Source organism: uncultured Polaribacter sp., from assembly GCF_947497125.1.
Lineage (GTDB): Bacteria > Bacteroidota > Bacteroidia > Flavobacteriales > Flavobacteriaceae > Polaribacter.
In genome coordinates this window covers 1-115,343 of record NZ_CANMFI010000006.1, presented here as the reverse complement: position 1 = coordinate 115,343, position 115,343 = coordinate 1, and the positions used below count along the sequence as shown (strand labels likewise).

Annotated in this window: 72 protein-coding genes (1 of these 72 running past the window's edge); 17 read left to right on the top strand and 55 right to left on the bottom strand. The window is 32.2% G+C overall.

Annotated features, from left to right (window positions below):
- The 10 genes from Q0678_RS10010 to Q0678_RS09965 all read right to left on the bottom strand — a co-directional run.
- On the bottom strand, positions 1-436 hold the 5' end (the start) of the coding sequence (locus Q0678_RS10010; protein ID WP_299057368.1) for a TonB-dependent receptor. It extends 2,603 nt beyond the left edge of the window; only the first 436 of its 3,039 coding nucleotides appear in the window; the start codon lies at positions 434-436; the stop codon falls past the left edge of the window.
- 356 nt (positions 437-792) lie between these two features.
- Entirely contained in the window at positions 793-2,538 is a 1,746-nt protein-coding gene (locus tag Q0678_RS10005) for a sulfatase (protein ID WP_299057365.1), read from the bottom strand.
- A 219-nt stretch (positions 2,539-2,757) separates the two neighbouring features.
- Entirely contained in the window at positions 2,758-3,504 is a 747-nt protein-coding gene (locus tag Q0678_RS10000) for a DUF1080 domain-containing protein (RefSeq protein WP_299057362.1), read from the bottom strand.
- 7 nt (positions 3,505-3,511) lie between these two features.
- Complete coding sequence (locus Q0678_RS09995) at positions 3,512-5,098, bottom strand: sulfatase (protein WP_299057358.1); 1,587 nt, start codon at positions 5,096-5,098, stop codon at positions 3,512-3,514.
- The gene (locus tag Q0678_RS09990; protein WP_299057356.1) at positions 5,099-6,097 is read right to left on the bottom strand and encodes a T9SS type A sorting domain-containing protein; all 999 of its coding nucleotides are present in this window, start codon (positions 6,095-6,097) and stop codon (positions 5,099-5,101) included.
- Between the two features lie 76 nt (positions 6,098-6,173).
- Entirely contained in the window at positions 6,174-9,032 is a 2,859-nt protein-coding gene (locus Q0678_RS09985; RefSeq protein ID WP_299057353.1) for an alpha-L-rhamnosidase, read from the bottom strand.
- A gap of 12 nt (positions 9,033-9,044) precedes the next feature.
- On the bottom strand, positions 9,045-10,130 hold the full coding sequence (locus Q0678_RS09980) for a 6-bladed beta-propeller (protein ID WP_299057350.1): 1,086 nt from the start codon (positions 10,128-10,130) through the stop codon (positions 9,045-9,047).
- Positions 10,131-10,143: 13 nt separating this feature from the next.
- Positions 10,144-11,553, bottom strand: a complete 1,410-nt coding sequence (locus Q0678_RS09975; RefSeq protein ID WP_299057348.1) for a DUF1501 domain-containing protein — start codon at positions 11,551-11,553, stop codon at positions 10,144-10,146.
- Between the two features lie 67 nt (positions 11,554-11,620).
- Complete coding sequence (locus Q0678_RS09970) at positions 11,621-14,458, bottom strand: DUF1549 domain-containing protein (RefSeq protein ID WP_299057346.1); 2,838 nt, start codon at positions 14,456-14,458, stop codon at positions 11,621-11,623.
- A 137-nt stretch (positions 14,459-14,595) separates the two neighbouring features.
- Positions 14,596-15,825: an enolase C-terminal domain-like protein gene (locus tag Q0678_RS09965; RefSeq protein WP_299057344.1), complete on the bottom strand. Its 1,230-nt coding sequence runs from the start codon at positions 15,823-15,825 to the stop codon at positions 14,596-14,598.
- 287 nt (positions 15,826-16,112) lie between these two features.
- On the opposite strand from Q0678_RS09965, the gene Q0678_RS09960 reads away from it, so the two are divergent.
- From Q0678_RS09960 to Q0678_RS09950, 3 genes are read left to right on the top strand one after another with little or no spacing between them, the layout of a single operon-like run.
- Positions 16,113-17,486, top strand: coding sequence for a DUF1080 domain-containing protein (locus Q0678_RS09960; RefSeq protein WP_299057343.1), 1,374 nt, complete (start codon positions 16,113-16,115; stop codon positions 17,484-17,486).
- Positions 17,486-18,829, top strand: coding sequence for a Gfo/Idh/MocA family oxidoreductase (locus Q0678_RS09955; protein ID WP_299057340.1), 1,344 nt, complete (start codon positions 17,486-17,488; stop codon positions 18,827-18,829). Before Q0678_RS09960 ends, Q0678_RS09955 begins: the two co-directional genes overlap by 1 nt.
- Before the next feature lie 3 nt (positions 18,830-18,832).
- On the top strand, positions 18,833-20,026 hold the full coding sequence (locus tag Q0678_RS09950) for a Gfo/Idh/MocA family oxidoreductase (protein WP_299057338.1): 1,194 nt from the start codon (positions 18,833-18,835) through the stop codon (positions 20,024-20,026).
- A gap of 5 nt (positions 20,027-20,031) precedes the next feature.
- Here the strand turns inward: Q0678_RS09950 and Q0678_RS09945 are convergent, their stop codons facing one another.
- The 29 genes from Q0678_RS09945 to Q0678_RS09805 form a co-directional block, all read right to left on the bottom strand.
- On the bottom strand, positions 20,032-21,948 hold the full coding sequence (locus Q0678_RS09945) for a hypothetical protein (protein ID WP_299057335.1): 1,917 nt from the start codon (positions 21,946-21,948) through the stop codon (positions 20,032-20,034).
- Positions 21,949-22,039: 91 nt separating this feature from the next.
- Positions 22,040-23,164 (bottom strand): T9SS type A sorting domain-containing protein, encoded by a 1,125-nt coding sequence (locus Q0678_RS09940; RefSeq protein ID WP_299057332.1) that lies wholly within the window; start codon positions 23,162-23,164, stop codon positions 22,040-22,042.
- A gap of 86 nt (positions 23,165-23,250) precedes the next feature.
- A complete protein-coding gene (locus tag Q0678_RS09935; RefSeq protein WP_299057330.1) occupies positions 23,251-25,248 on the bottom strand; it encodes an RICIN domain-containing protein in 1,998 nt (665 codons plus the stop codon).
- A gap of 94 nt (positions 25,249-25,342) precedes the next feature.
- Positions 25,343-28,813 (bottom strand): glycosyl hydrolase, encoded by a 3,471-nt coding sequence (locus Q0678_RS09930; RefSeq protein WP_299057328.1) that lies wholly within the window; start codon positions 28,811-28,813, stop codon positions 25,343-25,345.
- Between the two features lie 85 nt (positions 28,814-28,898).
- Complete coding sequence (locus Q0678_RS09925; protein WP_299057326.1) at positions 28,899-32,276, bottom strand: T9SS type A sorting domain-containing protein; 3,378 nt, start codon at positions 32,274-32,276, stop codon at positions 28,899-28,901.
- Positions 32,277-32,489: 213 nt separating this feature from the next.
- Positions 32,490-34,676, bottom strand: a complete 2,187-nt coding sequence (locus Q0678_RS09920; RefSeq protein ID WP_299057323.1) for a beta-xylosidase — start codon at positions 34,674-34,676, stop codon at positions 32,490-32,492.
- Positions 34,677-34,818: 142 nt separating this feature from the next.
- Positions 34,819-35,955: a glycoside hydrolase family 88 protein gene (locus Q0678_RS09915; RefSeq protein WP_299057321.1), complete on the bottom strand. Its 1,137-nt coding sequence runs from the start codon at positions 35,953-35,955 to the stop codon at positions 34,819-34,821.
- Between the two features lie 6 nt (positions 35,956-35,961).
- Positions 35,962-38,229 (bottom strand): glycoside hydrolase family 3 N-terminal domain-containing protein, encoded by a 2,268-nt coding sequence (locus Q0678_RS09910; RefSeq protein WP_299057318.1) that lies wholly within the window; start codon positions 38,227-38,229, stop codon positions 35,962-35,964.
- A gap of 9 nt (positions 38,230-38,238) precedes the next feature.
- On the bottom strand, positions 38,239-39,546 hold the full coding sequence (locus tag Q0678_RS09905) for a family 43 glycosylhydrolase (protein ID WP_299057316.1): 1,308 nt from the start codon (positions 39,544-39,546) through the stop codon (positions 38,239-38,241).
- 51 nt (positions 39,547-39,597) lie between these two features.
- The gene (locus Q0678_RS09900) at positions 39,598-40,569 is read right to left on the bottom strand and encodes a Gfo/Idh/MocA family oxidoreductase (protein WP_299057313.1); all 972 of its coding nucleotides are present in this window, start codon (positions 40,567-40,569) and stop codon (positions 39,598-39,600) included.
- A 3-nt stretch (positions 40,570-40,572) separates the two neighbouring features.
- On the bottom strand, positions 40,573-43,551 hold the full coding sequence (locus tag Q0678_RS09895) for a glycoside hydrolase family 2 protein (protein ID WP_299057311.1): 2,979 nt from the start codon (positions 43,549-43,551) through the stop codon (positions 40,573-40,575).
- A gap of 185 nt (positions 43,552-43,736) precedes the next feature.
- A complete protein-coding gene (locus Q0678_RS09890; RefSeq protein ID WP_299057309.1) occupies positions 43,737-43,916 on the bottom strand; it encodes a hypothetical protein in 180 nt (59 codons plus the stop codon).
- 28 nt (positions 43,917-43,944) lie between these two features.
- Positions 43,945-46,080 carry a T9SS type A sorting domain-containing protein gene (locus Q0678_RS09885; protein ID WP_299057305.1) on the bottom strand — a complete coding sequence of 712 codons (2,136 nt, stop codon included), beginning with the start codon at positions 46,078-46,080 and terminating at the stop codon, positions 43,945-43,947.
- A 211-nt stretch (positions 46,081-46,291) separates the two neighbouring features.
- The gene (locus Q0678_RS09880; RefSeq protein ID WP_299057303.1) at positions 46,292-48,403 is read right to left on the bottom strand and encodes a BNR-4 repeat-containing protein; all 2,112 of its coding nucleotides are present in this window, start codon (positions 48,401-48,403) and stop codon (positions 46,292-46,294) included.
- A gap of 125 nt (positions 48,404-48,528) precedes the next feature.
- A complete protein-coding gene (locus Q0678_RS09875; RefSeq protein ID WP_299057300.1) occupies positions 48,529-52,062 on the bottom strand; it encodes a sulfatase-like hydrolase/transferase in 3,534 nt (1,177 codons plus the stop codon).
- Between the two features lie 380 nt (positions 52,063-52,442).
- Positions 52,443-53,585, bottom strand: coding sequence for a DUF5627 domain-containing protein (locus tag Q0678_RS09870; RefSeq protein ID WP_299057297.1), 1,143 nt, complete (start codon positions 53,583-53,585; stop codon positions 52,443-52,445).
- A gap of 36 nt (positions 53,586-53,621) precedes the next feature.
- The gene (locus Q0678_RS09865; RefSeq protein ID WP_299057295.1) at positions 53,622-55,337 is read right to left on the bottom strand and encodes a RagB/SusD family nutrient uptake outer membrane protein; all 1,716 of its coding nucleotides are present in this window, start codon (positions 55,335-55,337) and stop codon (positions 53,622-53,624) included.
- 27 nt (positions 55,338-55,364) lie between these two features.
- Positions 55,365-58,472, bottom strand: coding sequence for a SusC/RagA family TonB-linked outer membrane protein (locus tag Q0678_RS09860; RefSeq protein ID WP_299057292.1), 3,108 nt, complete (start codon positions 58,470-58,472; stop codon positions 55,365-55,367).
- Positions 58,473-58,506: 34 nt separating this feature from the next.
- Positions 58,507-60,390: a RagB/SusD family nutrient uptake outer membrane protein gene (locus tag Q0678_RS09855; protein ID WP_299057289.1), complete on the bottom strand. Its 1,884-nt coding sequence runs from the start codon at positions 60,388-60,390 to the stop codon at positions 58,507-58,509.
- A gap of 12 nt (positions 60,391-60,402) precedes the next feature.
- Positions 60,403-63,537 carry a TonB-dependent receptor gene (locus Q0678_RS09850; protein WP_299057286.1) on the bottom strand — a complete coding sequence of 1,045 codons (3,135 nt, stop codon included), beginning with the start codon at positions 63,535-63,537 and terminating at the stop codon, positions 60,403-60,405.
- Positions 63,538-63,734: 197 nt separating this feature from the next.
- Positions 63,735-65,141, bottom strand: a complete 1,407-nt coding sequence (uxaC, locus tag Q0678_RS09845) for a glucuronate isomerase (protein WP_299057283.1) — start codon at positions 65,139-65,141, stop codon at positions 63,735-63,737.
- A gap of 57 nt (positions 65,142-65,198) precedes the next feature.
- Positions 65,199-66,497: a TRAP transporter large permease gene (locus tag Q0678_RS09840; RefSeq protein ID WP_299057280.1), complete on the bottom strand. Its 1,299-nt coding sequence runs from the start codon at positions 66,495-66,497 to the stop codon at positions 65,199-65,201.
- Between the two features lie 3 nt (positions 66,498-66,500).
- Positions 66,501-66,971, bottom strand: a complete 471-nt coding sequence (locus Q0678_RS09835; RefSeq protein WP_299057275.1) for a TRAP transporter small permease — start codon at positions 66,969-66,971, stop codon at positions 66,501-66,503.
- Positions 66,971-67,957: a TRAP transporter substrate-binding protein gene (locus Q0678_RS09830; protein WP_299057272.1), complete on the bottom strand. Its 987-nt coding sequence runs from the start codon at positions 67,955-67,957 to the stop codon at positions 66,971-66,973. The genes Q0678_RS09835 and Q0678_RS09830 overlap by 1 nt, the downstream gene beginning before the upstream one ends.
- Before the next feature lie 15 nt (positions 67,958-67,972).
- On the bottom strand, positions 67,973-69,139 hold the full coding sequence (locus Q0678_RS09825; RefSeq protein WP_299057269.1) for a DUF4861 family protein: 1,167 nt from the start codon (positions 69,137-69,139) through the stop codon (positions 67,973-67,975).
- A 61-nt stretch (positions 69,140-69,200) separates the two neighbouring features.
- Positions 69,201-69,995 carry a gluconate 5-dehydrogenase gene (locus tag Q0678_RS09820; RefSeq protein ID WP_299057266.1) on the bottom strand — a complete coding sequence of 265 codons (795 nt, stop codon included), beginning with the start codon at positions 69,993-69,995 and terminating at the stop codon, positions 69,201-69,203.
- A gap of 5 nt (positions 69,996-70,000) precedes the next feature.
- Positions 70,001-70,843 carry a 5-dehydro-4-deoxy-D-glucuronate isomerase gene (gene kduI, locus Q0678_RS09815; RefSeq protein ID WP_299057264.1) on the bottom strand — a complete coding sequence of 281 codons (843 nt, stop codon included), beginning with the start codon at positions 70,841-70,843 and terminating at the stop codon, positions 70,001-70,003.
- Between the two features lie 86 nt (positions 70,844-70,929).
- The gene (gene uxuA, locus Q0678_RS09810) at positions 70,930-72,117 is read right to left on the bottom strand and encodes a mannonate dehydratase (protein ID WP_299057261.1); all 1,188 of its coding nucleotides are present in this window, start codon (positions 72,115-72,117) and stop codon (positions 70,930-70,932) included.
- A gap of 12 nt (positions 72,118-72,129) precedes the next feature.
- On the bottom strand, positions 72,130-72,957 hold the full coding sequence (locus Q0678_RS09805; protein ID WP_299057258.1) for an SDR family oxidoreductase: 828 nt from the start codon (positions 72,955-72,957) through the stop codon (positions 72,130-72,132).
- 508 nt (positions 72,958-73,465) lie between these two features.
- On the opposite strand from Q0678_RS09805, the gene Q0678_RS09800 reads away from it, so the two are divergent.
- From Q0678_RS09800 to arsB, 10 genes are all read left to right on the top strand, one after another.
- Positions 73,466-74,377, top strand: a complete 912-nt coding sequence (locus Q0678_RS09800; RefSeq protein ID WP_299057255.1) for an aldose 1-epimerase — start codon at positions 73,466-73,468, stop codon at positions 74,375-74,377.
- Positions 74,370-75,515, top strand: coding sequence for a galactokinase (gene galK, locus Q0678_RS09795; protein ID WP_299057252.1), 1,146 nt, complete (start codon positions 74,370-74,372; stop codon positions 75,513-75,515). Before Q0678_RS09800 ends, galK begins: the two co-directional genes overlap by 8 nt.
- 87 nt (positions 75,516-75,602) lie before the next feature.
- Positions 75,603-76,646 carry a UDP-glucose--hexose-1-phosphate uridylyltransferase gene (locus Q0678_RS09790; RefSeq protein ID WP_299057249.1) on the top strand — a complete coding sequence of 348 codons (1,044 nt, stop codon included), beginning with the start codon at positions 75,603-75,605 and terminating at the stop codon, positions 76,644-76,646.
- A 24-nt stretch (positions 76,647-76,670) separates the two neighbouring features.
- Positions 76,671-76,853 carry a hypothetical protein gene (locus tag Q0678_RS09785; RefSeq protein ID WP_299057246.1) on the top strand — a complete coding sequence of 61 codons (183 nt, stop codon included), beginning with the start codon at positions 76,671-76,673 and terminating at the stop codon, positions 76,851-76,853.
- 396 nt (positions 76,854-77,249) lie between these two features.
- Positions 77,250-77,576, top strand: coding sequence for a hypothetical protein (locus Q0678_RS09780; protein ID WP_299057243.1), 327 nt, complete (start codon positions 77,250-77,252; stop codon positions 77,574-77,576).
- 3 nt (positions 77,577-77,579) lie between these two features.
- Entirely contained in the window at positions 77,580-77,891 is a 312-nt protein-coding gene (locus tag Q0678_RS09775) for a serine hydrolase (RefSeq protein ID WP_299057240.1), read from the top strand.
- 185 nt (positions 77,892-78,076) lie between these two features.
- Entirely contained in the window at positions 78,077-79,096 is a 1,020-nt protein-coding gene (locus tag Q0678_RS09770; protein WP_299057237.1) for an acyltransferase, read from the top strand.
- A gap of 196 nt (positions 79,097-79,292) precedes the next feature.
- Positions 79,293-79,625 (top strand): helix-turn-helix transcriptional regulator, encoded by a 333-nt coding sequence (locus Q0678_RS09765; RefSeq protein WP_299057234.1) that lies wholly within the window; start codon positions 79,293-79,295, stop codon positions 79,623-79,625.
- A gap of 24 nt (positions 79,626-79,649) precedes the next feature.
- Positions 79,650-80,282: a protein-tyrosine-phosphatase gene (locus Q0678_RS09760; protein WP_299057232.1), complete on the top strand. Its 633-nt coding sequence runs from the start codon at positions 79,650-79,652 to the stop codon at positions 80,280-80,282.
- A gap of 2 nt (positions 80,283-80,284) precedes the next feature.
- Positions 80,285-81,334, top strand: a complete 1,050-nt coding sequence (gene arsB / locus Q0678_RS09755; RefSeq protein ID WP_299057229.1) for an ACR3 family arsenite efflux transporter — start codon at positions 80,285-80,287, stop codon at positions 81,332-81,334.
- 140 nt (positions 81,335-81,474) lie between these two features.
- On the opposite strand, the gene Q0678_RS09750 is transcribed toward arsB, so the two are convergent.
- The 7 genes from Q0678_RS09750 to Q0678_RS09720 form a co-directional block, all read right to left on the bottom strand.
- Entirely contained in the window at positions 81,475-82,488 is a 1,014-nt protein-coding gene (locus tag Q0678_RS09750) for a type IX secretion system membrane protein PorP/SprF (protein ID WP_299057226.1), read from the bottom strand.
- Between the two features lie 34 nt (positions 82,489-82,522).
- Positions 82,523-99,646, bottom strand: a complete 17,124-nt coding sequence (locus Q0678_RS09745) for a PKD-like domain-containing protein (protein ID WP_299057223.1) — start codon at positions 99,644-99,646, stop codon at positions 82,523-82,525.
- Positions 99,647-99,868: 222 nt separating this feature from the next.
- Entirely contained in the window at positions 99,869-100,717 is an 849-nt protein-coding gene (locus Q0678_RS09740) for a pseudouridine synthase (RefSeq protein WP_299057221.1), read from the bottom strand.
- Positions 100,718-100,756: 39 nt separating this feature from the next.
- Complete coding sequence (locus Q0678_RS09735; protein ID WP_367181514.1) at positions 100,757-101,677, bottom strand: geranylgeranylglycerol-phosphate geranylgeranyltransferase; 921 nt, start codon at positions 101,675-101,677, stop codon at positions 100,757-100,759.
- Position 101,678: 1 nt separating this feature from the next.
- Entirely contained in the window at positions 101,679-102,605 is a 927-nt protein-coding gene (locus Q0678_RS09730) for a mevalonate kinase (protein WP_299057218.1), read from the bottom strand.
- Positions 102,606-102,660: 55 nt separating this feature from the next.
- Positions 102,661-103,056 carry a hypothetical protein gene (locus Q0678_RS09725; RefSeq protein WP_299057216.1) on the bottom strand — a complete coding sequence of 132 codons (396 nt, stop codon included), beginning with the start codon at positions 103,054-103,056 and terminating at the stop codon, positions 102,661-102,663.
- Between the two features lie 25 nt (positions 103,057-103,081).
- Positions 103,082-104,161 carry a diphosphomevalonate decarboxylase gene (locus Q0678_RS09720; RefSeq protein WP_299057213.1) on the bottom strand — a complete coding sequence of 360 codons (1,080 nt, stop codon included), beginning with the start codon at positions 104,159-104,161 and terminating at the stop codon, positions 103,082-103,084.
- Positions 104,162-104,236: 75 nt separating this feature from the next.
- On the opposite strand from Q0678_RS09720, the gene Q0678_RS09715 reads away from it, so the two are divergent.
- Positions 104,237-104,842, top strand: coding sequence for a thiamine diphosphokinase (locus tag Q0678_RS09715; protein ID WP_299057211.1), 606 nt, complete (start codon positions 104,237-104,239; stop codon positions 104,840-104,842).
- Positions 104,843-104,845: 3 nt separating this feature from the next.
- Positions 104,846-105,082, top strand: a complete 237-nt coding sequence (locus Q0678_RS09710; protein WP_299057209.1) for a hypothetical protein — start codon at positions 104,846-104,848, stop codon at positions 105,080-105,082.
- Between the two features lies 1 nt (position 105,083).
- On the opposite strand, the gene Q0678_RS09705 is transcribed toward Q0678_RS09710, so the two are convergent.
- The 5 genes from Q0678_RS09705 to surE form a co-directional block, all read right to left on the bottom strand.
- The gene (locus tag Q0678_RS09705; protein WP_299057207.1) at positions 105,084-107,111 is read right to left on the bottom strand and encodes a ComEC/Rec2 family competence protein; all 2,028 of its coding nucleotides are present in this window, start codon (positions 107,109-107,111) and stop codon (positions 105,084-105,086) included.
- Between the two features lie 38 nt (positions 107,112-107,149).
- On the bottom strand, positions 107,150-107,560 hold the full coding sequence (locus tag Q0678_RS09700; protein ID WP_299057205.1) for a C40 family peptidase: 411 nt from the start codon (positions 107,558-107,560) through the stop codon (positions 107,150-107,152).
- Between the two features lie 79 nt (positions 107,561-107,639).
- Positions 107,640-108,749: a lipid-A-disaccharide synthase gene (gene lpxB / locus Q0678_RS09695; RefSeq protein WP_299057202.1), complete on the bottom strand. Its 1,110-nt coding sequence runs from the start codon at positions 108,747-108,749 to the stop codon at positions 107,640-107,642.
- Positions 108,750-108,759: 10 nt separating this feature from the next.
- On the bottom strand, positions 108,760-109,047 hold the full coding sequence (locus Q0678_RS09690; RefSeq protein ID WP_299057199.1) for a hypothetical protein: 288 nt from the start codon (positions 109,045-109,047) through the stop codon (positions 108,760-108,762).
- A complete protein-coding gene (gene surE, locus Q0678_RS09685) occupies positions 109,035-109,805 on the bottom strand; it encodes a 5'/3'-nucleotidase SurE (protein WP_299057197.1) in 771 nt (256 codons plus the stop codon). Before surE ends, Q0678_RS09690 begins: the two co-directional genes overlap by 13 nt.
- 218 nt (positions 109,806-110,023) lie before the next feature.
- Between surE and Q0678_RS09680 the strand changes: the two genes are divergently transcribed.
- On the top strand, positions 110,024-112,147 hold the full coding sequence (locus tag Q0678_RS09680) for a carboxy terminal-processing peptidase (RefSeq protein WP_299057195.1): 2,124 nt from the start codon (positions 110,024-110,026) through the stop codon (positions 112,145-112,147).
- 10 nt (positions 112,148-112,157) lie between these two features.
- A complete protein-coding gene (locus tag Q0678_RS09675) occupies positions 112,158-112,595 on the top strand; it encodes a thioesterase family protein (RefSeq protein ID WP_299057192.1) in 438 nt (145 codons plus the stop codon).
- Between the two features lie 274 nt (positions 112,596-112,869).
- Here Q0678_RS09675 and Q0678_RS09670 read toward each other — a convergent pair whose 3' ends face one another.
- From Q0678_RS09670 to Q0678_RS09655, 4 genes are all read right to left on the bottom strand, one after another.
- Positions 112,870-113,673: a hypothetical protein gene (locus Q0678_RS09670; protein ID WP_299057189.1), complete on the bottom strand. Its 804-nt coding sequence runs from the start codon at positions 113,671-113,673 to the stop codon at positions 112,870-112,872.
- Positions 113,674-113,749: 76 nt separating this feature from the next.
- Complete coding sequence (locus tag Q0678_RS09665) at positions 113,750-114,208, bottom strand: hypothetical protein (protein ID WP_299057186.1); 459 nt, start codon at positions 114,206-114,208, stop codon at positions 113,750-113,752.
- 9 nt (positions 114,209-114,217) lie between these two features.
- Positions 114,218-114,520: a hypothetical protein gene (locus Q0678_RS09660; RefSeq protein ID WP_299057183.1), complete on the bottom strand. Its 303-nt coding sequence runs from the start codon at positions 114,518-114,520 to the stop codon at positions 114,218-114,220.
- 76 nt (positions 114,521-114,596) lie between these two features.
- Positions 114,597-115,343 (bottom strand): BspA family leucine-rich repeat surface protein (locus tag Q0678_RS09655; RefSeq protein WP_299057180.1); only part of this gene is annotated, 747 nt, incomplete at its 5' end.

Sequence of the window (115,343 nt, the reverse complement as noted above, 5' to 3'; positions counted from 1 at the left end):
CCTGTAACGCCTGATCTACTCTAGAAACAGGGTTTTGAGTTATACTTTCTGCTTTTACTGTTGAAACTGAACCTGTCAGATCTGACTTTCGTTGTGTTCCATATCCAATTACAACAATTTCATCTAACTGATTGTCTGGGTCTAAAGAAAGGTTAATTGTTAACTGATTGCCAACAACAACTTCTTTACTAGAGAAACCTACATAAGAAAAAACCAAAGTAGCCCCAGAGTTTACATTAATGGTGTAATTACCATCAAAATCTGTACTTGTTCCTTTTGAGCTTCCTTTAATAGAAACAGAGGCTCCTGGTAGCGGCTCACCCTCTGATGAAACGGTTCCTTTAACTGTTTGAGCATTTGCTATTGTAATCGAAGAGAAGATTAGAATAGCTAAAAAACAAACCCTCCTTAAATTTGGAGGTACTTGAAGTATCATTTTTAGATTCATAAATTTAGTTTGATTTGATTAATATATTCACAATTTATTTATTAAAATAATATTGACTATCCTGTTCTATCCTTTTTTAAAAACGAAATCCCCAATCAACACAAGCTCACAAAGACCGATAATTTACTGATAGGAAAGCATCTGAGACAAAATATTAATACGTTAATAAAAAGAACATAAAAATACATTTTACACAAAAAAAAATAGATATTAAAAAATAATATCTATTTTAAGTTAAAAAAAATACGAAATCAAAAAAGTTGCAAACTAACTAATTTGTAAAAAAAACAAAAAATCTAAAAACAATAAATAATTAGCTTTTTAAACATAAAAAGTACCATAAATTAATAGACTTTTAATTTGTTTAAATCAGTTTCTAAAATTTCACTTGATTCATATCCTATTCTATGAGATTTTACAATCAAAGTTTGATTAATACCTAATGAGAAAGGTGCTGAGTATACTTTCCAACTTTTAGATTTTAAATTTGTCTTATACCCTATAGAAGCTCCTTCTGTAGCACAAGTAATGATAATTTTACCATTTTTTAAGGCTACAAATGGTTTTGCGGTAATCGGCTTTGTAGGTTGATTATTCCACAGTTTTTTAACCAAATCAGCTTCCGCTAAATTAGGATTGTCATCAATTTTAGCCAACCAACTGTCCATTTCTAAACGTAACTCTTTTAGCTTGTGTTTGTATTTTGGATTATCAGCAAGATTGTTCAATTCAAAAGGATCTAGCTTACAATTAAACAATTCTTCTTTGGGTTTGTTTGCCCTAAACCATTGTTTTTGTGTTTCATTTAACTTCCCGGCCGCTCTAAATTTTAATAATTCTTGCATAGCAGGTATTTTCTCTCTGTAATCTACGGGCAAATAGTACCCTTGCTCTGGCTTATAATTTCTAATATACTTAAAATCTGTATCTCTAACAGCTCTTATTGCATCTGTAAAACCATCAAACCTGTCTGCTGCTGCATGTATATATTTACGAGGTTCTTTTGACTGATAAGCTCCTAAAAAAGCTTTGCCTTGCATATAATCTTTCGGTTTTTTGTTAATTAATGAAAGTAAAGTTGGAGCAAAATCTACAAAACTAATTAAGTGATTAAATTTTGTTCCTGCATTCTTTTTTTCTGGAAAACGCACTATCATTGGCGTGTTTAAACCAGAATCATAAATCAATCTTTTTTCTCTTGGCAACGGCCCACCATGATCGCCATAAAACATAATAATGGTACTTTCTAACAAACCATCCTCTTCTAATTGCTTTAAAACAGCACCTACCTGCTTGTCCATTTCTGCAATATTGTTATACATTTTCCACAAATCTCTTTGCGTAACTTCGCTATCAACTAAGTAAGGAGGCACTTTAAATTTGGTGTTTTTAGAAATATGAATTGTTGTTTCTACTTCTAATGTTCTATTTTTTGCATGAGATTTTCCTTTATTTTTCCAATTGTAATTGCTTTCACCAGAATAATAATGTCTGGTTTCTATTTCTCTAAAGCCATAAGGTTCAAACAAACCAGACTCATGCGTTTCTGTAAAATTTACTACAGCAAAAAAAGGTTGGTCTTTTGCTCTATTTCTCCAATGTGCATAAGGGCTACTTTCATCCCATGCAGTAACGGGCGCCTTAAATTGATAATCTTCCTTATAATTATTGGTACAATAATAACCTTGTAAGCGAAGCAATTCACTTATCATTTTTGTTTCGGGTGGTGGTACAGCTCCATACTTTGGTAAACCCGTTACTTCTGTATAAGAAGTTGTACGCATATGGTTTGCACCAATTCCAGAAGGATACATTCCTGTTGCTATAGCCGCTCTACTTGGTGCACAAACACCAGATGTAGAATATAAATTAGGAAAAACTACACCCTCTTTTGCCAATCTTGTTAAATTAGGTGTTGCTACTGTAGTATCTCCAAAAGGAGGGATATATGGCCCCATATCTTCTGTAACTAACCAAAGAATATTAATCGGTTTTGTACTACTTATCTCTTTTTTTTGAGACTGACATGCCAATAAAAAGCTTAATAAAAAAAATGAAGTAACATAAGTAAACGTATTTCTTAGTTTCATATAATTAAATAAATTTGTGTGTTATTCAAAAATAAATGAATTTTATTGAAGTGGAGTCCTGTACTGTTATGAAGTTCAGTTTATACAGTTTTAACAATTATTCTCTTACTCCTTAAAAGACAACACATCATTTACAAGTAAGGTCAATCTTAAAAATAAAAAAGTGATTGATAAAAACAGTCATTTAATTATACTAAAAACAACTCTGATAAGAAATAGTTATTCTAAGACCTTTAATCGTATATTTTTATACTCAACTTTCATAGGTGGTCCAACATGTACTTGTACTCCTATAAAACCTTTTTTAGTGCTATTTATAGTATCTAAATCTATCACTTCACTCAATAAAACACCATTTATATAATGCTGCAAGTGATTGTCTTTGATGATTAAATGAACTTTATTCCAATCATTTCCTTTAATGTGAGTAGTAAGTTCTTTTTTATCACCTAAAGAAGCAACAACTTCTCTTGTTTGCCAACAATTCTTTTTTACATTTTTTCTGATGTTATTGTTAGGTATTGTGTCTGGCATATTATTAATCACAACTTTTTCTCCAATATAAGCAAGTGTGGTTCGCTTTTTCTCTTCGTAGTTTTGACCCGTATATTTATTTTTACCATCTATATCACATTGATAACCTCTTAAAGCAAATGGGTTGTTTTCTATAACCTGACTTCTATAGTTTATACCACTATTACCTGAGTCAGAAATTTTATATTCAAGTTTTAACTCAAAATTTTTTGGTTGTTCTTTTTCATAAATAACAAATGTATTTTTCTTTAAAATAGTTTCTGGTGTAACAACACCCACTAAAACGCCATTTTCAACAGACCAATAAGTTGCATCTCCACTCCAACCCTCTAAATTTTTACCATTAAAAATAGATTTAAAATCTTCTTTTTTTGAGTCTTGACATTGAAAAATACTGAAACTAAACAATGCTAAATAGATAATTTTTTTCATGGTTTTTTTAATCAATAATTACTTTGCTTTTCCACCAATTTGCATTTGGTTTAAAATCTTTTGAAAGTACTTTTAGCCTATTATTTTCTAAAGATTCTAACTTATTATTTTTGTTTATATAAAGAACTTTTTGCTGTTTAATACTATCATATTCTTTATCTTTTTCTGGATACTTTGCATTTACTTCTGCTAACCAACTTAGCAATTGACTACTTAATTTAGTAGCTATTATTGGGTATTTGTGTATTACATTCAATTCATCTTTTTCAGTAGATGGAAGTTTAAAAAGTTCTTCTCTATTATCTTCCCAATAATGAATTAATTTCCAACCTTCAAACTGAATTATTGACGAAGGTTCTCCACCTTGATTTCCATAATGAGGATAATGCCAATACAATGGTCTGTCTACATCTAAATTACTTCCTTCTAAAATTGGTTTTAAACTAATACCATCTTTATGTTGTTCTGGTTGTAAAGGAATATTTGCTAAATCTAAAAGCGTTGGATAAAAATCACTATGAATTACAGGGAAATTTCTTTCTGCACGTATATTTTCTAACCAAGGTACTTTTATAAAAAAAGGGACTCTTATTCCTCCTTCCCACTGGTATCCTTTACCACCTCTTAACGGTAAATTACTTGTTGCATAATTATCTCCAGAGGCAACACCTCCATTATCAGAAGTAAAAATTACTATGGTGTTTTTATCTAAGTTATTTTCTTTTAAAGCTTTTAAAACAATACCCACAGCATCGTCCATAGTTGTTACTAATCCGCCATAAATAGGGTTGTCTTGCACTTGCCTTACAGGTAAAACACGTTCCAATTTATAGCCAGACTTTGCAATTCCTAAACTATCTGCTTTATCCCTGTATTTATTCCATTTGCTTTCTGTGGTTTGTATGGGCGCATGCACTGCATAAAAAGATAAAAAAGCAAAAAAAGTAGTGTCTTTATTTTGCTTGATAAATTTAGCAGTTTCTTCCGCCAAACGAATGGTTAAATTTTCTCCTTTTTGGTTATCTTTTAATTTAGGATTATTAAATGGTGCAAAAAAACCACCTACAGGACCTCCTCTATGAAAACCACCTTTATTAATATCAAAGCCGTGGTTTTCTGGGTAAGAACCTTGGCCTCCAAGATGCCATTTACCTGCAAAAAAAGTTTTATAATCTGCTTTTTTAAAAGCTTCTGCAATAGTTACATCTTGTTTTGATAAAGCTTGAATGTAGTTTGCTGGCAATAATTTATCATGTCTGTTTCTTGCTCTCCAATCTTCTCCTGCTTTTGCACCAATCCAATCTGTTATTCCATGTCTTGCTGTAAATTTACCAGTCATAATACTGGCTCTAGAAGGGCTACAAACTCTACTTGCAGCGTACCCTTGTGTAAATTTTGCACTTTGATTTGCTAGCTGATCTATATTTGGTGTTTCGTAAAATGTACTGCCTGTTACACCTAAATCATGATAGCCTAAATCATCAACAAGAATAAATAAGATGTTTGGTTTTTTATGTTTTACAACCTCTTCTTTGTTACAATTAAAAAGCAAAATTAAAGACAGTAATAGAAACTTTTTATAGACTTTAATCAATTATAGTTTAATTATTTTTTTTGTAAAATGATTCTTTTTGTCAGTATTAGAAATAAAATACACTCCACTTTTTAAATCACTAATATCAATAAGTTCTGTTGAATTTTTTGTTACTATTTTTCTAACTGTAGCTCCAAAAACATTATAGATAATTAAGCTTGAATTTGTAGGGAAGTTTATTATCTCAAGGTTACCTTCTGTTGGATTTGGATAAATTGATAATTCTTTTTTAAGAACATCATTAGTAGATAATGAAGCATCAAAACAAGAAGATTGTGGATTATTCAAATTAAAAGCAGCACCATCAGAAACATCAGTTCTGCGTAATACCATTTTATCCATAAAAAAGAAATTTGATCTAGCATCTACCATTATAGAATAATTACCTGCAGTATTAAAAGTTGCCCATATAAATCTAAAAGAATTATGATCATTAGTGTTTGTTACAAAACCCCAACGTTCTTCTACTGATAAGTTTACAGGATGCCTATTCATAAAAGCTTTAAAATAACCACCAGTAGTAGAACCTGCCGGACAATCTCTATCTGGGTTACTAGTACAATTAGGTTTAGGTTCTAATGCTCCTGAAGAAGTTGCACTACTCTGATTTGTTGCATAAAAATCATCTGCAACTATTTTAAGCCAAGCATCATTATGTTCTCCTCCAGAATCTCCTGCCCCAATACGTCCACGCCAAGCAAATCTATAGGTACCAGGATTATTAATTTTTATATTGTAAGTTATTTGACTTCCTGTTAAAGCACTAAAAGACTGTGCACCATCCCAATAAATGTAATTTATAGTTGATCCTGTTAAATTAGGATCAGGCTCGCTACCAGTTTTCCAATCAGATCCAGAAGGAAAAATACCAGACTCCATCTCTATCGTTAACAAACCCTCTTTTTCTTCAAAAGGGAGAGAACCATCGCAGGTGGCTGTTTGTGCAAGTAATTGCAATGAAGTTAATAAAAATACTAAATATAAAATGCTGTTTTTCATTATTTTAATTTTATGAGTAATGTCAAAAATACACGAACTATAATCGTAAAGTATCCTGTGCTGTAATGACTGTATTTTATAATTTTTTATACTCAATTTTATAATTTCCAGACCCTAAAACTATGTTTGTTTTATCTTTAGCTACAGTCTCTACTTTACTATTAAAAGGAGAACCATTTATCTGTAACGTTTCCAATTCTTTTGCATTCAAAATTAATTTTGCATTGGTATTAAAAGGCACTTCAAGTTCTATAGATAAATTTCCTTTTTCACTTTTCCATTCATTTTTTATACTCCCATAGGGTGTTGGCACAATAACTGATGTTGAAGTTATTTTCTCTGAAAACTCTGGATTTACAGTAAACTCTTTAAACCCAGGAGCATCAATTGATGATTTTATTCCCCCTAAAGTTTCAAAGAAATAAGCCGAAAAGCCACTATGCATTGGATGATTTAATGAATTTGTAGGCCCTTCCATTTCTTCCCAAATAAACTGACGCTCTGGCCAGGTTGTAAAACCTGAATTCATAACATAAGTTTGGCTCGGAAAATTTGGGGTGGTTAAAATTTGATAAGCCAAATCTGCATGTCCGTTTTCTGTTAAAACCGTATAAATATATCTGTTTCCGTGAATTCCTGTAGAATGATGACCACCTTTTACCGCAACGATATTATGTACCAAACCATTTACAACTGTTTCAATTTCTGGTTCTGGCACCAGCCCAAATTGCAAAGCTTGTACTGTAGCTGTTTGACTCTGATACCATTTATGTTTTGTATTCGGTATAGCAACTAAAAACTCTTTATTAAAGGCTTTTAATAATGCTTCTTTTTCTTGCTTCATTTTGGCTTCATAAGCAACATCATCATTCATTTTTGCAAATTTTTCCATTACACCTAACACATCATAAAAATAGGCATTGGCAGAAATAATAGGATCACACTCCATAGCACTTGGGTTTTTCTTTCTATCCCAAAGTGGCGGACACCAATCTCCCATTCCGTCTTGCATAATTCCGTTTTTTCCTTTAAAATTCAAATAAAAATCTGTCAAACCTTTCATTGGTTCATAATACTCTTTTACAATTTCATCATCACCATAAAACTTATAATTGTACCAAGGTAAATACATTGTTGCCACACCCCAATCTATTTTTGCATAGGTAGATGTTCTTTTTCCAGGAGCAATCATTGTAGGTACTTGAAAATTAATTTCTGGATTATTATGCCCTTTTGTAGGTCTCATTTGAGTTTTAATGTCTTCCATATATTTTTTATAGAAATCATATAAATCATAATTGTACAATGCATATTCGCAGAACGCGTGTGCGTCTCCTAACCAACCACATTTTTCTCTGTGCGGGCAATCTTCTGGTATTCCGTGCATATTATCAACTATTGTCCATTTGCTGATTGTATGCATTTTATTTAATAAAGCATCAGAAGAAGTAAAACTGCCAGTCTCTTTAATATCTGTGGCAACCAGAATAGCTTTAATCATTTCTGCATCTGGTTTTCTAGAGATTCCTGTAATCTTTGCATATCGAAAACCATGGTAACTAAATTTAGGTTCCCAAGACTCTAAACCTTCTCCTTTACATATATATTTATACACCTGCGTCATTCCATTTGCTCCTCCACCTGTAGAGCCTTTAAAAATATCTTTTCCATTGGTTAATAATGCCTCTGTAGTTACTACATCTATAAGTTGCCCTTTTTTTTCTTTCACATTTAATTGCACCCAACCAGCAATATTTTGTCCAAAATCTACAATCCACTCGCCATGTGTGCCTTTAAATACTTTTTGTGGCACTAATTCTTTTAATTTTTTAATTGGTGGAATTTGACTTGCACTTATGTTTCTCAATTTTGGAGAGACCTCTATCGGATTTCCCCAAGTAGCATCATCATAACCAACTGTATTCCATTTTCCTATTTCATAACGTGCATCATACGTATCTCCTCCATAAATATTATTAAATACAATTGGGCCAGTAGATTCTTTCCAATTCTTATCGGTATAAAAATCTTTAGTAGAACCATCTGTGTATTTTAATTTTAGTAAAAATTTTACAGTTGGTGGTCCGTATGCCATGTCTTTTTCTGATTCTGGATCTCTTTTCCAAGAAATATCTTGGGCATAAAAACCATTTCCTAAAATAATACCAAATGCATTTTTACCCGATTTTAATGCTGATGTTACATCATAATTTACATAATAGGCTTGTTTATCATAATTTGATGGTGCAGGATCTAACACATGATCGCCCACTTTTTCTCCATTTAAATACAACTCATAATACCCTAATCCGCAGATATATGCTTGTGCAGATTCTATTTTTTTATCAATCTCTAATTCGTTCCTAAAATAACTAGCCGCAAAACCACTTACTTTTATTGCAGGTTTATTTTGCATTCTACCTGTTTTATAATCTCTAAATTGATATGGAGATGTTCTGGTATCTTTTTGTAAGGTAATCCATTTAGAAGCTCCCCAGTTTTTTTTATCCATTAGCCCCATTTGAAATTCTTGAACATCAGACCAAGTTGAAACAGCTGCGTTTTCATCCCAAATTTTAACCTTCCAAAAATACTTTTGCATGGCTACTAAAGTCTCTCCATTGTATTTTACAAAAGATGATTTGTTACTTTTTACTTTTTTGGTGTTCCAGATATCTGCATCATTATTGTTTAATTTTTCTTCTGATGATGCCACTAAAATGTGATAGGCTGACTGCGTTTTATTAAATCCTTCTGCGGCAACAACCCAAGAAAACATAGGTTGTTTATGCTCTATAGCGGTTGGATTTTGTTTTGAATTTATTGTCAATTTTTGAAACAATAAATTAGTAGAAGTTTCTGATTTTTTTGAACTGCAAGAAAAAATTGCAAAAAATAGCAGAGAAAAAATAAGTGATTTTTTTATGGTTTTCATGGTATCTAAATTTTAAACTCTTTCTAATTTTATTGGGTATGTTTTATTAGCATTCCATTGGCATACATACAAATTTTCATCAGCATCTATACAAACATCATGGCAATGATTAAAAATTGGTTCTTCTTGAACCATTCTTTGCAACTTTCCTTTTTTATACTTTGGTTTTGTCCCTCCGGGATTAGAAACTACTTTACCATTTTCATCTAAAATAGTTACAAAACCAGATTTTGGATTTGTACGTATTGGATGCGTGTTCTGATTACCTTCCATATAATCGTGTTCTGAAGACCAACAGACTCCTGAATATAAATTATCATTGTGAATTACTGGGCGACACACAAACGCACCTGGCAAATCTATTTGCTCTATATATTTTCCATCTAAAGTAAAACGTTTAAAACAATTTGCAGCTCTAGAGGTTATTAATAACGTTGGATTGCCTTTACCTCTATAGTCAATACAAACGCCATGTGCTGTTTGAAATTGATCTTGACCAATCCCTCTTCCACTTCCTATTTTTCTAATAAAGTCGCCATCTTTCGTAAATTGAAGTACATAATTAGAACCATAGCCATCTGCAATATAAATATCTCCATTAGGTGCAATAGCACTTTCTGTTGGTTTATAGGCATCTTTTTTATCATAAGCCCCATACTTTGATGGATGCTCTAGAATCATTAACTCACGTCCATCGGTTGTTGTTTTTATAACACTTTGCCCTTTAGAATCACATATAAATATAAAATCTTCAGAACCATCGTTCCATAAAGACAGCCCATGACCACCTTTGTACCGAACACCCCAAGAATCTAAAAGCTTACCAGATTTATCGTAAATTAAGATATTATTTCTGGTATTATCTCCTACCATTATTAGACGCCCTTTAGAGTCCATTACCATTTCATGGCAGTTTTTTACAGGCGTTATTTTACGATCTAAATCTCCCCAAGATTTATGAACTTTATACTTAAAATCTCCATGACCAATAATAGTATCGTACATTTTTGGTTTTGATTTTAAAATATGAAAGTGAGGTACAGCTAGTATACCCGCTGCTGCTTTAACTGTAGTTCCTAAAAATTGCTTGCGATTCATTTTCTGATAATTTTTATGCTTTCATTTCTCTACCAAAAAGGTCTAAAATAGGTTTTCCTTTTCCATCTGGAGTCGTGTAAAAAGGCCTACTTTCTACTTCATAATGTGTTTGAGAATCAATGCCTAAAGCATGGTAAACAGATTGATGTACTTGATCTATAACTACTGGTTTTTCTATAGAAACACATGGTCTTTCATCTGCAGTTTTCCCGTATACCAATCCTTTTTTAATACCTCCACCCCACATTAAAATAGAGCCTCCGTCTGTAAAATGACGATGCATACCATAATGCTTTATATTGTTTATTTTATCTGGCTGATTTTTTGCTTGATCTTTAACTTCTTCTCCTGGTCTGCCTTCCATAATAGCATCTCTACTAAATTCGCTAGCTAGAATAACCAAAGTTCTGTCTAAATGACCCGATTCGTCTAAATCTTTAATCAACTGTGCTACAGGCCTATCAATTAAAGCTTTCATTTGTTTTGCTCTTGTATGCCCATTTGCGTGTGTATCCCAACCTAAAAAGGGTTCATATTCTGTAGAAACACTTATAAACCTTCCTCCACCTTGCGCCAATCGTTTGGCTAATAAACAACCCAATCCAAAACGACCAGTGTTATAAGTATCATAAACCTCTTTCGATTCTTGTGACAAATCAAAAACTTTGGCTTCTGGAGAATTTAAAAGTCTGTAAGACTGCTCCATAGAACGCATTAACGATTCTCTTTGATAATCGCTTGCCTGCTCCATAACCTCGCTTTTATTAGACAATTCTTTGTATAATTTATAACGGGCTTCAAAACGTTTTAAAGACATTCCTTCTGGAGGACGAACACTGTCTAATCCTTCTGAAGGATCTGGTATTAAAAATGGACCATATTCATTTCCTAAAAACCCTGCAGAATGAAATGCTTTTAACTCTTCTGCCTCTCCCATTGTAAAACGTTGCCCAATAGAAATGAAAGGAGGAATTACTGGGTTTGCTGGCCCTAACTCTTTAGCAATCCAAGCACCAATGTGTGGCGCCTGAACAGATTGAGGTGGCTCGTAACAAGTGTGCCAATGGTATTGATGCCTTGTGTGTAAAATATGCCCTAAATCTGCAGCTTTATAAGATCTTATAATCGCACCTTTATCCATAACATCACCAATAGACTGCAACCCTTCTGAAAACTCTAACCCATCTACAGCTGTTGGATGCTTTGGAAACGTACTTAATACTTTTTTTGTATCCAATCCTTTTTCGAAAGGAGCATATTTTTTAGGATCAAATGTTTCTGTGTGTGCCATTCCTCCTGCCATCCAAAGTAAAATAACAGTATCTGCAGATGCTGCTTTTTTTTGTACTTCTGATGAGCAAGAACTTAAAAGACTTGCAATAGGAATTGTTGTTGCAGAAGCAGCAATACTTGCTGCAGTCATTTTTTTTATAAATTCTCTTCGCGAACTTATTTTATTATTTTTATACTTCATACCCCTAGAGTTCGTATTAGTTTATAAATTGAAATTCAGGAGATATTAAAACCGACCAAAAAACATCTTGAACTTGTTCTATGCTTGGTTGCTCTCCTAAGGAAGCTATTACAATCTTTTTTTCATCAGAAGAAGGTTGTCTTCCTAATAATTTCTGATACAAAGCATCTACTATTTTAGCGCTATTGTACTCATATGTATCTAGCCATTTTTCTGCTCCTTTTTCTAAAATACCATTAAAAAAAACACCATTTGTAAGCTCTAAAGCTTGCAATAATGAAGCTTGCTCTTCTCTTTTAGAAACTACAATTTCTCTATTTGGCCTTCCTAAAGATTTTAAAAAAGAATGCTGTTTTACCAAACTAGCTCTTGCAAATGTTTTTTTATGATTTCTGAAAGTAAAATCTAATAATTTACCCCAATTATGATCTCCATAATTGCGAACTTTTTCCCAGTTACTAGCATCATAATCTAATGAAACCCAATTAGAATTGGATGTTTTATCATTACTTACCCAAGATGTATCTGAAAATAATTTGAACACTTTTTTATCATTAAATGTAACTTTAAGTGCAAATAAAATGCTTGCTGGATTTCCTATTTTACCTTCATTATTACCTTCTATAGCAATAATATTATCGCCCTTAACCAGTAGACTTGTTACATCAAAATTACCAACTTCTGTCCAATTATTTCCCTCTCCTACTTTATTACCATTTATAAAAAGTTTGTAAGAATCATCAACAGAAATTAAAACTGAAGCTTGCTTTATTTGTTTTTTTGACAATTTAAATTGCTTTCTAAAATAGCGCTTCCCAGGCAATGGCAATACTGTATTTGTTAAGTCTTTCTGATGATGCCAAATCCTTTTTGCAGGCATTTTTTCTTCGTTAGGATTGTACGCAACTGCCTCATAAACTGGTGCTACAACCTGACTAATAGCATCCGAAAATTGCTCTGCACTTAGCCTTCTTAAAACGGGGCCTTTAAAAACATAATTTTTCTTTAAATCTTCTTGTGTTTTGTAGTTTACTATTGGTAATTGATAGGCTTTAGAGGTCATAATACGCTTTATCAAATGCTTTAAATCGGTCTCTGCATCTATAAAATCTGCTGCCAACCAATCTAATAATTCTGCATTCCAAGGTGTATTGTCCATTTCATCTAAAGGCTCTACAATACCTCTACCAATTAAACGCTCCCAAAAACGATTTGTAATAGTTCTATACAAACGTCCATTTTGTTTACTAATCATTACTTCAGATAATTTTAGCAAACGTTCTTCAAGAGTTTCTGCCTCTACACTCCCTAATTCTGGATATAAAAAATTTACTTTTGCAAACTTACCTATGGGTTTATCACATCTATTTAATTCTAAAGGCTCTTCTGCAAAAATAGAAGCAAAACTGTATGCCTGATCTAAGGTTAAATTACTAACAAAACTATTATGGCAAGAAGCACATTTTACATTAACCCCCATTAAAGATTGTCCAATATTTTGAGCTGCTTGCATTTCTGTACTTTGGCTAGAATTTACAACTCCTCGCCATTGAATTCCTTTTATAAACCCTTCCGATTTTTTGTCTGGATTTATAAGCTGACTAATCATCTGATCATAAGAAGTATTCTTTTTTAAGGAATTGTACAACCATCCTGTAATTTGGAACCTTCCTTTTGTTATAAAACCTGTTCCACTATAATCATTTCTTAATAAATCGTTCCAAAAACTTAACCAATGCTGTGTGTAATTTTCTGAATCATTTAACAACTCATCTATTAATAATTCTCTTTTTTGAGGATTGACATCATTTACAAAAGCATCTATAACTGAAGGTTCTGGCAATAAGCCTACAACATCTAAATATGCCCTTTTTATAAATTTTCTATCAGAAATTAAAGATTTCCAAGAAATATCATTTTTATCAAAATAAGAACTTATTATTTTATCTAGAGGATGATTTTCGTTAGTTACCGTTGGTAGTTCTGGTTTTACCAATACCAATGCTGCTTCTGGAAACACCTTTACTTCATCATCAGACCAATGAGCACCATCTTTAATCCAAAGTTTTACGAGGGCTATTTCATCCTTAGTTAGTAATTTACCTTTGGTTGGCATTACTTTTTTATCACCTTCTGGTAGTATAATTCTTTTATAAATTTCACTTTCTTCTGGTTTACCCGGCACAACTGCTAAACCAGATTTACCACCTTTAAAAACACCTTCTTTATGCTCTAAAACTAACTGCCCTTTTTGTTTATTTTCACTGTGACATTGATAACATTTGTGCGCAAAAAGACCTCTTACTTCTAAGCTTAATTTATCTTTTTGTAAAACTGATAATTCCGACTTTCCTTTTAATTCTGTAAGTAAATTACCAGATTCTTTTTTAGTATATACCTCTTTATTTCCTGGTAAAACACTTAAAAGATAATCTTCTCCATGTGTTAAATTTGCTCCTAAGTGCCCTGCTATTGTTAATAAAATTATAGTTGCAAAGAATAAAATTCGATATGCCTTTAACTTTACAGGTAACTTTTTTAAACCCGATTTTAAAAATAACGCGGTAAGCAAAGATAAAACTGCTGTTGCAATTCCTGTATATTGATGGTTATCTACTAAATCTCCTGAATATTCTTCTTGGGTTTTTAAAAACCAACCAAATAATGCAGAAAAAACAGCAAAACTCGCACCAATGTATACCATCAAATTTACACCTTTTCTAAGCTCTTTATGTTTTCCTGTTATTGTGAAAATCTCTAACACGAAAGCAACCACCAATAGCCCTATGGGAAAATGCACCAATAAAGGATGTAAACGCCCTAATAATTGTAATACCCAGTTTGTGTTATCCATATAATACCTTATAAAATACTATGGTAAAGTTATTTTTTGTTTTCGATAAAATTATCCTGTAGTATCTTGTTTTTAATATTTTTAGTTAAAATAAGAAGTCAATTCGAATATTACTATTTCTTATATAAAATATTTTATTAAACATCAATATATAATTCACTTACTTTTTTTAAACGATTGATGTCTATTTCTATACCAAAACCAGGGGTTGGTTTAGATGAATAATAGCCATTAGCTTCTTTTTTGGTAGCAATACTTTGCAAACATTCTAAATAATTTTTAGAATCTTCTTTTTTCTCTATAGCTTCTACCCAAGCTGCACCTAAACCTATTGCTATTTGCTGCCATGCAGAACATGCTGGCCCTACCAAACTATCATCACCTATCATCACTTTAGCTCCCATTTCTTTTACCTTATTTGCTAATTGTGTTGTATGTGTTAAGCTACCCATTGTAGATGGATGTAAATTATAAATACCACCCATGCCCTTTTGTAATGTTTTAATTCCTTTCCAAGCTGGTCGCAAGGGTGCGTCTGGTATTAAAGTTAGTGCGCCAACCATTTCTTGTAATTGTATCCATTGCTTGGTGTTTAAATGTGCCGGATCTTCAATAGCATTCAATCCATGATCTTTAAAACGGACTAAAATTGATTTTAATTCGTCTAGTGATTGCCATTTTTTATATCCTTTATTAACATCAGAAATAATTACAGCTTCATCACCTAAAACACCTTTTATAGTATTCAACAACTTCATATCTACTAACTCATCACCATACATTTTAAATTTCAAGTGATGGCCTAGATTCTGTTCGATACTTTTTTCGGCCTCTTCTCTCACTTTTTTTTCGTCTTTATCTAGTATGCAATATAACCCAGGCACAGAATTTTTTGCTGTTAAACCTAATAAATCTACTGCAGGTTTATTTTGAAGTCTTCCAGACAAATCTAAAAGTCCCATATCTAAAGATTCTAACATTTTTAGAGATCTTTTAGAGCCTAAAACTTGTTCTGATACTAATATTTTTTGAGCTTCTCTTAATGTTAAACCCTTAAACTGTTTTAAATATTTAACCCAAGCGGTAGGTTTAAAATCTGGATTATTTTTAGATGCAGGTGTCTCTGTCCAGCCATAAAAATCTCCTGCAGATATTTTAATAAATAAATGTTGGCGGTTGTGCCAAGTACCCCAAGAAAAATAACGAGGGATGTTAATATCATACCGAAACAACTCGATTTTTGTAATCTTTTCGTTTAAATATGCTGTTTCATTTTTACTTGTACAGTTACTTAATAAAGGATAAGTTACACCCATCATACCAAGTGCAGAGATACTTTTTATAAAATGACGTCTATTTGTTTTCATCTCAAAATTATTCAAAAAAGTTAGTATTAATAAAATTCTTAAATTGAAAATATTTAAACTAAATGTATTTTAACGATAGATTCTAATAATCCTTAAATATATTTCAAAAGAAATAAATAACTGTCCTGCACTAGTAAGATATAAGTAATTAACATCTTAACAGCACAAAAATATGCTGTAAAACACCTATATGATATTAACAGGACACAACAGGATATTTGATTGAAATACATTTGATAAATTACAACATCAATTTTAAATTTTCAACAAACACTTAAATTAACCTTATGAAATATTATAATTTATATCTCATTTTAATTGCATTCACTTTTTTTTCGTGCAATAAAGATCAAACACCCTGGAAAAACCTAATTCTACAAGATTCTTTAAAAGATTGGAATATTAAAGGAGGTAATGCAACTTATAAAAATGAAAACGGAGTAATCATTGGGACTACCGTAGCCGATACTCCAAACACTTTTTTATGCACCAATGAAATGTATTCTAATTTTATTTTAGAAATTGATTTTAAAGTAGATTCAACTATGAATTCTGGCATTCAAATACGCAGTAATTCAATCCCATATTATAGAGACGGAATGGTACATGGATATCAAGTAGAGATCGATCCATCAAAACGTGCTTGGAGTGGAGGAATTTATGACGAAAAAAGAAGATTGTGGTTAAATCCTTTGAAAGATAATGTTGCTGCTCAAAAGGCTTTTAAACAAAATGAATGGAACCACTATCGAATTGAAGCAATTGCAGACACTATTAAAACTTGGGTTAACGGAGTGGCTGCATCTCATTTAATTGATGATAAAAATGCTGCCGGATTTATTGGCCTACAAGTGCACTCTATTGGAAAAAATAAAAAGAATTTAGGCAAACAAACCCTTTGGAAAAATATTAGAATTTTAACCACAGATTTAGATACATATGCCAGAAAATCTCCACTAAAACCAATTATCACCAAAAATAATCTAACATATCAAGAAAAGAGAACTGGATGGAAAATGCTTTGGGACGGAAAAACAACTAATGGTTGGAGAGGAGCTAAATTAAATGAATTTCCTAAAAAAGGGTGGTCTATAGAAAATGGAGAATTAACCGTTGCCGATACTGGTGGTGCAGAATCTACTGCAGGTGGAGATATTGTAACCACAAAAGAGTACAGTGATTTTGAATTAAAAGTAGATTTTAAATTAACTGCTGGTGCAAATAGTGGTATTAAATATTATGTAGATACAGAAATTAATAAAGGTCCAGGTTCTTCTATTGGTCTAGAATATCAGATTTTAGATGATGCCTTACATGAAGATGCTAAAAGAGGTTCTTATGAAGGAAGTAGAACCGTTTGCTCTTTGTACGATTTAATAAAAGCTGACCCAATAAAACCTTTAAAACCAATTGGAGAATGGAATAATGCTTACATTAAATCGATAAACAATCATGTAGAGCATTGGGTTAACGATGTTAAAGTTTTAGAATATGAACGTGGAAGTGAAGAATTTTTAAAACTTGTTGCTGGAAGTAAATATGAAAAATGGCCAAATTTTGGAATGTTAGAAAAAGGTCAGATTTTATTACAAGATCATGGAGATAAAGTATCATTTAGAAATATTAAAATTAAAGTTCCTAATACTAAAAAGAAAAAATAATGAACACTTCTAGAAGAAATTTTATAAAAAAAACAGCTACTGCTGCTGCAGGAATTGGCTTGGTAGGTTCTGCTAACGCGATGTCTGCAAAAAGTTATAATAATATTATTGGCTCAAATGACAGAATAAACTTAGCTATTCAAGGATTAGGAAGAAGATATTTTGGGTTTATAGATGGTATTGCTGCCAAAGAAAATAATGTTCGCTTAAAATATTTGTGCGATGTAATGCCTAGTCAATTAGAAAAAGCGCAAGAAAAAGTTAGCAAAAAAATTGATTATAAAATTAAATCTGAAGAAGACATCAGAAAAATTATTAATGATAAAGATATAGATGCCATTTTTATGGCAACACCAGATCATTGGCACACCCCTGGGGCAATTATGGCAATGCAAGCAGGCAAGCATGTGTATTTAGAAAAACCTTGTAGCCACAATCCGCATGAAAATGAATTGGTAGTTGCTGCTCAAAAAAAATACAATAAAATTGTACAAATGGGCAATCAGCAAAGATCATCTTTAGAAAGTCAAGAAATTATTACAGAAATACATAATGGCGTTATAGGCGATGTGTACAAAGCTGTAGCATTTTATACAAATCGAAGAGGCGAAGTTCCTGTTCCTGTAAAAGCTGCACCACCTAAAGGATTAAATTGGGAATTGTTTCAAGGTCCATCTCCAAGAAAAGAATATACTCATGATACTTGGAATTACAACTGGCATTGGTATGGTTGGGATTTTGGAACTGCAGAAATGGGAAACAATGCAACGCATGAATTAGATATTGCACGTTGGGCTTTAGATGTAAAATATCCAGAATATGTTGATGTAATTGCCGGAAAAAGACAGTTTAAAAGCGATGGTTGGGAAATGTACGATCAAATGGAAGCCACTTTTAAATTTGCAAATAACAGAGTCATTCAATGGGATGGAGATAGCAGAAATGCGTTTCAAAAATATGGTAGAGGAAGAGGAACTATTATTTATGGATCTAAAGGCTTGGTATTTGTAGATAGAGGTGGTTATGAATTGTATGATCTAAAAGGAAAATTAATTAAAGAAAAAAAATCTGGAGGAAAAGAAGGTGGACTTACCCTAGGTGGTGGTGGCAATTTAACCACAAGACACGTAACTAATTTTTTCGACGCAATTAGAGGGAAACAAAAATTAACATCTTCTATAGAAGTAGGTGCAGTATCTCAAATGTTAACTCATTATGCAAACATTTCTTATAGAATTAACAAGGGTTTTAATGTTGATGAAAATTCTGGGAAAATTTATGACAGAGATGCTATGAAGCTTTGGTCTAGAACTTATGAACCTGGTTGGGAACCTAAAATATAAAACTTGAAAAGACGTAACTTTATAAAAAAAACAGGAATTGCCTCAGCAGGAATTTTAACTACAAACTCCTTATTTGGCAATATATCAAACCTTAGATATAGCCCTAATAACACAATTAATCTTGGCGTTATAGGTACTGGCCAAAGAGGTGCAGGTTTAACATCAATCATTAATAAAATAGAAGGAATTAATGTTATTGCTGCTTCGGATATCATTCCTTTTCGATTGCAAAATGGTATTGCAAAGTCTAATACCAAAACCAAAGGATATAAAAACTACAAAGCGCTTTTAGACAATAAAGATGTAGATGCAATACTAATTGCTACGCCTTTTAATACGCACACTAAAATTGCTATTGATGCTTTAGATGCTGGCAAACACGTTTATTGTGAAAAAACTTTGGCAAAAGGATATGAAGGCATTCAAGAATTGGTAAATAAAACAAAAGCTTCAAAGACTATTTTTCAAACAGGACATCAATACCATAGCTCAAGATTATACACACATGTTGTAGAATTAATTCGTCAAGGAAAAGTAGGAAATATTACTGCTTTTGAATGTCAATGGAACAGGCATGGCAATTGGCGAAGAAAAGTACCAAATCCAAATTTAGAAAAAGCAATTAATTGGAGAATGTACAGAGAATTTTCTGGAGGTTTAACTGCTGAGTTATGTTCTCATCAAATAGATTTTGTAAATTGGGTTTTAGGTGAAACCCCTACACAAGTGATGGGTGTAGGAGGCATTGATTACTGGAAAGATGGTAGAGAAACTTATGACAATGTACATCTAACATATTCATACGCTAATGGAGTTAAAGCAAAATTTTCTTGTTTAACGAGTAACGCTAAAGATGGATATCAAATAAAAGTTTTAGGAGATAAAGGAACCCTAATTATTGATTATAAAGATGCTTGGTTTTATCCTGAAGGGAAGAAAAACAAAATAATGGGTGAAGTTGATGGTGTAAGTGGCGCTACTGCTCAATGGGATAGAAACAAAGGCTATAACATAAACATAGAGCACCTAGACCCTAGTAAACAAGCATTGTTAGATTTTAAAAATGCTATTACAAATAACAAAACACCTTTATCTAATATAACTTCTGGTGCAAAAACAGCTGTTTGTGTTCAAATGGGATTAGATGCTATGTATCATAATAAAATTGTAAAGTGGAATGATACTATTATTCTATAAAACCTTTAACTCACTGTTATAGATATTGCCATTTGTTTTGTTCCTTTTTCAAAATATACTTCTAAAGGTAATGCTTCAACTCCGGGTACCATATTAAAGGTTCTTTTTCCTGAAATTTCTTTGGTTTTAATAGCTGCATTTGCAGTAATAGTTACTAATCCTTCTGGTTTTTGAATGGTAATTTCATTTTCACTTACGTTAGTTACCAATTCACTTGAAGGAGAAACTATTGGCAATACAAAAGCAGTTGGTGCTTTAATGTCTTGTTGTGTACTTACTTTAATTTCTGTTTTGTTAGCATCACAATTATATGCAATATCAAAGGAAACAGCAGTTCCTGAAACCTCTTCTCTATTTACATTTTTTAATTTCGTTTTAGCAAGCAATTCAATGGTTCCATTTTCATCCTTAGATTTAACTGTTGCTGGCAAATCGTACAAGTTTGTGTACCAAACATCGTCTTTATATACTTCAACTCTTGGCGTTAAACAAATGTCTTTTCCTGGTTGTACCTGTTGATTGTTTTTTTCAACTAAAGCGTATTCTGCCATACTTGCAGCACACAAAAGCCCTACTTTGTTATGATATAAAACACCTAATGCTCCACCAGAAGCTTGTCTATAATCGTATTTATAGTGATATTCTGCGTCATAAGCACTTACGGTTCCTCGCCAATCTCCTCTTGCAAAAAGAAAGACATCTAAGTCTTTAAAATGTTTTACACCATTTGCAGTAGTTCTTGGTAAATTAGCATTAGAGTTTATTTCTGGTAAATGATCCCAATGATCTAACAATGCTGCTAAGGGTTTTGCATGTGTAAATGTATGATGTACACAAGGTGGAATACCGGCTTCTATAAAACCAGGACCACCATGAATTAAGCCACCCGAAGTACAACGTTGTAACAATTCCGTATTTTTTACAGCTGCTGTTCCAAATGCTGGATTGATGTTTGCCATCATTCCAAATGCTGGCTGGCTACCGTCACAAGTTCTGCTTCCCCAATAACTCCATTTATACATTCTGTTACCCCAACTGTTGTCCCAAGCACCATCTGGTAACATAAATTCTAAATGACTATTTAACGATTTGGTTAATATTTGCAGTAGTTCTTCATCTTTTTCTTTAATAGCATACATTACCAAACTATTTAAAGTTTCTTCTACATTATACCCTAAATCAACCCCATGCAGTCCTTTTTCACTTAACTTGCTTGAGCTCTTTTTACATTCGCCAAATAACATCCCTTCATTTTCTGTAAAATAACCTTTTACTTGAGATGCTAATGTTTTACTCTTGGCTTTAAAATCTTTTCTATTTAAAACATTGCCAATCAAGTTCAATCCATATACTGCCGTTCCTGGATAATTGATGTTCGTAAAATCTATGGTAAATTCTTTATAAATATAATCTCCTGCTTTTTCTAGACGATTTGTCCAAGCTTGTTTTGTGGCATCATCTAAAACATGGCCATGATAATGCAATGCTTCCGCTAGCGCAATGGCTCCAAAAACAGTAATTCCTTTCCAAGATTTTGGATTTTTAATAACAGTCCAAGCACCGTTTGGTTGAGAAACATTGTTCTCTGCCCAAGTCATAACCAATTTTGCACCTTCTACATATTTTTGATCTCCAGTTGTATCTGCCATATATAAGAAAGGATACACAGCATCCATACATCTACCATGAATATGTGAACAAGATGGGCAACCCAAAGCACCATGAATCTCTAAATTAGTAGGATCATTAATTTGCACTTTTAACATACCATCACTCCAATCTTTTAACAAGTTTGAAATTAGATTTTTAAACTCTAAAGAGTGTTCTGGTTGATGGGAACAAGCATTTAGTATACCAGACATTGGTAATGATAAACCAACACCTGCAAATGCTGAAAGTTGAAGAAAATTACGTCTTTTCATTTAGATTTTATTTAAGCAAGTAAATTATGAAGATACTATTTAAAACGCATCCTGTTTTATCCTGTTTAAAAAAATAAAAAATGTAATATTCTTAATTTATAATCAGTTTTTTAAAGTATACTTTTTGATTGTTATCTATAACTTTTATTAAATAAATTCCGGCTTTAAATCTATTATTATTGATAATTTCTATGCTTTCTTTTACATTCGTTTTTTGATATACCTTTTTTCCTAGAACATCATAAATACCTATGGTAGCATTTTCAATATTATTTAACTGAATTTTAAAATTATTTTTTGCCGGATTTGGGTATGTTTTTATTGAAGATAAAGTAACCTGATTCTCATCAATACTTAAAGACTGATTTTCTACCTCTGCTTTCTGATAGGTTGTATTTGCCCATCTAATTTGAGCTCTACCACCCTTAACACGATATGCACCATATCTTATTTTAGATTGTGTTCCTCTTTCTGGGTCAGGAATATTCCAATTAAAAACCGTTCCTCCTATTACTGCATTGCAATAATGTATTTTTTTTGATGCATCATTTGGGTCTTCTTTAAAGCCAATCTCTAGTTCAAAGCTAGTTTGCTCATCCTTAAGTATATTTTTTAGAAAAACAACTTCTCTACCACTTCCAGATCCACCGCGAACTAAAATACGCTCTGCATAAATATCAAACGAGACTTGCTTTCCAGAATTTGAACCTGTACCGTATACTGGTTTTGCTAAATATAGACAAATTGCTGGATCTGGAGAACCACCACCACCAGTATGCTTTCCTTTTGCTTGAATTAAATAACTACCATCATTATTGGTTCCTGAGGTATCTCCAACTTCAAGAATTCTTACAATTCCAGAGAATTTTGCAAAACTGCCCACACCTGTTTTAAGAGAAGCACTTAAGGCTCTTTCAATTCGAGGTTGTAAAGAAGAACCGAATTGATTAGAATTGTGTGTTATGTTATAAATACCCCAAGTTTTACCGTAAACATCACTTTCCTTGTAATTTGCGTAACAACTTCTATCATCAATAGCACCTACATTAACAGGATTTGGTAAATCATCAGACGTTCTTGTAGCATTTGCTCCATCGGCATTACAAGTTGTATACGAACCTGTATCTTCATCAGGCGCTGTTGCTTGCCCTCTTAAATAGACTGAAAAAAACACAAAACTGAAGAATAATAAAGGTTTTAATATATATAATTTCATAATATTTTGTTTTTTTCTTTATTAATTTTAGAAAAAAACTCAGAAATTTTTCTGAGTTTTTTTATGTTTTAAGAAATGTGATACTCTTAGTTTATAATCAGTTTTTTAAAGTATACTTTTTGATTGTTATCAATAACTTTTATTAAATAAATTCCGGCTTTAAATTTATTATTATTGATAATTTCTATGCTTTCTTTTACATTCGTTTTCTGATACATCTTTTTTCCTAGAACATCATAAATACCTATGGAAGCATTTTGAATATTATTTAACTGAATTTTAAAATTATTTTTTGCCGGATTAGGATATGTTTTTATTGAAGATAAAGCAACCTGATTCTCATCAACACTTAAAGATACGCTTGTTGGTATAGCTTCCCAATGACTTCTTGTATCTGTTTCATTGGCTGCAATATTAGTAACATCTCCATCTTCTTCATGATATAAATATCTTGCATTATTTCTCGCTTCGAATCTAAATATATTTTCTGTTCCTGTTTCATGTATGGTCCATACTTTATCTGTATCTGCAGCTGGAGAAGCTTTTGAGGTACTTACCACAGAACCATCACCTATAGCACGTAATATTCCAAATGTTTCACTATCTATGTTATAATAAGATCCACTTTGTACTAAAGTCCAGTGTGTGTTTGTTGCTTCACCCGAATCTGTCATCGAAACAGGTGCAGCACCTGTTCCTGCATCTGTTAAAAATTTACCTGTAGCTACATTTCGTAATCTAAAAATATCATCAGATGGTTCTGCAGTATTATTATCTACTACTTCTACCTTCTGATAGGTTGTATTTGCCCATCTAAATTGAGCTCTACCTCCCCTAACTCTATAGGCTCCATATCTAATACCAGATTCTATACCTCTATCTGGTTCTGGAATGTTATAATCAAAAGCTTCTCCCCCAATTACGGCATCACAATAATGAATTTTTTTTGTAGCATCGTTAGGATCTTCTCTAAAGCCTACTTCTAACTCAAAATCAACTTCTTCATTTTTACTTACTGTCTTTAATAACACTATTTCTCTACCACTTCCTTCTCCTCCTCTTTCTAATATACGTTCTGCATAAATATTAAAAGCTACCTGTTTACCTGCATTAATACCATCTCCATAGATTGGCTTCGCTAGAAACAAACAAATTGCTGGATCCGGAGAACCACCACCTCCGGTATGCTTTCCTTTTGCTTGTATTAAATAACTACCATCAGCACTTCCACTACCATTCCCAGAAACATCTCCTACTTCAAGAATTCTAAAAGTTCCTGTAAATTTTGCAAAACTACCCACACCGGTTTCACTAGATCTAGGTAAAGAGCGTTCTATTCTTGGCTGTAATGAAGCTCCATCCCAATGATTAGAACCTGCTGTAATATTATAAACACCCCAAGTTTTTCCATTAACTTCACTTTCTGAGTAATCTGAATAACAACTTCTATCATCTGCAGTACCTACATTAACAGAATTTACGATATCTACATTTCTTGTGCTATCGTTTTGAAATTCACCTGATGACGGACAATTAAAATCTGTACTTGTATCTTCGTCTGAAGCGACTACAACTGGAGTTTGCACATAAGGAATAAGTTTCCAATTACTTCTATCATCAGTATCTGCAACTACAGCATGGGTTACAGTTCCATTAGCATCATGATACATAAACCTACCTGTAGTTCTAGAACCAAATCTGTAAGTATCATCTGTTGTGTTATGAGAAATTGTCCAAGTTTTGTCAGGATCAGAAGCTGGCGAAGCTTTAGTTGTACTAACAACCACATATGCTCCTACTGGACCACCAGCTCCTGGCGCACGTAATATTCCTAAGATTTGACTATCTATATTATAAAAAGACCCACTTTCTACAAATTTAAAATGTGTACTTGGTGTTTCTTCATCTAAATCTGTCATAGAAACAGCTGTAGCACTAACCCCAGAATCAGTTAAAAATTTACCTGTCTCCACATTTTGTAACCTAAAAACACCATCTGATGGAGGTGCATCTTGCGCTGCTATAAAAACAGAAAAAAATGTAAAACAGAAAATTAATAGTGAGGTAAAAGTACTTTTTTTCATAATTGCTAAATTTGTAATAGGTTTAAAGGTAAATCTATGTTATGTCTTTAGCGAAAGTATCCTGAACTATCCTGAAACACAACTATTTTAACATCTATTTTAACAATAAAGTAGCTTTTAAAATAACAGGGCCAATTAATCCCGCTTTTTCCAATTCTGTTTCGTTCTTTTTTGGACCCGCTGTTGTCCATGTTTTTTTAGCATCTTTTGGCCTCTTATTATCAAAAATTAATTGATTTCTCCAAGTATTTGTAACTTTTATTTCTAAGTTATTTTTTCCTTTTTGAATGGCCTCAGTTACATCAAACTGAAAAGGAGGAGCCCATTTTACCCCTATTTTAATCCCATTACACCATACTTCTGCAATATTGGCAACTTCACCTAATTCTAAAATGGTTGTTTTACCTGTTTCTATTACTTCAACTGTTTTAGAATACGTGGTTGTGCCTGAATAGTGTTTTACAGCATTATTTTCTAATTCAGTTAACGATTTTAATGCATCAATTTGAATTGACTCTGGAGTATCCCAACCTTTATCAAAAGATAATTTCCAATTATTTTGAAGTAACATTTCATTCACAGAAACTATTTTTTTAATTTCTTTTTCATTTTGATGAAACGAATATTCTCCAGAATCTGAAGCAATTAATTGATTTCCTTGAAACGATAATTTTGGAAAGTCATTTGTTTTATGAATTTGATACCACCCTGTTTTTGTGTCTAAAATAACATTGTTATTATGCGAAACTTTAGATGCCAATGCTTTAGAATCACTTTTAGAAAACACAATAATTTTACTTCCATTTGAAGGCAATGAAATAACTACATTAGTTCTATTATTTTCTAACTTCCAAACTTTGGCTTCTTGCTGATTTCCTGTAAAGGCATCCCAAATTTGAGGAGCTAGATTATTTATTCTAAAACTTAAAGAAACATCAACTGGGTTTTCATCTTTAGACGCTACAAAATAAATATGTGCATCTTGGGTTTCTCTGTGAATCCAATTTATATTTAAATTTTCTGGAACAATTACATCTTTTGTAATTTTCTCTGCTTCTAGAACTTCATCAAGTGTTTTACCCCAATATACGCGCCCTTTTCCTACCTCTTTTAAACCCGCCTTAGTTGTTCCCCATAACTCGTCTGAAATAGCTAATAACTCTTGTAAGTCTTGTGTATCATCCATTAAACTTGGAGAATCTTTCGGTTTATCTCCTAAAACTACAGCTCCATTTAAAACCAATTCTTTAATTTTTTTTAGAGTTGATAACATCATACTCTCAGAATCTCTTAGAGTAATAACCCTGTAATCTCCTCCATTTTCAACATGAATTTTACCCTCATTTACACTTAATTTTTCTTGTAAGATTTCTTGGTTTAAATAGTCGAATTTATATCCTTTAGGAAAGGCATCTAAATCAAAAGGCGGTCTATCAAAATGATCTCCATAATATCTTAATACATCTGCAACATATTCGCCTTGTTGCAATACATATTGATTTCTGGTTAAATATGCTGTCCAATCAGACATATATTTCCACCAAGTTTGTTGCCTTACCAACGGAAAACCAATATTACCACCAAAACTAGACCCTGGAAAAACATCTGTTTGAGGTGTGTGAGAAAACGTATGAAAAACCAAATGATTTACTCCTTTAGTAAAGTTATAATCAATTAAATATTTTACAGAAAACGGATGTTCATTCCATTTTACGCCTACTTGTGTACAGGCTTCTGCAGCTAATTTTGGTTTGTTATACAAATGAACCGCAGATGCCGCATTATAAATTGGTTTTGCATATTCATTTTGCGCTGATGGAGATTTAGGATACCAAAATTCTGTCATTGGAATATCGCTAACACCATAATAACGCATTGGATCTATCGGCAACACTTCTCCTCCTGCTCCTTCTGTATAAACATCTGCACCCATTTCATTGGCTACTGTTGCAAAATGTTTAAAGAAATTATCTATAAAAATATCATCCATGGTTTGACGTAGATCTCTTAAAAACTTTGTAGTTATTTCTGTACTTTCTACAACATAACCCATGGTTGCTGGCAAATAGTTTTTCATAGAATAACCTCTTCGATTTTTAAACTCTTTAAATAAATCTTCAGAATTCATTGTCATAGTTGGCACGTGACTTTCCCAACTATCAATTAATAAGCCATGTAATTTTCCATCTCCTATTGGGCCACCATCTTTAATCAAATCTCCAATCATTCCGTTTTTTAAATGATTTTCTATCGTAACTTTATCTAACTTACTAGATTCCCAACCTGTGGCTTCTGGAACTGCTGGTTTGTTTTTTAGACGCATATTTATATGTCCAAACCTAATGATTGTCCAATTTCCTTCTGGAACGTTCCAACTTAATTTTCCATCAGCAGACAATTTATCAGTAATATTTAAAATAGTTTCTGATTTTATAATAGTGTTTTCTGAAAAAGTGGTATTCACCCCTTTTTCTAGACGTCTTAAGACTTTACCAGCTTTTGCTTCGTGATTGTGTAATTTTGGTTTTGCACTTAGTCGAATGAATTCTGGAGCAATAGCGTGTTTGCCTTTAAAAGTAAACACAAATTCTTTAGCTGTTGTCTCTGGAATTGCCAAAGTTAAATGCTTACGTCTGTCATTCCAATTAGCATCTGGCAAATTTAAAGTGGTAATTTCTGATAATTTCCCATTTACAAAAGCTTCAACTTTAATAGCAGCATCTACCCTTGGATATTCAAAATTCAAAATCATGTGACGAGACTGTGGCAAAACAATTGAACGTATTGTAACCTCTTGATCAAACGTAGTTTTAACAAAAGTTTCTTTATGATTGATTATAGAAATCCCTTGTTTTCTGTAATTTTTTAAAGGTTTGTCTAATTGCGTTGTTTTACGTGTTACAGTAAGTTTAGAATTGGGGTTAAAAATAGCTTCCCAAGGCACTAAACTATTGTTTGTTTCTATTTTAGATGGATTAAAAGGTGCTAAATTATCTCCTTCAATTGTAGGAAAAGCCAACACTTGTACCTCTTTGTAATTATAATCTGGTGTATGATATAAAGAATCGATTTCTAAAACTTCATTGAATTGTTGGTTACCAGAAATATGATAGACCGTTTCTACCATTTCTCTTTGCGCTTCTTCTACAGGAACCCAAGGACCACCTGTCATAGACCAACCAGGACAATTTTGCATGGTAAATTTCAAACCCAATCGCTTGCATTCGTCTGCTGCAAAACGAATCATATCTTCCCATTCTGGAGATAAAATTTTAATTGGTTTTACGTTTGGATAAGATCTTCCTGCTTTGTTAAACAAATGAATACCTTGTATGCCTGCATCTTTAACAGCCTGTAGATCTAATTTTAAACCTTCTTTGCTAATATTATTACCGTTTAAATGAAACCAAGTTTCTGGGTGATATTCTTTTGTTGGGTTTTTAAAACCAATACTTAACTCTTTAATAGTTGGTGATTTTTCTTCTTTAGAATTTTTATTTTCTGATGAATTACAACTTATCAAAAAATAAATTATTGAATAAAAAAATAGTTTGCTATATTTCATTTTGAGTGATTTAATAATGATTTTAATAATTTTATTGAAATATTATTTGTTTAAGGATATGATAAAATGAATATTTTAAAATTTGTCAATTTTTAATAAATTTCAAAAAAACAGGCTTATCCATATTTAATTTGATAAAGTAAACGCCTTTAGAAAGGGAATTAAAATCAAGATTAATAGTTCCGTTTGTTACTTTTTCTATGTTTGATTCTATGATTTTTCCTTGAATAGTATATACCTTTATGGCTAAATTCTCCAAAGATTTTGATACTTGTATTTGTAAACTGTCTTTTACTGGATTTGGATAAAAAGTAATGTTTTTTGAAAGTTTGTTTTCTAAAACGGATAAAGAATACCCCAAACTAAATTCAGAAAATGCTTTCCCATCCATATCTCCATTGATAGTTTTGTCTAAAAAAGTAAGCTCAGTTCCTTTTCCAATATACATAGAAACATCGGTTGTATTTGTTTTAGAAATGGTTCTAACTACTGCAAATCTCCCTGTAAAGGCAATATTTAAATCAGTTAAATTAACAGAAACATTATCAGCATCATTAGATAAAACATAATCTATTATTTCTTGTCCATTTACACTAGAAGTCACTTTTACACCCACCACTTTATTATTTTCTGTAATATTTTCTGTAGATTTTATAGTGCTTTCTACATTTGAAGAAGGTTCATAAATTGCAATAAAAGGCTGATTCCAAGCTCCTCCATATTTACGCATAATAAACATTTGGGTATCTTTTTGATCATAACCATTGCTTACTTCTTTTGTTGGTGGTGCTAAAGCTGTACTGTATTCTTTATCAATTCCTGCAGGAACAGCTACGTGTAAATAAGCGTTTGTAACTTGCAAATCGAATCTTGCAGTTATGGCATCACTGGTTTCTGTTGATGTTTTTGCATCTGCAAACCATCTCCAACCTGGTTGTTTTCTGTCATCTCCAACATCATTTTGATATCTGGTAGGAGAAGCTGTTAAATTCAAAAGGTTGTCTCCTGTTTTTATTTGCATCTGATCTCCTAAACCGTGAAATAAATAATCGTGAAAATTATTGTTTGTATTCGATTTAGACCTGAAAACGTCTACATAATAGCCAGATGTAGCACTGGTTCTAATAATACTATTGGTCCTCTGTTGTTTAACATCATTTATAGTATCATCTAAAAACTGGGTAGAAAAACTAAAATTTGTAGCAATCGGATTTTCATACGGCTTGGGTTCTACAGCTTGTAAAACAATAGGATCTACAATGTTTTGCCATGTGCCATTTCCATTAGTTTTTGCACCTCTGCCAGAAGTTCCGTTTACGATAATTGTATTATGTGCTGCATAAGAAACTGCATATTGTTCGTGAATATCAGAACCATAAGAATCATTTCCGTAATCTGGTCCAATAACATAACCTGCTCCATAAATTTCTAAATCTAAGCCAGAAGCATGTGCATGCACATAAGTTCCACCTCCTGTATAATACATCAATCCATTTTGTTTATCATCTACACCAGTATAATTTCTTTGCATTACAACACCAGCATGTGTTGCTTTTTCTGTTCCGTATTTTGGAGCTCCAGCATCACTTACAGAAGCAGGAATATGAACGCCCCATAACAATTGTAATGGATTGTTCCATTCTAATCTTTGGTTTTCTATTATTGGATTGTAACCACCATCTTCTTTGTAAATTTTCTGCAAAGTAGTTAAAGCTTTATCTTTTAACTCTGCATAATTTTTTCTGTCTGCTATTGCTAAAACGCTTCTAAAAATAGGATCGTGCTCTGTAAAACTTCTTCCGATATCTCCATAAGCCATTGTTGCTCCATTTGGATATAAAAAATTCTCGTATGTAAATATGCTTTCTATAATATCTTGATTGTTTTCAACTAGATTTAAATCTGGTTTGTAACGATCTATAATATTCATTAATTGAATAAAAAGTGCGTGTGTAAACTTTCCATAACCAACAGATTCTGGCCATAAACGATCTTGGTCACTAAATCTATTTAGCATCCATGTGATTCCGTCTTGCTTAGCATCTCCATTCCATAATTTATTAAAGAAAATTTCTCTTGTTATATCAACTTCCATACACAGTACGCTATATAAAGCACCAGGAAGTTCTAAAACTGAATGATTAGAATTTACACCACCAACTTTTAAAACGTTATTTGTCATCACTTCAAACGCTTTTTGAGAAGTTTCAAAATTAAAAGCTACTTGTGTGTTTAAACCTAAATCGTACACTGTTTTTCCTGAATTTGAGATAAAAGGCTGCACAAAATCGTACATTATTGCAACTCTTGGAAATAATTCTCTGGGCGGAATTAAATGATTAAAACTTGGGGTATAAAACTGAAAAGTTAACGGATCTTTGGTGCTAATCATTTTTACATATTGATGCAAAATATCTGCTGCTATTTGGGCATATCTTTCATCTTCTGTTAAATAGTATAACATTGCACATTCAACACCTATATTTAATCGAGTTCTGTGCACGGTTCTATCTCCAGGAATAGCAGGAATTAAATTTATTTCTGCTGAGGGATTATTTGCATGTGTTGTTAATATTGAGGCTTGACGTTGTTTTAATTGATTAAACAAGCTACTTGCCCAAGTATGATTTGAAATATTATCTAAAATACTTTGTTTATCTGATGGAGAAACCCAAATATGTGGATGTAATAAAGATTGACTAGAAGATACTTGCGCAGATTCATTTAATAAATCTAACATTTCTATATTATCAAAATCAAACACACCTGTTCCTGTGCTTGAAGTTGCTTGGATTTTAAAACCTGTAATAGCTCCTTTTGGCGAATCTGTATTTTTCAAAGAAAAGTTTTCTATAACTTTAGTCTGCCCAATCCAAACATCCATTTTACCATTAGCTACACTTTCTGAAATACTATTTGGAGCTGTATACGTTTGGGCTGTTTCTTTACTATTTACAATAAAAGTAATAGTTTGTTTTCCTGAAAAAGTAGCAGAACTTGGAGCACCTCCAATATTATCTATAGAAGAAACTCTAAACTCACCTTGGTTTCCTCTGGTGCTAATTCCAAATCTACTTGCGTAATTAGACGAACTACCAGCAGAAGCACTTGTAAAGGTTGATCCCACAAAAATTGCAAAAACATTATTTTTATTTAACTCGTGATTTGTAGCTTCAAAATCGAATTTTAACTGAACAAATTCGGGTTTTGTTTCAAAAGCAATGTTTTTATAAGCATACATTGTACCTGTGCCAGTTCTGTTAAAACGCAAGGCACCATTCGTTATGCTAGTTGTAAAATTAGTTCCATTTATAGAAATTCCGTTAAATTTACTTTTACTTGGAGATGAACTTACATACTCTTCAACTGATGATGAAGCACTAAAGTCTTGGTTAAAAAGTTGTGCTTTTATTGGTTTTGAAAACCCAAAAATTAAAAAAGCGATGCAAAGTTTTTTTATCATTTTAAAATATATTAAAAGAAATACAATCTTTAATATTAATCTATTTTAAAAAGTAATTTATCCTGTACTGTACTGAAACATTCGATAAATAAATGTTCTTCTTTATATTAATAAAGTTCATGCATAAAATTGTTTACTAATATATTAAAAATGACACCATTAAAAAGCCTCATATTATTTTATAATATGAGGCTCTTATATTACAAAAGGAAACTATTTTACACGAAGAATAGCTTTCTTTAAATCTTTTTCTTGTGAAGATGCTCCCACAGAAATAGTAAAAGTACCTGGCTCTACCACTTTTTTCATTTGTTGATTTAAAATATTTAACTCATCAAATCCTAATTTAAAAGTAACAGTTTTGGTTTCTCCTGGTTGTAACGAAATGCGTTCAAAACCTTTTAACATTTTGTTATAACGCCCAACAGAAGCAAAATCGTCTCTTACATACATTTGTACTACTTCATCTCCAGCTCTCTCTCCTGTGTTTGTAACATCAACTGAAACTGTTGTACTTTCATCAATAGAAATACTAGCGTTTTTAAATTTAGGAGTGCCGTATTTAAATGTGGTATAACTTAAACCAAATCCGAAAGGAAATAAAGGCGATTTATCTGCATCTTTAAACTGCCCTTTTCCTGATCCAATAAAATCTGGACGCTGTAAATAAGTTACTGGAACTTGCCCTACAGATCTTGGAAAAGAAACTGTTAATTTTCCTCCTGGATTTACATCACCAAAAATAGCATCTGCAATAGCATCTCCAGAACGCATACCTAAATACCACGTTTCTAAAATTGAAGGGATATTTTCTGCTACATAATTGATTGATAATGGTCTACCATTTATTAAAACAGCGACTACTGGCTTACCTGTTTTATGAATTGCTTTTACCAATTCTTTTTGTACACCATATAAATCTAAATCTGCTCTATCTACGCCTTCTCCACCTGTTTTTCTAGAGCCACCAATTACTAAAATTACAGCATCCGACTTTTTTGCTGCTGCAATTGCTGCAGGAAATCCTTTTTTAGAATTGCTTAACAAATCGCAACCTTTTGCGTAATTAATTTTTACTTTATCGCCAACTTTAGCTTTAATACCATCTAATGCCGAAACATAAAATGGTGGCAATCCTGAATAACCTCCTAACAAAGAATAGGTTCCCTTTGCTGGTCTTTCTTCATGAGCATTTGGGCCAATAACTGCTAACGACTTTATATTAGAGAGGTCTAAAGGCAAAACATTATTTTCATTCTTTAATAAAATAATTGCTTTTTTTGCCATTTCATAAGAAAAATCTTGATGTTCCTTTCTACCAGCATTTATTGTTTTAGTATCTATTTCTTTTGGTGCTGTATCAAATAAACCCAATTGATATTTTGCGGTTAAAATACGAGATGTTGCTTTGTCAATATATTTTAATAATTTTGGATTCTTTGTTACAGTATCTTTCAGTACTTTAGAATTATAGGCTGCTAACTTCTCATTCTTTCCAATAACCAAGTCCATATCTACACCAGCTTTTAGACCTAAAATAGCTGATTCTGTTCTAGTCTCGGCAATAAAATGCATGGTTCCTAATCGAGCAACATCATTATTATCTGAAACAATAAAACCATCAAAACCTAATTCATCTCGTAAAACATCTTTTAGTAACCAAGTATTCATGTGATTTGGAACTCCATTATAATCTTGATGTCCTGGCATGATAGCACCTACTTTTGCTTCTTTTATAGCAGCTTCAAAAGGTGGTAAATAAACTTCTCTTAAACGACGTTCAGACATATCGCTAAAACCACCATTAATACCACGTCTATTTTCTGGATACCCTATAAAATGTTTTGCTGTTGCAATCACATGGTTTTCATCAAATCGTTCATCACCCATACCTTGTAAACCTTGAATAAATGCAACACCCATTCTAGATACCAAGTAAGGATCTTCTCCATAAGATTCTTCTACTCTACCATATCTTGGATCGCCAGAAATTACATCTAAATTAGGCGAATAAGTATGTGTAACTCCTAAAGTTCTTGCTTCTAGCGCTGTTTGTGATGCCATTTTTTTAACCAATTCGGGCTGCCAAGTAGAAGCAACAGCAATCGCCTGTGGATATGCTGTTGTATTTCCATAATAATCTAGTACAAGCCAAACCCCATGCAATGCTTCTGCATACTTCATATATGGAATTCCTAATCGATCATTTGCAGGAGCATCTTGCGTCATTTCAGCAATTTTCTCATCCAAAGTCATCTTATTGATTAAGTCTGATACTTTTTCTGCTATTTTTTGATCTTTTTCACTCTTTGGTGAAGTTTGATTTTCAGAGGTACATCCAACGAATAGACTTACCAAAAAAACTAAGAAAGCTATTCTTTTTCCTATCGTATTTTTCATTCTTTATTATATTGATTTGTTTATAAAAGTACTTTTATATAGAAAAAGCTCCATCCTGTCTTATCCTGATATAATTAGCTCGTAAAAAAAAATCGAGGATTGAATCCTCGACTTTTAAATTATTCTGATTAAAATCGATGTTTTACTTCAACTTCAAAATCTCGCTACCTGCCATTAAAAATGCTCCAGTACCAAAGTTTTGCCAGCTATCTGCAGATGCAGGTTCTGGAAAAGCACCAATATTTTGTACCCAACCTACTCTACCATCTTCATGTTGGCACGCCGCTAATGCATTCCATGCTTTTTTAACTGCTGGTGTATGTTTTTTATCTAACAAACCATTGTTAATACCCCAAGTTAAAGCAAAGGTATAAAAACCACTTCCACTAACTTCTCCATGATTGTAAGATTCTGGACTCAATAAACTTGTTCTCCACAACCCATCTTCTGGCTGAATTTCTAAAATTCTTGCTGCCATTTCCTTATATAAATTCACATAAAAATCTCTATGTTTATAGTCTTTAGGCATATCTTCTAAAAGTAAGGCCAAACCACCAATTACCCATCCATTTCCTCTAGACCAGAACACTTTTTTACCGTTTGGTTCTTTTCTTTCTTTGCCATCTCCTTGCCAAACAAAACGCATATCTCTTGCAAATAAGTTTTCTTCTTTGTCATACAATCTATTATAAGCTTCCATATAATAAGTATGCATTGCTTCTAGGTATTTAGGCTCTTTAGCATACTTTGCATACAGGTTAATTACCGGAGGCGCCATAAACAAGGCGTCACACCACCACCATAAAATTGTTTTTGCTTCGTGACTTTTATCTTTACCAGCTTTCCAATTATTATCTTCGTACAAATGAGTGTCTAAGAATTTTTTTGTTGGCTCTAAATCAGCAAAATTTCTTCTATTTTCATTCATTGCCACATATAAATAACTATAAGAAATGGCTACATCATCTGCATGGTGCAGGCGTTTATAAGTTTCCCATTTATTCCAAACCGCTTGGTTTTTTAGAGCTGCCATATACATCATGTTTTTGGTTGTCTTATGGGCTCTTGCAACACCTGTATAATAAGCCCCTGCAGTCCAATCTGTTGGTGCAATTGCAAAAATAGGATGTGCTTCTTGCCATTCTAGGGCTTTAATCATCGATTTTTCAATGGCTCTATTGTCTAAATCTAAAGATTTCTGAGCAGTTGTTTGTTGTGAAACTGAACAACTAAAAAGCGTGAGAACAACCGACAATAATGTTAAAAGTGATTTTTTCATAACTATTTATTTTTTTAATTTAAATGTTGTTTCTAAGTATTCTTGTGATGAAGTTCCTATTTTTACAGTATAATCTCCTGCCTCTAAAACTTTTTCCATAGAAATACCTGTAAATTCTAACATTTTTGGGTTAATGGTAAATGATACGGTTTTGCTTTCTCCTGCTGCTAATTCAATTTTATCAAAACCTTTTAATTCTTTATCTGGTCTTGTTACAGATCCTATTTCATCTTTCAAATACATCTGCACAACTTCTTTTGCTTTTACATTTCCTTTATTGGTAACTGTAACACTTGCAATAATTTCGCTCTCTGGTGTAATTTCTGAATTAGAAAGTTTAATGTCTGAATACTCAAAATCACCATAACTTAAACCATGTCCAAAAGGATAAATTGGTCCTTTCTCTAAAAATAAGTATTCTTTTTTATAATTGATTTCTTTCATACTATAATGATATGGTAATTGCCCGATAGACCTTGGAATGGTAACAGGAGATTTCCCTGAAGGAGAAACATCACCAAAAATAATTTTAGCGGTAGAATGATCTCCAAATTCGCTTAAATCCCAAGTATCTAAAATGGCATCTGCCTCTTTTGCAATTGTATTAATAGATAACGTTCTTCTGTGTTTTAAAACCACAATTACTTTTTTACCTAATGCTGTAATTTTTTCTACCAACTCGTCTTGTGGCCCCACAGGATCTATAGTAGCTCTATCTCCTAAAGTACTATTGCTAAAATATGCCTCTTTTGCAGTAAACTCATCTCCTCCTAAAAACAAGACTACAACATCTGCTCTTTTAGCGGTATTTACAAGTTTGGCAATTGCTTTTGGATCTCTATCTAATAATTCTGGAGCTCCTCCTTTTTCATTTGTTAAGTTAAACCCTTTTTCTGCAATAAATTTAACTTTTGCATCACCTATAGCAGCTTCAAACATTTCTTTAGTGTTTTCTTTTAATAAAGGCCCTAATAATGCTACTCTTGTAGATTTGTTTTTGTTTAAAGGCAATGTATTATCGTCATTCTTTAACAAAATAACAGACTCTAAATCAGACTCTTTAGCTAACTCTAAAGAACTTGCTGCACGCACACCTTTTTTAGTTTCTTCTAAATCGATATAAGGATTATCAAACAAACCTAGTATGAATTTTGTTCTTAAAACACGTCTTACAGATCGGTCTATTAGTTTCATTAATTCAGGATTTTTTTCTACCATTTTAGGCAAATAAGAGTAAGAATCTTCTGCATATAAATCGATATCAATACCAGCTTCTAAGCCCATTTGTGCAGCTGCCTCTGGCGACTCTGCAACTCCCATAAAATAGTACAAGCGTGCAATGTCATTAGAATCTGAAACTACATACCCATCAAAACCCCATTGATCTCTTAATACTCCTGTTAATAATTCTGGATTACCATGAGAAGCCACCCCATTTAAATCTCCATGAGAAGCCATAATTCCTAATGTTTTTGCTTCTTTTACTGCTGCTTCAAAAGGTGGATAAATTTCATCAATTAACGTTCTTTCAGATATTTCTATGGCAGCAAAATTAGAACCACCTAACACTTGTCCGTATCCTGCAAAATGTTTTGCAACAGCACCAATATGAGTTCCATTTCCTAAACCTTCATAATTACCTTGCACACCAATAATAGCATTTTTTACCATTTGTGTCGTTAAATAAGTATCTTCTCCAAAAGCCTCACTCATTCTACCAAAACGCGGATCTCTAACAATATCTGCTTCTGGTGAATGACACATATGCATACCTCTTAAACGCGCTTCTTTACCAACAACATCCCATTGTCTTTGCACCAATTCTGGATTAAATGAAGCTGCAGATGTCATTGGTCTACCAAAAACAGTAGAACCAGCTGCATCTACACCATTGTAAGATTCTGTTACAAACAATGCAGGAATACCCCATCTATTATTTTCTATGATGTATTTCTGCAATTCATTATTCATTTTCGCTGCAGCCACAGGATCTATATGTTCTCCTGGATTTTTTACACCTGCAATACCTAATTTTAGTTTTTTAATAACTCTATCAGATAATTTTAAATTTCCGTTTGCATCTGGTTTTGTACCAATATTTGCATGAAAAATTCTCATTTGAGCTACTTTTTCTTCCGTAGACATTAGTGGTAATAAAGCTTCTACTCTCTCATCTATTGATAAGGAAGCGTCTTTGTAATCTTTTTTTGAGGCTGTTTCTCCACAAGCATAAAAAAGAGTAATTGATAAACTTAAAATTAGTAATTTTTTCATCGGTTGTTTTTATTTTGAAAATGAAAATGAATCAATTTGTAATTGATTGTTTGTTAATTGTTCTATGGTTAAATATATATTTTCTTTTGATGTTAGCTTTTTAAGTTCGAAAGATATCTCTTTAAATTGATTTCTCTGTTTTATTTCAAAAACTTTAGAAGCTATCATTTCTCCTTGCAAACTATCTTTTAATATTTTTATTATAAATTTTCCTTCCTTTTTTGCTGAAGTTTTTAAAGTTAATTTTGATGTATTCTTTAAACCTTTTACATTCGTAAAATTTAAATAACTTTTTGTGTCTGTTGTTGTTATTACAAAACCACTATTAGTTTCTTCTTTCTTTACTCCTTTAGCTTTAAAATAATCTTCTGCTTCTATTTTAGAATTTGCATCGTAATTTGCTACACCAACTCCATCAACTCTAATGGTAGCCATTTCTCCATTTTCTTTATAGTGAACGTAACTAATAAATGTATCTCTAAAATATCTGTTTCCGGTCTGGCTGATATCGCAATAAGCATAATACCACTGATTGTTCCATTCAAAAAAAGAACCGTGTCTACCTTGTAAAAAACCTGTTGGCCAAGTTGGAGCATCATACCCTTCTGCAAAACTTTCTTGTTTTATAACAGTATCTTTATAATCATAAGGCCCGTATAAATTATCTGCCATTGCATAAAAACATCCCCAAGACAAATAATACTTTCCATTATATTTATGCACAAAAGGCTTGTCATCGGTTGGTTTTTCTGAATTTTTACCGTCTAAATTATATGGGCCTCTTGGGTTGTTAACAATGAGCTTTTTGGGTTTCTCTGCCAAACTAATCATATCATCATTCAGCTTAGCAATGTAATACTCCCAAACACCAAAAATGATATAATGGGCGCCATTTTCTTCAAAAATAGCCATGTCATATTCATCTGTAGGTGTTAATTCTGACGTTAAAAGTGGTTTTCCTAAAGGATCTCTCCAAGGTCCCACAGGAGAATCTCCCACAACAACTCCTGTTTGCTGATTTCCTTCAGAAAAATACCAATAATATTTTCCGTTTTTATATGCAACATCTGTTGCCCAACAGCTGGTAAAATCTTTACCTATGTAGGTGTCTTGTGGTTTTAAAACACTTTTTTTTGTCCAATTAACTAAATCTGGTGAAGACCAAACCCACCAATCTTCCATAATAAATTTCTTATTATTTGCAGATTTGTCATGCGATGCATACACATATGCTGTATCATTAAATATATGAATATGAGGATCGTTTAAACCTTGATTAGGTACAATTGGATTTTGCGCAACAAGTGGTACTGACATAAAAATCAGTAAAATAAAAGTTATTTTATGCATCTTAATATTTCTGCTCATCTATTTAATTCCACAAAAAGTATCCATAACTTGTGTTACAACTACTCCTTCTTCAATAGAACAAGGGTTTGAAGTATTGCCTAGAAAATAAGCAACTGTTTTTTCTATCAATGGTTGTTGCACGTGTTTTGGGTTGTTAAAAGTATATGTTTGAGTGTGTTCTTCTAAAATAACCTTAATCTCATTGCCGTAAAAAGAAAAAGAGATGGTACCGTTCTCTCCATAAATTGTACAATTGTCTACATCTGTAGAAGCGTTAAAATTCCAACTTCCTTTAAACTGAACTCCGTTTTTAAATTGTATTTCTCCTTTCACAACATCTTTAGAACGTTTATAGTTTTCTATATCAATTCCTTTCATAGTATCTATATCACCAAAATAATAGTACATTAAATCTATTTGATGTGGAGCAATGTCATGAAAATAACCACCTCCTGATATTTCTGGGTTTACCCTCCAATTTACAGCTGTTTTGGCAATTAAATTTGCTTTTTTTGATTGAGAAATAGTAAGCATTGCATGGGTAACATCTCCTATTAGTTCTGCCTCTAACATTTCTTTTACTGCAATAAAATTTGGCAATTTTCTTCTATAATGCGCAACAGTTACTTTTGAATTTCCTTTTTTAACAGCTTTAGACAGTATGCTTGCTTCTTTACTGTTTAACACCATTGGTTTTTCTAGATAGACATGTTTATTAGCTTCTATTGCTTTTAATGCATATTCTAAATGAGAAGAGGGTGGTGTTGCAATATAAACAGCATTAATATCTTTATGATTAATAATGTCTATGGCGTTTGAAGTCCAATGAGCAACGTTATGTCTTTTTGCAAAATCTTTTGCTTTTTCTTTGTTTCTTCTCATTACACTAATTAGGGCGGAATTTTCTACTTTCTGAAAAGCAGGACCACTTTTTATTTCTGCGACATCTCCGCAACCAATAATACCCCAATTAATATTTTTTGTACTCATTTTTTACTTTACTTTTTTTCCAATAACAGTATACATCCTACTTTGTTTAGGCACACCATTATCACTATTACCTGCCATAATGATACTTTCTCCCTTTTTGGCGGTTCTTTTAAAAACAGACATTACAACATCTCCAACCTTTACATTGTCTCCATTATCTTTGTAATCTTCTAATAAAAAAGCAGGTCTTTTTACACGATCATCATGTAGTATATAAATGTGCATATCTGCTCCAGCAATAAACTGCAACTGATCTCTAGCCCAATATTTGTTATCAGAATTTGGAGTTCTTATATATTCTCCAAATCTTAAATATCCCGGAATAACTGTATAATTTTGATCTACATCTGTGTATGCTTTTTTACCCCAATTCATGGTAGTTCTTAACATGGCTTTGCCATCTCCTGTATAGCTAAAATTGGTAAATAATTTACTTCTATTTTTAACACCAGCAACATACGGTGGCATTTCCGGAATGTGAACGGGTGTTGGCTCCTCTACAACAGTACCCTGGTAATATACTTGAGGAAGTTCTTTTGTCAATCCATCAACAATAGAAATTGATTTAGAATTCAACGAAATACTTGCTGATTGTAAGCCTTTTCTAGATGCTGTTATAGTTACTTCTCCTGCTTCTAATAAAGAACGAATTGCAACTCTATTAATACCAGCTTCTGTATCTAAAAATAAATTATTTGTAGAATTTTCTTTTCCACTATTGTAACCTCCTCTCCAAACACCTGGGCCAGAAATTGTAAAGTCTACGCGATCTGCATCTAATGGACATCTATCTCCATTTTCATCAACCACTTCAAAATCTACTAAGGCAATATCAGAACCATCTGCAAGCCATCCTTTTGCACCAGTAATTGGTGTTAATTTAATGGCAACAGGTTTTCCAATCGTCTTTTTTGTTTGAGAAACTAATAATTTATCATTTAAATAACCTTCTACTTTTATTTCTCCTTTTTGCCAAGTAATCTTTGGGAATTTAAATACATAACCATTTTCTGGTTCTGAATCTGTATCTAATAATTTTCCGTTTACATATAGTTTTACTAAAGAACAATTAGAAACTACATACATGTCTTTTATAGTACCTTCCTTGTAGTTCCAATGCCCAACTAAGTGAATTTGTGCTTCTGGCCTCCACATTGCTTTTACAGTATAAAAAGCTTCTTTTGGCAATCTAACAGCATCTACCTCTCCACTTGCTCTTGTTACTTCTGTTGGGTTTCTTCCTCCATGAGTACCATCTGAAAACACCCAATTTGCACCACCCACATGAAATGGTTTTCTGCCCATTTTTGTCCACCAATGGCTTACTTGACCTACTGCAAATTCTTCTGAATTTAAATCGTATGTATTTCTGTCTATATTAGGGTGATTATAAAAATTATCATCAGGGGAAAATTGATCCCAAATACGTCTAGGAGCCTCATCTCTCATGTATTCACTTTCTATAATTGGTAACCTTTCAAATTCTCTTTCCCAACCTTCTGTACCTATTTCTATGGTTACATATTTTTCAGATTCTACTTTAGTATCTGATCTTCTGTTTCCCATTAAACGTTTCCCTTTAGGATCAAAGGTATTTATGATGTCTAAAATTTCTTTATAATGTACCTCTGTTTCTGCCCAATTACCACCTTCCCAAATAAAAATAGAAGGATGATTTCTGTAATACACAATCATATCTTTAAAAGCTTTGATACGAATATCCCAAACTTCTCCTTCATCTTGAGATTCCCCTGAAACTCCTGGCATTAAAGTTACAAAACCATATTTATCTCCTAAAGCAATTTCTGCTGGTGAACCTGCACAATGTCCCCATCTAATAAAGTTACCTCCAGCTTCGTCCATCATCTTAAAAGTGTATTCTCTTAACCAATCTGGTAAAGCTGCACCTAAACCTGCCCAAGCATTGGTTGGTTTTTGTCCCCAACCATGTAATTTTGCATGTTCGCCATTATTATAAAAACCAGCATCTTTATTAAAATCGAAACTACGAATTCCTAAAGGAGTTTCGTATCTATCTACAATAGTATTTCCTTCTTTTAAAAAGGTTAAAACCTTATACATATAAGGTTTACGTGTATACCAACGATTTGGATTTTTAACACTAGCAGTTGTAGAAAACGTGTATTTTTCTCCTGCTTTTAATTCTTTATTTGCTGTAGATGTTGCAACAACTTTACCTTCTCTATCTACAATTTGCGTTAAATATGTTACATTTTTAGCTGTATTATAATCATTTTTCACCTCTGCATTTGTAGTTACATCTGCATTTTCTGCACTAATATTTTCTGCATATACGTAAGTTCCAACAGTTTCTAAATTGTCATATAATGGAAGTGTAATATGTAAAGGATCCATGGTGTGTAAGAACACATTTCTGTAAATTCCTCCGTGAGTTGGATGCCAATGCTCGTGATTCCATACTAAAGGATCATTGTCTCTAAAATTATCACTATTCCTATCGTTATTTACTTTTACAGCAATAATATTTTCTTCTGAACCAAATTTTAAATGTTTACTAATATCATAACCAAAAGGAATAAAGCCTGTTTGATTTTGACCTAGATATTTTCCATTGATATATACATCTGCTATTTGACGTACAGATTCAAACTCTATAAACACTTTTTTTTCTGAATCTTCTTTTGGAAGTTTAAAGTGTTTTCTGTACCAGACTGTACCCCTCCATTGGTTTTTTTCACCTTTATGACCACCCAAACTCATATCATCAAAAGTATCTACATCGTTAAAAGTGTGTGGCGTACTTATTGTAATCCAATCTGAATCGTCAAAATCTATATTTTGAGCATTTTCTGGATTTTCTTTAATGAATTTCCAATCCGGATTAAAATTATATTTAATTCTATTTCCTTTAGATTTTATTGCATCTTGTTGTTTTTTACAAGAAATTGACAAAACACTTATAAATGTAAGTAAGAAAAATGATTTGTAAATATTTGACATAAAATTTAATTTGGCTTATTATTTATTAGTATTGGATTGCAATTTAATCGGTAAAAAACATAAAAAAATGAATTGCAAATTATAATTAACAACTTAAATTTGTGTCCTGTACTATATGGTTTATAAACATAAAAAAATCCCAATTTTATAAAATTGGGATTTTTTAAAATAAATTTTACTGCTGATTAAAAACCTGTTCCAGGAGCTTCAGGACTTTGTGCCTGAGCTTTCTGTGGGTTTAAAATCATATAGGTACCTAATGCAGTAAGTGCTGCATATTTACCATAACTACCTATCTTTTTTATCGCGTCTTTACGAGAAATATCTTGAGTAGTACCTTTTTTGTTTTCTATATTTTTTTTCATGATGTATTGTCTTTTTAAATGCTTGTAATTATTCTAAAATGATTTTTTTATTCAATGTTCCTGCTTCAGTTTCTAATTGAACAATATAAACACCAGTAGATAGACTTGGCAATGCGATTTCTTTAACGCCTTGTGCATTAAAACTAGAACTCATTACTTGTTTACCCATTACATTAAATAATTTTACACTAGCTTCTCCTTGAGACAAACCAACAACTCTTAATGTTGTTGCATTAGACTTGTAAATACTTACACTATTTAACAATGCATCTTCCACACTTAATGCAGATTGCATAGAAGTATGCAAGAAAAAACGACCCTCTGTTGACGCATCTGTTACAGTAGCAGTATATTTTGCATTTGCTTCATCTAATCTTGTAAATGTATTATTGGCTCTATCTTCTAAAAACACTTTGTATCCTGAAGGAATGTTTAATGCTTCTGCAGAAAACTCAATCTCAGAATTTGCTGCTGCAGTTACTCCAACAGGTACAACCATATCTTCATAATTTTCATTAGGCAACGATTGAATTGCTAATTTTTTGCCAGAATTACCAGCTACTAAACCTGTGTAAACCTCTAATGCTGATGCATAACCGTCAAATAATGAACTATCATAACCATTGTCGAAAGACTTAGTTTTGTTATTTATATATCTTATAGAAGTACTTGAAGTCTTTTCTTCATTTGCAATAGACAAATCTATCTCAAATCTATTATTTTCTGACCTATTAAAAGTATCTCCATTAGAAGTGTGTGTCTGCATCTCTTCTGTAAAATTAAAATTGCCAGCTGAACTAGACTTTACAAAAAAGCCTTGAAGTGGACTTATATGATATGCTCCACTAGATTGGTTTTTTGTTATCCATGATTCGTTTGCAGAATCCCAAAACCATAAGGTAGCTTCTGATAGCCCAGCATTATTTAAAGTTAACACATTATTGGTAGCATCTGCTGTTGCATTATTCCCATATAAATACGTTGGATAAGGGTTTCCTACCAAATGGAAACCTGCATTAGCAAGAGCAACGGAAACATCATCATCATGTAAATCTCCTTGAAACACTACATCATGTTTTGAATCTGAAGTAATGGTTGTATTTTCATCTGACTTCGTAGCCCATCCTATTCCACTACCCCATTCAGGTCCATTTCCATGATCATCAGTAACATACTCATATTTACCGGTTGTCCCTGCATCTGCAGTTGCATCATAAACAGGTCTAGAATCATCATAAGAGCCAAAAGCATATTTATCTCCTACTTTAACGGTATAATTTCTTGAGTCATCGAGTGTTTTAAACTGTCTTGAATTTTTTAAACCTGATGATACTAACGTCCATTTATCTTGTAACAGTCTTTTTACAATAGTAGTCTTCTTACCCGTAGCGTAAGTACCGCCAATAGTAACCGTAGAAAAGTTTCCGTTTTGAGCGTACAAAATCATCCCATCATTAGATCTGGCAAGAGAAATATCTCCTTCAACTGTTAGCGTATTATTTTGTCGTAATATCAATTGAGCTCCAGAAGTAGACCCGATTGATTTCGCTGTTGCAGCTCCCATATTCGAAGGTATTGTTACAACATGACCTAAAACAACATCATATTCTGCAGTAGGTGTTGTGCTTGGAGTAGTTGCAGCTGTTCCAGAAACTGTCCAAACAGTTGGATCATTCCAATTACCAACTTTGGTAGATGTCATTGTTGGAGGTATGGGTGCAGTTGAAGCTGTTACTTCGTATTTATCTAAAGAAAATCCGTTACCATTAGCATTATAAAATTTAATATCATAGGTACCAATAGGTAAGGTAACAGCTGTTTTTGTTATTGTTCCAGCACCACTTGTTTGTGGCATAGCAAATGCTGAAAATAAACCTGTAGCAGGATCTACTATTTCCATAGTTACTGATGCTGCTCCTGCACCACTTCTGTTATAGGTGAATGTAAAATCATAATTTCCAGCAACTGCAACAATAACATTATTTGTTACAAAATTGGCACTACCACCACGTAAATTATTTATACCTGAACCAGAAGTTCCAACTACTCCACCGAAAGTACCAGTTTCTACTTCAACAGTGCCAGGTAGTGCTGTTTGGCTATAAAATGAGAATCCACTTATAAGCAGTGCTGCAAATAATAATTTGTGTAAAATTTTCTTCATAATTTTTAAATTTATTTAATGAGAGATTTTTTGCAATATAAAACCGAAACCATACTCAAGTATCCTGCACTGTACTGTTTTTTATTAATATAGTATATTTTAAAGGTAATATAGTATTGTTTTTTTTTAACTAAAAAAATATTGATCTCTAAAAATAGACCAAAGAAAGTAACGTATTTTAGCTTAAATAGTGTAATGAAAAAAGTATTTTCTATTCTATAATTATTCGCTTTATAAAAGCATTATTATCTTCTGTATTTAATCGTAATACATAAATACCTTTTGCATAACTAGAAAAATCAAGTTGATTTTTATTGATAATACCTTGTTGTAAAATAACACCTTGTATAGTTATCAATTGATATTCAATATTCTGAATAGATGTATTTAAATTAAATATACCTTCACTTGGGTTTGGATAAATACCAATATTATTTTGGTTGAAACTCTTGATGTTTAAAGCAGTTTTTGATAAAATTTCTATTTTATCAGGCTCACTAGATAAAGATCTTTTTTGTGTAAGTTTCAATGTATTTTCTCCTTGATTCAAACTCACATTTTCAATTTTATTTTCTCCATAAATGTTCCAATCTCCAGTTTTAGTAACCAAAAAATTCTCATAGAGCTGCCCATTTATTTCGACATCCATTACAGAGTCATCTCTATTTCTTACTGCAACAAATAACACAATATCGTACTCATCTGCTTCTGTGATGGTAAATTTATATTCTAAAAATTGGTTGCTAGCAAAAGAATCTACGTATTCACCGCCTGATGCTGAAGAACTGGTACCAATTTGAATATCACTTGAAGCTGTGGTAAAATTTTCTGCTTCTAAAAGAACCGTTGGTGCTACTTCTTCTTGCTCCTCTTCTTCAGACAGGGTAAATTCTTGAAAATACAACGGACGCTTATCTCCTTCACCTACCGTATTATTACCGGTGTCTTCCATTAAATACACATAGAGTTTATTAGCTTCAACAAAGGCATCAAAATGATTAAAACGTATAGATTCTTCTTGACCTACATATACTATTTTCCAGTTATTTTCGCCTTCTAAAGTAGTTTTAACATATACCTTTCCACTAATAATCTCTACCATAAAAACATGGTTCTTATAACTGTAGATTTCTCCTCTAGTCTGTGGGTTTGGTATTAATCCGCCAGCAGCACTCGAAAAATCAGTATCAGTAGCTTTCTTAAAATAATGTACATTGATATTGTCTACTCTTGTAATAAAATGAATTGCCCCATTTTCTGTTACTGTCCAAGAAGGGTCGCTTGTGGTTCTTGGGTTGGTTTGTGTGCCATAATCATCGCCAGGCTGTCCTATTTGCACAGGATCTAGATTTGGATCTAGATTATTAATTATGGGTAATACAATGGGGTTGTCATCTGCATTAAACCACTGTGTTGATTGGTTTTTAGGAATTCCATTGGTATATGCGTAATACAAACCACTATTATAGGAATATCCATTTGAGGGGTTTGCATTATTATTGTTTGCATACCGTATAGAAAAACCTGAATACAATTTACCGTTTAAAAAACGTTCTCCTCCATACATATTATTTCTGTCTGGCAATGGCAACGTACCATCGTGAAACAACCAATTGTTAGACCAAGAAGTACCATTATAATGTGCCATTAAAATATCTCCGTTTCCAGAACCTCCTTTTCTATATCGCGATAACAAACTACCGTCTGCAGCTCTATGAATCATCGGATAGGTCATCCGTTCATAATTTTGCCCTTGTTTTAAATAATTTCTTTTAGCATTAAAAATTGCCAATGTAAATTCTTCATCGGGTACAAATGCCATTTCTTTTTTAGAGACAGAATAGTTAAAAAAATCGTTAGGCAAACTAGTTTCGTTATAGGCATGCATGTCATAAATAATATGAATTGTATTGTCTAAAGTACTAATACCTATTGCAGCTGTATTATGAGAATCTCCTCTAATACCAGTGCCATTTAAAAGTTCTCCTCCTTGACCGATATGTTTATGAGGAAACTCTATTGTTACCCAAGGTGAATTTTCTATGTTTAAGTTTTTTCTGGAAAGCATTAAATTACGGGTATCCATTCCGCCTTTATACCATGTTACAAATGCATACCCATTTACTACATCTAAACAATCTCCGTGAGGAGAAATTCTTTGACTAAATCTATAATTTACATCTTTAGTACCTGCAAAAAATAAACCTCCTTCATTTTCTTTTGTCACTTTTGTAGCCTCATTTAAGGTTACAGCTAGTTTTGTTTGCCCTTGAATTTGATTGAAAAAACAGATCAATAAAACAGAGAATATTACTTTTTTCATATTTACAAAGTTGTTTTTAAAATTAGATATATATTTTTTGCCAAACTTATTAAACAATAAAAGGTAGTTAAAAGCTACCTTTTATTAAATTTATATATGTACTCGATTGTAGTATTCATCACCCTTTAAAAAGAATTAATTTTTAACTGAATGGTATGTTTACCTGGCGTTAATCGTACAATTTTAAATGCAGATGGAACGCTTTTTCCATTGTGTATAAATTCTTTTCCTTCAGAACCGTTCAAAGAAAATTCTGCAACCATATTACCTGGTATTTCAATTTCATACGTTTGTAATCTCGGCCCATTGTGCTTGTAACTTGCCTTTATTGTTCCTCTTACAGTTGGTACTTCTATAGCACTAGACTTTAATTTACTCATTTGAGGCTTAATCGTAGCAATACCAAAACCTGGTGTTTTAGGTTTAATACCCCATAATCCTCTAGGAATTACATTTGCTGGTGCTGCACCCCAAGCGTGGTTCCAATCTAAATTTACTTTATACTCATAATCCCAAGCTTCTAAAGAAATTGTAGATCCTATACGAATCATATTATACCAACTTCTCTTAGCTTTACTTGCCAATAATTCAAGTGCATAATCTTCTTCACCTGCATTGTATAAACCATCCATTAAAAATTGGGCTCCATAAACACTACAAGCCATTCCTCTAGATTTTACAAAATCTACTACAGATTGATAGTGCTCTTCTGGAACCAAACCAAATGCTAAAGGCATCATATTTGCGTGTAAAGAAGAATGGTCTGTACCAATACCATCTACATAGATTCCTTTTTCTTTATTAAACATTTGTTCGTTTACTGCTTTTTTAGCTTTTGCAGCCCTATATTCAAAATCTAAGGCTTCTTGTGTTTTTCCTAATAATTTAGCAAACTCAGACATAATTTTCATGTTTTCATAAAAGAAAGCATTAATTACAGTACTGTAAGGTTTAAATACAAACCCATCTCTTTCTCCTTTTGTTTTACTACCCGCAAAATTCTTAGAAGGCCAATCTACAATATCTGTTAATGGTTTTTTATAACCAGATTTAAAACCTAACTTATACATAAACTCTTCTGTTACTTTTGTAGATGTAATTAAACCGTCTTCATTTGATAGCTCAAAAAGTGTTTTGTGCTTTAACGGCTCATAATAACGTTCTATCAATTCTGTGTTGCCTGTATACATGTAATCTGCATAAATTAACAACGCTACATGTTGTTGCCATTCTGTAGGCCATGTTGGGTTCTCCATAAAATACTCTATGGTTCTTCTAGCAATGGCAAACTCTCTATCTGTTGTGTAATGGCTTAATTGATTTAAATATGCATCTGCCTCATAAGGTATACGTTCTCTATCTCCGTCTACATACAATCCGTTAAAAGTGGTTGCTTTGATAGAATATTTAGAAAAATCCCAAACTTGATTTAAAATATTATTGTTACTGCTAAAGTTACTTGCATCATCTTCCCAATAACCTGTGTGTCTTAATTGTTCGAAATCTGCAGCTTTTAATGAAGTTTTTGCGCCCTCTACTTCAGCATATCTAAAAGGTTGTAGTACAGGGAAGCCTTCTGGTAAAGGAATTGCCTTACTTGGCCCTTTCATACGCTTGTCTGGAACCGGATTAATTTCTATTTGGTAAGTTGTCTTTTCAGGAGTTACATTCACCTTAATTTCTTGGTAACGAATGTTACTTTTTGCTGGTGGTGTTCTATTTACATTCCCATTAACATCTAGCATTTCACCAATTCTAACGGTTAATGTATGAGGTTCTTTAGCTATATAATTAAAGTCGATAGTTGCAAAAGCAGCTTTACCAAAATCCATGAAATAAAAATCTCCTCTATTTTCAAAAGCAATAGGTTTTACCTTATCTACTAAATATTTATTTTCTGTAGAAATAATGTAGTCATCACTTTTACCTGTTGTAAATTGTTGCGCCTCAGAATAATCAACTAAACGATTTGCTTCGTCCCAAATTCTAACTTTCCAGAAATATGTTTTATCTACTTCTAACTCATTTCCTGTAAACTCTACATCTGTAGATTTTGATGATGCTACTCTACCACTATCCCAAATATCGCCATTATTTGCATCTATACTTGCTTTGTTTGATGCTACTAAAATTTGATATGCACCTTGGTATTTTGCTCCTAAAGGAACAGTCCATCCAAATTCTGGTTTTAAATCGAAAATTTTTACCTCTGTAGTTGGCTCTCTAATTAATTCTACTGTTAAATCTGACGGAGCAGCTCTAAAGTGATCACTGTTTTTTTGAATTAATTCTTCTGTCTTTGCTCTTAAGTTTGCTAAAACCTCTTTGTATTTTCTTTTACCAACAAGGTTTTTAATTTCTTGAGGATCTTTTTCTAAATCATAGAACTCTTCTATAGTCTTATCATTTACATATCTAAAATACTTCCACTTTTTAGTACGCACTCCCTCACTTGGTGGAATTTCGCTAAAGTCCCAAATATGTTCTATTAAAATAGTATCTCTTTCTATAGATTTCTTTTGTTGTTTTACAATTGGCATTAAACTTTTTCCTTGCCAAGATTTAGGCGCTTTTACACCTGCTAAATCTGCAATAGTTTGTGTAACATCGATATTTAAGACCATATCATCTATATCTTGATGACTGTTTTCTCTAGGATCAAAAACAATTAAAGGTACTCTAATTGAATTGTCATACATCAACCATTTTCCGGCCATTTGTCTTTCACCTAAAAAGTAACCATTGTCTCCCATTACAATGATAACGGTATTTTTGTCTTGCCCTTTTTCTTTTAACTTCGCACGTATTTTAGTGATTTCTGCATCTATTCCAGAAATCATTCTATAATACCCTTTTAAACTATGTTGGTACTTTTCTGGATTGTCGTATCTCCAAGTCCAACGCAATCTGTTAAATCCTTTTTTAACAATTTCTGGTTGTGCATTAAAGTACTTATCGTCTGCTAATGCAGGCTTTGGCATGGTTGTGTTTTCTAACATTGCATCCATAGTACTTTGCCAGAAATATTGTTTTTCTGCAGGATCATGTGCATGAGGTGCACTAAAACTTAACGATAAACAGAAAGGTTGGTTATTATCGGCATTTTTATCAATAAAATCAATGGCTTGTTGCCCTGTATATCTAGTTAAGTGTACCGTATCTTTTCCTATGGTTTTGTAATAATAGCCTCTTCTATCTTTAAATCTGTTGTTTCTATCATAAGACTCATATTCATTAAACTGCTTGTCTAAATCATTATATCTAGTACCATATTTACCATAAAAACCTGTATAATATCCATTGTCTTTTAACAATCTTGGATAAGAAGCATCCATGTATTCATCTCTAACATTTCCTGTTTGAAAATTAAAGTTATGAGTTCTTTCATGTAAACCTGTTAAAATACTAGTTCTACTTGCTGCACAAATTGGTGTTGTTACAATGGCTGAATTAAAGTAGGTTCCTGCCTTTGCTAAATTGTCCATTTCTGGAGTTTGCACAAATTTATTTCCTGCATAACCAATGGCATCAAAACGTTGATCATCTGTTAAAATAAAAATGATGTTCGGTTTTTCTGAATTTGTGTTTTTTTGTGCAGTTACAGTATTAAAACTGTATAATGAACAAATTAGAACTAATAAAAAACTATTTTTAAACATAGAATATTCTCTTAAATATTAATAAACTGACTTTGTTTTTTACAAAATTATTGATACCGATAAATGTAAAAATAAAGGTAAGCTATTGTATCCTGTCCTGTCCTGAAAACTTTTACTGATTGTATGTAAAAGGAATTACTGAAAAATATTATAATAGTGACTAATAAAATTAAAATGTATTGTCTGTAAAAACATTTCTAAGACGGTTAAGTTCTTGTTTCATTCTAATTTAAATCTATCTCAAAACCATACAATTCCAATTTCCTAGTATTAAATACAAACTAAAGTAGGTAATGCAAATTTATTTTAACAAGATAAAAATTAAAAACCCTTCATTATAATTATAATGAAGGGTTTTTAATAATAAATAGATTTTAGTACTAATTTTTTTCTAAATTAATAATAAATTCTTCAAACTTTATATTTCTATCTCTAACTACTAAGGTATCTTTAACTTGGTGCTGGAAATTAATATATACTTCATCAGTTACTCTACCAAATGTTTTATACTGAATGGTATCAATATCTGTAAATTGGTATTCTAAATAAAGTACATTTTGTGTTTTTCCACCCCATTGATCTCCATCTTCAACCCATTTTCCAGAACCTGTAACAGTTTGATTACCGTTTTCTACTGGAGAAACTATTACATCTCCATTATCACTAACTTCTAATGTTATAGCCAACTCTTTATCACTAGAAATAGTACCTCTTTTAATTAAATTTGTATTAGTTACTTGGTTTTTACCACTAGTAATTACTGAAGTTAATTCATCTTGCTCTACATATTCTTTACTGTAAATTACAGTATCAGAATAGTTAGGATTGTCTATTCTAATACCCGATGAAATGTTTAAAGAATCTTTAGTTCCTTGAAAAATATCTTCTCCACGACGTAAATATATACCACTATACTTGTTTGTAAATTTAATACCATACAAAGTATAATCTTTAGGTAATGTCTCCCAATCGTCTGCTTTAATTTTTATAGGATTTAAAACACCTTCAGCAGGAACACCTGTTAAAAGTGAATCTATTCCTTCATAATTTGTAATTTTTAAAGGAACTACATAATGAACTTCATTTTCTCCAGCATAAGCTAATGGGTCGTTAAAAAAATCATCAGTTAATTGAACAGGAATACGACCTTTAATAGATCCCGCAGGAATGGTTAAAGGGCTTTCTTGCTCAATAGTATAATAAGATGCTGGTAATATTTTTACATTAACAGTATCTAAACCTAATGCAGCAGCATCTATTAAGTCTGGTGCAAGTTCAAAACCTACTGTTCTATCTTCTGTATTTTCATAAACACCAGTCATAGTAAGTCCTATTTCAAACCTACCATTATTATCATTATCATTAAACCCTAAATCATACCTTCCTTGTATTAATGTTCTAATAGGTGTCTGAAATGGAAAGTATACAGCAGTTGAACCAAAGTCATCAAATGAATTTTCTTGATTTTCACAAGCTATAAAAGCTAGAGCAAAAGCGAATATTATTACTAATTTATTTTTCATTTTTAATATTTTTGTTTGTTTTAGTAGAAAATTATATTACCAACCATTATTTTGCTCCAATTCTGGAAACTTAATAGTTTCTGCATTTGGTATAGGCATATACGTTGCAAAAGGTTGAAAATTTCTAGTTTCTACAGGTAATTGACTATACGAAGTTCCATCAAAATAAGAACCTACAGCTGTTTCATTAAGAGAAACACCCCATCTTCTTAAATCCCAGAATCTATGTCCTTCAAAACTTAGTTCTATACGACGTTCGTTTCTGATAAGCTTTCTCATATCATCTTTATCTGTAATAGATGCTAAATAATTATCTGGTTGCGTAATACCTGCTCTTACTCTTATTGCAGAAATTACATCCTTTGCAGATATACCTTGCACTTGAAAATCAGGACCACCAATTTCATTTGCTGCTTCTGCTAAAATTAAAAATAATTCTGTGTATCTAAAGTATACATTGGCGTGTATTTTACCAGATGTAGTTCCATCACTATTAATTCTCGCATCTGGACGTAATAATTTTTTAAGATAATACCCAGTGGTTGTAGAAAATCTAGATATCGAGTCTAATCGATCGATTCCACCACCAAAACCAGTATTTATTGTTCCTCCAGCAAAAGAAGAACCATTAACAATAATGTATTTTTCTAACCTTGGGTCTCTGTTTGCAAAAGGGTTTTGTGAGTCATAACTAGAAGCTTCTGCTATCGGTGTTCCATCAATCATAGGAAAAGCATCTACTAAATTTTGAGTAGGATTAATCTCTCCACTTCCATTTACAGATGGTGGAAACATTCTTTCTTCATATGTAGTGTTAGGGTTTCCTTCAGAACCTCGCCATAAAGACTCGCTACTTTTTATGTTACTATCAGATAAATAAAATTCAAGTCCGTTAGAGTCTAAACCAGCAACACCACCAATACTATTTATAATGTCTGCAGCATTCTCGGCTGCTAGAGTATAAAAATTGTTGTCATTTAAAAAAGATGGACTAGCAGCAAACAATGCTAAACGTGCTTTTAATGCTTTTACAATTCTACCAGATATACGTAAATTATATTGAGCTCCATTCACTCTTTTATAATTGTCAATGTCTATACCGTTGTATTTTGCGTCAATGGCACCTTCATTATTGGTGTAATCTGTTGGCAATAAAACTAAAGCATCATCAAAATCTTTCATAATAGCTTCAACAGATGCTGTAAATGATAATCGAGGAACATTAAAGTTACCATCAGGTTTTATAAACTCTGTAAAATATGGTATTCCTAATAATTCATCTGAAGCATTTTTACCTGCATGTGCTTGTAATACATAAAAATGATGCAATGCTCTTAAAGCTAATGCTTCACCTTTCATTCTATCATTAAATAATTTATTTACCTCAGTATCTACACTCCAGACAATTTCTTCTGCATTTACAATTTCTAAAAACTGGTTCATCCAAAAAACTCTTTCGTAGTTATTCCAACGAGCAGCAGGGTTAAATTGTGCAGTTAATTCGCCAAGCGCTATCCTTTTGTATCCATTAGTTTGCTGGTTGTTTACAGCATCATCTGTTGCGGCTTCTGAAAAAGAATATTGATTTACTAGACCTGTATAACCATTTAACAATATACCTTCTGCAAATTCTGGAACAGAACTTACAAACTCATAATCTAACCTGTTTTCATCAATAGGCTCAAAGGTTTCACAGCCAATTACAACAGTAAAAACTGATAGTATTAATATATTTTTTAATAAATTTTTCATTTTATTTATCTAATTTTTATAATTGAATTAAAATGCTACTCTTAAACCTAGAGTGTAAGATCTAGTTAAAGGGTTTGAACCTATTCTTAATTGACGAATTGCTCTATTTTCTGATATTTCAAGTAAATTGGTTCCAGAAATATTTATACTAAAATCTTCAATACCAAGGTTCTTACAAAAAGTTCTGTCTAGTTCATAGGTTAACTGTGCTCTATTGATGTTAAAAAAGCTGTTATCGTATAACCAGAAAGTAGAGGTTCTAAAGTTATTTTGATTTGTTTGAGTAGACAATCTTGGAAACGATGCTGTGTTTGCTGTTGAAGGTGTCCAACGATCTCTAACAACTTCAGAGTACTTAACGTTACCGTTAACAGCATAATAATTATTAAAACTGCTATTTAACTTGTTACCTAAAGCTCCTGTTTGTCCTGTACCCAATACAAAAAAGTTAAATGCTTTGTATTTTACATTTAAATTAACACCATAAGACCATGGACTGCTAGATTGACCTATGAATAATCTATCATCGTTATCTATGATATTATCATTGTTTTGATCTTTATATTTTATATCCCCTGGCTGAACGTTACCAAAATTAGGCACTGGAGAGCCAGATTTTAAGGTATAATTACCTTCTGTATCTATATCGAAATCTGCTTCTTGATAAAAGCCTTGATCTTGTAAACCTAAAATTGATGATAACTCATTTCCTACTCTATTTTGGTAAGAAAACTCATTTAATTCTACCCTTTTTAGTGCTTCTGTTTGACTGTATAAAACATTTGCACCAGCACTTATTGAAAGGTCTTGATAAGTTTTTGTGAAATTTATACCTAGCTCAAAACCCGTATATAAATTTTTATTAAAATTATCATAAGGTCTAAAAGCACTATAAAAAGAAGGATACTTATCTTCTAAAAAAGATACCTGTTTGTCAAGCTCTGTTTTAAAATAATTAGCTTCAATCCATAGAGAATTCATTAAATAAGTTTCAAAACCAATATTTAAATCTATGCGTTCTTCAAAACCTAGGTTTGGGTTTGCGCCCTGTGAAAGACCTAGTCTATTGTTAGTTCTACCATCTGCCCAGTTAAAAGAACCTACTCTTGAGTAATTAGAAGCATATAAATAGTAATCACTGTCATCACTATCATCAGCAACAATACCTTGGTCAGACTTTATGATACCACCAGATACTTTAATTTTTAAATAGTTTATAAAATTATTATCTTTTAAAAATGGCTCTTCGGATAAAACATAGCCTAAAGAGGCTGTTGGTGATAAACTACCTCTGTTTCCTTCTGGTAATTTTATAGAAGTTACGTAGGCACCACTAAAATCTACAAATAACTTTCTTTTATATGCATAAGACATTTGAAAACCTATGTGAGAATCTACATCTGTTTGAATAACATCATTTCTGTTTTCTGAATTATAAAACGCTAATAAAGAAGTGTTTAAAGAATGATTTTCTGCTATCGTTTTCTCATAATTTATCAATCCATAAAAACCAAATCTAGAGATAAAACCATTGGTACTAACATTTTCTGTTTGATCTTTTCTATCCTCTCCAAAAATACGTGAATTATCTGCAATTGGATTTGCAGGATCTGTATTGTCTATACCAAAATTATTAATTTGATTTCCAAGCCATTCTGGTGCATACGTTTTAAATTCATTCTCAATTGATAAATCATAAGAATCATAAAAATCAAAACTTAAATACGTTTTTGCAGACAAGCCTTTTGCTACTTTACCTAAATCAAAATTAATTGTATTGTTAAATTGTGTAGAACGAAATACAGTGTTTTCATATCCGCCAGCAATCGCTAATGCAACGGGTGCATTTTCTTTAAATTCCTGCGAAGTTCCTAAAAGCATTCCATTAAAGGTTCTTGCAGACTGTAATTGACCAGCTACTGTAGGATTGCTAGTATCAATTAAATTTAACGGTAAAAATGGCGAATAGTTATTAGGCTTAATAGTTGTTGCTGCATCTAATAAATTTGCCCTAGATGATTTACTTGTGCTTACAATTGCAATACCATCTAAACTACTTGTTATCCAATCATTAATTTTAAAATCTATATTACCTCTAATGTTAAAACGATTAGTTCCTGCATTAATATCATCATTTATATCTACCCAAGCACTATTTCTGTTAAAACCAACATTAACATAATATTGATTTTTTTCATTTCCGCCAGAAAATTCTGTAATTACATTTGTATAAGTTGTAAAAGGCTCTACAAATTGAGTAGAATAATAATCTACATCTGGAAATTGATAAGGGTTTAATCCGTTTCTAGTATTACTTATAACATCTTGACCAAAGGGAACCCCACCAACACCATTATCATTTTGCAAGGCTTCATTGTAAAATTCCATATATTCTGCAGAACCTAAATAATTAGGTAAAGAAACTGGTGTATTAAAACCTGAAAGAACATTTACGTTTACTTCTTTTCTATTTACTTTACCACGCTTGGTATTAATTACAATTACACCATTTCTTGCCTGACTACCATATAAAGCAACCGCATTTGCATCTTTTAAAACTGCTATTTGGTCTACCTCTTCCATATTTAAAATATTAGGATCTCGTCCAATAACACCATCAATAACAAATACAGCATTTCCGATACCTCTTATATTTTCTGAACCTCTTACACCCAACATAAGTCCGTTTATGTAATTTCTTACAAATTGTGTGTTATCATACGTTAAGCGATCTTTGGTATTAATAATTGAAATAGCTCCGTTAACATCTCTACGATGTTTAGTAACAACGCCCATCTTAATTTCATCTTCTTTTGATGTTAAGAAAGGTGTTTTTTCTAAAACAATAGCTGCATCTATGTTTGATACATCTACAGTCTTAGAGATAAAGCCCTTTTTTTGAAGAGAAATGGTACCATCTCCTAATAATTTTATCTGAAATTTACCATTTACATCTGTAGTTGCCTTATTTCCGTTTGAAACAAAAACAGTAACTGCATTTAACGGTAGGCCTTGCACATCAACTACTGTTGCTTTAAGTTTAGTACCTTTTGTTTGAGCAATAGAAACATTGCAAAAGCAAAAAAACAGTAAAGAAGTTAAGGTAAATACCTTATATATTTTATTTATCTTCATTTTTTTTATATTTATTAAAACGAATTAGTAATAACTACCAACCTGGATTTTGAGGAAAGCCCTCGTATATTTGTGTTTGTTTAGCGGCAAAAGGTAACCAATAATGTTTTGGATACTCACATACTCTTTCTACAAGAAGCCTTTCTGTGAAACTAGATTGATCTTCTGGAAAATCTAATGCAGTTTTTCTTCGATATTTTGGTAAATGTGCTACTCCCCAACGACGGATATCTACCCATCTATGTGCTTCGTAACTTAATTCAACACTTCTTTCTCTTCTAATTTCATCCATAAACTTATTATTGTCTGCTACAATACTTGGGTGAACATTAGGTATGGTACCCGCAGTTCTGTTACGGATTGCGTTGATAGCATCTTCTGCAGATAAACTGTAAGTAGCTGGCACTGCATATGCTCCTTTAGAAGCATGTAAAGCTTCTGCATACATTAAATAAACATCTGTAAGTCTCATATGCAAACGCAAACCAACATACTGATCTATAATTTGATTCCATTTACTGTGAAACTCACCATCTATTATTGGATAAAATTTAGAATGCATATACCCAGTTGTAGAAGGCTGATTATCATTACCCGCACTTCTATGTTCTCCAAAATTACCAGTAGTTTCGTACCAAAGTTGTGCATATCTATGTTTTGCTGGTCCCTTTGGTGCAACTTCTTGCCTGTCTATGATGTGCCATCTATAAAAACGAGGGTCACGATTTTCAAATGGTCTTGCAGGATTAAATGTTACTGGTCCGTATTGACCACTTTGGTCATCTTCTATTGAAAGACCATTAGCCATTCCAAAATTATTATGAATAAAATTATGAGTAGGACTTACAATCTCCGATCCGTTTCTTCCATGAAAATCTCTATCTACCCCTGCAGTCATAAATCTTTCTCCTTGATCTTTATTACCACCGGTAGAGGCAAAAATAAACTCTGTACTACCTGGCCATGCATTTCTTGATGGTGATTTCCAAAAAACCTCATCATAATTTTCCCATGAAGAAAGTTTATAATACCCTTGATCTTTTAATTTTAACACTCCTGCAAAAGCTTCTACAGCCATGTCACATAATTCGGTATCATAACTATACGTATCCATACCTCCTTGATTGTTACTTTTCATTAATGGGCTTGCCGCTAAAAGCAAATTTTTACCCTGAAATGCATATGCAGCACCTTTGGTTACTCTTGCTTTATTTTCACCTAAGGTCAATTGTCCGTAAGACATTTCATCCCAATTTTCTGGTAATAACTCAATAGCTTTTTTATAATCTTCGTTAGCTGCTAAAGCAGATTCTTTATAACTATCTGGTCTTGGCAAAGCAAAATCACCAACTAAAACTTGATCTATATATGGAAAACGACCATAAAACTTATTGATTTCATTATGAAAAAATGCTCTAAAAAAATACGCTTGACCAAGTATTACATCTCTTTCTTCTTGAGATGCATTTACCATTAAGTCTATGTTAGCAATAACAATATTTGCTTTACGAATACCTCTTAAACTAGCATCCCATAAACCAGGTCTTTTAGATTGATTAGCATTACTAATATTTGCATTACTAGTTCCGTAATCTGCACCTTGCCAATTCCATAGGTAAGAATATCTATGTCTTGCAGCGCCATTTAAATCTCCTAAGTCTATTAAATAACTTGCTTTCCAAGTTCTATTACCATAAGCATCGTCTCCGTAAAGGTAATCTTGAAAAGTATGTGCTTGGGTACCATAATCTACTACCAAGGTATACATTTCTTCAACAAAACCTTGTGCATTTTTAAAGGTAGAAAACACCTCTTGTTCGTCTAATATTGATTCTGGCGCTTGATCTAAGTAGTCTTCACAGGAAAACGTAAACAAAAGCCCAAATAAAAATAATAATTTTATTGTATAGTTTTTCATTATATATTCTTTTTAAAAATTCATGTTAAAACCAAAGTTAAACCTTTTTAATGTTGGATAGTCTCCTTTGGACTGTGCATCACTAGATGTATTAAATTCTCTATCATCTGGTAAGTTAGACCATAAAAACAAATTATTTCCATTCACAAAAAGTCTAAGTTGCTTAAGACCGATGCTTTTACAAAACTTACTCGACACATCATAAGAAACAGAAACCGCTTTTAATCTTGTTAATGATGCATCTAACCAAGTATCTCTTGGATTTGTTCCTCCAGGAGCATTCCATGCTGGTTGTGTATCTATGTTATTAGGAGTATCTACTGTCCAATAATTTAAATCTTGTGTAAAAATTAAAGCTGTTTGCTGTGTAAATGTACTATTACTAAATCTTCTAGAAGCATTTTGTGTACCATATAATTGAGCAGAAACACTCCAACCTTTATATTTTGCACCAAAAGTAGCACTCCAGTTTCTTTGTGGACGCTCTGGATAACCAAAAGGAGCATTGTCAAAGTTAGAATCATAAATACCATCGCCGTTAAAATCTACAACATCATAGTAACCAACACGTGTTTGCCCCTGATTTGTGATTTTTGGTGTAGACATATAAACATCATCCCAACTAGTTAATATACCCGCTGGTATTGCTGATCTAGATTGACCGATTGCATAGCCTGCATTTCGTTGGTATTCTGGAGAAAAAAGAGGATCTTCTCTAGCGATAACTAAATCTTTTGCTTGTGTAAAGTTTAGATTACCAAAAATATTTAAATCATTTGCAAAGGTATAATTAGCAGCAAGAACTACTTCAAAACCCCTTACTTCAACTATACCTGTATTAAAATCTGGAGCAGATTGTCCAAATAAATCTGGCACACTTCTATCTTCACCTGCAATTACAATATTATCACGATTCTCTGCAAAGTAATCTACTTCACCAGTTAATAAACCATTAAATAGAGAGAACTCGGCACCAACATTATATTTTACAGCTGTTTCCCATTGTAAATTTGGGTTACCAACACTAGCTTCTCTATACCATGTATAAGGAGATTTACCACCAGTATAATTACTTGGCACTAGATAAGCAGAGTTACCACTTGCCCACTGACTTATGTATTGAAACCTTCCATCAGAATTATCATCTCCAACAACACCATAAGAACCTCTAAACTTCAATTTAGACAACCAGTCAGAATTCTTTAAAAAAGATTCATTAGTTGGCGTCCAACCTAAAGCTATAGATGGAAAAAGATCGAAACGATATCCAGGGCCAAACTTCTCAGATCCGTTGTAAGCACCGTTTACATCAATAAAATACCTGTTATCATAATTATAAGTAACCCTACCTACCCAATCTTCTCTAAATCTTGGAAATTGACTACCGGTAGCAGTTTCTTGTCTTCTTATTAAGAATAACGCTGTTAAATTGTGTTTTTCTGCAATTGTTTTATCATAGTTTAATGAAACATCATAAACCATTTGTCTTGCTCTACCTGTACGACCACTTACATCATCTACTTCTGCAGCCCCTATACCCCAAGGATCTCTTACGTAATCAAAATCATTAACACCTACTGGGTTATCTGAACCAGGACCCGGAACACCATCAACAAAAACTCTGTAAAGAACTCCTCCATCATTAACAGATTGTTCAGTTCTCATATTATTATCTAATGAAAATCTACCTTTAAAAGATAATCCTTCTGCAATAAAATCTAACTTTTGTTTTAAGATAATATCTGTATTTACTTGATAGTTTCTAAAAGTATCATATCCTGTATTAGATAAACTTACCGCAGGATTTGTAAATATGAAAGCTGGGTTTATTGATTGTCCAAATATTCCGTCTGGATATACTGGAGTAAAAAGATTTGGAGCTATCTGATATATTCCGTTTGTAACAGTAGCTAAAGAACTAGGATTTTCTCTAATACCTAAATAACCAGATAAATTTACAGACAACTCTGTTGTACTTGTAATGTCAAAATCAATATTACTTCTATAGTTAAATCTCTCGTATTTATATGCACCTGCAGAACCTCTTCCGTCATTAAACTTAGCTCCATCAAAAATATCATTTACTGATTGATACGCTAAACTACCAAAATATTTTGCTGTTTTATTACCCCCTCTTACAGATAAATTAACTCTTAAATCTTGTGCGAAATCTTTTAAAATTTCATCTTCCCAATTAACATTAGGGTAAATATATCTTTCATCTACACTAGAAGGATTTCTATATTTATCTATTATTGCCATTGGCACATAATCTCCCCAAGAACCAGGGGTAAGAGATAACTCTCTAAGAATAGAACTATTGGCCTGCATAATTGCATCATATGAATCAAGTTTTTCAGGCAATTGCGAAACCGTTTTAATTGTAGAGTTTACGTTTAATGACAATTGAGCCTTCCCTGTTTGTCCTCTTTTGGTAGTAATTAAGATAACTCCATTTGCACCTTCAACACCAAAAACAGCTGTTGCAGAAGCATCTTTTAAAACAGAAAGGTTTTCAATATCATTCATATCAATATCAGACATCTGTCTTTTAACACCATCTACAAGAATAAGTGGTCCACCATCTCCATTCCAAGAACTTAATCCACGAATAAAAATTTTCATGTTAGACTCTCCAGGAGTACCACTACCTTGTATTGCTGTTACACCGGGTAAGTTACCCTGTAAAGCTTCTTCAACATTAGTAATACCTGCAGCTCTATCCATTAAATCTACACCCTTAACTTGTGTAATAGCCCCTACAACACTTTCTTTCTTTTGAGTACCATAACCAACAATAACTATTTCATCTAAACTTTCAGATTCTACCTCTAAAGTTACATCAATAATTGTCTTACCATTAACTGGCACCTCTAATCTTTTGTAACCTAAATAAGAAAATACAAGAGTCTTCTGACCTAATGTTAACTCAATAGAATAATTTCCATCAAAATCTGTAGAAGTTCCTCTGGTTGTTCCCTTTTGTAAAATACTTACACCTGGCAAAACATATCCTTCAAGGTCCTTTACAACACCAGAAATTTTTTCTTGCGCCTGTATATTAAAATTTGTAAAACCCGAGAACAAAAGGAAAAGCATAAGCAAAATTCCTAAGGATGGATTTCTTTTTTTTAAAATTTGTTTCATGTTTAAATTTTAGTTTTAAATAAAAATAATACTGTAATGTGACTTATAAAATGTTAAATTTTGTTAATTAAAGCAATTTTACAAACATTAGATAAATTCAGTATCCTGTACTGTACTGAAACCTCAACTATTTTAACCAAAAAGTATTATATTTTACCTAAGATGGTTAAATTAAAGATTTTTAAAAAATAATGTTATTATTTTTTAAAATTAAAATAATTAATTGCATTGTAATAACAAATGTCTTGTATAATTTTTCCAAGAAAATCAAGGTCATTGGGTATAAGACCATTTTTTACATCTTCTGCAATAAGGTTACATAATATTCTTCTAAAATACTCATGCCTTGTAAACGATAAAAAACTACGACTATCTGTTAGCATTCCTACAAAACGACTTAATAAACCCATACTAGAAAGTGCATTTAGTTGTTTTTCCATACCCTCTTTTTGGTCTAAAAACCACCAACCAGAGCCCCATTGCATTTTACCGGGCACACCACCTTGATTAAAGTTACCCATCATAGTGGCAAAAACTTCGTTTTGAGAAGGGTTTAAATTATAGGTAATTGTTTTGGCTAAACTGTTTTCTGAATCTAATTTATTGAACAATTTCGACATGTTTTCTGCATGATTGAAATCTCCTATAGAATCTACCCCAGCATCTAAACCAATTTGATCTAATAGTTTGCTATTATTATTTCTTAATGCCCCTAAATGAAACTGTTGAACCCAATTTTTGCTGTCGTACATTTTACACAAATTATACAAAATACAAGATGAAAACAACTTGGCTTCTTCTTTAGATAACTTACAATTAGCTAAGCGTTTTTTAAAAACTGCATCTGCTGCTTCTTGGGTAAAATCTTCAGAAAAAATTTGTTCTAAGCCGTAATCAGATATTCTACAGCCTAAGTCATTAAAAAAATCTATTCTATTTTGAATTGCCTTTAACAAATCTGCTAAATTTAAAATAGAAAATTGAACTTTAGCAGATAGTTTTTGAATGTAACTTATAAAGTTATTAGCTTCTATTAAGAGTAAATTATCTGGTCTAAATGTAGGCAGTACCTTTGTAAAAAAATCTTTTTCAGCTATAATTTTATGATACTCTAAACTATCAATAGGGTCATCTGTAGTACAAATAACCTCAACTTTCATTTGAGCTAATAATTGGGCAGGAGTTTTATGCTCTAAAATTGAATTTGTTTTTTCATAAATATCCTCCGCTGTCGATGGTTTTAAGATCTCATCAATATTAAAATAACGTTTTAGCTCTAAATGAGTCCAATGAAATAAAGGATTTCTAATTGTAAACGGTACAGTCTCTGCCCATTTTAAAAATTTATCTTTTTTTGAAGTTTCTTTGCCAGTAATAAAATTTTCATCGATACCATTTGCACGCATTCCGCGCCATTTATAATGATCTCCATTTAACCAAGCATCAGTAATATTTTTTATAGGCTTGTCTTCTGCAATCATTTGTGGTGATAAATGATTGTGATAATCTATAATTGGTAGGTCTTTTGCATATTTGCTATACAAAGTTTCTGCAATTTCTGATTGCAATAAAAAAGTGTCTGTAATAAAATGAGTTGTGTTCATAGAAAAACTATTTGATATTCATCAAATTATTTAAGTGTGTAATATTAGAAATTATTTTTACAACAAATCAAATTGTCTTGGTAACCACAGTGTTAATTCAGGAAAATAGGTAATCAACAGAAGCACACCTATCATCACTAAAAACAAAGGTAAAAGGGGTTTTATTACTTGCTGAATTTTTAAATCTGCAACGCTACAACCCACAAAAAGGACAGAACCAACGGGTGGTGTACACAAACCAATACATAAATTCATAATCATTATAATTCCAAAATGAATTGGATTCATACCTAATTCTGTTACAATTGGTAAAAATATTGGTGTAAAAATCAATACTGCAGGAGTCATATCCATAAAAACTCCAACAAACAATAATATTAAGTTAATGATAATTAAAATTACAATTGGATTATCACTAATAGATAATAATGTATTGCTAATTTCTTGTGGAATATTCTCATAACTCATTACCCAAGACATTGCAATAGAGGTAGAAACTAACAACAATACAATTGCAGATGTTTTTATGGTTTCTAACAAAATTGGAGAGATATCTTTTACTGAAATTTCTTTGTAAACAAAACCTAATACTAAGGTATAAATTACTGCAATTGCAGATGCTTCTGTAGCTGTAAAAATTCCGGCTACAATACCACCAATAACAACCACTAATAACATTAAACTAGGAAAAGCATCAATAAATCTTTTAAAAAATTCTTTAAAACCAACCATTTTATCTGTTGGATACTTTTTGATGATTGAATAAATTAGAGCAACGATCATTAACGCTAAACCAATTAATAAACCAGGTACATAACCCGCAATAAATAAAGCTGCTATAGAAACACCACCACTTGCTAAAGAATATACAATTAAAACATTACTTGGCGGTATAATTAAACCTGTGGTTGCACTTGTAATATTTACTGCCGCACTAAATGATTTGTCATATCCATCTTTTTCCATCATAGGATTCATAAATCCTCCAATAGCTGATGCTGCTGCAACTGCAGAACCAGAAATGGCACCAAACAACATACAAGATATTATATTTACAAAAGCTAATCCACCTGGTAACGGACCAACAATAGCCTTTGCAAAGTTTATAAGTCGAACAGCTATACCTCCTCTATTCATAATTTGTCCTGCCAAAATAAAAAACGGTATTGCAGATAAAGTAAAACTATCTAAAGAAGTTGCCATTCTTTGAGCCAATGTGGTAACACTTGGTAAAAAAGGCATGGCGCTTAATAGTGTAAATAAAGCCGCTAAACCAATAGCAAATGCAATAGGCACTCTTAAGGATAAGAAAATTAAAAAGCTAACTACTAAAATAAGGACTTCTACTAAATTCATAATTTATACTTTGTTTAATTTTCTTAGATTTAAAAGTGTGTCTATACTATAATAGCATATTAATATTCCAGAAATAGGAACTACCATATAAATAAAACCTAAAGGAATTTCTAGTGTAGCAGAGGTTTGCCCGAATTGAAAACTTAATTGAACCAATCTAAAGCCACCAATAATCATCACTGTAAATGCAAAAACTGCCACAGATATAAATACAATTCCGTTAAACAAGTTTTGTCTTTTTTTTACTAAATCTTCTGGAATTAAGTCGATCGCTAAATGTAAATTTTTGCCCGCTGCATATGCTGCACCTAATAGACCAACCCAAATTAATGAAAAACTAGAAACCTCATCTGTAATGGTACTTGGGTTTTTTAGTATAAATCTAGAAAACACTTGCCAAACCACACTTGCTAGCATTAACACTAAAATTAACAGTACTAATTTTTCTAAAATACTATCTATTCTTGCTCTCATTATTGCTTATTTTTTATGGATGTAATTAAGGCTTTCATTGCTAAATCATCTTTAAACATCTCTAAAATACCTTTGGTTTGTTCTTCGAAAGGTTTTTTCTCTGGATATAATACTTGTACACCTGCTTTTTTAACAGCCTCTAATGATGCTGTCTCTGAAGCTGCCCACAATTTTCGCTGAGCTATTGTACTTACTCTTACCGCTTTTTTTACCCATTCTTTTTGCTGGTCGTTTAAACGACTCCAGGTATCTGTACCAATTAACAAAACATCAGGTACAGAGGTATGCTCATCTAAAGAATAAAATTTACACACCTCATAATGCTTAGAGGTGTAAAAACTTGGCGGATTATTTTCTGCACCATCAACAACACCCTGTTGCAATGCTGTATACAATTCTCCCCAAGAAATTGGTGTTGGTGATCCTCCTAAATCATTTACCATGGCAACCGCCATATTACTTTTTTGAACTCTAATTTTTTTTCCTACTAAATCTAAAGGCGATTTTATAGGCGCTTCTTTCATGTAAAAACTTCTACTACCTGCATCATAAAAAGTAAGACCTCTTAACCTAAATTTTTCTCCTTTTAGTAGTAAACTTTCCCCAATTTCACTATCAAAAACACTAAATGTATGTGCTTTATCTCTAAACATATAAGGCACACTAAATACTTTATACTCCGGAATAAAATTTTCTAATACTGCCGCAGAAACTTTTGTAATATCTAAACTACCAATTTGCAACAATTCTAAACATTCTCTTTCTCCTCCTAATTGCCCACTCGGATATATGTTTAACTTTAATTTTCCTTCTGATTGTTTTTCTATTTCTTGCCCTAAGATTACCATAGCTTTATGCACAGGATGTTGTGTATCTAAAGCATGTCCTAATCGTAAAGTAGTAATTGATGACTCTGATTGACATCCAAAAACAAATACCGAAAGGGTTAGTACAAATAGGTATTGAAAAAAGTGAGGTTTCTTCATTTTTTATAGGTTAATTTATTTTTTAGTCACAATTAACGGACTATTTATTTTCTTAGAAAAATCGGTCAAATAATTTTCCCAATCTTGCTGATTATCGAACTGCTTACTCTTTACCCAACCGAAACCGCTATAAAAAACAACTTTACTATCTATTACATTTAAATGTAAAAAATGATTGCTTTCATCTTTTCTAGAAGTAACATATTTTTCTGAACCTGAAAAATAAGGTTTTGTAGTTACAATTCCTGTTCCTACCTCAGAATCATCTAGTGTTTCCCAATGACTAACCCAAAAATTAGGATCATTTTGGTTTGTAACACCTTTCTTATCATGTAAAGTAATGCCTGAAGAAATAGTTTCTGTCCCTTTTACATCAATCTCAAAACGTGTTAAATTCTGACCAAAATCTAAAGAAATATGTTTGGTTTCATCAATTCGTTTTCCTTTCGCATCCCATGTTTCATAAGTTAATACAAAACTAGTTCTTAAAGGCCCTGTTGTAATGGTTTTGTAAGATATAAAATTTCTAGAGAAGTAATAAGAAGTATCTACTTTTACAGCAGTGCCTCCAATACCACGACTTACCCCAACGTGAAAATTATCTAAACCTTCTCCGTGATCTTTATGGTATGCTCCTTTTTTTACATCATTTCTTTTGTACCAAGTATTTATGATAGGATATTCTACACGTTTTAACCAAGCATCAATTCCGCTAGATAAAGTACCTCCTTTTACACCATCTTCAACCATTTTCTGAGCAACAGGCCCAAAAGTTCTAAAGCCAACTTTATTATTTTCCCAAGTGTAATCATCTGTTCTTTCGGGTACAAAACGCGAATAACAATATGCAGTTACTGAGTCTTTCTTTTCTTTAGAAATTAACAATTTGTATGTGTTAATTGCGTTCGCTTTTATATTTGGCTGAAAAAGAACAACATCATTTTTCCCATCTAAATTTGTATCTACAACTTGAGAAATTATTGTATCATTGGCAGTTTCATTAAGAACGATAAATGAAAAACCTTTACCCAAATTAACATTAGAAATATCGATTTCAACAGTTTCAAATTCTCTATCAATGTTTAAATTATTTTTGACTTCAATTGTTGAAACTAATTCAACATTTTTACTGCAAGAGAATAAAAAAGATAGTGTTAAAAAAAGAAAGATTATTTTTTTCATTTACATATATATTTCAGACCCTTCAGGTTTTTAAGGCCTAAAGGGTCATTTTAATAATTACTTATTCTTCGTTAGAAGGTTTTCCTATAGTTGCCAAAATGCCTCCGTCTACATATAAAATATGTCCGTTCACAAAATCACTTGCTTTAGATGACAAGAAAACTGCAGCTCCGGCTAAATCATTTGGATCTCCCCATTTTTTTGCAGGTGTTCTATTCACAATAAAATCGTTAAAAGGATGTCCATCAACTCTTATAGGTGCTGTTTGTGAAGTTGCAAAATATCCTGGTCCAATTCCGTTAACCTGTACCCCAAAACGCGCCCATTCGGTAGCCATATTTTTGGTTAGCATCACCAAACCTCCTTTAGCAGCTGCATATGCACCAACAGTATTTCTACCCAATTCGCTCATCATAGAACAAATATTGATAATTTTACCAGCCTTACGTTCCATCATTCCTTTAATAACGTGTTTAGAAACAATAAAAGGGCTTACCAAGTCAATATCAATCACTTGTTTAAAATCTGCTACTTCCATTTCTGCAAGTGGTGTTCTTTTTATAATTCCAGCATTATTTACTAAAATGTCAATTTTGCCAACTTCTGCTTCTATTTTATTGATAGCAGTAATCACTTGAGCTTCATCAGCAACATTAAATTTATAACCTACAGCATTAATTCCTGCCTCTTTATACAAAGCAACTGCTTTATCTATTTTTTCTTGTGATGAATTTCCATTTACCACAATAGTAGCACCAGCTTTCCCTAAACCCATTGCCATAGACATGCCTAAACCATGTGTAGAACCAGTTACTAAAGCTACTTTACCTGTAATATCAAATAATGTTTGAGACATAATTATTATCTTAAATCTGTAATTTTTGCAACATCCATGTCGTTATAGTCTAAATTTTCACCAGCCATACCCCAAATAAACGTATAGTTTGAGGTACCTGAACCAGAGTGAATAGACCAAGGTGGAGAAATTACAGCTTCATCATTTTGCATCCAGATATGACGTGTTTCTTGAGGCTCTCCCATAAAATGACATACTGCTTGTTCTTGTGGAATATCTAAATAATAGTAAATTTCCATTCTTCTGTCATGAACATGTGCAGGCATTGTATTCCATACAGAACCTGTTTTTAATTCTGTCATTCCCATTTGCAATTGACAGGTAGTTACAATACCTCCAATAATCATTTGGTTAACGGTTCTATGGTTTGCAGTCTCTAAACTACCTAATTCAATTTTATTTGCTTCTGCTTTAGTAACTTGTTTTGTTGGATAAGAAGTATGTGCCGGTGCAGAATTCATATAAAATTTTGCAGGATTCTTGGCATCATCACTCTTAAAAACAACCTCTTTTACACCTTTCCCTAAATACAAGGCATCTTTGTGTAACATTTTGTAATTTTTACCATCTGCAATAATAGTCCCTGTTCCACCCGCATTGATAACACCTAATTCTCTTCTATCTAAAAAGTTTTCAGATTTTAAAGGATCTATTGTTTCTAAAGTTAATGCTTCTGATGTTGGCACAGCTCCACCTGCCATATACCTATCATAGTGAGTATACACAAACTTTATGCTTCCTGGTTGCATTAAATCTGGAATCAAAAACTCGTCTCTTAATTCTTGTGTATCGTATTTTTTTACTGCTTGCGGACTTGAAGCATATCTTGTTTCGAAAGTTGTTGCCATTTTACTTGTTTTTGATTTTGTCAACTTTAGCAAAGTCAAGAGGTTTTTAGTTCTCGACTGCGCTCGAACTGACATTTATTATTATTTTATATTGATCGTCTAATTCCTAGTTCTAAACCACGTAATTCTGCTAAGCCTCTTAGGCGTCCTATACCAGAATAACCAGGATTCGTTTTTTTCTTTAAATCATCTAACATTTTATGACCATGATCGGGTCTAAAAGGCATTCTAACATCTTTTCTGCCAGCTGCAATTCTTTTTTGCTGCTCTAAAACCAATGCTTTTAGCACACCAAACATGTCTACATCGCCATCTAAATGATCTGCTTCATGAAAATTACCTTCTGCATCTCTTTTAGTAGCGCGTAAATGAATAAAGTGAATTCGATCCCCTAAACGTGAAACCATTCCTACCAAATCATTGTCTGCTCTTACACCAAAAGAACCTGTACAGAAAGTTAATCCGTTGTTCGGAGATTTTACAGCAGTATATAAATCTACAATATCTTGTTCTGTAGAAACTACTCTTGGCAATCCTAAAATAGGAAATGGAGGGTCATCTGGATGAATACACATTAACACACCCGCTTGTTCTGCTGCAGGTATAATTTCTTGTAAAAATGAAAATAAATTTGCTTTTAATTCTTTTGGACCAATTTCTTTGTAAGTCGCTAAAATAGCATTAAACTCTTTTAAGCTATAGCCTTCTTCTGCACCTGGTAAACCGGCAATAATATTTCTAATTAATTTTTTTTGCTCTTCTTCTGATGAATTCTTTATAAACTCAGCAGCTTTTTGTTTCTGCAAGTCAGAATAGTCATTTTCTGCACCTGGCCTTTTTAACAAATACAACTCAAAAGCAGCAAAAGCAGCTGCCTCAAATCTTAGTGCTGTAGAATTATCTGCAACTTCATAATCTAAATTAGTACGTGTCCAATCTAAAACAGGCATAAAGTTGTAACAAACAATATCAATCCCACATTTTCCTAAATTGAGTAATGTTTGCTTATAATTTTCATAATACTTTTTATAGTCGCCAGATTTGGTTTTAATATTTTCGTGAATAGGCACCGACTCTACTACAGACCAAGTTAAACCGACATTTTCTATAATATCTTTTCTCTTTTGAATTTCTTCAATTGTCCAAACTTCTCCATTTTTAATGTGGTGCAATGCAGATACAATTCCTGTTGCGCCTGATTGTTTTATATCTGATAAAGAAACCGGATCGTTAGGCCCATACCATCGCCAAGTTTGTTCTAAATTTTGTTTCATATATTATTTTTTTTAAACACCACTATATGCAGCAAATCCACCATCAATAGGCATTACAATTCCGGTAACAAATGCAGATGCATCATCACATAAAAATTTTGTAGCGCTAATTAAATCATCTGGAGTACCATAACGCCCCATAGGTGTTTGGTCTATAATTTGTTGTCCTCTTTGTGTTAAACTTCCATCTTCATTTGTTAACAAAGCACGGTTTTGATCTGTTAAGAAAAATCCTGGGGCTAATGCGTTTACACGAATACCTACTTTAGAAAAATGTACAGCCAACCATTGTGTAAAATTAGAAATGGCCGCTTTTGCACCACTGTATGCTGGTATTTTTGTTAACGGAGTAAATGCATTCATAGAAGATATATTTAAAATTGAACATCCTTCACGTCCAACCATATCTGTAGCAAAAACTTGTGTAGGAATTAAGGTTCCTAAAAAATTTAAATTAAAAGTAAATTCTACTCCTTTAGGGTCTAAATCGAAAAAAGTTTTAAAGCCTTCTGCTGTATTTTTTAAGTCTTCAATTGCAAAAAAAGGATTAGAAGTAGTTCCTAAAGGATGGTTACCTCCCGCTCCGTTTACAAGAACATCTACTTTACCCAAAGCATCATTTACTATTTGCTTTGCCTTTTCTAAAGAATCTTTTTCTAAAACATTGGCTGCAACACCTATTGCTACTCCGCCTTCATCTTTAATTTCTTGTGCAATTTTGTTTGCCGCTTCTTCTCTAAGATCTAGAACTGCTATTCTATTACCTTGCTTTGCTAATGCTTTTGCCATTGTGCTGCAAAGCACGCCTCCTGCACCTGTTAATACGATTGTTTTACTCATTTTTTTTGTTGAAAGTTTAAAAAAGTAAATATAAATTAGTTTTATTAATTTAATGTCCTGTACTATCTTGTTTTTGTATTTATTTTAATGAAACAAACTGAGTAGAAATAGTTTTATTAATTCAAAAACACATTTATCAAGTGTATAAATGTAATATCTAAAATTTCTAGCTAAAGTTGAAACTCAACACTTTTATCATCTATAACACAACATTCGCTATTGAGTTATCCAAATCTTCACAAATACTATTAAAAGAAAAATTTTACATCAGAAAAAACAAGTAGTAAGTGCTAGTTGGTATTTATTATATTTGTAAAGTTAATTTCTTTCAAAAAAAAAGCAACAAAAATTAAATATAAAATTACATGTTTTAAAGTTAATACTGCTAAGTGAAGCCCAATATAGACAGCAAATTACCATTATTAAATTAACAAAAAAACAAATTATTTTTCTGGAAATACGATATAAATGGCATTTAATAAATTAAAAAATGTAGAATTATTACAAGATGTTTAAAATAAATACTATTGTTAAAAAAGAGCACTCTTTTTTAGAAATGAAAAACACAAAAGAAACTGCAAAAGCAAAAATTTCTTTAGATGAAGGAGGACGATTGATGGACCTACAATTTGACGGTATTTCTATAATTAAAGAACAACCTTCTTTAATATATGGAGACACATACGCATCTTCAATTTTGTTTCCGTTTGCTAATAGAATTAAAAACGGACTGTACACTTTTAAAGGCAAAGAATATAAATTTAACTGTAACGAAAACGGCAGAAACAATGCTTTGCATGGGTTGGTTTTTAATAAAAAATTCGAACTGATAAAACATGAATTAAATACTAATTATTGCTCAGTTACTTTATCATATCAAGAGAAAAAAAAGTCTATCGGTTTCCCTTTTTACTACAAAATCTATGTAACATACACATTGAAAGAAAAAAGTATTGGTGTTTCTATAAAAATAAAAAACTTAGACAGCAGCTCGTTTCCGTTTACTTTGGGTTGGCATCCTTATTTTGAAAGTAGTAATCTATATAGTAGTTTTTTAAATTTTGATAGTTCTGAAAAAATAGCGTTTGATGAAAATTTAATTACAACCGGTTTTACTAAATTTAACTTAGAAAACTCTCTTCAAATAAAAGACAGTCAATTAGACGACTCTTATGTTTTGAATAGTAATTTAATCGAATTTACAACACCTTTATATAGCTTGAAATTAGATTCTGATACAAAAGAAAATTTTTTACAAATTTATACTCCAAAAAATAGAAAAAAAATTGCCATTGAACCTATGACAGGTATTTGTGATAGTTTCAATAATAAAAAAGGCTTACAGATATTACATGCTAATGAAGAGTTTACGGCAAATTGGAATGTTACTTTTTCTAAAAAAGCCCAACTAAATGAATAAAAAGCTCGTTAAAGAAGTTAAAAAAAGTTTTAAAAGCCATTTTAAAACCAAACCACTCATTATTTTTTCTCCAGGCAGAATTAATTTAATTGGCGAACATACCGATTATAATGAAGGTCTTGTTTTTCCTGCAGCCATTAACAAAGGAATCGTCTTTGCAATTCAAAAAAACAACTCAAAAAAAAGCAACATATATGCATTAAATAAAGAAGAAATGCATAAATTTAGCTTAAATGCTATTACCCCTTTTAAAAAAGCAAGTTGGCAAAATTATATTTTAGGAGTGGTTGCCGAAATTCAAAAAAAAGGAATTGTTTTAGAAAACTTTAATGCTGTTTTTGCAGGAAATATTCCAAGTGGCGCCGGCATGTCTTCTTCTGCTGCTCTAGAAAATAGTGTTGTTTTTGGTTTAAATTCTTTATTTGAACTAGGTTTCTCTAAAAAAGAAATGATTTTAATATCACAAAATGCAGAACATAATTATGCAGGAGTAAAATGCGGAATCATGGATCAATATGCAAGTATGTTTGGTAAAAAACAAAGTGCTTTGTTGTTAGATTGTAGAACGATTAAATCGAACACTTTTAAAATTGATTTTAAAGATTATAAGTTATTATTAATTAATACAAATGTAAAACATGAGTTGTCTGAGAGCGCATATAACGATAGAAGAGAAGTTTGCGAAAAAGTATCTCGTCTTTTAAAAATTAATGCTTTAAGAGATGCCACCAAAGCAGATCTCGATTTTATAAAAAGCAATATTTCTGAGGAAGATTATCAGAAATGTTTGTATATAATTCAAGAAAATGAACGTGTACACTTATTTTCTAAAGCAATTAAAGACAATAATAATGCTGCTTTGGGTAAATATTTATACCAATCTCATAATGGTTTAAGCAAGCAATATAAAGTAAGTTGTAAAGAGTTAGATTTTTTAGTTGATAGCACCAAAGAAAATCCAAATATTTTAGGAGCAAGAATGATGGGTGGTGGTTTTGGCGGATGTACAATTAACTTGATTTTAAAAAGTGAAGTTAAAAAATTCAAAAAAGAAATTTCTAAGTTATACCAAAAAGAGTTTAATAAAGAATGTTCTATATACAGTGTAAAATTATCTAAAGGAACAAGAAAGGTTTAGTTTTATCAGTAGTCAATAAAAGTAACAAGCAAAATAATAACTGCATATGTTTTTTAAAAGCTGAGAGTTCTAGAAAAAATTAAAACAATGAACACAAATTTACAAGATTATTCACATAAGAGATTTAATATATTAACCTCAGAATGGGTCTTAGTTTCTCCTCATAGAGCTAAACGTCCTTGGCAAGGACAAAACGAAACTGTTTCTAAAGAAATAAGACCAACACACGACCCTAACTGTTATTTGTGCGCAAATAATAAGAGAATGAACGGAGAAATAAACCCTGACTATAAGGATGTTTTTGTTTTTACCAATGATTTTGCAGCACTTCAAAAAGAATCTCCTACTTTTAACCTAAACGACGGATTGTTAAAAGCAGAAAGTGAAACAGGTATTTGTAAAGTAATTTGTTTTAGTCCAGATCATTCTAAAAGTTTGGCAGATATGTCTGTTATTGAAATTACTAAAGTTATTAGCATTTGGCAAAAAGAATATAAATTACTAGGCGCAATTGACAATGTAAATAATGTGCAAATATTCGAAAACAAAGGAACTGTAATGGGTTGTAGCAATCCACATCCTCATGGTCAAATATGGAGTCAATCTTCGATACCTAATGAAGTTCAAAAAAAAGACCGTCAACAAAAAGCATACTTCAATAAAAATAAAAAGAGTCTTTTAGGCGATTATTTAACACAAGAATTAGAAGCTAAAGAAAGAATTATCTTTGAAAATGATTACTTTTTAGTGTTAACTCCTTTTTGGGCAATTTGGCCTTTTGAAGTAATGATTGCTCCTAAAAAAAAGCACAAAGATATTACACAACTTTCGGATAAAGAAAGTATCGCTTATGCAGAATGTATTTCTGTAATTACAAAAGCATATGATGCCTTGTTTGAGTGTTCTTTTCCTTATTCTTCAGGCATTCATCAAGCACCAACAAACAAAGAAGACAATAACCATTGGCATTTTCATATGAGTTTTTACCCTCCTTTACTAAGAAGTGCTTCCGTAAAGAAATTTATGGTAGGTTATGAAATGTTTGGAACACCACAAAGAGATATTACTGCAGAGTTGGCTGCAAAAAGACTGAAAGATATTATAGAAAACTCAAATTTTAAAGACTCATAATATTTTACATTTAAACTAAATACTTTGGTATTTTTGAATGAAAATGGTAGAATAGGAAGATTATGGGAAACTTTAATTTTAATAGAAAAATATCCGATCTTCGAGTTTTTGCCTTTTGAAACTCTAATTAGTAAAGACCAAGAAAAATATTACAAATCTTTGGCTGAAAGTGATAAATCGGGAAAGTCTACTAAGTTTATTGAATAAATGCTAAATGTTATTGATATTTCTATTAGTGAATTATTGAACTTTAATAATCGAACCTTAAACGAAAAAGATAGACTAGAATAATATGTTTCATTAAATATAAATGAATTTTCAAGAAAAGATTATATGGATATTTTTAAAGACATTTCTTCAGCGACAGCAAGTAGAGATTTAAAGAAAGGTGCTGAATTAGATTTATTTGAAAAAATAGGAGAAAAAAATAAGACAATCTATCGTTTAAAATAACTGGGCACAATAACGTGTATAATTAATTGCTTGGTTCTTGCCTACTTGCGAAAATCCTAGCGGATTTTCTATTCGGTTTTTATTTGCTAAATTAGGTGCTTAAACCACGTAACGAAATCACTCACAAACATGTAGTTAATAATTGAAAAAATGATGAATATAAAAGAAAAGTTTATTGTAATTATATTATTAGTAGTTATTTTCCAGAGTTGTATTACTAACAAATATTTAAGTTCAGCAACCCCTATAAATGAAGTTTTGAACATAGAATACTTTGAACCATATTCTTATATTCAATTAATAAAAAAAGGAAATAAACCTGAATTGAATGATAGTTTATCTTTGGAAGATAAAAGAATAATTGACTCGGTAATTTATTCTAATAAAAGTTTGTATAAAATCAAAAACAAAATTATCATTGAGAATAATTCCATTAATGAAAAAGTGGAAAACGAATTATCTTTCTTAATTCAGTAAGCGATGGAAAAAAGGAAATTAAAAGGAATTAAAATAACTCCTATAATTGATTCAATTAAAGGGTTTTCTTTTGCAATCGTTAATGAAAATGGTTTGGTTTATAAAAATGGTTTGGGCTTTTCTGATTTATATACAACCAAAATTTACTCAGCAAAAACAATTCAGCAAATAACTTCAATTTCAAAAAATTTAATAGGTATTTCACTAATAAAAACTGAAGAATTAAGCTATTTAAGTTTTAAAGACCCAATAAATATTTTTTTACCTCTTAGAATTACAAATCCTAAATATAAAAACAAAGAAATTTTTATCTAGGCAAAACATTTGATAGCTTCATACATACAAATAAAGCTGCAAAAAATATAATTAATTTATATAACGAAACAAAAATTACATATACCTTTACACTAAAAATACCATATTTGAGTATAAATAATCAAACTAGTTCAATTTTAACTTTTAGCAATGTTTAAGAACTAGAAAGTTTGGATAGGTAATTAATGAAAAGACTTTACAACTTAGACTACCTTAGAGGAGTAGCAGCTTTTGGAATCATGATATACCATTATTTGTCATGGATACTTGGGCGTTTTACAGCTGACACTTTTTTTGGTCGTTTCGGTATCTATGGAGTTTCTATATTTTATATTTTAAGTGGATTAACTTTATTTTATGTGTATTACGATAAAATGACCCCATTAAAAAATGATCTCACAACCTTTTTCAAAAAGCGAGTATTTAGAATTTTTCCATTACTTTGGCTTACAACGATTACAGCAATAATATTAAATAAAAAAATACCCAACTTATCGAATTTATTTCTTAACCTATCAGGTTTATTCGGTTTTATCAAGTGGGAAACATATTTCTCAGCTGGTGTTTGGTCTATTGGCAACGAACTAGTCTTTTATGTTTTCTTACCGATTTTTATTCTTCTTCACAAAGCACACAAACCTATTTTTGTTATTCTAAATATTATTCTATTTTCATTTTATCTATATTTTGCATTTATCAAACTCAACCCAGAATTGACATTAACCGAACAATGGACAGATTATGTAAATCCACTAAATCAAGTTTTTCTTTTTCTTAGTGGTTTTCTAATAGGACTATTATTTCGAAATTCTAAAGTAAACAACTTAATTGCATTTTTTTTACTTTTTATTGGGCTTAATCTTTTATTTTTTTTACCAGCGAAAAAGAACGTAATTAATCTAGTAACAGGAATAAATCGATTGTTTTTTACTTTTAGTTGTCTATTAATTTGTTTTGGTTTTTATAAATTAACTTTTAAACTACCTAATTTTATCCATAAACCTCTAGCTCTATTGGGTAAAGCGAGTTATTCTATCTACTTACTTCACCCAATAGTATATATTATTATTATAAGAGTCAGAAATCACACTTTTGACTTCCCTATATTAATTCTACTAATCCTATCAATTTCATTAACTCTAATTGTAAGTTATTTTACCTACGAATACTTTGAGAAATATTTTATTAAATTAGGAAAAAAATAAAGACAGTAGCTAGCAGCTCATAAGAAAATAAAGGTTATATAAGTTCGAAAAGGAGATGTATTTAGATATTGTTTACAACAAACACTTTACACACGATAAAATCAAACTTAAAAACAACAAATTTATCATTTGATAATATTAAATTAAATATTTAAAATATTAATCGTAATATTGCAATGTATTAATATTTTAAAAAATGGGATTAGCTAAAACCGAAATGTTTACCGACCAACAAAATGAAATTTCTCTTTTTGCAAAAGTTTTTGGACATCCTGCAAGAGTAGCTATCTTACAACATTTATTTAAAATTAACTCTTGTGTTTGTGGCGATTTAGTAAATGAAATCGGTTTAGCCCAACCAACAATCTCTCAACATTTAAAAGAATTAAAGCATTTAGGCTTGATAAAAGGCAATGTAGAAGGCACAAGTGTTTGCTATTGTATTCATAAAGAAAACTGGACCACAATGAAAAACATAATGTCTGATTTTCTTAATCAAGACTTAATAGAAAAGCAAAATTGTTGTTAAAATAATTCTAATCTTTTTACAAAAATGACATCAAGAAAAACAATCCTATTTTCAGAAATAGAAGAATTAATTAAAGGCCTTAATACAGAAACCATCTCAAGTGAGCGTAAAACAGTTTTACAACCACTAATTGATTTTATCCAAAAAAAAGTTCGTGAAAATCTAGAAATACGTATCAACTTTATATGTACTCATAATTCTAGAAGAAGTCATTTATCACAGGTTTGGGCACAAACAATGGCAAATTACTTCAATATTAAAAACGTATCTTGTTATTCTGGCGGAACAGAAAGTACAGCTCTTTTTCCGATGGTTGCTAAAACTCTTCAAAATTCTGGGTTTCAGATAAAAAAAATTTCAGAAGAAAAAAATCCAATTTACAGCATTAAATATGCAAACAACGAGCACCCAATAATAGGATTTTCAAAAAAATTAAATGACAATTTTAACCCAAAATCTGAATTTGTGGCTGTTATGACTTGCTCTGAAGCTGATGGTGGTTGTCCATTTATTACTGGTGCAGAAAAACGTATTCCTATAACTTTTGATGATCCAAAAGCATTTGACAATACACCACAACAAGCAGAAAAGTACAACGAAAGAAGTGTACAAATAGCAACTGAAATGTTGTACGTTTTTTCTCAAATAAATTCTTAAAAATGGCTTCAAAAAAATTAAGTTTTCTTGACAGAAATCTAACTCTTTGGATATTTATTACAATGGCTTTTGGTATTGCTCTTGGATATTTTATCCCAACATTTCCTAATATCATAAATTCATTTAACAGCGGAACTACAAATATTCCGATTGCAATTGGTTTAATTTTAATGATGTATCCACCTTTGGCAAAGGTTAAATACTCATTATTACCAAAGGTTTTTAGAAACACCAAAATTCTATCTATTTCACTAATTCTTAATTGGATAATTGGCCCAGTTTTAATGTTTGTTTTAGCAATTATATTTTTACGTGACTATCCTGAATATATGGTAGGTCTAATTTTAATTGGTTTGGCGCGTTGCATTGCAATGGTGTTGGTTTGGAACGACCTTGCAGAAGGAAGTACTGAATACGGTGCTGGTTTAGTAGCATTAAACAGTATTTTTCAAGTATTTGCTTATAGTTTTTATGCTTGGATTTTTATTACAGTACTACCACCCTATTTTGGGTTTGAAGGAGCTATTGTAGATATTTCGATAGCAACCATTGCAGAAAGTGTGGCTATTTATTTAGGAATTCCTTTTATAATGGGTATTTTAAGCAGATTAATTTTAGTAAAGTTAAAAGGAGAAGATTGGTATATTGGTAAATTTATTCCTACAATTTCACCAATAACTTTAATAGCGCTATTATTTACCATTGTAGTGATGTTTTCTCTAAAAGGAGAATTAATTGTAGAAATTCCGATGGATGTTTTAATCATTGCCGTTCCTTTACTTGTCTATTTTACGTTAATGTTTATTATCGGTTTTTTCTTTACCAAAGCTACAGGAGCCGAATATGACAAAACAGCTTCGGTAGCATTTACAGCCGCAGGTAATAATTTTGAATTGGCTATTGCTGTTGCAATTGCAGTTTTTGGCTTAAATTCTGGGCAAGCTTTTGCAGGTGTAATTGGTCCATTGGTTGAAGTACCAGCATTGATTTTATTAGTTAGAGTTTCATTTTGGTTAAAAAAGAAATATTACGGTAATACAAATACGCAATAACAGTAAAAATATAAAGAGAGCTAAATTCATACAATATAATTTTATATTTCATAGTTTACTGCTTATTTATCAAATCTAAAAACTTATTATTTTTTGTATATTTAAAAAATAAAGGCGCATAAATTATATATTTTTAACTACTAGTAAGTATAAAACCGACTATTATTACCACTATCAAAACGTCTTACAATTTTAGAGAAATCGAATACCACAAAAAGTTCGAAATAATTATAAGGAATGCCTGTTAGCTTTTTACTATCCATTTCAAAAGAATAATTAAACCCTAATTCTAACTGATTATAGTAAATAGAAGCCGTTGTACCCAGTGTTGTTAAATTTACAGTTTTAAAGTTATTTAAATGCTGATTGATTCCGAAAGAAAAATTATTTAGCACAATTTCTTGGTATAAACTAATTCTAGATTTGGTACTTTGTTTAGAAAAAGAACCATAAAGAAATAAATAAGAGTTTTCTGGTAAAAAGCTTCTGTTTATTGGGTTTAAATCTAACTCATACCCTGCTTGTACAGACATAAAAAGGTCTTTTAATTCTTTATCGCCTTCATTTAAAGAAATATTTGGTTTGTTTAAATGCCTAAAACTAAGACCAAAAAACATGTTTTGATTGTTGTGCAAATGTGCCGAAACTCCAGAATCGAAATAGCTAACACCATTATTGGCATTTACAGGATCTATAGAAAAACCAGATATATTACCAGAAAAAACATCTATTTGATCACTAAATACTAGAGAAGAAAAATCTAATCTGTTGTTACCATACCCTAAAGAAAGAGACGCGTTTAAGGTCCAAAAATTAGACAATTGTGTTTTATAAATATAATGCAAATTTGCCTGTGTAGCGTTAAAACCCAAGTCAGATATTTGAAATTGATTGACATCTAAAGCAATAGAAAAATTATAATCTTCAAAGTAAAAAGAGCTAAATGCAAACGTATTTTGTATAAAGTTATTTTCGTTTAACATTTTTTGCGTTGCATAAGAAACACCTATACTTGCGGACTCTTTAAACCCGTAAAAACTGGGGTTTATTGTACCTAATAATTTATTTTGATTTGAGTACAAATACTCTTGTGCACTTATTGTTATACTTAGCAATAAAGCAACGATAGTAGTGTATATATATTTCTTTTTCATAATCGGGGGACTGTTTGTTTTTTGGGATTGATAATTACTTGACAATTAAAAATCTAATGTTCTTTTCTACTACTTTATTATCAATTGTTTTACCAATAAAATAACATCGATAATTACCACTTTTAGGGGCATCACTAAGGGGTTCTATTCCATCCCATCCCCAAGTGTCATCATTCTCTAAACTTAGCGCATCTGTCGATGTAAACTCATAAACCATATTGCCCGAACTGTCATAGATATATAGTGTTATTTCTGAAAACCCAAGATATTTTGGTCTAAAAAGATCATTTATATTATCGTTATTAGGAGAAAAAGCTGTCGGAAATAAAACCGAAGATCCTTTTCCTATAAAAATCGTTTTGGTAATTGTTGTTTCACATCCAGAGGCATTATACAAAGTCAATTTAACGTTATAAATACCGTCATTTTTATAAGCATGAAAAACAGTTGCTAGGTTTTCACCATCAGCATTTAATGCTATATTATCTGGATAATAAAAGGTTTTAAAAGGGCTATTATCATCAAAATCCCATTTGATATAAGTATACACGTTAGGGTCATAAATACTAGTATCTACAAAACTAAGATTGGTAAACTCTATACTGGTATTTACTTCAAAAAATCCAAAATTCTCGAATTCAAAAGAAGTATACTCAAAATCTGGTTCTAATGTTGTAAAAATAACCTCTTCAGAAATTGTACATCCACTACTATTAGAAATTTCTAACGTAGCATTGGCATCTGCAATAGTGCTAATTTCTAACTCATACAAATTGTTACCAAGTGGCGTTGCTGCTAATGTAGTTCCGTTTAAAGCAAAAGTTAAGTTTGTATCAGCCGAGTTTACATCAACTAAAATTAAACCCGTATTACCCTCACATAAACTTTGCTCTACAACAACATCTTCTATGGTAAATTGATTATCGTTTTCTATTGTAAATAGTACTGGCTCGGTTGTACAAGATTTACTATCTGTTACAGAAATTCTATAAATACCTGCATCTAAACCACAAATATTAAAGTAGTTGTTATTATTCGGTATTTTTTCTTCCCATAATTGTGTTTGAGGGTTAGATACCTCTAACAAGAAATTTGTATAAATACCAGAGCCACCTGTATAATCTAAATTAGCACAACCTAACTCGCCATTACAACCGTTTGCTAAAGTGGTGTTTAATAAATTTACATTTATAGGTGTTACTGGGTTGATGGTAAACGTTTCTGGCGCCGATAAAACACACCCTAATGCATCGGTAATATTTACGGTGTAATCTCCAGGAACTAACCCATTAATTTCTGTTTGATTTTGTCTGAAACCATTAGGACCTGTCCATGATATGTTATAAAACACGTTGCCATTTTCGTCTATAAATGGTAGTCCGCCATAAATGTCTATTTCTATACTACCCAATTCATCGGTACAAGAAATTTGAGTAACAGTACTATTAAGTGCAATTTGAGATGATATTCTAATCATTCCGCTCTCTATCGCCCCACAAGTATCATATGTAATATCATAATTAAAAATACCTATTTCAGAAGCAGTACCGCTCATGGTTAATAAAATACCCGATGGCGTGTTTGTTTTCGAATATGAAATACCAGTTGGCAAACCAACAACATTTATACTGTTTATATTGGTAATAGTACCAGAAATTTTATAAACAATATCTTCTATCGGCGAGTTAAAGTTACACACTAATTGACTATCTGAGCCACTCTCTAGAGTAACATCAACAGCAGAATACAAGTTTTCTATTTCAATCGGTAAAACAGCACTACAATCAGAACTATTAATAGTTTCTATATTAAAATTAAAAATACCGGTATTACCAGGTGCTCCTGTTAATTCCCATAAACCAATACTAGCATCAATTTCTGTTGCAGTAATAAACCCAGGAAGTTTTGTTTCATCTATTTTAGTGCCAATAGGGCTAACACTAAACTGAATTGGGTTTATTGCCGAATTCTGACAAACAGATTGTGTTGCTGCTCCAAAATTGGTATCTAAAACAATCGTTGGTTTTTCTAAAATTTCTAGTTTAAATTCTGATGTAACAGTAACACCACAATTATTACTAATACCAATAGTATAAATTGTACTGATTGAGGTTGATGTTGCTGCACCAGAAATTACTAACTGACCATTATTTTCTGAATAAGAAATACCTGCTGGTAAACTTGGTGTAAATGAAATATTGGTATTGTTCTCTGAAATTTGATAACGTATATTTTCTATTTGATTTTCTACACATGATTCTTGGTTAATACTACCACTCATTAAACTAATAAAAGGGTCTGCACTAACTTCTATAGAGCCTTCTAAGAAATCGCTACATTCAGAATCTGATGTTATTGTATAGTTATACGTTCCTGCTCTTTCAGGTGTTCCACTAATTATTGCGGTTCCTGTTGCTGTATCTGCAATAAAAGTTACTCCTTGTGGTAAAACACCTATCAATTGTAGTGTTTGTCCTGCGTTCGCTTGATATTCTACGGGAGTTAAAACACTGTTATTACATACTTCTGTGGTCTGACTACCGTTGATTAAAAAGATACTATTCGGGTCGGTTATTGATATTAAACCACTCGTTGTAGAACTAGAACAATTACCTTGTGCAGTAACGGTATAAGTATAATCTCCTGCTGTTGCACAACTACTTCCAGAAATTAGCACAATATTATCTTCTATTTCCCAGGTTAAACCAGATGGTAAACCGGTAACATTTGCTCCAAAAGTACCAGCACTTAACTCAAATACAATTGGGGTAATCGTTGCGCATGAACAGATGTCTTGATTAATTTCTGTATCTATTAAAGGGGTAATAGTTCCGCCACTATTCACAGTTATAGTACCAGAATAAGTACTAGCACAACTTGCATTTAAAACAGAAGAATGAACTGTATAATTAAAAATACCTGCAACTGTTGGTGTCCCAGAAATAGTTATCGTACTACCTGCAAACGAACTTGTTACTCCGCTTGGCAATCCTTCTACGTAAGCACTTAGTATTGGCGAGGTAGTTGTAAAATAAAGCGCATCTACAGGTTCATTAACACAAACCGTTTGAAATACTTCTGTATTTGCAACTGGTAAAATTTCTGAATCGAAAACAGTAACAGATGCCGTTTTTGGCTCTTGCAAAATAGGATTGTTACAATTGGCCAAACTACTGTCTTTTACGTCAATTAATTCAATATCAAACACCCCTGCAATATCTGTAGGCAATGTTACTGCAACATTGTTACTTGCAGCTATTGTTGTTACTTGTTTTACATTGTTATTAACCAAATAAGTAAAGGTATAAGGTGCAATACCATTTGCTGCTTTAAATGTAATTGTTACATCATCTGCATCTTTACAAACTTGGTAATTATTAACTCCTTCTATACTAGCTTTAATTGCTGGTTTTAAAATAATAGCTACTTGAGTCGTTCTTTCACAACCATTTGCGTCTGTACCTCTTAGATAAATTGTTTGATTAACAGTTGGTGTATACGTATAAACATCTGTCGTATTTAATATCGAAGATCCTCCTGTACTATCTATACTATACCATTGATAAACTTGAGCTCCTGATGCATTTAAGGCTACTTCGCTGCCTTCACAAACAAAAATTTCACTTTCATTATTTTCTATTTGCACCAATGGTAATGGATTTTCATTTACCACTATTGCCTTTATCGTAGTACAACCAGTTGCATTTTCAGCTTTTATATAATAAGTGCCTTCGGTTGCTGTTGTTGCCAATAAGTATGGTACCGTAGCATTTACATCTTCCCAATACGTGTACGTTAAGCCTGTATCTGAGCCTACTGTATATGCTAGATCTGTAAGATCTACCGTTTCAGTTGCACAAATAGTAGCCGGATTTGTAATATTTAATACCGGATTTGCAGAAATAATTACCGTAATTTCTTTTGGTGTTGCAAAAGTATTAGTACAAGTATTTGGCCCAGAATCTTTAACACCTAACAAACGATAAGTATAAGCACCTATTGTATTGGCAAACAAACTTAATTGAACGCTACTTGAAATAGCGTTGGTGGTAATTGTTTTTTCTGATCCACCATTTACTGTATACGTAAATGTATAAGGTGCAATACCATTTGATGCTTTAAAGTTTATAAAACTATCGGCGCTATTTACACACGTATTGTCACTACTTTCTATAATTGCAGTTGCTAACGGATATACATCAACAATAATTGAATCGGTTGTCTCGCAACCACTTGTAGCATTTGTTAATGTTAAATTATACGTTACCGGTATAACTGTATTTGTAGTGTTTTCTAGCGTTTCACTTATACTTCCTGTACCAGTATCATTGGAGCCAATTATACCAAAACTAGCAACTCTAGACCAAGATATATCGGTACTTTGTGTTGCGCTAGTGCTTATTTCTGGCACAAAATTAAATGTACCTCCAGAACAGATAGAAGCTACTGGTGTATTGGTAATTTTAGGAAGTGGCTTTACAATAATATTTATGGTTGCTGTATTGGTACAACTCTCTGGAGAGGTAATTGTATATAAATACGTAACCGTAATTGGTATGTTTGTCTCGTTTACTAAAATTTCATTTATACTTCCGCTTCCAGAACTTACAGGTGTAGCAATTCCATTAACAAATTGACGTTCCCAAGTAAAACTAGTTGCTGTTGCACTAGTAGGTGTAAAAGAAAACAATTCATTAGAACAAATACTAGTCGCAGAAGGCGTGTTCGTAATTGTTGGCAAATTGATACCTGTAATTGTAAACGGTGCAGAAAAAGCGCCGTTACCACAATTTACTCCTCTAACCTCTAGTGTTTCTGAGGTTGTTAATGTTGTAAAATCTAAAGAAATACTATTACTATTAGTGTTTCTAATAGTTCCATCAGAAAGTCTCCAATCGTATGAAGTGGCATTTGGAATTGCCGCCACTGTGTAAGCATTATTTGTACTTGGCAAACACACATTTAATGCTCCTGAAATCGCTGTTGCAGCTGCAGGTGTTGGCAATACCTCTACAGAAACAATTACTGTAGTAGCACAACCTGCTGTGGTTGTTGGCAATGTAAGTTCATAATTTACAGTCAATACAGCATTGGTTGTATTGGTTAAAGTTTCAGAAATGTTACCCGAACCAGAAGTACTTGCCTGTTGTATACCAGTTACCGATGGTCTTACCCAAGAAATGGTTCCAGAAATATCACTTGTTGGATTAAAACCAAATACACTACCAGAGCAAATTTCTGAGTCTGCTGGTGCGTTGGTTAATTGTGCCACAGGGTTTACAGGTACTGTTATCTGTTCTGTTGCACTGCAACCTGTTGCGGTGGTTATTTCTATTTGATAAGTAACTGTTTTAACACTGTTAGTAGTATTAATTAATACATCTTGTACAGGACCATTTCCTGATGCTGTTCCTTCTATTCCACTTTGTTGGCTTCTTGTCCAAGAGAACGAAGTACCTGAAACACTTGTTGGCTGATAATCAAAAGTATCACCTGAGCAAATAGCACTATTGGTAACCGCACTCGTTAAAGTAGGCTTAGAAACTACTTCTACAGGAAATGCCAACGAGTTAATTCCAGCACCACAACTATTAACCCCTTTTACTGTTAAATTACCACCAGGTAAAGAGGTGTTTCCAGCAATGGTAAGTGTATTGTCTAAGGTAGTTATAGTACTTCCGTCTGTTAAAGTCCAGATATAAGAAGTAGCATCTGCAATTACACCTGCTGTAAACACATAATCTTGCAGACCCTCACAAATTACGCTTGGTCCGCTAATCGTTGTTACTTTTGGCATTGGTGAAATCGTAATGGCTAAAGTAGATAATTCGCCCACACCACAAGAATTTTTTGCAGCAACTGATACAATTCCTGATACTGCGTTTTCTGAGTATGCTACAGTGATTGTATTTGCTGATTGTAACTGAATGGTAGCTCCTGAAGGAACACTCCATTGATAATCTGTTACCAAAGAATTTGCAGCTACTTGATAGGTTGCTGTAGTACCTTGACACACATTCTGAGTAGTACTTGACGTAATAACACCCAAACTTGGAGCTGCACAATTTATGGTTAAATTAACTACATCAGAAACTGTTTTTGTACCACAAGCACCCATTCCTTTTGCTGTTAGCGTTAATTGCACTGTTTCTGAACAAGTATTTGTTAATGATTGATACGTTGTTGGGAAACCTGATGAGAACACACCGTTTCCTGAGGTAGACCATTCTACAGAACTTGCGTTTTCGAATGTTGTATTGTTAATGGTAAAAAGACCAATTGGCTGCCCTGGTGTATAACAAACAAAACCATCATCTCCTGCGTTTACTGTTGGTAAAGGCTGTGTTGTAATTACTACCTCTTCAACTACAGTCTCTGCAGTATCACAACCATTTTTAGGTGTTAAAACAGCTTTTAAAATAGTAGTTTGTGGCGTTGTAATTGTCGTAGAAATATTAGATGTAAATACAGGAGTTTCAGAATTGGCTCCGGCACTAATAGTACCTGATCCACTAAAAACACTCCATGTAATGGTATCATAATCTAATGCTGTAGTAGTAAGTGTTACAGATGGTGTATCTACACAAATAGCTACATCTTGCGCTACAAGACTTGGTGTTTTAACAAAGTCTAAACGCATAGAACTATTATCTACACTACAAGAACTCTCACCATTTCCTGTTAAAATTAAATACACATATCCTTGATTTAAATCGGAAGCACTTGGTGTATAAACAGGCTTTTCAGCATTTATATTACTAAAAGAACCTGCAACATAACTGGCTAAAGAAGTACCGTTGGCATTTTGAGCACTTGCCCAAACAACACTACTAGTATTTGTAGCCGAAGCATCTGTAATTTCATAAGAATCTCCAACACATACTGTTGCATTATTCCCTGCAAAAACCCCTGCTCCTTCAGAAATATTTACTCTTAAATAATCTGAAACTGTACCACATGAATTTGTAGATTGAAGTGTTAAATACACAAAACCTCTGGCAATATCTGCTGCGCTTGGGCTATAGGTGGCATTTAAAACTGCGGCACTTGCAGGAGAAAAAGAACCATCAGAAATAGTATTGCCTAAAATATCTGAAGAGGCAATCCATTGCAGACTTGTATAATTTGTTGCTTTTGCATTGGTAATGTTTACAGAAGAACCTTCGCAAACTGCAATATCTAATCCTGCATCTACGGTAGTTAAAGGATCGATAACTAAATTTACAGTATCGGTAACTTCTCCAGAACAAGGTGCTGCATTGGTAGCATGCAACGTAAATTCTATAGTACCTGTCTCATTTGGTCCTGGCTGGTATTGAGGTTGCAAGGTATTTAAAGAACTAGATAAAATAGTTCCTGCTCCGTTTGATGTCCAGTAATATTCACCTGTAGTAGATGAAGTTGTTGCTCCGAAATTTAATACTATTGGGTTGTTTGTAGCACACACAGTTTTTGTGTTTCCTGCATCAACAGTAAAAACCGGAGTTAAATTAACTTTTATTGCTTTTGTTGCTACTCCAACACAAGCTGTTTTTGGCTGAGCCGTAACAGTCAATGAAATAAAACCATTGGCAATTTCTTCTGCCGTTGGCGATATTGTTGGTGTTAGAGAATTCGGGTTAACAACAATAGATTTATTGGCAACAGCGGTTGTATTTATCCAAGTAAATGAAGTACTATTAGCAACAGAAACAATTGAAGGCAATGTAAAAGTGCTTCCGCAAAAAGTAAGCTCTTCTGTAGTTACCGTAATTGTTGGCAATTGGTTGATACTTACAACAACCTCATCGGTTGTATTTGTGGTACAAACACCATTTGGTGTTGCAATCATTGTTAACGTTACTTCGGTAGTATCATTAGTTCCTAATGTATAGGTTGGCTTAATTTGACCTCCTGCAGTTGTATAATCAAAAGTACCATTCCCAGAAGTTTCCCATGACAAGGTATTAAAATTACTTGCAGTTGCTGCGTTTAACGAAATTACATCACCTACACATGCAACCATATCTACACCTGCATACGCTTTTGGTTTTGCTTGCAAAGTAATGGTTGTAGTAGCTGTGGTATTACCACAAGTATTATTACCAACAGCTTCTAAAAATATATTTACTGTATTTATACCAGACGGATTTATAAAATCTGCTGCTGCTGGAACATATTTAGGTTTCAGCGGATTTGTAGTAGTAACAATAGTACCATCCCCTGAATGAGACCAAGTAAAACTAGCTGCATTAGAAACCGTTCCGTTAAGTTGTACTTCTGTTTCTCCCTCGCAAATTTCTTGTGGCGCACCTGCCGAAACTATTGGCAAAGCATTGATAGCAATAGTTACCGAATCTGACTTTGAAGTAGCGCATTCTGAAGAACCTGCTGCCTCTAAAGTAAGAGTAACCAAACCTGAAGCTCCTACATTAGGCACAATTTCTGGTGTTAAGGTATTTTCTGTACCCGGAGTGATGCTTGCTGGACCTACAATAGACCAATTAAACACTCCATTTCCATAATTTATATCAGCATCCTGAATAACAACAGTTTCATCTTCACAAATAGAAACATCTGTTCCTGCAGACACTTGTACATTTGGATCAATGGTTAAAACCAAGTCTTTTTGTACAGAGCTACATGCAGTATTTAATGGGGTTGCAACTAAAGATAATGTTACAACACCTGTTTGATTATTGGCTGGTATATAGGTTGTATTTCCATTTGCCTGAGTAACAAAAGAACCCAATCCGTTAGAAGACACCCAGTTTAAAGCTGTAAAATCTGATGCATTGATATCCGCATCTAATAATAGTAAATTATCTCCTTCACAAATACTTCTACTTGAAGGAATGGTAACTTTAGGTTTTGGTATAATGCGAATTGTTTTGGTTGCTATTACATCCGAAAGACTAGCACAAGCTGGCGCTGCATTTGCAGTAAGCGTTAAAGTTACGTTACCTGTTTGGCCTGGTTCTGGTGTAAATTCTGGTGTTAAAGTAGTTTCTGTACCTGAGGTAATTTGGCCAGCTCCAGAAAGCGTCCATAGAACAGAAGCTGCATTGTTTGCAGTTGCTTCTCCTGCTAATAAGGTATACGATTCGTCTTCACAAATTGTAACGGTTGCCCCTGCATCTGCTTCGGGTTGTTTTACAATTTGTACCACCATGCTATCTGTAACCTCTGCACAATTGGTGTTGCTAACAGAATGCAGTGTTAAGGTAACATTCCCTGTACTGATATCTAAAGCAGTCGGAGTGTATGTTGCATTATTTGTGGTTGCAAAAGTAACACCAGAAGAACTAGACGTCCAATATTGAGAGGCATTATTTGTAGTTGCACCGTTTAAATTAACTACCCCACCCTCACAAATAGCAGCATCTAATCCTGCATTTGCTGTTTGTGCTGGTAATAAGTTTAATGTAAAATCTTTAAAAACAGGTACTACTCCATTACAAGCTATTTTTGGTTGTAGTGTAAGTCTTAAAGTAATCGGACTATTGCCTGCAATTTCTGTAGCACTTGGCGTATACGTTGGATTTTCTATACCATCATTACTAAAAGTACCTTTCGCAGTGCTTAAAGAAGACCAAGACAATGTACTGTAATTACTTGCATTTACTCCTGAAATTACAAAAGGTTCTGTGGCGCAATTGGTGCCATTATCTACATCAAAAGTTACTATTGGTTTTGGCACTATTGCCACTGTTACTTCTTCAGAAACTGGTGCGCAAGTAGCGTCTCCGGTAGCAGTAAATTTTAGTGTAAATGTTTTGTTTAAAATATCATTAGTACTTGGTATGTATTTAGCGTCAGTGGTGTTTTCTCCACTTATAAATGTTCCATCAGAAACACCAACCGTTTCCCATAAATAAGTTGTAGCATTAGGTGCTGTTGCAGTGGCATTATAAATTGCGTCTTCACAGATTTCTGTTGCTAAATTTGTAATATTAACAACAGGTGCTTGTTTTATGGTAACAACTATTGCATCGGTAGTATTTAGCATACAATCTGCATCGCTTTGTGCTTTTAAGCTCAAAGTAACTGAACCATTTGCTTTGTCTGAAGCAGAAAAAGTATAGCTTGTATTGATAGCCGTTGGGTTGCTAAATGCAGCTGTAGCAGAAGAACTAACCCATTGATAAGTTGTATTTACAGAAGTATTGGTTACCGTTGCTGTTAAGTCTATTGTATTTTCTGTACTACAAACAGTTGTTGCATTTTCTGGTAAAGTTACTTGTGGAATGCCTATTTTATTTAAGGTAAATTCTTCGGATACTGTATTTGCACAAGGCGAATTACCCGCTACAGAAACCCTAATAACTACAATATCACTATCTGGTGCTGGTGTATAAATTGGCGTATTTATAGTTGCACTTGAAATGCTACCGGTACCACTTATAATTTCCCAATTGTAAGTACTTGCGTCTTCATTGGCAAAAATTGCTTGCAATTGCTTGTTTTCTCCTTCACAAAAAACAGGAGTATTTTGAGAAACATCTATCGTTGGATTCTTACCAATATTTACACGAATTTTTTCTGATACAACTGCAGTTGCACAAGCGCCTATAGGTGTTACAGTAATGGTTAGTTCTGAAAATCCATTGGCTATATCTGCCGCACTTGGTGTAAAAGTTGGGGTTAGATCTAAAGTACCACCTGTAGCAATAGTTCCTGGTGATGAAGCCGACCAAACTACCGATGCCACATTATCAAAATTAGTAATATTTACTTGATTTATTGGTACTTGATAATTCTCATCTTCACAAATAGAAACTATTGTTGGGCTTACCATTAAAACTGGTTTTTTTAATAGTGTATAAACAACAGTGTCCGTTGCATTTGTAGCACAAGGTGATGTAGCTGTTCCTGTTAGTGTTAACTGAACCGCGCCATTAGCTATTTCTGTACTACCAGGAATATAAGTGGTTATTAAACCATTTGCTGATGTTGAGAAAACACCATCACCTCCGTTATTGTCCCATTGCAAATTACCAGCAGCTACATTAGATGCCGTTGCGTCTGAAGTTGTAATCGATTCGCCTTCACAAAAAGTTTTAGAAACACCTGCATTAACTATCGGGTTTTTAACCACCGGAATGGTAATTGTCTCACTAACACTAGTACAATTTCCTATAGGAGTTGCAGTTACCGTTAAGGTAATTTCTCCGTTTGCAATGTCTGTTGCACTTGGTGTAACCGTTGGTGTTAAAGTTGTTTCATTATTAATAATGGTACCCGTTGTAGAAGTATAAATAAAGTTGGCCGCATTTATAATAGCTGTTCCTGTTACAGTAACATTTTCGGCATCTTCACAAATAGGAGCTTGATTGGTTACTGTAATTTCTGGCGATGCCTGAATGCTAACAGTTATCGTTGATACTGAAGCCACCGAACAAGGATTTATTGGAAATGCAGTTAAAGTTAAGTCTACAGTACCCGCTGAAATATCTGTTGCAGAAGGTATGTATGTTGGATTGATTGTATTGTTAATACCACCTACAAAAGTACCACCACTTGAAGAAACCCACTGCAAACTGCTATAGGTATTTGGTGTTGCTGTAGCTGTTGTAATGATAAAAGGAACATCACATTCTGATAAATTTACGCCTGCATTTGCTATAGGTGCTGGTATTACATCTAAAACTATGGTTTCGGTTTGTTTCGCTATACATGGCGAAACTGGATCTATAGTTAATGTTAATGTAATGTTTGGCTGAGTTAAATCGGCAGCAGAAGGTGTATAATTTGGATTTAAAGGATCTGTAGTAGCTGTAAAAGTACCCGTTCCAGAAGTTGTCCAATTAGCTAATGATACCGGCATATAATCATTTGAAATACTTGTGCCACTTACCGAATAATTTGTACTAGTATTACAAATAGCATCAGTACCAACTGTTGTGATTACTGGTATTGCTTCAAAAGACAATTCCATGGTATCTGAAATAACATCTAAACATGGTGCTAAACCTGTAAGTGCTAAAGTAAGTGTTACAGAACCGTTTGCTATATCTGTTGCAGAAGGCGTGTAGGTAGCATTACTAACATCATTCTGATTGATAAAAGTTCCTGTACCAGTAGTCAACCAAGTTGCTTGAGAAAAATTAGCTGCTGTTGCCGAAGTGGTTGTATAGGTAGTATCACCACAGATATTTTCATCAATTCCTGCTGAAACTATTGGCTTTTTAACAAAATTTAAAGTAATTGAATTTGTTGTTGACGAATTACAATTAGACGGAATTCTAGCTGCTTTTAAGGTTAAAACTACACTACCACTAGCAACATCAGCTGCAGATGGAGTATAAAAATTAGCCGTTATTGTATTTGCAGGATTGTTATCCGTAAAAGTACCACTACCACTGGTTGTCCATTCTAACGAGTCGTAATCTACCGCAGAAACATCGGGTATTTCAAAAGGGGCGGTTTCTGAACAAACATCAACAGAAGGATTAATAACCGTAATACTTGGTATTTTATTTATATCTAAACGCATTTCGCTTACCGCATCTACAGTACAAGGACTGTCTTTAAGCGCTGTTATTGTAAGCTTTGCATAACCTTTACTAATATCTGTAGCACTTGGTGTATAGGTTGGTCTTAAAGTATTACCTCCTGTAAAGGTTCCGCCTCCTAAACCTGCAGACCAAATTACGTTTCCGCTAATATTGGTTGCACTAGCTGTGGTAACCTCAAAATCTTCTCCTTCACAAATAGTAGCATCTACACCTGCATCTGCTGTAGGATTTGGTATTATCGTTACAGTTGTTGAAACAGCTGTAGAATTTCCTGTACAAGGGTCTTCTGGTTGCCCAACAATCGTAAAAGTTATAGTACCTGTTTCTGATGCCGAAGAGGTATACGTAGGGTTTAATGTGTTTGTATTTGTAAAAGTACCTGAACCACCTGTTCTTACCCAAGAGACTCCACTCTCATCAACTGAAGTTCCATTTAACGTAACACTTTCTCCTTGGCAAATAGTTTGTGCTAAACCTGCTGTAACTATTGGCTTTTTTTGAATATTAATGGTTACAACATCAGTCTGAGGGTCGCAACTTGTTTGCGAACCTGTAATGGTAAAAGTAACCGAACCATTGGCAATATCACTAGGTGCAAAGGTATATATTGGGTCTTCATCATTAACATTATTAAAAGAACCAGCGCCTGTTGTACTCCAAACTACCGAAGTTACATTAGTAGCTGTTCCGTTTAAAGAAACTGTTGGTAAACTTTCACAAACAGTTTCGTTACCTCCTGCATCTACAATTGGGGCTGCATTTATTGTATTAATAAAAGTTTCTGAAACAGTGGTACCACAAGGTGAAATTGGATCTACAGTAACAGTAAATGTAATACCAGTATTAAAATCTGTTACTACTGGTGTATAAATTGGGGTTGCCGAATTTTGAGTACCATTAAAAGAACCACCTCCGTTAGAAGTTGTCCAAAGAATAGTACCTGGATTCTGAATATTAGCAGTTAAATTTAAAGGTGTTGTTAAACCTGCACAAACAGTTGCATCTGCAATCTCGTCTATCGTCGGATTTTTTACAATAGTTAAAATTGTTTCACTTGTAGTTGTTGCACAAGGAATATTACCTGTACCGGTTAAAGTAAGTTTTACCGAACCAGCAGCCTTGTCATTTACTCCCGGAGTATAAGTTGGTTTTTCATCAGTAGCATCTATAAATGTTCCGTCTCCACTGGTTGTCCATTTAAGAGAGACTGTATTATCTTCTGAAGTACCTGTTGGTTTATAAGTTCCGTCTTCACAAATGGTAAAAGCACTTGGTCCAGCACTCACTATCGGACTTGGCACTATCGTTACCAATACAGTTGAAGTGCTTGACACACAACTTGCTGAAGAAGTTGTTAGAGTAAAAGGAATACCGCCAGAATATAAGGTGTTTGCGTTTAGAGCATCCGAAGTACTAGGTGTAAAAACTGGATTCGCTGTATTTGCAAAAGTTAAAGTACCAGTAATATCACTTGGCTTAGACCATGAATAACCAGTTGCAAAAGTAGAATTTGAACCATCTAACGTAATAGGATTTGTACCACAGCCAGCAATATCTGTACCTGCATCTGCTGTAGATTTACGAGCGATGTTAATTGTTGTTTCTAAAGCAGGAAGTTCTTCGCCACAAGTATTGGTTACGAACAATCTAACCAAAGCACTACCATTTGCTATTGCCGAAGGGCTAGGTGTAAAACTGATTTCAGTATCAATGCTAGATGGATTAATAGTTCCTGAAGAATTAGGTATTTCCTCCCAACGAATGCTATTATAACTACCTGTAATGGTAGCTTCTAAATTGGTTGACGCATCTGCATCACACATGGTAATTGTTGTTCCTCTATTTAAAGAAACTATTGGATTTTTATCAACCGTAATTGTAACACTATTAGTGTTTGTACAACCTGTAGCTGTAATTGTTTCTGTTAGTGTAAAAGTAGTAGTTTCTAAAGGACTTACCTTCGGATTTGCGCTCGTTGAAGATACTGTTGGAGGATTCCATACATAGGCTGGTGAAGCTACCCAACTGTAGGTAGACCCTACTTTTGATGCAGCACCTATACTTACTTCTTGTCCTTCACAAATTGACACAGCAGTTGCTACAGTTGCAGTTGGCAACGGAAGCATTGTTACTTTAAAACTTTGAGTTGAAATACAACCTGCTGCGCTTGATACTTTTAAGGTATACTCTTCAGAGGCTGTAATTGTTCTTGTTATACTTGATGTTATTTCTGTAAAAACTCCGCTAGATAAAGACGACCACTCGTAGCTATAGCCAGGCGTTGGTGTTACTTCTCCAAAAGTTACGGTATCGCCAAAACACACTTCTTGGTCTACAATTACAGGTACATTAGGTACTGGATTTACTTTAATTTCTATTTCTGATGACCTTATTTGACTACAAACACCATTGCTACTTACTGCTCTGTAAAAAGTATTTTGGTTTAAAACACCAGTATTATATGTTGTTGAGGTATTGGTAGTATCTAAAACCCAACTGCCTGGGTTTCCTGTGGTAGAAGACTCCCAACCAATCACAACACCTGCTTGGCCAGTTAAAGTAATAACGGTTGCTGTATTGGCACAAATTTCTGAATCAGTAGCAGTCAAAGTACCACTTGCTCCGGGTGCATTAGTGGTTACAGCAATTTCATCAGAAGGAAATTCACCACAAACACCTGTAGCCGTAGAACTAAGAATTGCTCTAAACTCTACAGTATTATTTATTGCGGCAGTTGTGTATGTGTTTGCACCAGAAACCACCATATCATTATATGTAGCCCAAGTATCCCCACTATTTGCTCTAGATTCCCATCGAATTAAAGTACCTTCTGTAATAGAAAAATCGATATCTATGGTACTTCCTTGACAAACAGGACTAGAAAAACCTGAAGCGATTACAGGCTTACTAAATACGGGTTCTTTTTCTACAATAACATTTACTATTGATGTAGTGGTTGTTTCGCAAGTTCCGTTCTCTAAAACAACTCTAAAATCTGTAGATTCTGTAAGTAATCCTGAGGTATAAGTATCCGTTGTGTTTGAAATTGAAGTCCACACACTACTACTAAGTTTTTTAGATTGCCATTCTACAATAGTACCCGAAAAGTTAGCTAATTTTAAATTTACGCTGGTATCTTCACAAACAGTGCTAGATGGCGAAGTAACTATTAAATTACCAGTATCAATTGGGCTTGCTATGGTTACTAAAGTTGCAGCAGAAGCAACCTCTGTACAAGTTCCGTTTTTAACCATTGCCCTAAAAGAGGTATTTCTATCTAAAAAAAAATTACTGTATTTATTACCAGCAGAGCCAGAAATGCCTGTCCAATTTACACCATTATCAATAGAATATTGCCAATACGAAACGGTTCCGTTAGAACCTGTTAACTCTAAATCTGCAGTCGCATTTTTACAAATAGTTTTACCACCAATTGCAGTACCAGGAACAACTGCTTCATTTACAACAATCTCTATTGCATTTGAAATAGCTTCTGTACAAGTACCACTTTGTACAATAGCTCTATATTTTGTTGTATTTACAGGGCTTACCGTTAAAGATTCTGTTGAGTTTGTAAGTGTATTCTTAGTTAGAAAATTATCTGTAGAACTTTCCCATCTTAAGACATTTCCGATTGGATTAGACAACGAAATTGTTGTGTTATCTCCTTCACAAATAGTAGATACTGATGCATTAATTGCACCTGGATTACTAGCAGGGTTTACTGTTATTGTAAAATCAAAAGGCTCCCCTTGACACCCTTTATAGGTAGGTACAACTGTAATCGTTGTTATTATATCGTTTGAAGTATTATTTTTAGCTGTAAAAGCAGGAATTGGCGAACCAGAACCAGAGAAAGCTAAACTACCTATAACCTCATTAGTTCTAGACCAAGTATACGAAACTCCTGTACCACTTGTAGGTGAACTTGCTGTTAAAACGATGTCTGAGATATTGGTATTATTACAAACTTCTATGTTTGCTATTGGATTTAAAACTGGCTTCGGATTTACTGTTATTGTAAAAGAAACTGGTGTTCCTTCGCAGCCATTTACAACTGGTGTTACAGTAACAGTAGATGTTATAGGCTCTAAAGCATTGTTTTCTGCTGTAAAAGTTGGAATCTCATTTACCCCAGAGCCAGAAGCTTGTAAATTAATTGCAGTATTACTATTTGTATAGTTAAAGGTTAAATCCCCTAAAGACGGAGAAGCAGAAGAGAGCTGACCAAATAAAGGTATTTCAGTAAAAGAAACTCCAACGCATACCTCAATATTTTTTAAAGTAGTAGTTATATCTGGCTTTACATAGGTAAACTGAGTTCCTATTTGCACTCCGTTTACACTAAAAAAACCAGAGGTAGCATTGCAAGGCACCTCTACTTCTATGTTATCTGGATCAATAAACCTTACCAAAGCGCTTGGAATAGCAACACCAGCTAAAGTAACTTTATCTATATCTGAAGATAAAAAACTACCCGAAGAACTCACTAACGTAACAATTGTACCTGAGGTACCTGTTGTAGGGCTAATAGAATTAAAAAAAGTAGTGTATGTTTTGTGCGGATTAACTGTAAAATTTGCACTAATGGTATTTACTGTAAACAATAAATATAACAAAAAGGCAAGCCTTTTTGTTAAGATCGGGGGATTCTTTAACATAATTTTTAATACAATTTAAAACAAAGATATATAATAATATTAAGTTATGATAACTTATTTTGTTTTTCGGACTATATTTTTGTATGTAATAAAATCTTATTTATAGTAATAACCCAGTCAATTCGGTTTATTCGCAATCGTAAAAAATTAAATTTTACTTTGTGAAGTAGTGTCTTAAATATAAAAAGCAGGATGTAAAAAATACAATCCTGCTTTAAAATATTACAACATTTTTAAGTTGTTGACCTCTTGGTTTGTCAAAGGCCTCCATCTGCCTCTTGGTAAATTTTTCTTAGTTAGCTCTGCAAATACAACTCTATCTAATTTATTTACTTTGTAACCAACGTGTTCAAATATTTTACGCACAATTCTGTTTCTACCCGAATGAATCTCTATTCCTATTTCAGATTTTGGCTCTCCATCTACATAAGAAACAGCATCAATAAATACTTTTCTTCCTTCTATAATTACATCTCCACGAAGTTTTTCTAAATCTTTTAAATCTAATTTTCTATCTAAAGATGCATGGTATAATTTACGCACATTGTGTTTTGGATGGGTTAATTTTTTAGCCAAATCTCCATCATTGGTAAACAACAACAAACCTGTGGTATTTCTATCTAAACGTCCTACCGGATAAATACGTTCTTTTGATGCATTTGCAATCAACTCCATTACCGTTTTTCTACCACGATCATCTTCCATCGTAGTAATATAGTTTTTAGGCTTATTTAATAAGATATATCTTTTTTCTTCTGGTGATATTGAAGTTCCATCAAACCTAATAATATCATCTGGCTGAACTTTATAGCCCATTTCTGTTACCAACTTCCCATTTACCTCTACACTACCATGCTCTATGTAAGTATCTGCTTCTCTACGAGAACACACACCTGAGTTTGCAATGTATTTATTTAAACGAATACCTGTAGAGGCTGTAGTTGAAGAATTTGTTGTACTTACAGTCGTTTTTGGTGATGATTTTCTTGCTTGTGGTTTTCTTTTTCTACTAAGAGGAGTCTGTTTTTTACCTTCTTGTCGTCCTCTCGACGAGTTTTTATTTGATTTCATTATATGTATTAATTTTTTGCAAAAGTAAGTATAATTCTCTTAACAAAAGAAATGCAATACTCTTTCTATAAGAATGGCTTTATCAATTAAAACCAACCAAAAAACACCGATTAAAAGAAGTATTTTTAACAAGTTATGTAAAATGGCATAGTGTTTAAGGCTAGATGATATACAAATAAAAATACCTACAAAAAACAGCATAACAAAGCTACCATAAAAATAATACTTCATAATACCTATCGTTACGTTTGTAGTAAAAGCAACAATTATTAAAAGTGTAACTAGCAGCAATAAGACAGCCAATTGTTTTGTTTTTCGTTCACCATAAATTACCGGAAAAGTGTCATAATTATTTAAAATTGCCCCTTTTAAATTTTGTAGATCTTTAAGTAACTCTCTTACCAATACAACCAAAAACAAAAAAACAGCATAAAAAATAATACTTACTGAAATATTTTTAAAGTAAATAAAAACAGCCAAAAAAGGAGATATTGTTAACAATGCAGCCGATAATAAACCAAATACTGGATATTTTTTAAGTTTATGCGAGTATAACCAGATTGCAAAAATATAGACAGAAAAAAAGAGTGCAGCTCGCCAAGAAATTAAGCATCCAAAAACAAAAGCAATAAAATTTAAGGCAAAATATATCTTTAATTTTGTAGATTGTTTTACATAATTATCTATACGTGTCTTAAAGGGCCTGTTAATTCGATCTACCGGAACATCATAAAAATTATTAATAATATAGCCTGCAGCAATAACACAAATTGTGGCAAAAACGATATAAAACAAGTGCACATCGAAAACAATGTTGTACAGTGTTTTTGTTGGAGAAAAAATAAAGATAGCGGCTAAATATTGTGCAATTATAACTACAAGTATGTTATAGCCTCTGATAACAGATAACAAACTAAAAAGCTTTAAGAGTATTCTTTTTAACTTAAAACTTAACATCATTTTAAAATCTATACACCAACTCTAATTTGTGCTTTTTAAGGCTTAATTTAGCTTTTTCGAAGTCTTCTGTAAAACCTAAAATATAACCTCCGCCACCAGAGCCACAAAGTTTTAAATAGTAGTCGTTTGTTTCAATACCATGCTCCCAAATTTTATGAAAAGCTGATGGTATCATTGGTTTAAAATTTGTTAAAACAATTTTAGATAATAATTTTACATTGCCGAATAAAGATTTTACATTTCCTTTAAGAAAATCATCAATACAGGCATCTGTAGTAGTCGCAAATTCGTTGCTAATCATATTTCTAAAACCTTCGTTTTTCATCTTATTCATAAAGATGTTTACCATTGGTTCTGTTTCTCCAATTTGCTCAGAATCTAACAAAAAGACAGCTCCTTTACCTTCTTTTTGAGAAGGAATTCCTGCTGGCTCTACATGGTCTTTAGAATTGATAAGAATTGGCAAACTTAAATAACTGTTTAAAGGATCTAAACCAGAACTTTTTCCGTGAAAAAAAGACTCCATTAAAGAAAAAATCTGTTTCAATTTTAACAATTTATCTCTTGTTAAGTTTTCTAAAACAGTAATTTTATCACTAGCATATTTATCATAAATAGAAGCTACTAATGCACCAGAACTACCTACTCCATACCCTTGCGGAATAGAAGAATCAAAATACATACCACTGTCTATGTCTTTTTTAAAAGCTGTTAAATTAAAAGTAACTAGATTGGTTTTTAGCGAAGATAAATGGCTGTAAAATTTAAATAAATTTTCGTTAGAAGTTTTAGAGATTCCTGCAAGATTTTTAGAAGTCTTTAAAGCACCTCTGTATGCATTAAACGGAATTGCTAAACCTTTAGAATCTTTTATAATTCCGTATTCTCCAAAAAGGAGAATTTTAGCATAAAATAATGGTCCTTTCATTTTTCTTTTTTATAGTACAACAAAAATACAACTAAATAACTAAACTAAAAACACCTTAAATATTCTTGTAAAAAGATTTCCAAACACCAACTTTTTCGCCTTTGGTATATTTTCCTTTTTCTTTAATTTTTCCGTTAGAATAGTAGGTTTTCCAGACACCTTCTTGCAAACCATTTTCGTATTTACCTGTTGTTTTTAAAGATCCTGTTTGGTAATATTCATTAAAAACTCCAGAAATTTTACCCTCGTTATAAGGTATCGTTTTATAAATTTTGCCTGATTTATAATAGTAAGTTACCATTTTTTTATTCTGAATATCATTCGAATAATAAACACCATTAACCGTTGTAGTCTCTTTTAAATCGGCATCTAACCACACTTTCTTTTGTGCAGATACGGTTGCTGAAAAAAGCAACAATACCAAAAGTATACACTTAAAAATAACCCTCATTTAAAATAGTTTTATACCAAATAAATTAGTGCTTCAAAGCACCTAACCCAACATGATCATTAATAAATTGATTGTTCTGACAAAATAAAGATAATTCTTTTTCTATAAACGCTACAACCGCTAATTTTTCTGATTCTGGATACAAAACATGTACATTTGCACCAGCATCTAAAGTAAAACAAATAGCACTATTATTCGCCTCTCTATACGCCCATATTTTATTAATAATCTCTAATGTATTTGGCTTCATTAAAATAAAATAAGGATTGCTTGTTAGCATCATTGCATGCAATGTTAACGCCTCACTTTCAACTAAATTAACAAACGCTTTTTGATCTCCTTCTTGAAGAATAGTTGTTATTTTTGATAGGTTTTCGTTCGCTTGTTTAAAACGATTTTCTGCAAAAGGATGGTTGTGCATTAAATTATGACCGATGGTACTAGAAACTTGCTTTTCACCTTTATCAACTAACAAAATAGTATCTTGATAGTTTTCGAAAACTGAATGTAATTTAAAAGGAAATTGCACCCCAAACAAATCTGAACTGCCCTTTATTAATGGGTGATTACCCCAAACAACCAAAGGCCCTTCTATACTTCTACTGGCACTACCAGAGCCTAACCTTGCTAAAAAAGAAGCTTTTTTTATTACAAATGCATCAGATAAATTGGTGTTTAACTGCTTTTCTAAACTCATCAAACACATTGCAATAGCACTTAAACCACTTGCAGAAGAAGCGATTCCGCTTGAATGTGGAAAAGAATTTTCTGAATTGATGCGCATATTATATTCTAAAATGTAAGGACAATATTCTTGAATTCTTAAAAAAAAGTCTGCAATTTTTGGCTTAAATTCTTCTTTCTTTTCACCTTCAAAAAGCAAGTCGAAAACTACACGATCTGTTTTTTCTTTCTTCTGAAAATCGATTGTGGTAATAGTATGACAGTTTTTTAGCGTAAAACTAATTGATGCATTTTTAGGAATCTGTGGATTGCTTTTACCCCAATATTTTACCAGTGCAATATTACTTGGTGTCTGCCACGTAAAACGGGTGTTTTCTACTAAATTATCTAAGGGTTTCGATATAAATTGAGAGGTATCCAAAAGTTTAAAATTTACATCAAAGATAAAACTATTTTAGCAACTATTTAAATTGCTTTTTTAAGTATTTTTGTACTGATGAAAAAAAAGCGCGCCTTTTTATTATTAAACGGAGAGCCTCCAAAAAAACTTCCTAATTTATCTAAATACGATGTAATTTGCGCAACTGATGGTGCTTATAAATTCTTAAAAGACCACAAGATAACACCGCATTTTATAAGTGGCGATTTTGACTCTTTAACAGAACTGCCAAAAGAAATTAAAACTATTTATACCCCTAATCAAAATTTTACTGATTTTGATAAAATAGCAGAAATTCTATATAAAATGGAATGCTACCAGATAGATGTTTATGGAGCTAGTGGTAAAGAGCAAGACCATTTTTTAGGAAACTTACACACGGTAGTTTCTCTAAAAGATAAATTAAATTTTACCTTTATAGATAATTGTAGCACTTATTATTTGGCGGCGAAAAAAACAATTATAAAAAACTGTAACAATAAAACTATTTCTTTATTTCCTTTTCCGAAAACAGAAAATATCACCACAAGTGGTTTACAATTTAACCTCTTAAATGAAGACTTGACTTTTGGCAAAAAAATTGGCACTAGAAATAAAGCAATCGATAATTTGGTAGAAATAAAATTTGAATCAGGAAATTTATTTATTTTCATAAAACATTAAAAAATGAGTAGAAAAATAAAATTATTATGGGATTTTAGAGGCGTAGATGCAAAAGAAACTGCCAAACACCATGTTATTCATTTAAAAGAATTTGCAGCTTTAGAAAAAGTACCTTTTTTTGAAATTGATATTGTAAAAAAAAATGAAATGTTATTTTCTGCCTTTATAATTGTTGCAGAAAAGGATATGAAATTTTATAGAGATGCCTTAAAGCCTCATAGAGGAGAAGTTGCAGATTAAACTACTCAATATAAGTGGTGCTTACATATGCACCAGAGATTGAAGTTGCATGAAAAGGAATTCCTTTTTTTATACATTCTTTTTCCCAACGAATAATATCAGTTTTATAATTAGACCCATCTGCAATAATTTGTACAGGGTTTAGCTGTTTTATTAATCTTGTTATGTTGATTTTAGGAGAATTCTGTAAAACAACAATGGGTTTTTGAGTATTAGAAAGCTTATAAACACCTAAACTATCTACTATTAAAATTGGAAAATTTTTAAAATAAAGTGCATTTTTAAAATCTGTTTGCTTTATTTTATTGATACCTTCTGCCGTTATATATGCTAAAACAGCATTGTCTATTTTAGCATTTTTTAAAAGGATGTTTTGTTGTAAAAAAAGTGTTTTCCCTTCTCTTTTACCAACAATAGAAGCCCTATTTTTATGAAATACAAGAAATTGTTTTTTATTGGCAAACTGTTTTTCATTTATCAAAAATACAACTTGAACAATTAGAATTGCGCTTAAAAACAACAGTAACTTTTTAATGCTTTTATTCATAAAAAAAAGAGCACCAAAAAAGAAAAAAAGATACCAAGTAAGCATTTCAAAAAAGGATAAAAACAATCCTTTAAATAAAAACGCTTCTTGTAAAGAAACCCACTTTACAAAAGCATTCATATAGGTAATAAAAACAGAGTAAAAATCTGCTAAAAACTGAGGCAAGATGTTAAACAAAGCCAAAAATATAACTAGTAATCCGCCAGACAGAATTGCAGCTAAAAAAGGAATTATTACTAAATTAGAGAGTAAAAACAACCCCGGAAATTGATGAAAATAAAAAATACTTAAAGGTAAAATGGCAATTTGTGCAGCGATTGAAACTGTCATTAACTGCCAAATTTTTGAACTTATTAAATTCTTAGGTTTATACATTTTTTCTATTGCTGGCTGAAGCCAAAGAATACCAAAAACAGCTAAATAACTTAGTTGAAAACCAACATCAAACAAAAAATTAGGCGCTACTAATAAAATGAAAAACATAGAAGTGATAAAAGCAAAATCTATTGCTTTTTTACTTTTAAAAGACAACCCAATTGCTAAAAAAGTAAACATTGTTACCGCCCTAACTACTGAAGCAGAAAGACCCGATAAAAAAGCAAAAAGCCACAGAAGTAAAACAAGAATAGTTGTTTTAAAAAATGCCCCGTAGCGATACTTTTCTAATGGTTTTAAAAGAAAAGACAAAATCCATAATAAAACACCAATATGCAAACCAGAAACTGCCAAAATATGAATTGCTCCTGCTTTTTGATAGTCAGTTATTAATTCTTTTGATACATCTTGTCTTTGCCCTAATATTAATGCTTTTATAACTGCTAATTCGTTATTTTTAAATCCATGTTTTTTTAAAGATCGCTCGATTAAATTTCTAAACTGTGCAGACAATCCAAATATAGTAGCTTTCTTGTTTTTTAATACTAAAAATTGAGGTTCTTCTAAAAATAGTTGTTTAAAGATATTTTTATCGGCTAAATACAATTTATAATTAAATTGATGCGGATTCTTTGGCAGTATTATTGGTTTTAAATCTGTTTTTAACATCAAACGGTCATCTACAAAAAAAGCAGGTAATGATGTTTTATTTCTTACATTTAAAAGCACTTTACCAGAAGTATGATTATTGTTAACTTTAACAACCTTTGCTTCATATTTTTGATAAAAATCATTCGATTTTAAAACTTTATGAACCTGAATTATAATTGTTGGATTTTCAGATTCATGATAATCGTAGTGAGAAGAATAATTTCGATCATCATTAATTACTAAAACGAATATACCCATTACAAAAAAGAAGAGATACAGCGAAATAGCTTTTAAAATAGTTGGCTTTATAAATATGCATAAAAGCGCCAAACTAAGTAATATTAAAAAAGAGCTTAAAAATGAAAACACCCAAAAATGGGTAAATTTTTGAAAACAAATACCGACTATTAATAGTACAACAAAGTGTAAGGGCAAGTAATTAAAAATCCTTTTCATAGCTAGCTAAAGTTAATGAAAAAAACCTTAGCTATTAATTACAAGACTTTTACAGCTTTTACAAAAGCATTTTTCCAGTATTTTTCTGACAAAGAAGACACAATAACCCCTCTAGAAGATGTAGCGTGCACAAAACGAATAGAACCCTTTTTATGAGAAACAACTAAGCCTACATGGTTAATTTTTCTATATTTTCTGTTTGTTTTAAAGAATAACAAATCTCCTTTAACCACATTTCTTAACGTTGTTTGCTTCCCTACTTTTGCCATTTCTCTAGAAACCCTTGGCAAATTAACTTTTTCACTTGCATAGGCCACATAGACAATACCAGAGCAGTCCATCCCCTTTTTTGTAGTGCCTCCAAATTTATAACGCACGCCTTTATATTCTAATGCTTTTGCTATAATTTTAGCAGATTTACTCTTTAAAGTACTATTTTGTTGAATCACTTTTTTTGATGAAGAACATGCACTTAAAATGATTATCGAAAAAAGAAAAACGTATAAGAAAGGTTTTTTTAACATCCTATTATTTAAATTGATGAACAATTTGTTGAGCCACTTTTTTAGAAGCGCCAGTGCCTCCTAAAAGTTTTTCTAACTCAAAATAATCTAAAAACAACTTATCTCTGTGTGTTGGCTCTAAAATTTTTGACAATTCGGTTTTTAAATTTTTTGAATTAAAGTTTTCCTGAATTAACTCTTTTACGACTTCTCTATCTAAAATTAAATTTACCAAAGAAATAAACTTTAATGTAATAATTCTTTTAGCAATTAGGTAAGAAATAGTTCCTCCTTTATAACAAACTACTTGTGGCACTTTAAACAAAGCTGTTTCTAAAGTTGCTGTGCCAGAAGCTACAATAGCCGCGTATGAGATACTCAATAAATCGTAGGTTTTATTATTGATAAAGGCTACTTTTCGATTAGCTATAATATTTTTATAGAAAGACAAATCTTGACTAGGTGCACCAGCAACTACAAATTGATATTCAGAAAAATCGTCTATTACAGACAGCATTACCAATAACATTTTAGAAATTTCTTGCTTTCTACTACCTGGTAAAAGTGCAATAATCGGTTTGTCATTTAAATGATATTCTTTTCTAAAATGAAGCTCATTAACTTGTTTTTTATCGGCAATTGCATCAATTAAAGGATGCCCAACAAACTGAGCATCAAACCCATATTTTTTATAAAAATCTTTTTCAAAAGGCAGTATTACAAACATTGCATCTATGTCTCTTTTAATTTCTTTAACTCTGCCTGCTCTACTAGCCCAAACTTGCGGAGAAATATAATAATTTGTTTTAAAACCAGTTGTTTTAGCCCATTTAGCAATTCGCAAATTAAAACCAGAATTGTCAATAAAAATCACAACATCTGGTTTAAATTGGGCAATATCTTGCTTACAAAATTTAATAAAACCAATTATTTTAAAAAGATTTAAAAGCACTTCAAAAAAACCCATAAAAGCCCTTTCTTTATAATGACTTACTAAATCTCCGCCAACGTTTTGCATTAGGTCTCCGCCCCAAAATCTAATTTCTGCTTGGCTATCCTCTTTGTATAAGGCTTTCATTAGGTTTGCACCATGTAAGTCTCCAGAAGCTTCGCCAGCAATGATATAATACTTCATAATTTGTTACTTAGAAAAATTTGATGACTAAAGTTGTAAGCGCAATTAAGATTGTTGCTAACAAAACTCCTTTTGCTCTATTGTCTTGATTTTTTTTGATAAAAACAAAGAAAACCAGCAAATTAGGAATTGCAGCAAGTGATAGTAATTTACCAAATAATTGTCCTTGCTGAACTTTTAATAACGTATCATCAAAACTATAATTAGAAAAATATTCTACATAAAAAAAGGCACCAGCAAAAGTGGCTACTAAAGAGACAAGAACTCCGATTAAAATATCTTTTTTTACAGATCCCATGTGTTTATTTTTTGAATCATATGATGTGCTGTCATGTCAAACTGAACTGGTACAATAGAGATATAACCAGTTTCTAAGGCATAAACATCTGTATCTTGTCCTTTGTCTTTGTTTACAAAAGCACCTGAAAGCCAATAATACTCTTTCCCCGAAGGATTTTTTCGTTTGTCAAAATCTTCTTTCCAAACCCCATTTGCTTGTCTGCAAACCTTTATTCCTTTTAATTCAGACTCTTTTAATTTAGGGATGTTTACATTTAAGACAATACCTTCTGGAATTCCGTTTAAAAGTGCATTTAAAGTAATTTTTTTTATGGCTTCTGCAGCAGGTTTAAAATCTGCATGCCAATTAAAATCTAGCAATGAAAATCCAATAGCAGGTATGCCCTCTATGCCTGCCTCTACGGCAGCACTCATTGTACCTGAATAAATAACGTTAATTGATGAATTTGAACCGTGGTTAATACCAGAAACACATAAATCTGGTTTTCTATTTAAAATTTCGTTTACAGCAAGTTTAACACAATCTGCAGGCGTACCAGAACAAGTGTATTCTAATTGTGGTCCTTCGTCTATGGTTATTGGGTTGCAAGTTAAAACACTGTCTATAGTAATTGCATGTCCCATACCACTTTGTGGGCTACTTGGCGCTACCACAACAACTTCACCGATTTTGTTCATTATCTGTATTAAAGCTCTTAAACCAGGAGCTGTAATTCCGTCATCATTGGTAATTAAAATTAATGGCTTGTCTTGCATGCTTTAAATTTTAATACAAATGTAATTTATTTTGTACGATTATCTTTTTAACATTTTGTAAAGAATCCTATTTCTGATTTTTACGTAATATTGTTAGGAGAAAATTTTTATTCGAAAGGTAATTTTACAGAAGAAACAACCTAAAAATTTGACTTTATTTTGTAGCTTAGCAAAGCATTCATTTAAATTACAATTTAAAATAGCGTTTACAAATCATTATGAAAATAAAATTTAAGATAACCCCGTTTATAATAGCACTATTTCTTTTTGCAAACAACCTAGATTTACAAGCAACTAACAAAACATCTGACCCAGAAAAAGATAAAGTACTAATTTACATATTACGTAACATTCTTACTAGAAGTCATTTTGTGGTTAAAGAAATGAATGATGATTTTTCTGAACATGTTTATAAAGAATTTATCAATGGTTTAGACCCAAGTAAAAGATACTTTACCCAAAAAGACTTAAAAGAGTTTTCTAAATATAAATATCAAATAGACAACCAACTACTTAAAGAAGATATTAGCTTTTACAATTTAGTTTACGAGCGTTTTAAAACTAAAATTAAAAACGCAAAATTGTATTATGGAGATCTACTAGCACAGCCTTTTAACTTTAATAAAAATGAAGATATTAATGTTGATTATGAAAAAACACCATTTGCTAAAAATGAAAATGAATTAATTGATTATTGGCGTAAACAATTAAAATTAAGCACTTTAATTAGAATTCAAGAAAAGCTAGAAAAACAAGAAAACGCACAAGAAAAAGATAAAAAAACACCCATTAAAAATTTTAAGACACTAGAAAAAGAAGCAAGAATAGAAGTTTTAAAAAACATGGATGATTTGTACATAAGAATAGAAGAATTAGAACATGATGACTGGTTTTCTACTTTTTTAAATGCCGTTGTTAGTGCTTTCGATCCACATACAACCTACATGGCGCCAAGCACAAAAGAACGTTTTGACCAAGACATGTCTGGTAAACTAGAAGGCATTGGGGCTAGATTGCAAAAAAAAGGTATTTACACCCATATTTTTGAACTTGTTTCTGGAGGCCCAGCATGGAAACAAGGCGATTTAGAACCTGGTGATATTATTTTAGAGGTTGCACAAGGAGATGAAGAAGCTATAGACATCGTTGGCATGCGCTTAGACGATGCTATTAAATTTATCAAAGGAAAAAAAGGAACAGAAGTAAAACTAACAGTAAAGAAAAAACTTGACGGTTCTACCAAAGTAATCTCTATTATAAGAGATGTTGTAGAGCTAGAAGAAACTTTTGTAAAATCTAGTATTGTAGAAAAAAACGGAAAAAAGTACGGCATCATAGACTTACCAAAATTTTACATCGATTTTGATGAAAAAAACTACAGAGATTCTGCAACAGATATGGAACAAGAAATTGAACGTCTGAAAAAAGAAAATGTAGATGGCTTGCTTATTGATTTAAGAAATAATGGTGGTGGCTCTTTAAAAACAGCCATAGAAATTAGTGGTTTGTTTATTGATAAAGGCCCTGTTGTACAAGTAAAATATAGAGATGAAGAACCTATTATTAAACAAGACGTAGACCCAAAAACTCAATGGACAGGTGCTGTAGTTGTTTTAGTAAATGAATTTTCTGCATCGGCTTCAGAAATTTTTGCCGCGGCAATGCAAGACTACAATAGAGCAGTAATAATTGGTGGTAATAAAACCTATGGTAAAGGCACCGTACAAAGCGTATTACCAATAAATAGATTTACAAAATACGAGAAAGATTTAGGAGCCATTAAAATGACTATTCAAAAATTTTATAGAATTAATGGTGGTTCTACCCAAATTGAAGGTGTATATTCAGACATAGCAATTCCTAGTAGATTTAGTTACATGACATACGGAGAAAAAGATTTAGAAGGCGCTTTAATATGGGACAAAGTAAAGCAAGCAAACTATGTAAAAACAAATACCTATGAAAACTTTGCAGATGTTATTTATAACAGCAAACAAAGAATAGCTTCTGATAAAAAGTTTAAGTTGATAAACGAATATGCAAAATGGTTAAAAGAAAAACAAGACAACACTTCTTATTCTTTGAATTACAAAAACTTTGCTAAACAAAACAAAGCGCAAGAAAAAGACGCAGAAAAGTTTAAAACAGTTTTCGATTACACATCTAATTTAACTTTTTCATCACCAGAATACGAGTTGCCAGACATAAAAAAAGACACTGTTTTAGCCGACAAAAGAGTTGCTTGGCATAAAAATTTATCAAAAGACATTGCAGTTTACGAAGCTTTAAATGTTTTAAGTGAATTGAAGATAAAAAACACAGCGGCACTAGTAAAAAATTAAATTAAAAACGATGAGTTTTAAAGTAGAATTTAATACAAAATGGTCTGATTTTGATCCGAACAGACACATGAGACATACTGCGTACAATGATTATGCCGCAGAAGTAAGAGTTCGTTATTTTAAAGCGCAAAACTTTTCTATTGAAGAATTTACCAAACACAATATTGGCCCTATATTATTTACAGAAGAAACTTCTTTTAGAAAAGAAATTCACTTAGGAGAAAATATTACTGTAGATTTTAAAGTATCTGGCTTGTCTAAAAATAATGAACGTTGGAAGATTACACATCATGTTTATAATGAAGCCGGAAAGTTATCTGCAATCATTAAAGTTTATGGTGCCTGGATAGATTTAACAAAAAGAAAACTAACCACTCCACCAGACGCCGCAACAAACCTATTTAAAAACGCAGAAAGAAGTGATGATTTTGAAAATATCATTCTTTAAAACTGATAAATAAATACTTATTTCAAAAAAAATCGTCTGCAAAAAATTGCAGACGATTTTTTAATTAAATGATACTTAATCTTTTAAGCAAAGTATGCATAAATAGCAATTACTATCACACAAATAGCGATAATGGATATGTAGCGCAAGAGTTTATTCCTCTAAAGCAAGATAAAATAGCCTCATTAAAAGAAGCCATTTTAATCTGTGATGTCTAAAACCAAAAAAAGCTGACTTAAAAAGTCAGCTTTCTCTTATATAAAGAAAAACCTTTTTACCCAAACTGTTTCATAAACTCATCAAACCCCAATTCCTCAACAGCATCAATATATCCTTCTAGTACTTCAACTTCATATTCATCATATCCTAATTCTCTAGCTTTCTTATTATCTTCTCTTGACCCTTTAATATCCTGAGTATGAAATTTACACATAGCTCTGTTAAAATACACCATCTCTAAATGCTCAAAATTTAATTCAATAGATTTTGTAAGGTCAGGGATTGCCAACTCATAATCAAGCATTATTTTCTTTGCAGTTCCTCTATTGTAGTAATAAAGTCCATTTACAGGATCTAATTCAATTGCTTTTGAAAGGTTTTTGATTGCTGATTGAATGTCTCCATTATTTATGTTTTCACCTGACTCTTGAAAGTACTCTTCAGCTTCAGAAGTTTCAACTTTTAAGATTGACACTGCTTCTTTACAGGCGTTGAAGTCTTTTCTCAGTTCTTCGTTTTCTTGAATTTCAAGCATGTCTTTTAGGAACCCTGCAATATCACCAAACCCTTTTTTAACGGCAGACCTTACCTCAAGGTCATCCATGACATTGGCACCATTCAAGTACTCACTAACAGTAAGCTCATTTCTAGTGAAGTGAGTAAACTCATTGTATAATCTTTCCATATCTGGCCTCTCTTCAAAATACGCCAATAATCCTGTCATATCTCTTTTAAACATTTTATGACCCTCAACTTCAGAGTCGATGCTTGCAGGCGTGTCAGTTAAAATTTTATATTGATCAGCAAGGCTCAGTTTAGATTGTTTTCTTTTTCCAGATAACCAGTCAAATATTCCCATGATATTATTGTTTAAATTCCGATGTTATTAATTTATACTTTAAGAGATTTTTAGCTATTTTAATCATCATGTATACTCATTCAAATTCTTTTGTAAAGATTAATTCACCTTCCTCCCATATTTCTGAAATAAGCAAAACACCAAGCTCATTCCATTCTTGAAATACTCCATGATATTTTCCATTTTTATAACTAATCTCTGTACCTATAAGTCCTTCATCATGATACCATCGCCAAACATCAGATGCTAGTCCATTCTTAAAATGTACTTCTCTTGTTGGATATATTTCATATTCAGGATATGATTCTCCAGTTGCAGAATTAAAATCTACATCAGTTTGTAAACGATAAAACTCAATTATATCTCCTGTGAATAATGAATTGTCAGATTTTAAATAACCCACAGTGACACCATTCTCCTCCCTAATTTCAATATCATCAAAGCCAATATTAGTTTCACAACTAATAATATGCAGACAAAATACAAGTATAAAAATGAATTTTTTAATCAGTAAAGTTCTATTTGAATTTTTCAATATTATTGTTTAATTTTTATACATATGTAATCCCGCAATATGCTCTCCATTTAGGGCATTTGAAACTCTATTTGTTTCAGAGAGTGTCCATTGGTTCCTATTTCTTTCATTTTCCAAAAACAACTTGACTCCTTCTCTTTTAGTATCTTGATTTAAAACATATTTTCTTCCTCCAATTCGTAACTTTATAAGTGGATTTACACCTACTCCTTGACTTGGGTCTCCAATAGTTTCAGCGTTTGTAAGTTGTAGCCAACCACTTAGTAATAAACGTAGATCTTCTTTTGAATTAAGACAGTTGTTCCATCCCATTTGAATTATGTACTGACCACTTAAATATCTTTCTAATATTTCTCTCATATCGATTGATAAGATTTATTTACTAAGATTAATCAACATACCATTGAGGTATTTCCTCAATTCTTTCTTCTATAATAGTTTTGTCCCAACTATCAATGAAATTATTATTGTTCTGATTCCAAAGAGGAATAGCTCTCCATCTTAAGTCATGATTATTTTTTTCAAAACTCTGAATAGCTTTAATCGCGTGTTTTTTTTCTGTCTTTGTATTAAAAACAACATCAAACTCCAAATCAAAAAATATATCAGTATCATCATAAGTATCACATTGTAATATACTGATTTTGATTTCTAAAACTTCTAATTCATCTTTTAGATCATTAGGTATTGCAAAACTCCCCATTAAATATTTTTTACAGTAATTATTTAAATCAGAATTTGATTCACTTTCTCTAAGTTTTTTCAAAACCTGTTTAACAATTGATTTTTCACTTATCATTACATTGTAAATTGGGATATACATTGATAATGTTTCTTGTTGAATTGAATTAGATCGATTTTTAGTTTCGGTTGAAAGTGTTGATTGAGATACTGATTCATTTTCACCAAAATATTCGGATTCTAATTTTGACATTATTTCGTCAAAAGATAATCCATCATATATAGATGTTTTTGTTCTTTTATTAATTTCCCACTTACTGACATCTTGATTAAAAGACTCAGCTTCTTCAAACATCTCTGACATATCTTCCACATTGCTTACATCCCAACCTTCCAAGGGATGATTGAATGATTTAGCTTCCTTAAACATCTCTGACATATTAATTACATTACT

Excerpts from the sequence above, each read along its gene's own strand:
- Q0678_RS10005 (WP_299057365.1), bottom strand. The coding sequence starts at position 2,538 with ATGAAACTAAGAAATACGTTTACTTATGTTACTTCATTTTTTTTATTA.
- Q0678_RS10000 (WP_299057362.1), bottom strand. The coding sequence starts at position 3,504 with ATGAAAAAAATTATCTATTTAGCATTGTTTAGTTTCAGTATTTTTCAA.
- Q0678_RS09990 (WP_299057356.1), bottom strand. The coding sequence starts at position 6,097 with ATGAAAAACAGCATTTTATATTTAGTATTTTTATTAACTTCATTGCAA.
- Q0678_RS09985 (WP_299057353.1), bottom strand. The coding sequence starts at position 9,032 with ATGAAAACCATAAAAAAATCACTTATTTTTTCTCTGCTATTTTTTGCA.
- Q0678_RS09980 (WP_299057350.1), bottom strand. The coding sequence starts at position 10,130 with ATGAATCGCAAGCAATTTTTAGGAACTACAGTTAAAGCAGCAGCGGGT.
- Q0678_RS09975 (WP_299057348.1), bottom strand. The coding sequence starts at position 11,553 with ATGACTGCAGCAAGTATTGCTGCTTCTGCAACAACAATTCCTATTGCA.
- Q0678_RS09970 (WP_299057346.1), bottom strand. The coding sequence starts at position 14,458 with ATGGATAACACAAACTGGGTATTACAATTATTAGGGCGTTTACATCCT.
- Q0678_RS09965 (WP_299057344.1), bottom strand. The coding sequence starts at position 15,825 with ATGAAAACAAATAGACGTCATTTTATAAAAAGTATCTCTGCACTTGGT.
- Q0678_RS09960 (WP_299057343.1), top strand. The coding sequence starts at position 16,113 with ATGAAATATTATAATTTATATCTCATTTTAATTGCATTCACTTTTTTT.
- Q0678_RS09955 (WP_299057340.1), top strand. The coding sequence starts at position 17,486 with ATGAACACTTCTAGAAGAAATTTTATAAAAAAAACAGCTACTGCTGCT.
- Q0678_RS09945 (WP_299057335.1), bottom strand. The coding sequence starts at position 21,948 with ATGAAAAGACGTAATTTTCTTCAACTTTCAGCATTTGCAGGTGTTGGT.
- Q0678_RS09940 (WP_299057332.1), bottom strand. The coding sequence starts at position 23,164 with ATGAAATTATATATATTAAAACCTTTATTATTCTTCAGTTTTGTGTTT.
- Q0678_RS09935 (WP_299057330.1), bottom strand. The coding sequence starts at position 25,248 with ATGAAAAAAAGTACTTTTACCTCACTATTAATTTTCTGTTTTACATTT.
- Q0678_RS09930 (WP_299057328.1), bottom strand. The coding sequence starts at position 28,813 with ATGAAATATAGCAAACTATTTTTTTATTCAATAATTTATTTTTTGATA.
- Q0678_RS09925 (WP_299057326.1), bottom strand. The coding sequence starts at position 32,276 with ATGATAAAAAAACTTTGCATCGCTTTTTTAATTTTTGGGTTTTCAAAA.
- Q0678_RS09920 (WP_299057323.1), bottom strand. The coding sequence starts at position 34,676 with ATGAAAAATACGATAGGAAAAAGAATAGCTTTCTTAGTTTTTTTGGTA.
- Q0678_RS09915 (WP_299057321.1), bottom strand. The coding sequence starts at position 35,955 with ATGAAAAAATCACTTTTAACATTATTGTCGGTTGTTCTCACGCTTTTT.
- Q0678_RS09910 (WP_299057318.1), bottom strand. The coding sequence starts at position 38,229 with ATGAAAAAATTACTAATTTTAAGTTTATCAATTACTCTTTTTTATGCT.
- Q0678_RS09905 (WP_299057316.1), bottom strand. The coding sequence starts at position 39,546 with ATGTCAGTACCACTTGTTGCGCAAAATCCAATTGTACCTAATCAAGGT.
- Q0678_RS09900 (WP_299057313.1), bottom strand. The coding sequence starts at position 40,569 with ATGAGTACAAAAAATATTAATTGGGGTATTATTGGTTGCGGAGATGTC.
- Q0678_RS09895 (WP_299057311.1), bottom strand. The coding sequence starts at position 43,551 with ATGTCAAATATTTACAAATCATTTTTCTTACTTACATTTATAAGTGTT.
- Q0678_RS09890 (WP_299057309.1), bottom strand. The coding sequence starts at position 43,916 with ATGAAAAAAAATATAGAAAACAAAAAAGGTACTACTCAAGATATTTCT.
- Q0678_RS09885 (WP_299057305.1), bottom strand. The coding sequence starts at position 46,080 with ATGAAGAAAATTTTACACAAATTATTATTTGCAGCACTGCTTATAAGT.
- Q0678_RS09880 (WP_299057303.1), bottom strand. The coding sequence starts at position 48,403 with ATGAAAAAAGTAATATTCTCTGTTTTATTGATCTGTTTTTTCAATCAA.
- Q0678_RS09875 (WP_299057300.1), bottom strand. The coding sequence starts at position 52,062 with ATGTTTAAAAATAGTTTTTTATTAGTTCTAATTTGTTCATTATACAGT.
- Q0678_RS09870 (WP_299057297.1), bottom strand. The coding sequence starts at position 53,585 with ATGAAAAATAAATTAGTAATAATATTCGCTTTTGCTCTAGCTTTTATA.
- Q0678_RS09865 (WP_299057295.1), bottom strand. The coding sequence starts at position 55,337 with ATGAAAAATTTATTAAAAAATATATTAATACTATCAGTTTTTACTGTT.
- Q0678_RS09860 (WP_299057292.1), bottom strand. The coding sequence starts at position 58,472 with ATGAAGATAAATAAAATATATAAGGTATTTACCTTAACTTCTTTACTG.
- Q0678_RS09855 (WP_299057289.1), bottom strand. The coding sequence starts at position 60,390 with ATGAAAAACTATACAATAAAATTATTATTTTTATTTGGGCTTTTGTTT.
- Q0678_RS09850 (WP_299057286.1), bottom strand. The coding sequence starts at position 63,537 with ATGAAACAAATTTTAAAAAAAAGAAATCCATCCTTAGGAATTTTGCTT.
- uxaC (WP_299057283.1), bottom strand. The coding sequence starts at position 65,141 with ATGAACACAACTCATTTTATTACAGACACTTTTTTATTGCAATCAGAA.
- Q0678_RS09840 (WP_299057280.1), bottom strand. The coding sequence starts at position 66,497 with ATGAATTTAGTAGAAGTCCTTATTTTAGTAGTTAGCTTTTTAATTTTC.
- Q0678_RS09835 (WP_299057275.1), bottom strand. The coding sequence starts at position 66,971 with ATGAGAGCAAGAATAGATAGTATTTTAGAAAAATTAGTACTGTTAATT.
- Q0678_RS09830 (WP_299057272.1), bottom strand. The coding sequence starts at position 67,957 with ATGAAGAAACCTCACTTTTTTCAATACCTATTTGTACTAACCCTTTCG.
- Q0678_RS09825 (WP_299057269.1), bottom strand. The coding sequence starts at position 69,139 with ATGAAAAAAATAATCTTTCTTTTTTTAACACTATCTTTTTTATTCTCT.
- Q0678_RS09820 (WP_299057266.1), bottom strand. The coding sequence starts at position 69,995 with ATGTCTCAAACATTATTTGATATTACAGGTAAAGTAGCTTTAGTAACT.
- kduI (WP_299057264.1), bottom strand. The coding sequence starts at position 70,843 with ATGGCAACAACTTTCGAAACAAGATATGCTTCAAGTCCGCAAGCAGTA.
- uxuA (WP_299057261.1), bottom strand. The coding sequence starts at position 72,117 with ATGAAACAAAATTTAGAACAAACTTGGCGATGGTATGGGCCTAACGAT.
- Q0678_RS09805 (WP_299057258.1), bottom strand. The coding sequence starts at position 72,957 with ATGAGTAAAACAATCGTATTAACAGGTGCAGGAGGCGTGCTTTGCAGC.
- Q0678_RS09800 (WP_299057255.1), top strand. The coding sequence starts at position 73,466 with ATGTTTAAAATAAATACTATTGTTAAAAAAGAGCACTCTTTTTTAGAA.
- galK (WP_299057252.1), top strand. The coding sequence starts at position 74,370 with ATGAATAAAAAGCTCGTTAAAGAAGTTAAAAAAAGTTTTAAAAGCCAT.
- Q0678_RS09790 (WP_299057249.1), top strand. The coding sequence starts at position 75,603 with ATGAACACAAATTTACAAGATTATTCACATAAGAGATTTAATATATTA.
- Q0678_RS09780 (WP_299057243.1), top strand. The coding sequence starts at position 77,250 with ATGATGAATATAAAAGAAAAGTTTATTGTAATTATATTATTAGTAGTT.
- Q0678_RS09775 (WP_299057240.1), top strand. The coding sequence starts at position 77,580 with ATGGAAAAAAGGAAATTAAAAGGAATTAAAATAACTCCTATAATTGAT.
- Q0678_RS09770 (WP_299057237.1), top strand. The coding sequence starts at position 78,077 with ATGAAAAGACTTTACAACTTAGACTACCTTAGAGGAGTAGCAGCTTTT.
- Q0678_RS09765 (WP_299057234.1), top strand. The coding sequence starts at position 79,293 with ATGGGATTAGCTAAAACCGAAATGTTTACCGACCAACAAAATGAAATT.
- Q0678_RS09760 (WP_299057232.1), top strand. The coding sequence starts at position 79,650 with ATGACATCAAGAAAAACAATCCTATTTTCAGAAATAGAAGAATTAATT.
- arsB (WP_299057229.1), top strand. The coding sequence starts at position 80,285 with ATGGCTTCAAAAAAATTAAGTTTTCTTGACAGAAATCTAACTCTTTGG.
- Q0678_RS09750 (WP_299057226.1), bottom strand. The coding sequence starts at position 82,488 with ATGAAAAAGAAATATATATACACTACTATCGTTGCTTTATTGCTAAGT.
- Q0678_RS09745 (WP_299057223.1), bottom strand. The coding sequence starts at position 99,646 with ATGTTAAAGAATCCCCCGATCTTAACAAAAAGGCTTGCCTTTTTGTTA.
- Q0678_RS09740 (WP_299057221.1), bottom strand. The coding sequence starts at position 100,717 with ATGAAATCAAATAAAAACTCGTCGAGAGGACGACAAGAAGGTAAAAAA.
- Q0678_RS09735 (WP_367181514.1), bottom strand. The coding sequence starts at position 101,677 with ATGATGTTAAGTTTTAAGTTAAAAAGAATACTCTTAAAGCTTTTTAGT.
- Q0678_RS09730 (WP_299057218.1), bottom strand. The coding sequence starts at position 102,605 with ATGAAAGGACCATTATTTTATGCTAAAATTCTCCTTTTTGGAGAATAC.
- Q0678_RS09725 (WP_299057216.1), bottom strand. The coding sequence starts at position 103,056 with ATGAGGGTTATTTTTAAGTGTATACTTTTGGTATTGTTGCTTTTTTCA.
- Q0678_RS09715 (WP_299057211.1), top strand. The coding sequence starts at position 104,237 with ATGAAAAAAAAGCGCGCCTTTTTATTATTAAACGGAGAGCCTCCAAAA.
- Q0678_RS09710 (WP_299057209.1), top strand. The coding sequence starts at position 104,846 with ATGAGTAGAAAAATAAAATTATTATGGGATTTTAGAGGCGTAGATGCA.
- Q0678_RS09705 (WP_299057207.1), bottom strand. The coding sequence starts at position 107,111 with ATGAAAAGGATTTTTAATTACTTGCCCTTACACTTTGTTGTACTATTA.
- lpxB (WP_299057202.1), bottom strand. The coding sequence starts at position 108,749 with ATGAAGTATTATATCATTGCTGGCGAAGCTTCTGGAGACTTACATGGT.
- Q0678_RS09690 (WP_299057199.1), bottom strand. The coding sequence starts at position 109,047 with ATGGGATCTGTAAAAAAAGATATTTTAATCGGAGTTCTTGTCTCTTTA.
- surE (WP_299057197.1), bottom strand. The coding sequence starts at position 109,805 with ATGCAAGACAAGCCATTAATTTTAATTACCAATGATGACGGAATTACA.
- Q0678_RS09680 (WP_299057195.1), top strand. The coding sequence starts at position 110,024 with ATGAAAATAAAATTTAAGATAACCCCGTTTATAATAGCACTATTTCTT.
- Q0678_RS09675 (WP_299057192.1), top strand. The coding sequence starts at position 112,158 with ATGAGTTTTAAAGTAGAATTTAATACAAAATGGTCTGATTTTGATCCG.
- Q0678_RS09670 (WP_299057189.1), bottom strand. The coding sequence starts at position 113,673 with ATGGGAATATTTGACTGGTTATCTGGAAAAAGAAAACAATCTAAACTG.
- Q0678_RS09660 (WP_299057183.1), bottom strand. The coding sequence starts at position 114,520 with ATGGGATGGAACAACTGTCTTAATTCAAAAGAAGATCTACGTTTATTA.